This is a genomic window from Fictibacillus nanhaiensis, assembly GCF_042686385.1.
GTDB lineage: Bacteria > Bacillota > Bacilli > Bacillales > Fictibacillaceae > Fictibacillus > Fictibacillus nanhaiensis.
The window spans coordinates 749726-865068 of the sequence record NZ_JBHUPF010000006.1 but is presented as its reverse complement, the minus strand read 5'-3'; the positions used below and the strand labels follow the sequence as shown (position 1 = coordinate 865068).

Annotated in this window: 116 protein-coding genes and 1 other RNA gene (2 of these 117 running past the window's edge); 29 read left to right on the top strand and 88 right to left on the bottom strand. The window is 40.4% G+C overall.

Annotation, left to right across the window (positions count from 1 at the left end; genetic code table 11):
* A protein-coding gene (locus tag ACFS5O_RS07900) for an MTH1187 family thiamine-binding protein (RefSeq protein ID WP_066397496.1) crosses the window boundary here: on the top strand, window positions 1-246 show its 3' portion. Its footprint begins 66 nt before the window's first position; 246 of the gene's 312 nt are visible here — the last part of the coding sequence; its start codon lies beyond the left edge, outside the window; the stop codon is at window positions 244-246.
* A 142-nt stretch (window positions 247-388) separates the two neighbouring features.
* Here ACFS5O_RS07900 and floT read toward each other — a convergent pair whose 3' ends face one another.
* Window positions 389-1954: a flotillin lipid rafts scaffold protein FloT gene (gene floT / locus ACFS5O_RS07895; protein WP_066397498.1), complete on the bottom strand. Its 1566-nt coding sequence runs from the start codon at window positions 1952-1954 to the stop codon at window positions 389-391.
* Between the two features lie 15 nt (window positions 1955-1969).
* Window positions 1970-2503 (bottom strand): NfeD family protein, encoded by a 534-nt coding sequence (locus tag ACFS5O_RS07890; RefSeq protein WP_205725404.1) that lies wholly within the window; start codon window positions 2501-2503, stop codon window positions 1970-1972.
* A 231-nt stretch (window positions 2504-2734) separates the two neighbouring features.
* On the opposite strand from ACFS5O_RS07890, the gene ACFS5O_RS07885 reads away from it, so the two are divergent.
* Window positions 2735-3415 carry a DNA alkylation repair protein gene (locus tag ACFS5O_RS07885; protein WP_205725403.1) on the top strand — a complete coding sequence of 227 codons (681 nt, stop codon included), beginning with the start codon at window positions 2735-2737 and terminating at the stop codon, window positions 3413-3415.
* Window positions 3416-3430: 15 nt separating this feature from the next.
* Here the strand turns inward: ACFS5O_RS07885 and ACFS5O_RS07880 are convergent, their stop codons facing one another.
* Window positions 3431-4186, bottom strand: a complete 756-nt coding sequence (locus ACFS5O_RS07880) for a hypothetical protein (protein WP_205725402.1) — start codon at window positions 4184-4186, stop codon at window positions 3431-3433.
* A 208-nt stretch (window positions 4187-4394) separates the two neighbouring features.
* Here ACFS5O_RS07880 and ACFS5O_RS07875 point away from each other — a divergent pair, with 208 nt between their 5' ends.
* From ACFS5O_RS07875 to thrB, 3 genes are read left to right on the top strand one after another with little or no spacing between them, the layout of a single operon-like run.
* Entirely contained in the window at window positions 4395-5687 is a 1293-nt protein-coding gene (locus ACFS5O_RS07875; protein WP_205725401.1) for a homoserine dehydrogenase, read from the top strand.
* Window position 5688: 1 nt separating this feature from the next.
* Complete coding sequence (gene thrC / locus ACFS5O_RS07870; RefSeq protein ID WP_205725400.1) at window positions 5689-6747, top strand: threonine synthase; 1059 nt, start codon at window positions 5689-5691, stop codon at window positions 6745-6747.
* Window positions 6748-7662 (top strand): homoserine kinase, encoded by a 915-nt coding sequence (gene thrB, locus ACFS5O_RS07865; protein WP_205725399.1) that lies wholly within the window; start codon window positions 6748-6750, stop codon window positions 7660-7662. It abuts the gene before it with no gap.
* Between the two features lie 84 nt (window positions 7663-7746).
* On the opposite strand, the gene ACFS5O_RS07860 is transcribed toward thrB, so the two are convergent.
* From ACFS5O_RS07860 to ACFS5O_RS07850, 3 genes are all read right to left on the bottom strand, one after another.
* The gene (locus ACFS5O_RS07860; RefSeq protein WP_205725398.1) at window positions 7747-8922 is read right to left on the bottom strand and encodes a glycosyl hydrolase family 18 protein; all 1176 of its coding nucleotides are present in this window, start codon (window positions 8920-8922) and stop codon (window positions 7747-7749) included.
* Between the two features lie 364 nt (window positions 8923-9286).
* On the bottom strand, window positions 9287-10522 hold the full coding sequence (locus tag ACFS5O_RS07855; RefSeq protein ID WP_205725397.1) for an aminopeptidase: 1236 nt from the start codon (window positions 10520-10522) through the stop codon (window positions 9287-9289).
* 156 nt (window positions 10523-10678) lie between these two features.
* Window positions 10679-11629, bottom strand: coding sequence for an STAS domain-containing protein (locus ACFS5O_RS07850; protein WP_318300140.1), 951 nt, complete (start codon window positions 11627-11629; stop codon window positions 10679-10681).
* A gap of 368 nt (window positions 11630-11997) precedes the next feature.
* On the opposite strand from ACFS5O_RS07850, the gene ACFS5O_RS07845 reads away from it, so the two are divergent.
* Window positions 11998-14382 (top strand): immune inhibitor A domain-containing protein, encoded by a 2385-nt coding sequence (locus ACFS5O_RS07845; RefSeq protein ID WP_205725396.1) that lies wholly within the window; start codon window positions 11998-12000, stop codon window positions 14380-14382.
* An 81-nt stretch (window positions 14383-14463) separates the two neighbouring features.
* The gene (locus ACFS5O_RS07840) at window positions 14464-14847 is read left to right on the top strand and encodes a hypothetical protein (RefSeq protein WP_205725395.1); all 384 of its coding nucleotides are present in this window, start codon (window positions 14464-14466) and stop codon (window positions 14845-14847) included.
* Between the two features lie 337 nt (window positions 14848-15184).
* On the opposite strand, the gene ACFS5O_RS07835 is transcribed toward ACFS5O_RS07840, so the two are convergent.
* From ACFS5O_RS07835 to ACFS5O_RS07810, 6 genes are all read right to left on the bottom strand, one after another.
* The gene (locus ACFS5O_RS07835) at window positions 15185-18307 is read right to left on the bottom strand and encodes an MMPL family transporter (RefSeq protein WP_205725394.1); all 3123 of its coding nucleotides are present in this window, start codon (window positions 18305-18307) and stop codon (window positions 15185-15187) included.
* Between the two features lie 15 nt (window positions 18308-18322).
* Window positions 18323-18775, bottom strand: a complete 453-nt coding sequence (locus tag ACFS5O_RS07830; RefSeq protein ID WP_205725393.1) for a MarR family winged helix-turn-helix transcriptional regulator — start codon at window positions 18773-18775, stop codon at window positions 18323-18325.
* A gap of 176 nt (window positions 18776-18951) precedes the next feature.
* Window positions 18952-19473, bottom strand: a complete 522-nt coding sequence (locus ACFS5O_RS07825; RefSeq protein WP_205725392.1) for a DinB family protein — start codon at window positions 19471-19473, stop codon at window positions 18952-18954.
* A 371-nt stretch (window positions 19474-19844) separates the two neighbouring features.
* The gene (locus ACFS5O_RS07820; RefSeq protein ID WP_205725391.1) at window positions 19845-20858 is read right to left on the bottom strand and encodes an LLM class flavin-dependent oxidoreductase; all 1014 of its coding nucleotides are present in this window, start codon (window positions 20856-20858) and stop codon (window positions 19845-19847) included.
* A gap of 109 nt (window positions 20859-20967) precedes the next feature.
* Window positions 20968-21966 (bottom strand): LLM class flavin-dependent oxidoreductase, encoded by a 999-nt coding sequence (locus ACFS5O_RS07815; protein ID WP_205725390.1) that lies wholly within the window; start codon window positions 21964-21966, stop codon window positions 20968-20970.
* A gap of 110 nt (window positions 21967-22076) precedes the next feature.
* On the bottom strand, window positions 22077-23300 hold the full coding sequence (locus tag ACFS5O_RS07810) for an EAL and HDOD domain-containing protein (protein WP_205725389.1): 1224 nt from the start codon (window positions 23298-23300) through the stop codon (window positions 22077-22079).
* 218 nt (window positions 23301-23518) lie between these two features.
* On the opposite strand from ACFS5O_RS07810, the gene ACFS5O_RS07805 reads away from it, so the two are divergent.
* Both ACFS5O_RS07805 and ACFS5O_RS07800 read left to right on the top strand, forming a co-directional pair.
* On the top strand, window positions 23519-24049 hold the full coding sequence (locus tag ACFS5O_RS07805; protein ID WP_205725388.1) for a general stress protein: 531 nt from the start codon (window positions 23519-23521) through the stop codon (window positions 24047-24049).
* A gap of 16 nt (window positions 24050-24065) precedes the next feature.
* Entirely contained in the window at window positions 24066-24272 is a 207-nt protein-coding gene (locus ACFS5O_RS07800; protein WP_066397538.1) for a CsbD family protein, read from the top strand.
* A gap of 58 nt (window positions 24273-24330) precedes the next feature.
* On the opposite strand, the gene ACFS5O_RS07795 is transcribed toward ACFS5O_RS07800, so the two are convergent.
* The 13 genes from ACFS5O_RS07795 to ACFS5O_RS07735 all read right to left on the bottom strand — a co-directional run bounded on the left by ACFS5O_RS07795 (window position 24331) and on the right by ACFS5O_RS07735 (window position 36537).
* Window positions 24331-25761: an LVIVD repeat-containing protein gene (locus ACFS5O_RS07795; protein WP_205725387.1), complete on the bottom strand. Its 1431-nt coding sequence runs from the start codon at window positions 25759-25761 to the stop codon at window positions 24331-24333.
* Between the two features lie 221 nt (window positions 25762-25982).
* Window positions 25983-26819, bottom strand: a complete 837-nt coding sequence (locus ACFS5O_RS07790; protein ID WP_144698131.1) for an undecaprenyl-diphosphate phosphatase — start codon at window positions 26817-26819, stop codon at window positions 25983-25985.
* Window positions 26820-26984: 165 nt separating this feature from the next.
* The gene (locus ACFS5O_RS07785) at window positions 26985-28046 is read right to left on the bottom strand and encodes a M42 family metallopeptidase (protein WP_205725386.1); all 1062 of its coding nucleotides are present in this window, start codon (window positions 28044-28046) and stop codon (window positions 26985-26987) included.
* A 76-nt stretch (window positions 28047-28122) separates the two neighbouring features.
* Window positions 28123-29103 carry a nuclease-related domain-containing protein gene (locus ACFS5O_RS07780; RefSeq protein ID WP_205725385.1) on the bottom strand — a complete coding sequence of 327 codons (981 nt, stop codon included), beginning with the start codon at window positions 29101-29103 and terminating at the stop codon, window positions 28123-28125.
* Between the two features lie 546 nt (window positions 29104-29649).
* Window positions 29650-29987, bottom strand: a transfer-messenger RNA (tmRNA) gene (gene ssrA, locus ACFS5O_RS07775).
* A gap of 148 nt (window positions 29988-30135) precedes the next feature.
* Complete coding sequence (smpB, locus tag ACFS5O_RS07770; protein WP_066239234.1) at window positions 30136-30603, bottom strand: SsrA-binding protein SmpB; 468 nt, start codon at window positions 30601-30603, stop codon at window positions 30136-30138.
* Window positions 30604-30707: 104 nt separating this feature from the next.
* Window positions 30708-32999 (bottom strand): ribonuclease R, encoded by a 2292-nt coding sequence (gene rnr, locus ACFS5O_RS07765; RefSeq protein ID WP_205725505.1) that lies wholly within the window; start codon window positions 32997-32999, stop codon window positions 30708-30710.
* Window positions 33000-33057: 58 nt separating this feature from the next.
* Entirely contained in the window at window positions 33058-33804 is a 747-nt protein-coding gene (locus ACFS5O_RS07760) for an alpha/beta hydrolase (protein ID WP_205725384.1), read from the bottom strand.
* Between the two features lie 12 nt (window positions 33805-33816).
* A complete protein-coding gene (locus ACFS5O_RS07755; RefSeq protein ID WP_205725383.1) occupies window positions 33817-34506 on the bottom strand; it encodes an alpha/beta hydrolase in 690 nt (229 codons plus the stop codon).
* A gap of 145 nt (window positions 34507-34651) precedes the next feature.
* A complete protein-coding gene (gene secG, locus ACFS5O_RS07750; RefSeq protein WP_066397553.1) occupies window positions 34652-34891 on the bottom strand; it encodes a preprotein translocase subunit SecG in 240 nt (79 codons plus the stop codon).
* A gap of 89 nt (window positions 34892-34980) precedes the next feature.
* Window positions 34981-35313 (bottom strand): hypothetical protein, encoded by a 333-nt coding sequence (locus tag ACFS5O_RS07745; protein WP_205725382.1) that lies wholly within the window; start codon window positions 35311-35313, stop codon window positions 34981-34983.
* A gap of 51 nt (window positions 35314-35364) precedes the next feature.
* Entirely contained in the window at window positions 35365-35619 is a 255-nt protein-coding gene (locus ACFS5O_RS07740; protein ID WP_205725381.1) for a hypothetical protein, read from the bottom strand.
* 216 nt (window positions 35620-35835) lie between these two features.
* The gene (locus tag ACFS5O_RS07735) at window positions 35836-36537 is read right to left on the bottom strand and encodes an FHA domain-containing protein (protein ID WP_205725380.1); all 702 of its coding nucleotides are present in this window, start codon (window positions 36535-36537) and stop codon (window positions 35836-35838) included.
* 523 nt (window positions 36538-37060) lie between these two features.
* Here ACFS5O_RS07735 and ACFS5O_RS07730 point away from each other — a divergent pair.
* Entirely contained in the window at window positions 37061-37147 is an 87-nt protein-coding gene (locus ACFS5O_RS07730) for a putative holin-like toxin (RefSeq protein WP_225218726.1), read from the top strand.
* Between the two features lie 134 nt (window positions 37148-37281).
* Here the strand turns inward: ACFS5O_RS07730 and eno are convergent, their stop codons facing one another.
* From eno to cspD, 9 genes are all read right to left on the bottom strand, one after another.
* A complete protein-coding gene (gene eno, locus ACFS5O_RS07725) occupies window positions 37282-38574 on the bottom strand; it encodes a phosphopyruvate hydratase (protein ID WP_066245699.1) in 1293 nt (430 codons plus the stop codon).
* 94 nt (window positions 38575-38668) lie between these two features.
* Window positions 38669-40201 carry a 2,3-bisphosphoglycerate-independent phosphoglycerate mutase gene (gene gpmI, locus ACFS5O_RS07720; RefSeq protein WP_205725379.1) on the bottom strand — a complete coding sequence of 511 codons (1533 nt, stop codon included), beginning with the start codon at window positions 40199-40201 and terminating at the stop codon, window positions 38669-38671.
* On the bottom strand, window positions 40198-40956 hold the full coding sequence (gene tpiA / locus ACFS5O_RS07715; protein WP_205725378.1) for a triose-phosphate isomerase: 759 nt from the start codon (window positions 40954-40956) through the stop codon (window positions 40198-40200). The genes gpmI and tpiA overlap by 4 nt, the downstream gene beginning before the upstream one ends.
* A 216-nt stretch (window positions 40957-41172) precedes the next feature.
* A complete protein-coding gene (locus tag ACFS5O_RS07710; protein ID WP_205725377.1) occupies window positions 41173-42357 on the bottom strand; it encodes a phosphoglycerate kinase in 1185 nt (394 codons plus the stop codon).
* A gap of 122 nt (window positions 42358-42479) precedes the next feature.
* The gene (gene gap, locus ACFS5O_RS07705) at window positions 42480-43487 is read right to left on the bottom strand and encodes a type I glyceraldehyde-3-phosphate dehydrogenase (protein ID WP_066397583.1); all 1008 of its coding nucleotides are present in this window, start codon (window positions 43485-43487) and stop codon (window positions 42480-42482) included.
* A 79-nt stretch (window positions 43488-43566) separates the two neighbouring features.
* Window positions 43567-44589 (bottom strand): sugar-binding transcriptional regulator, encoded by a 1023-nt coding sequence (locus tag ACFS5O_RS07700; protein WP_205725376.1) that lies wholly within the window; start codon window positions 44587-44589, stop codon window positions 43567-43569.
* A 283-nt stretch (window positions 44590-44872) separates the two neighbouring features.
* Window positions 44873-45118: a glutaredoxin family protein gene (locus tag ACFS5O_RS07695; protein WP_205725375.1), complete on the bottom strand. Its 246-nt coding sequence runs from the start codon at window positions 45116-45118 to the stop codon at window positions 44873-44875.
* Between the two features lie 338 nt (window positions 45119-45456).
* A complete protein-coding gene (gene rpoN, locus ACFS5O_RS07690; protein ID WP_205725374.1) occupies window positions 45457-46782 on the bottom strand; it encodes an RNA polymerase factor sigma-54 in 1326 nt (441 codons plus the stop codon).
* Between the two features lie 216 nt (window positions 46783-46998).
* Window positions 46999-47199 (bottom strand): cold-shock protein CspD, encoded by a 201-nt coding sequence (gene cspD / locus ACFS5O_RS07685; RefSeq protein WP_066245685.1) that lies wholly within the window; start codon window positions 47197-47199, stop codon window positions 46999-47001.
* Between the two features lie 334 nt (window positions 47200-47533).
* Here cspD and yvfG point away from each other — a divergent pair, with 334 nt between their 5' ends.
* Window positions 47534-47749: a protein YvfG gene (gene yvfG, locus ACFS5O_RS07680; RefSeq protein ID WP_205725373.1), complete on the top strand. Its 216-nt coding sequence runs from the start codon at window positions 47534-47536 to the stop codon at window positions 47747-47749.
* 218 nt (window positions 47750-47967) lie between these two features.
* Entirely contained in the window at window positions 47968-48570 is a 603-nt protein-coding gene (clpP, locus tag ACFS5O_RS07675) for an ATP-dependent Clp endopeptidase proteolytic subunit ClpP (protein ID WP_066397597.1), read from the top strand.
* A 54-nt stretch (window positions 48571-48624) separates the two neighbouring features.
* Here the strand turns inward: clpP and ACFS5O_RS07670 are convergent, their stop codons facing one another.
* The 18 genes from ACFS5O_RS07670 to ACFS5O_RS07585 form a co-directional block, all read right to left on the bottom strand.
* Window positions 48625-49602, bottom strand: a complete 978-nt coding sequence (locus ACFS5O_RS07670; protein ID WP_205725372.1) for a zinc-binding dehydrogenase — start codon at window positions 49600-49602, stop codon at window positions 48625-48627.
* 139 nt (window positions 49603-49741) lie between these two features.
* Window positions 49742-51274 (bottom strand): anthranilate synthase component I, encoded by a 1533-nt coding sequence (gene trpE / locus ACFS5O_RS07665; RefSeq protein WP_318300138.1) that lies wholly within the window; start codon window positions 51272-51274, stop codon window positions 49742-49744.
* 275 nt (window positions 51275-51549) lie between these two features.
* Window positions 51550-51849, bottom strand: coding sequence for a hypothetical protein (locus ACFS5O_RS07660; RefSeq protein WP_205725371.1), 300 nt, complete (start codon window positions 51847-51849; stop codon window positions 51550-51552).
* A gap of 141 nt (window positions 51850-51990) precedes the next feature.
* Window positions 51991-52248, bottom strand: a complete 258-nt coding sequence (locus ACFS5O_RS07655; RefSeq protein WP_205725370.1) for an HPr family phosphocarrier protein — start codon at window positions 52246-52248, stop codon at window positions 51991-51993.
* Between the two features lie 39 nt (window positions 52249-52287).
* Window positions 52288-53229, bottom strand: coding sequence for a DNA-binding protein WhiA (gene whiA, locus ACFS5O_RS07650; RefSeq protein WP_066397610.1), 942 nt, complete (start codon window positions 53227-53229; stop codon window positions 52288-52290).
* Window positions 53230-53269: 40 nt separating this feature from the next.
* Window positions 53270-54220 (bottom strand): gluconeogenesis factor YvcK family protein, encoded by a 951-nt coding sequence (locus ACFS5O_RS07645; RefSeq protein WP_066397612.1) that lies wholly within the window; start codon window positions 54218-54220, stop codon window positions 53270-53272.
* Window positions 54221-55096, bottom strand: coding sequence for an RNase adapter RapZ (gene rapZ / locus ACFS5O_RS07640; protein WP_144698094.1), 876 nt, complete (start codon window positions 55094-55096; stop codon window positions 54221-54223). It lies immediately after the preceding gene.
* A 51-nt stretch (window positions 55097-55147) separates the two neighbouring features.
* Window positions 55148-55606 (bottom strand): NUDIX hydrolase, encoded by a 459-nt coding sequence (locus tag ACFS5O_RS07635; RefSeq protein ID WP_066397616.1) that lies wholly within the window; start codon window positions 55604-55606, stop codon window positions 55148-55150.
* 567 nt (window positions 55607-56173) lie between these two features.
* Window positions 56174-57130, bottom strand: coding sequence for a thioredoxin-disulfide reductase (trxB, locus tag ACFS5O_RS07630; RefSeq protein ID WP_205725369.1), 957 nt, complete (start codon window positions 57128-57130; stop codon window positions 56174-56176).
* Window positions 57131-57214: 84 nt separating this feature from the next.
* Complete coding sequence (locus ACFS5O_RS07625) at window positions 57215-58840, bottom strand: tetratricopeptide repeat protein (RefSeq protein ID WP_205725368.1); 1626 nt, start codon at window positions 58838-58840, stop codon at window positions 57215-57217.
* 416 nt (window positions 58841-59256) lie between these two features.
* Window positions 59257-59901 (bottom strand): bifunctional phosphoribosyl-AMP cyclohydrolase/phosphoribosyl-ATP diphosphatase HisIE, encoded by a 645-nt coding sequence (gene hisIE, locus ACFS5O_RS07620; protein ID WP_205725367.1) that lies wholly within the window; start codon window positions 59899-59901, stop codon window positions 59257-59259.
* A complete protein-coding gene (hisF, locus tag ACFS5O_RS07615) occupies window positions 59898-60656 on the bottom strand; it encodes an imidazole glycerol phosphate synthase subunit HisF (protein WP_205725366.1) in 759 nt (252 codons plus the stop codon). Before hisF ends, hisIE begins: the two co-directional genes overlap by 4 nt.
* Entirely contained in the window at window positions 60656-61387 is a 732-nt protein-coding gene (gene hisA / locus ACFS5O_RS07610; protein ID WP_205725365.1) for a 1-(5-phosphoribosyl)-5-[(5-phosphoribosylamino)methylideneamino]imidazole-4-carboxamide isomerase, read from the bottom strand. Before hisA ends, hisF begins: the two co-directional genes overlap by 1 nt.
* The gene (gene hisH, locus ACFS5O_RS07605; protein WP_205725364.1) at window positions 61384-62025 is read right to left on the bottom strand and encodes an imidazole glycerol phosphate synthase subunit HisH; all 642 of its coding nucleotides are present in this window, start codon (window positions 62023-62025) and stop codon (window positions 61384-61386) included. The genes hisA and hisH overlap by 4 nt, the downstream gene beginning before the upstream one ends.
* A gap of 1 nt (window position 62026) precedes the next feature.
* Window positions 62027-62623 (bottom strand): imidazoleglycerol-phosphate dehydratase HisB, encoded by a 597-nt coding sequence (gene hisB, locus ACFS5O_RS07600; RefSeq protein WP_318300137.1) that lies wholly within the window; start codon window positions 62621-62623, stop codon window positions 62027-62029.
* Window positions 62624-63895, bottom strand: a complete 1272-nt coding sequence (gene hisD, locus ACFS5O_RS07595; protein WP_205725363.1) for a histidinol dehydrogenase — start codon at window positions 63893-63895, stop codon at window positions 62624-62626.
* A complete protein-coding gene (gene hisG, locus ACFS5O_RS07590) occupies window positions 63892-64536 on the bottom strand; it encodes an ATP phosphoribosyltransferase (RefSeq protein ID WP_205725362.1) in 645 nt (214 codons plus the stop codon). The genes hisD and hisG overlap by 4 nt, the downstream gene beginning before the upstream one ends.
* On the bottom strand, window positions 64533-65717 hold the full coding sequence (locus tag ACFS5O_RS07585) for an ATP phosphoribosyltransferase regulatory subunit (RefSeq protein WP_205725361.1): 1185 nt from the start codon (window positions 65715-65717) through the stop codon (window positions 64533-64535). The genes hisG and ACFS5O_RS07585 overlap by 4 nt, the downstream gene beginning before the upstream one ends.
* A gap of 265 nt (window positions 65718-65982) precedes the next feature.
* On the opposite strand from ACFS5O_RS07585, the gene cax reads away from it, so the two are divergent.
* On the top strand, window positions 65983-67038 hold the full coding sequence (gene cax, locus ACFS5O_RS07580) for a calcium/proton exchanger (protein WP_205725360.1): 1056 nt from the start codon (window positions 65983-65985) through the stop codon (window positions 67036-67038).
* A 407-nt stretch (window positions 67039-67445) separates the two neighbouring features.
* Window positions 67446-68471: a redoxin domain-containing protein gene (locus ACFS5O_RS07575; protein ID WP_379838915.1), complete on the top strand. Its 1026-nt coding sequence runs from the start codon at window positions 67446-67448 to the stop codon at window positions 68469-68471.
* Window positions 68472-68676: 205 nt separating this feature from the next.
* On the opposite strand, the gene ACFS5O_RS07570 is transcribed toward ACFS5O_RS07575, so the two are convergent.
* The 18 genes from ACFS5O_RS07570 to ACFS5O_RS07485 all read right to left on the bottom strand — a co-directional run bounded on the left by ACFS5O_RS07570 (window position 68677) and on the right by ACFS5O_RS07485 (window position 83409).
* A complete protein-coding gene (locus ACFS5O_RS07570; protein ID WP_205725358.1) occupies window positions 68677-69219 on the bottom strand; it encodes a histidine phosphatase family protein in 543 nt (180 codons plus the stop codon).
* 16 nt (window positions 69220-69235) lie between these two features.
* Entirely contained in the window at window positions 69236-69703 is a 468-nt protein-coding gene (locus ACFS5O_RS07565; RefSeq protein ID WP_205725357.1) for an SRPBCC family protein, read from the bottom strand.
* Window positions 69704-69779: 76 nt separating this feature from the next.
* Window positions 69780-70088 (bottom strand): hypothetical protein, encoded by a 309-nt coding sequence (locus ACFS5O_RS07560; protein WP_205725356.1) that lies wholly within the window; start codon window positions 70086-70088, stop codon window positions 69780-69782.
* A gap of 70 nt (window positions 70089-70158) precedes the next feature.
* Window positions 70159-70602, bottom strand: coding sequence for a GNAT family N-acetyltransferase (locus ACFS5O_RS07555; protein WP_205725355.1), 444 nt, complete (start codon window positions 70600-70602; stop codon window positions 70159-70161).
* Window positions 70603-70697: 95 nt separating this feature from the next.
* The gene (gene putP, locus ACFS5O_RS07550) at window positions 70698-72167 is read right to left on the bottom strand and encodes a sodium/proline symporter PutP (RefSeq protein WP_205725354.1); all 1470 of its coding nucleotides are present in this window, start codon (window positions 72165-72167) and stop codon (window positions 70698-70700) included.
* A gap of 472 nt (window positions 72168-72639) precedes the next feature.
* Entirely contained in the window at window positions 72640-73230 is a 591-nt protein-coding gene (locus ACFS5O_RS07545) for a hypothetical protein (protein ID WP_066397668.1), read from the bottom strand.
* Window positions 73231-73319: 89 nt separating this feature from the next.
* Complete coding sequence (locus tag ACFS5O_RS07540; protein ID WP_205725353.1) at window positions 73320-73832, bottom strand: acyltransferase; 513 nt, start codon at window positions 73830-73832, stop codon at window positions 73320-73322.
* On the bottom strand, window positions 73833-74474 hold the full coding sequence (gene ppaX, locus ACFS5O_RS07535) for a pyrophosphatase PpaX (protein WP_205725352.1): 642 nt from the start codon (window positions 74472-74474) through the stop codon (window positions 73833-73835).
* Window positions 74449-75417 (bottom strand): nucleoside recognition domain-containing protein, encoded by a 969-nt coding sequence (locus tag ACFS5O_RS07530; protein ID WP_205725351.1) that lies wholly within the window; start codon window positions 75415-75417, stop codon window positions 74449-74451. Before ACFS5O_RS07530 ends, ppaX begins: the two co-directional genes overlap by 26 nt.
* 16 nt (window positions 75418-75433) lie before the next feature.
* Entirely contained in the window at window positions 75434-76249 is an 816-nt protein-coding gene (gene lgt / locus ACFS5O_RS07525; protein WP_205725350.1) for a prolipoprotein diacylglyceryl transferase, read from the bottom strand.
* A 22-nt stretch (window positions 76250-76271) separates the two neighbouring features.
* A complete protein-coding gene (hprK, locus tag ACFS5O_RS07520) occupies window positions 76272-77207 on the bottom strand; it encodes an HPr(Ser) kinase/phosphatase (RefSeq protein WP_137791665.1) in 936 nt (311 codons plus the stop codon).
* Window positions 77208-77282: 75 nt separating this feature from the next.
* Window positions 77283-77789, bottom strand: a complete 507-nt coding sequence (locus ACFS5O_RS07515; protein ID WP_205725349.1) for a GNAT family N-acetyltransferase — start codon at window positions 77787-77789, stop codon at window positions 77283-77285.
* 73 nt (window positions 77790-77862) lie between these two features.
* Window positions 77863-78363, bottom strand: a complete 501-nt coding sequence (locus ACFS5O_RS07510; RefSeq protein ID WP_205725348.1) for a DUF1062 domain-containing protein — start codon at window positions 78361-78363, stop codon at window positions 77863-77865.
* Between the two features lie 360 nt (window positions 78364-78723).
* On the bottom strand, window positions 78724-81123 hold the full coding sequence (locus tag ACFS5O_RS07505) for an immune inhibitor A domain-containing protein (protein WP_205725347.1): 2400 nt from the start codon (window positions 81121-81123) through the stop codon (window positions 78724-78726).
* A gap of 237 nt (window positions 81124-81360) precedes the next feature.
* On the bottom strand, window positions 81361-81732 hold the full coding sequence (locus tag ACFS5O_RS07500) for a phage holin family protein (protein WP_205725346.1): 372 nt from the start codon (window positions 81730-81732) through the stop codon (window positions 81361-81363).
* A gap of 1 nt (window position 81733) precedes the next feature.
* Window positions 81734-81922, bottom strand: coding sequence for a PspC domain-containing protein (locus ACFS5O_RS07495; protein WP_205725345.1), 189 nt, complete (start codon window positions 81920-81922; stop codon window positions 81734-81736).
* A 14-nt stretch (window positions 81923-81936) separates the two neighbouring features.
* Window positions 81937-83016, bottom strand: a complete 1080-nt coding sequence (locus ACFS5O_RS07490) for a DUF4097 family beta strand repeat-containing protein (protein WP_205725344.1) — start codon at window positions 83014-83016, stop codon at window positions 81937-81939.
* Window positions 83017-83106: 90 nt separating this feature from the next.
* Window positions 83107-83409: a magnetosome magnetite crystal formation protein family gene (locus ACFS5O_RS07485; RefSeq protein ID WP_205725343.1), complete on the bottom strand. Its 303-nt coding sequence runs from the start codon at window positions 83407-83409 to the stop codon at window positions 83107-83109.
* Window positions 83410-83582: 173 nt separating this feature from the next.
* Here ACFS5O_RS07485 and ACFS5O_RS07480 point away from each other — a divergent pair, with 173 nt between their 5' ends.
* From ACFS5O_RS07480 to ACFS5O_RS07450, 7 genes are all read left to right on the top strand, one after another.
* Window positions 83583-83783, top strand: coding sequence for a hypothetical protein (locus ACFS5O_RS07480; protein WP_205725342.1), 201 nt, complete (start codon window positions 83583-83585; stop codon window positions 83781-83783).
* Window positions 83784-83887: 104 nt separating this feature from the next.
* Complete coding sequence (locus ACFS5O_RS07475; RefSeq protein WP_205725341.1) at window positions 83888-84091, top strand: hypothetical protein; 204 nt, start codon at window positions 83888-83890, stop codon at window positions 84089-84091.
* Window positions 84092-84320: 229 nt separating this feature from the next.
* A complete protein-coding gene (locus ACFS5O_RS07470) occupies window positions 84321-84836 on the top strand; it encodes a chemotaxis protein CheW (RefSeq protein WP_205725340.1) in 516 nt (171 codons plus the stop codon).
* Window positions 84814-86514, top strand: coding sequence for a methyl-accepting chemotaxis protein (locus tag ACFS5O_RS07465; RefSeq protein WP_205725339.1), 1701 nt, complete (start codon window positions 84814-84816; stop codon window positions 86512-86514). Before ACFS5O_RS07470 ends, ACFS5O_RS07465 begins: the two co-directional genes overlap by 23 nt.
* Window positions 86515-86689: 175 nt before the next feature.
* The gene (locus tag ACFS5O_RS07460) at window positions 86690-87826 is read left to right on the top strand and encodes a GGDEF domain-containing protein (protein WP_205725338.1); all 1137 of its coding nucleotides are present in this window, start codon (window positions 86690-86692) and stop codon (window positions 87824-87826) included.
* A gap of 8 nt (window positions 87827-87834) precedes the next feature.
* Window positions 87835-89259, top strand: coding sequence for a putative bifunctional diguanylate cyclase/phosphodiesterase (locus ACFS5O_RS07455; RefSeq protein WP_205725337.1), 1425 nt, complete (start codon window positions 87835-87837; stop codon window positions 89257-89259).
* Window positions 89260-89348: 89 nt separating this feature from the next.
* Entirely contained in the window at window positions 89349-90026 is a 678-nt protein-coding gene (locus tag ACFS5O_RS07450) for a response regulator transcription factor (RefSeq protein ID WP_205725336.1), read from the top strand.
* Window positions 90027-90066: 40 nt separating this feature from the next.
* On the opposite strand, the gene uvrA is transcribed toward ACFS5O_RS07450, so the two are convergent.
* The gene (gene uvrA, locus ACFS5O_RS07445) at window positions 90067-92937 is read right to left on the bottom strand and encodes an excinuclease ABC subunit UvrA (RefSeq protein ID WP_205725335.1); all 2871 of its coding nucleotides are present in this window, start codon (window positions 92935-92937) and stop codon (window positions 90067-90069) included.
* Between the two features lie 6 nt (window positions 92938-92943).
* Entirely contained in the window at window positions 92944-94935 is a 1992-nt protein-coding gene (gene uvrB / locus ACFS5O_RS07440) for an excinuclease ABC subunit UvrB (RefSeq protein WP_205725334.1), read from the bottom strand.
* Between the two features lie 217 nt (window positions 94936-95152).
* Here uvrB and ACFS5O_RS07435 point away from each other — a divergent pair, with 217 nt between their 5' ends.
* Window positions 95153-96025 (top strand): sulfite exporter TauE/SafE family protein, encoded by an 873-nt coding sequence (locus ACFS5O_RS07435; protein ID WP_205725333.1) that lies wholly within the window; start codon window positions 95153-95155, stop codon window positions 96023-96025.
* Window positions 96026-96040: 15 nt separating this feature from the next.
* On the opposite strand, the gene ACFS5O_RS07430 is transcribed toward ACFS5O_RS07435, so the two are convergent.
* Window positions 96041-96271, bottom strand: a complete 231-nt coding sequence (locus ACFS5O_RS07430; protein WP_205725332.1) for a DUF2198 family protein — start codon at window positions 96269-96271, stop codon at window positions 96041-96043.
* A gap of 242 nt (window positions 96272-96513) precedes the next feature.
* Here ACFS5O_RS07430 and ACFS5O_RS07425 point away from each other — a divergent pair, with 242 nt between their 5' ends.
* Both ACFS5O_RS07425 and ACFS5O_RS07420 read left to right on the top strand, forming a co-directional pair.
* The gene (locus ACFS5O_RS07425; RefSeq protein ID WP_137791648.1) at window positions 96514-96699 is read left to right on the top strand and encodes a hypothetical protein; all 186 of its coding nucleotides are present in this window, start codon (window positions 96514-96516) and stop codon (window positions 96697-96699) included.
* Between the two features lie 22 nt (window positions 96700-96721).
* Window positions 96722-97522: a serine/threonine protein kinase gene (locus tag ACFS5O_RS07420; protein ID WP_205725331.1), complete on the top strand. Its 801-nt coding sequence runs from the start codon at window positions 96722-96724 to the stop codon at window positions 97520-97522.
* A 34-nt stretch (window positions 97523-97556) separates the two neighbouring features.
* On the opposite strand, the gene ACFS5O_RS07415 is transcribed toward ACFS5O_RS07420, so the two are convergent.
* From ACFS5O_RS07415 to moaA, 13 genes are all read right to left on the bottom strand, one after another.
* On the bottom strand, window positions 97557-98933 hold the full coding sequence (locus tag ACFS5O_RS07415) for a DUF2254 domain-containing protein (RefSeq protein ID WP_318300136.1): 1377 nt from the start codon (window positions 98931-98933) through the stop codon (window positions 97557-97559).
* A gap of 151 nt (window positions 98934-99084) precedes the next feature.
* Window positions 99085-99591: a GNAT family N-acetyltransferase gene (locus tag ACFS5O_RS07410; protein ID WP_318300135.1), complete on the bottom strand. Its 507-nt coding sequence runs from the start codon at window positions 99589-99591 to the stop codon at window positions 99085-99087.
* Between the two features lie 23 nt (window positions 99592-99614).
* Window positions 99615-99938 (bottom strand): MGMT family protein, encoded by a 324-nt coding sequence (locus ACFS5O_RS07405; RefSeq protein WP_205725330.1) that lies wholly within the window; start codon window positions 99936-99938, stop codon window positions 99615-99617.
* Between the two features lie 91 nt (window positions 99939-100029).
* Window positions 100030-101649, bottom strand: a complete 1620-nt coding sequence (locus ACFS5O_RS07400; RefSeq protein WP_144698019.1) for an ABC-F family ATP-binding cassette domain-containing protein — start codon at window positions 101647-101649, stop codon at window positions 100030-100032.
* A gap of 212 nt (window positions 101650-101861) precedes the next feature.
* Window positions 101862-103787 carry a TRAP transporter permease gene (locus ACFS5O_RS07395; protein WP_205725500.1) on the bottom strand — a complete coding sequence of 642 codons (1926 nt, stop codon included), beginning with the start codon at window positions 103785-103787 and terminating at the stop codon, window positions 101862-101864.
* A gap of 52 nt (window positions 103788-103839) precedes the next feature.
* Window positions 103840-104298 (bottom strand): DUF1850 domain-containing protein, encoded by a 459-nt coding sequence (locus ACFS5O_RS07390; RefSeq protein ID WP_205725329.1) that lies wholly within the window; start codon window positions 104296-104298, stop codon window positions 103840-103842.
* A gap of 94 nt (window positions 104299-104392) precedes the next feature.
* Entirely contained in the window at window positions 104393-105382 is a 990-nt protein-coding gene (locus ACFS5O_RS07385; RefSeq protein WP_205725328.1) for a TAXI family TRAP transporter solute-binding subunit, read from the bottom strand.
* Window positions 105383-105519: 137 nt separating this feature from the next.
* Complete coding sequence (locus ACFS5O_RS07380; protein ID WP_205725327.1) at window positions 105520-105954, bottom strand: Dps family protein; 435 nt, start codon at window positions 105952-105954, stop codon at window positions 105520-105522.
* Between the two features lie 12 nt (window positions 105955-105966).
* Window positions 105967-106416, bottom strand: a complete 450-nt coding sequence (locus tag ACFS5O_RS07375) for a TlpA family protein disulfide reductase (protein WP_205725326.1) — start codon at window positions 106414-106416, stop codon at window positions 105967-105969.
* Between the two features lie 249 nt (window positions 106417-106665).
* Complete coding sequence (locus tag ACFS5O_RS07370) at window positions 106666-107208, bottom strand: peroxiredoxin (RefSeq protein ID WP_205725325.1); 543 nt, start codon at window positions 107206-107208, stop codon at window positions 106666-106668.
* 210 nt (window positions 107209-107418) lie between these two features.
* Complete coding sequence (locus ACFS5O_RS07365; RefSeq protein ID WP_205725324.1) at window positions 107419-108093, bottom strand: TVP38/TMEM64 family protein; 675 nt, start codon at window positions 108091-108093, stop codon at window positions 107419-107421.
* A 63-nt stretch (window positions 108094-108156) separates the two neighbouring features.
* Window positions 108157-109017, bottom strand: a complete 861-nt coding sequence (locus tag ACFS5O_RS07360) for a VOC family protein (RefSeq protein WP_205725323.1) — start codon at window positions 109015-109017, stop codon at window positions 108157-108159.
* Window positions 109018-109158: 141 nt separating this feature from the next.
* Window positions 109159-110178: a GTP 3',8-cyclase MoaA gene (gene moaA, locus ACFS5O_RS07355; protein WP_205725322.1), complete on the bottom strand. Its 1020-nt coding sequence runs from the start codon at window positions 110176-110178 to the stop codon at window positions 109159-109161.
* A gap of 374 nt (window positions 110179-110552) precedes the next feature.
* Here moaA and ACFS5O_RS07350 point away from each other — a divergent pair, with 374 nt between their 5' ends.
* Both ACFS5O_RS07350 and ACFS5O_RS07345 read left to right on the top strand, forming a co-directional pair.
* The gene (locus ACFS5O_RS07350; protein ID WP_066397748.1) at window positions 110553-110753 is read left to right on the top strand and encodes a cold-shock protein; all 201 of its coding nucleotides are present in this window, start codon (window positions 110553-110555) and stop codon (window positions 110751-110753) included.
* Between the two features lie 171 nt (window positions 110754-110924).
* On the top strand, window positions 110925-111812 hold the full coding sequence (locus tag ACFS5O_RS07345; protein ID WP_205725321.1) for an STAS domain-containing protein: 888 nt from the start codon (window positions 110925-110927) through the stop codon (window positions 111810-111812).
* Window positions 111813-111835: 23 nt separating this feature from the next.
* On the opposite strand, the gene ACFS5O_RS07340 is transcribed toward ACFS5O_RS07345, so the two are convergent.
* Window positions 111836-112462, bottom strand: coding sequence for a methanogen output domain 1-containing protein (locus ACFS5O_RS07340; RefSeq protein WP_205725320.1), 627 nt, complete (start codon window positions 112460-112462; stop codon window positions 111836-111838).
* Between the two features lie 276 nt (window positions 112463-112738).
* On the opposite strand from ACFS5O_RS07340, the gene ACFS5O_RS07335 reads away from it, so the two are divergent.
* Window positions 112739-113638, top strand: a complete 900-nt coding sequence (locus ACFS5O_RS07335; protein WP_205725319.1) for a LysR family transcriptional regulator — start codon at window positions 112739-112741, stop codon at window positions 113636-113638.
* A 10-nt stretch (window positions 113639-113648) separates the two neighbouring features.
* Here the strand turns inward: ACFS5O_RS07335 and ACFS5O_RS07330 are convergent, their stop codons facing one another.
* Entirely contained in the window at window positions 113649-113828 is a 180-nt protein-coding gene (locus tag ACFS5O_RS07330; protein ID WP_205725318.1) for a Spo0E family sporulation regulatory protein-aspartic acid phosphatase, read from the bottom strand.
* 205 nt (window positions 113829-114033) lie between these two features.
* On the opposite strand from ACFS5O_RS07330, the gene ACFS5O_RS07325 reads away from it, so the two are divergent.
* Complete coding sequence (locus ACFS5O_RS07325; RefSeq protein ID WP_205725317.1) at window positions 114034-114690, top strand: hypothetical protein; 657 nt, start codon at window positions 114034-114036, stop codon at window positions 114688-114690.
* Window position 114691: 1 nt separating this feature from the next.
* Window positions 114692-115343: the 5' portion of an alpha/beta fold hydrolase gene (locus ACFS5O_RS07320; protein ID WP_205725316.1), read on the top strand. 74 nt of this gene lie beyond the right edge of the window; only the first 652 of its 726 coding nucleotides appear in the window; the start codon lies at window positions 114692-114694; the stop codon falls past the right edge of the window.

The window sequence follows — 115343 nt, the reverse complement described above, 5'->3', positions numbered from 1 at the left end:
GCAGAAATACAAAAAGTTCTTCAGCAAAACAAAGATAAGGTAAATTACCAGCTTACTCCGATGAGTACATTGATCGAAGGAGAGCTTCCAGATCTCTTTGATGTTATTCAGCAACTTCACGAGGTTCCTTTTTCAAATGGCATTCAGCGCGTAGCCACAAACATTCGCATCGATGACCGCCGTGATAAAAAATCCACGATGACAGGTAAGCTGGAAGCTGTAGAAGCAAGGATGACTAAGGAGTAATTACTTACCTAGTTTTATTTTTCGTATGGCGCTCGTTCAGCATGCATTTCATGCCGATGAACGAGCTTTCAATCAACCACATTTACAAAAAAGCTTACTCTCATAGGGCTATCCGCCCCACTCAGAGTAAGCTTTTCTTTATTTATTCGCCCTTTGAAGTCTTTACTTCTGCTTTTTCCTTTGTTGCTACTGCATTAGGTTCTTTTTTAGCAAATTCGATGCGAAGATCGTCGATGCTGTTGCGAACATTCCCTTTGCCAGAGAAATTTTCTAGCAGTTCTTTAACATCAATGCCTGAAGATGCTTTTAAAGATTCTTGAAGGGATGACATTAAGTTTGTCGCATAACCTGTGATACGGTTTGCTCCACCATTCTCACTGCCGCCTGTATCCACGACTGTAATTTTATCGATGTTAGAAAGTGGTGCTGCCACTTGCTTCGCGTATTCAGGAAGCATCTTAATCATCATATCCATCATCGCAGCCTGACCGTATAACTCAAACGCTTCAGCGATCTTTTGTTTCGCTTCGGCTTCAGCAAGACCTTTCAGACGGATAACATCTGCTTCGGATTCCCCTTTTGCACGTTCCGCTTCTGCTCTTGAAAGTCCGTCTAAGCGCACTTTCTCAGCTTCGGCTTTTGCCATAGCTTCAACACGGTATTTATGAGCATCCGCTTCAGCCACTTGCTTACGCTTATCTGCTTCGGCTGACTGTTCAACCGCATAACGATCTGCGTCAGCTTTTTTCTTAACTTCTGAGTCGTACTGCTTTTCACGACGCAGGATCTCTTTTTCTTCAAGTTCGATCTGCTTTTGACGCTCGATGATTTTAATCTGCATTTGTTGTTCGGTTACTTGCTGTTTTGCGATCGCTTCTTCTAAGTGGTAAGCCTGGTCTGCACGGGCTTTGGCAACATCTTGTTCACGACGGAACTCAGCTACTTTCAACTGATTCATCTTTTCAGCTTCCGCTACTTCTGTCGCGCGGCCTAACTCAGACTGCTTCGCTTCTTTATCTGCTTCAGCACGTTTAATACGCGTTTCTTTTTCAGCTTCTGCCATCGCCATATCAGCATCACGCTTAATCTGTGCGATTCGAGGCTTACCAAGAGAATCAAGGTATCCGTTCTTATCACGTAGATCTTTGATCGTAAACGATACGATGATCAATCCCATTTTAGCTAGATCTTGAGAAGCTACACGTTGCACTTCCTGTGAAAATTTTTCACGATTCTTATAGATCTCTTCTACCGTCATAGATCCTAAAATGGAACGTAAATGTCCTTCAAGAACTTCACGTGCTTCATTCTCACGATCTTCTTTCAACTTACCTAGGAATTGTTCAGCTGCAGTCGCGATCTCACCGATTGAGCTTCCTACTTTGATGATTGCTGTTCCGTCAGCCATAACTGGAACACCTTGCTCTGTATATACCTCTGGTGTTTGCACGTCTAACTTACTCGTTAACAAACTAAGTGGCTTTGCTTGTTGGAAAACAGGAAGTACAAACGTACCGCCTCCACGAACGATCTTGATACGATTTCCCGCTTCATCAATATTTACGTTCTTGCTTCCTAAGAAGCTTCCTGTAACGATTAATGCTTCATCTGGGCTCGCCGTTCTATACTTTGTGATAAAAACACTAATAAGAGCAACGACTAAGAAAACGGCAACCCCTATCACAATAAATAATGGTGAAAAACTCATAATAACCCCTCCAGATTAATGAATATATGTTTGTTCCACTTGCTCATAACGCATGACGGATACGACACCTTTTTGGATATCAATGATCAACACTTTTTCTCCTTGAGAGATTGGTTTGTTATCCATGCTAATCGCTGATTTTGAAATCCTTCCGCTGATTCCTTCAATTAAGATCTCCCCAAACCCATCTGTCGGAACCGAAGTAAGTACGGTGCCCACTCTCCCTTTAAGATCTTCATCTCGATAAGCTAAAGATTCTTCTGAAGACCGGATCGGCATCAAGACGAAAACGTTTAATAGAGTAACGAGCAACAACGAAAGTAAACCACTGAACACCATGATGAACCAACTGTTTATACCCGTCATGATCTCTAATAAATAGCCCGAAGCCGTCCCGATTGTAAAAAAGGATAAGATGAGCGATGGATGCAAAAAGTCTACAGCTGCATCAAGCATGTCACCAAATAAGATGTATACGAAAGTAATGCATCCAAAAACAATAAAACTTCCTAAATAGATCGTAGACAACGGATATCCGAATAGTTCCATAGTCTTCTCTCCTGTCTTCATATACTTTTACTTCAAAATAAGAATTGACCACGTCCTTTTTGTCGAATTTGATATAACCTTAACAAAGTGAAACAAAAAAGATTGTAAAATTTTGTCGACAACGATTAATTTCCAATATTGGTTTTATATAGATATTTACGAGCGTTTCAGAAAAAAGTTTCAGTTAGTTAACAATATTTTGTATAATTTTGTTAAAAGGAGTGAAATCCAATGTATGCAGAAAAATTGTGGCAGTATTTAAACAACAAAGCTAATAAAGAAGATGCAGAGCCAATGAAAAAGTATATGCGTGATCAGTTCGAATTTTTCGGGATTCGTTCTCCCATTTTGAAACAAAGCATGAAGGAATTCTTAAAAGAAAATGGATTGCCTTCAAAAGAAGAATTATCGTCATTTATCAACGAAGCTTGGTCTAGACCGGAACGAGAGATGCAGTATGCGACGTTTACAATAGTGGATAAATTAAAGAAGCAGATGACAAAAGAGGATATTGAATGGATCGAGTATACCATCGTGAATAAAAGCTGGTGGGATACGGTTGATTATATTGCTAAACAAATCGCGGGTTATTATTTGATGAAGTTTCCAGAAGAGATCGAACATGTTACGGAACGTTGGATTCAATCCAAGAATATCTGGCTAATGCGATCGGCAATTCTGTTTCAACTCGGATATAAAGACAAGACCGATAAAGAACTTCTTGCACAGATCATTAAAGATACAAAGTACGATCAAGATTTCTTTATACGAAAAGGAATTGGATGGGCATTAAGAGAGTATGCATACACGGATCCTGATTGGGTGTGGGAGTTCGTTCATTCAGAGGAGTTAAGTCCGCTCTCCTATAAAGAGGCGATTAAAAATATTAAAAAGACAAAGCAGCCGCATTAAATACGGCTGTTTCTTTTATTTCTCTTGTTCTCTGACAACATAACGAATCGCATTTCTAAAAGAGACAAAAGAGAGTTGATTGGTATGCACACCAAGAGCAACCATATCTTTGACCATTTCCTTAGGAAATCCGCAATACAATACATCGGCTCCCATTAATTTTATCGCATCTGTTAGGTTTTGAATCTCGATACCAAGCTCAGAATCTGTAATGGTCGTTACACCTGAAAAGTCTAAGATTACGTAATCGGCTCCATTGTTTAGACATTCTTTCAATAGTTTTGCAGTCAACGTTTCAAGTCTTTCTAGTGTAAGTTCACCAATCAGCGGAACTAAAAGCGTATGTTCTGCAACGGTTTGAAGGATAGGCGTTGCTAGCTCATTCAGAATTTCTTTTGTTCTTTCTCTTTCCTGTTCGCGCTCTGTTATGTCTTTCCACGTTATTAGATAGCCTCTTTTCTGATTTTCAACAAGCAGCTCCGTTACAATTAATCTTGCAACACATCTATCAAAAAGAACAATTTGTCTATCAATAGGAAACTGACCTTCAGTCAACGCCTCTTCTTTGATAATGTTTGTATGAAGACTTTTAATAGGCTGACCGATCATGTCTTCCGGAGAACCAATATTTATAAATTCACTCATCATTTGAAGTAAATTCTTACTGCTATTATTCATCCAACAGATGTGAAATTTTTCATCTATAAAAAAGATATTTTCTTCTAAGCAATTCAGTGTGTCCTTGATCGGACGCTCTAACACATAAGTCATGAGAAGTGCTCCTCTTTGTAAAGTCCTGTTCTCATCATATCGGAATTTTCACTATTACACTATTAAAATGACTAGAGTCCCCCCAGATATGTAAGCGCTATCTAAATCTTTACAAAAAACCCTGTTGTATGATGCTTCAACTCCATGTAAAATGTCCATATCAAACAAACATATGTATTTTCCATATAAACAAAGGGGCGGATATTAAATGGTTACTCACGTTTCAGTAGGACTTTTGGGATTAGGAACGGTCGGCAGTGGTGTTGTTAGAATGATTGAAGGAAATCGAGAAGAATTGCAGCACCGAGTGGGATGCCCTGTTTTTATCGAGAAAATACTCGTACAGAATGTCGAGAAAGAACGTCTTGTCTCCATTAACAATGAATGGTTAACGCAGCATCCCGAAGATGTTATTCAAAATCCAAATATACAGGTTGTTATAGAAGTGATGGGCGGTATTGAATTAGCACGAGAATATATCACACTTGCTCTTCAAAATAAAAAGCATGTGATCACAGCAAACAAAGATCTGATGGCCCTATACGGTGCAGAACTCTTACAAGTGGCACATGAAAATGAATGTGATCTCTTTTATGAAGCAAGTGTTGCAGGAGGCATTCCTATCATTCGATCACTTGTAGATGGGTTAGCTTCAGACAAAATTACGAAGATGATGGGAATCGTAAACGGAACAACAAACTACATTCTTACAAAAATGGATAAACAACAGCGCAACTATGAGGAAGTATTAAAAGAAGCTCAAGATCTTGGATACGCAGAAGCGGACCCCACATCAGATGTAGAGGGAATCGATGCAGCGAGGAAGATGGCCATTCTCTCAACCCTCGGATTTTCCATGCACATCCACTTAGATGACGTAACTGTGTCAGGTATATCCAAGGTTACACAAGAGGATCTTGAATACGCGCGTCAGTTCGGTTATACGCTGAAATTGATCGGAAACGCAAAGAAGGATAACGGAAAAGTAGAGATTAGTGTTGAGCCTACTCTCCTCCCAGACTCACATCCATTAGCAAGTGTTCACAATGAATACAATGCAGTCTATGTATACGGTGAGTCTGTGGGAGAAACGATGTTCTTTGGACCAGGAGCAGGACAGTTACCGACTGCTACGTCCGTTGTTTCAGATTTAGTTGCTGTTGTTAAAAACATGCGACTTGGAGTGAACGGGAAAAGCGTAGTTGCTCCCCAGTTTGATAAACAATTAAAACAACCGAACGAGATCGACGGAAAATTCTTTTACCGGTTGTACGTGAAAGATGAGGCAGGTGCTTTCTCTTCAATCACTTCTCTGTTTGCATTGCATGACATCTCACTTGAAAAATTAATTCAAAGCCCTGTAGATCATAAAGGAGTTGCAGAAATTGTAATCGTAACCCACGGAACGAACAAACAGCAAGACAATCACGTCTACAACCTGCTTCGGGACTCTGAAGTCGTACAAGAAATCAAAAGTCACTATCGTGTGGAGGGAGCTTAATATGCTTTGGAAAGGACTTTTACAACAATATAAAGAATATCTGCCTGTCACTGAGTCTACTCCCCTTCTTTCCTTGAACGAAGGGCATACTCCACTTATTCCACTTACACATCTTTCAAAGGAATGGGGCATCAACCTCTATGCAAAGTACGAAGGAGCGAATCCTACAGGCTCTTTTAAAGACAGAGGGATGGTCATGGCTGTGGCTAAAGCAAAAGAAGAAGGCAGTAGAGCCATCATCTGTGCTTCTACTGGAAATACCTCTGCCGCAGCTGCCGCGTACGGCGCAAGAGCTTGCCTTCGATGTATCGTTGTTATTCCTGATGGTAAGATCGCTCAAGGAAAACTGGCTCAAGCAAAAATGTATGGAGCAGAGATCTTTGCCATAGAAGGAAATTTTGATGAAGCACTTCAGATGGTACAGAAAATGAGTGAAGAAGAAGACTTCACTCTCGTTAACTCTGTAAATCCATATCGTCTGGAAGGACAGAAAACAGCGGCTTTCGAATTAGTTGATGCGCTTGAAGGAGCACCTGACATTTTAGCTATACCAGTCGGAAATGCCGGTAACATCAGTGCTTATTGGAAAGGGTTCAAAGAGTATGATGCCGTTAAATCCTCCGGTCTCCCTCGCATTCATGGATTTCAAGCTGCAGGTGCAGCTCCAATCGTAAATGGATCTGTTGTGAAGAATCCTGAAACGATTGCAACGGCCATTCGAATCGGGAATCCTGCCAGCTGGAAGTTAGCTTCATCTGCATTAGAAGAATCAGGTGGAGTCATTGATTCTGTCACAGATGAAGAAATCTTAGAAGCGTATCAGATGCTCGCTTCCAAAGAAGGTGTTTTTGCTGAACCTGCTTCATGCAGTACAATTGCTGGATTGTATAAACAACATAAACAAGGAGTACTTCCAAACGGCGCTTCCGTTGTGGCCATCCTAACAGGTAATGGTCTTAAAGATCCTGATATCGCACTAAAAACAGTGAAACAAGAACCAATCGTGATTCCGAATGATTTTGATCTATTACGTCAACAGCTAAAAGGATGTGTTGTTTAAATGAAAGCAGAACCTTTTTCCATCCATGTTCCAGCAAGTACAGCCAATCTTGGCCCAGGCTTTGATTCTGTCGGCCTTGCTCTAAATAGATACTTAACCGTTCACGTTCAGCCGTTCGCTCCACGAAAAACAACATTTCACGGAGAAGAGCTTCAGGCATTCAATAAAGATGAAAACAACTTAATCATGCAGGCTGCACATTTCACGGCAGATTCATTTCAAAAAAAACTGCCTCCGTGTCAGTTAGATGTGGTTAGTACCTTTCCAACATCAAAAGGAATGGGAAGTTCTGCATCAGCAATCGTTGCAGGCATTGAACTGGCAAACATCCTTTTAGACCTTGAACTTTCTAGAGAATCCAAATCACTTCTTGCAAGTTCACTAGAAGAACATCCTGATAATGTGATTCCTGCCATCTTTGGAGGACTCACAATCAGTTTTTACAATGGACAAGTGGTCGAAACGGTCCATGTTCCTGATGTGGCAGTTGAGATGATCGTCGCCATTCCAGATGGAGTTCTTCATACAAAACAATCAAGAGGTTCCCTGCCAAATCTTCTTCCGTTCAACAAAGCGGTTGAAGGCAGTGCGATTAGCAATGTTCTTGTAGCCGCTTTAATGAAGAATGATTGGAAGAAAGCAGCGGATATGATGAATCGCGATCTTTTTCACGAGCCGTTTCGTTCAAAATGGGTACCTCTATATACTGAACTCAAAGAAAAAGCGATCGAGCTCGGTGCTTATGGTGCTGCTATAAGCGGTTCTGGACCGTCCATCGTCTGCTTCACTCCTCACCAAAAAGCTGCTGGTATCACAGAACAACTTTCTACGTTGTTTCCTCAGTACCACTTTGAGACGGTCTTTCCTGATCGTAGAGGAGTAGTTGTTGAAAAATGTTTGTCTGCCGCTTTATGATCCTTGATTCTATAGACTTGAAAAAGAAAAGAATGGTAAACGTAAAAAAGGATTAAGCACCGAAAATGCTCAATCCTTTTTTTCTTATTTATGCACAATCTTAAATTGGTCTCTAAGTAACGTCCAGTTTTCAGGGAACGGTTCTCCAAGTACCCAATAAGCAAGACCTCTTAATTTATACTTTTTCACGAGTTGGTTTTTCGCTTCTGCACTTTGTTCGTTCTCAAACCAGACAACATGCTCTTTGCCGTTATCATCTTTGTAATTAAAAAACGGTGCTTGGGACTCGTTATCGTATTTTACAGTTGCATCTTCTTTTAATGCCAAGTCATGGGCTTCTGCTGGAGCCACGCGTTTGGCGAATTTATTACCTTTTTTATAAGGAAGTGTCCAATCATATCCGTATAACGGTGCACCCATCACAATTTTTTCTGGCGGAATAACAGATGTTGCATACTTAACCACTTTTTCTACTTGAGGAACTGGAGCAACAGCCATTGGAGGTCCACCAGACCATCCCCACTCATAAGTCATGAGTACAACAAAGTCTGCTAGTTCTCCATGTCGTTTATAGTCATGCGCTCCATGCCATGGTCCTTTTTGTTCATCACTTGTTTTTGGTGCTAATGCTGTTGAAACTTTAAATCCTTCTTTTTGAACTTGTGGGATGATCGTTTCTAAAAAGCCGTTATACAGCTCTCGATCTTTCTCTCTGATATGTTCGAAATCGATATTAAGGGCTTTATATCCTTTTTGCTTCATCGTACTAATAACACTTCCGATCAGTGTTTTTGAAGCTGTTTTATCTGTGAAGATGTTATGAGCGATCTCTGGTGAAAAGTTTCCATCGATAAAGTTTGTTAAAACCATCATCGGCATGGCTTTAGATTTCTTCACTTCTTGAAGCGCTGCATAATCTTTGATCGGCTTCAGGGATCCGTCTTTATTGACTTGATAACTAAAAAACGCTACGTATGTTAAATCGTTTACTGATTCTTGAACATCTCTTATGGACTGTTTCGCCTCGATCGGCTCTAAAAACCCTAGCGTTTCAATCTTGGTTTTGCCATGATTCGTTTCAGCTTTAGAGATGTCCACCTGTTTTTTCTGTGGTGAGTTAATCTGTTCTAACCTTGGGCTATTTCGCGTTTCGTTACTCATGTTCTTTGGCGCAGCTTCGCTTTCTTTCATGTTGTTAGAGTTGCCGCATCCGCTAAGTACAATCGTAAACGCCGCTAAAAAAGCGACTATCTTTTTCATAAACAAACCTCCTTCATTTTCGTTATTTTTCCATGAAGAGGTTTGTCCTATTCTCTTTTTTAGAAATAGATAGCTCGTACATTCATTATTATTAGTTTTGTAAGTTTCAAAATAGGTATGAGGAGATCTTATTTTGACCTGTCATTAAAGTGGCATCATTGACAAGTAGATTGTAGTGTAAGGTGTGAGACTCCTGGGGGATCAGTGTGACAGGTGAGACACCTAAGGGTGCAAAGCGCCGAGGTGGCTCACCGCACGCCCCCCGGAAAGCGAAACACCTGAAACGGAGATCGACTACTTACATTAGCAACTATGAACTAACAGCTCAAAAAAAAGACTCCATCAGTGTGGAGTCTTTATACCTTTATATCGCCCAGTTTCCTTTAACAAATAACGGAATACGTTTGCCATCTTCATATTCAGCTTCAATTTCAAGATCTGCAGACCCGATCATAAAATCCGTATGACCGCGGCTAAAGTTGATCTCTTTCTCTTCCATCTGTTCGGGTGAAAGATTTCCTGCATCCTTTACTGACATCGTAATCGATGTTCCGATCGCTAGATGGCACGAAGCATTTTCATCATACAACGTGTTATTAAAAGTGATGCCTGAGTTTGAGATCGGCGAATCGTGAGGAACTAATGCAACTTCACCTAAATATCCCATTCCATCATCGATGCTTAGTAGTTGTTTCAACGTATCGTACCCTTCCTCGGCTGTGAAATCAACCACTTTTCCATCTTTGAACGTTAAACTAAAGTTATCAATGATGTTACCCATCGCTGAAAGTGGCTTTGAACTTGAAACTTTACCGTTCACACCATATTTTCTTGGTGTTGTGAATACTTCTTCTGTTGGCAAGTTCGGGATATAATACGTTCCGAACGTAGAATGATGACCTCCACCAATCCACGTGTGATCCGGATGAAGGTCTATGCTTAGATCAGTACCCTCAGATTTATAATGAAGCGTTTTGAACTTCTGTTCGTTTAAGTAGTTCACTTTCTCTGTCAAAGTCTTTACATGTTCGTCCCATGCTGCTACAGGGTCGTTCTGATCAACGCGAACGGTTTTGAAGATCGCTTCCCATAATGCTTCTACCGCTTCTTCATCATTTTTGTCTGGGAATACGCTCTTAGCCCAGCCAACCGTTGGTGCACCTGCGATCGCCCAGTGCATATCTCCTCTTAATTGACCTGCTGAGAAGGCTTGTAGTTTCTCACCCCTGTTTTTTTGAACGAACATCATCCTTTCAGAAGGAACCCCTTTATAAGCGTTTGGATCATTGCCTGTAATCATTAAGAAACAATCATGATTTTCCACAAGGCTATTGTATTTATCAATCTCCCAAGACGGCAGATCATTTTGAAGAACCTCTTCTGCTGCAAGCGTTAGGTGAATACGGCTAGTTTGGGTATCGCTCCAATCCACCATCACTCGTTTACAACCGTTCTCATAGGCATGCTTCGTTACCTTCCGAGTAAATTCTGCTGTTTCTATCGGCGAACTGATAAGCAACCTTTGTCCTTCTTTTAAACTTAATCCAACCTTTATCACTAATTCAGCGTATTGATCCAACTTCTCTTCAAACGACTTCATACTTTCCCCTCCGATTGGTAAATACATAAAAACGACTGATAAGTTTATATTATTTACAATTATATAAAAAAACGAATATTATGACTACTGTTTTCTTTCGAGCTCTTATTTGATCACCATATTGAAATGTAATTAAAAAATCATAAAAAGAAAAGATCACATTACGTTCTGTGATCTTGAATGACTATTTTCATTTTTATTGAGACTAAATCCGATTTGAGTAAGTGCGCTCTCTACATTATTTGTGATCAAGATACCTTTAAAGTCAACGTCGACATGAAGAGTTGTTAATGCAAGATCTGGTCTGAATCCAGTAAGAATGGGAGTGACTCCTATTAACCTTAGCAACTTCACGATGTTTAACAAATATTCGCTAACAGAGTTATTGATTCTGCTCACTCCAGAAAGATCGATTATCATGTGTTCCAGTTCTAAATACATGCTGCTCTCCAGTGTGCTTTGAATGATGAGCTCTGCTCGATATTCATTAATATGGCCAATAATTGGGAGAATCGCAACGCCTTTTGTTAAAGGAACGATTGGTACTGAAATTTCTTTGATCTCTTTATTCGCCTTATCAAGCTCTAATACGTAAGTCAACAACGAAGACATCGTCTGAAAAAGCTCGACATGCTGATCTGTAAATTCGAACCGATCTGTATCCAGCCCACAGATAGTTCCGTAATTTTCACCATCTTCATAATAGATCGGGATCGCAATAAAGCTACCCCCACCAAGATTTGCAGTTACATTTAGATCTTTCGTCCGTTCATTTTGCGTAATATCTTCTATAAGAAGAATGTCATTTCCCTTTTCTACACTCACTTTACAGAACGTTTCTTGAAAAGGCATTGTTGTACCTTCTTGAATCAATACCGTATTTTTATTGACTGCTTTTTTGATTTCATTTACTTGTTTGTCATTCTTGGCGATAAACAACGTATTAATGTTGATAAGTTTGCTCATAAAATGAAGAATGTTTGCCGTGGCTTCTTCAAAGTTTTTAACTGATTTATTTTTAAGTGCTGAATTTAGATGAATAGACAAAGTAAATGACCAACCTTTCATTTCTAAAAATCTTTCTGCCACAATTCTTTGATGGTCCACCCCTTTAATTACCCTAAGAAAGAGGAAATAAACATTTAAAGTAAAACATTTATTAACGTTGATTAAAAGAAAGCTTTGAACTCGGGATAAAAAGATCAAAAACAGCTCTTCTATGAGGGCTGTTTTTTTCCATGTCTAAAGAACTATATAAAAACAATTGACCTATACCATTTTTCTCTATTATTTTTACATGAAAAGTGTTTGAAAATAGTTCTTTAAATAGTAAATACTCCCTATTCTAAATCTGAAACACGGGAGTTATATCCTATTCTAGTGGTTGAAGTATCGTGGTAACATTTTGAATACGCGGAATTATCCGACAATATATGTCGGTTTTCGGAAACTACTATGATTTAGGGGGAATCTTGGTGAAAAAAGGGAAATGGGTATCTGCTGCACTCGCTACGATGTTAAGTTGTTCTGCTTTTTCAAGTGTTAGCGCGGCACCTGCAAACGTATCATCTGATGTAGCAACACAACAACAAGACGATCATAAAGGTCATAAACATGGTGGCGGTCCTTTTGATTTAGGAATCGCTAATGATGAGAAGTTGATCGAAATGTTGAAGAAAAAGGGCGAAATCAGTAAAAACGCATCTGAAGCAGATGCACAGAAAAAATTACAGCAATACTTGCACAAAAAACAAGAGAACGCTTCAAAATTCTCTGAAGGTGCATTAGAAGACGAACATAGTGAAAAGCGTAAAGAAATTAGAAGTAAGCACAAAAAAGAAGGACTTAAAAAAGACGGTAGAAAAGAAGATAAGATTAAGAACGTGAAAGAAGAAAAGTGGAAAGGACAAAAGCGCGTGGATAACGTTCTTGTTCTTTTAGTAGAGTTTCCAGACTACCCTGCTTCGAACATAACAAAAGAAGAAACAGACATGTTCTATGATGAATATACAAAGAAACACTATGAGGACTTAGTATTTGGAAACAAAGGATATGAAGGGCCGAATGGAGAAAAATTGATCTCCATGAAGCAATATTATGAACAGCAATCTGGTGGAAGTTATTCTGTAACAGGTAGTGTTGGAGGATGGTATAAAGCGAAACATCCAGCTGCTTATTATGGAGGTAACGTCCCTACTCCAGACGGTAATGACAAAGACGCTCGTTCTCTCGTAAAAGAAGCACTAGAAGCGGCGGCAAAAGATCCTAACATTAATCTAGGAGACTATGACCAAGAAGATCGCTACGATCTAGATGAAGATGGCAATACACGTGAAGCAGATGGTTTAGTAGACCACCTTATGATCGTTCACTCAAGCGTTGGTGAGGAAGCTGGCGGAGGTGCACTTGCTGGTGACGCGATCTGGAGCCACCGTTGGAACCTTGGCTCACCTTTCCCAATCGCAGGCTCAGAGTCTGAAGTTGATTATTGGAACGGCATGATGGGAGCTTACGATTATACGGTCCAACCTGCTGATGGAGCAGCTGGCGTATTCGCACATGAATATGGCCATGATCTTGAACTTCCAGATGAGTACGATACACAATATTCTGGTGAAGGTGAGCCTGTTGCATACTGGTCGATCATGTCTAGCGGAAGCTGGGCTGGTAAAGTTCCTGGTACAGAGCCAACTGGATTCAGTGCTTGGTCTAAAGAGTTCTTACAATCGTATATCGGTGGTAACTGGTTAAGTGGAGAAACGTTCGTTTACGAAGAAATCGATCGTAAAGGAATCGACGTTCTTCTCGATCAGGCTAACACGAAAGGCACGAACAACGATGCCGTTCGCGTTGATCTTCCACAAAAAGAAACAGTCGTTAACAAGCCGTATAGCGGTGAATATCAATATTTCAGTGGTAGTGGAGATGACTTAGATAACTCATTGGTTACATCTCTTGATCTCTCAAAAGCTTCAACCGCTACACTAAACTTCAAAACGTGGTATGACATTGAAACAGATTGGGATTATGCTTCTATTAAAGTGAAAGAAGAAGGAGCAGCGGATTGGGTTACTGTTAAAGGAAACCTGACTACGGACGCGAATCCAAACGGGCAAAACCCTGGCCATGGGATTACAGGAAGCACGAATGGTGAATGGGTGAACGGAGCATTTAATCTATCTGCTTATGCTGGTAAAAAGATCGACCTAAAATTCAACTATTGGACGGATGTCGCTGCAACAATGCCTGGATTCTTTGTAGATGACATTTCTGTAAACGTTGATGGAACTGAAGTATTGTTTGATGATGCTGAAGGAACATCTACATTTAAGCAAGAAGGCTTCACAAAGAACCAAGGTAAATTCTATTCTGATCACTACTACTTATTAGAATGGAGAAATCACCAAGGTGTTGATAAAGGTCTTGCTCACATCGCACGTGGTAAAAGCTTAATGTCTTATGATGGCGGACTTCTTGTATGGTACGTGGATAACAGCTATTCAGAAAACTGGACAGGCATCCACCCTGGAGATGGATTCTTAGGCGTAGTCGATGCAAACCAAGAAACGCTGAAATGGAGTGATGGAAAAGTGGCTTCAACTCGCTACTTGATCCATGATGCTGCGTTTAACACAGATAAAGGGAAGCCAATGTTCCTAGATTACAAAGAAATCAATGGAACATCGCTTACGGATAACGCGATCCATCCGAACTCCGTATTCAACGATAAAGAGGACTTCTCAAATCCTGGTCTTCTAGACGCTGGACGCAACGTTCCACAATACGGTCTAAAGTTCTCTGTTGAAGGCAAGAGTAAAGATAATTCTGTAGCGAAGATCAAGATCTCTCGCAAGAAATAAACATTTGTTATAAAACCCAACTGTATACTTGCAGTTGGGTTTTATTTTCCTAGGGTAAACTGTTAATAAGGAGGGTATGAGATGCCAAAGTTTGTACGCGTATTTTTAACGGTTTTTACATTGATGTTCCTTGTGAGCTGCAGCACTCAAGAACACGATAATCATTCTGGGAAAAAGGGAGAATCCGAAGAAAAGGCAGAATCCGACACAAAAGATACCTCTAACTTGAATACTGCAAAGGAGAACGAGGTGACAACCATGATTGCGAATGATGAAAAAATTATACAGATGCTTAAAGAGAAAGGCGAAATACCTGAGGATGCCACAACAGAAGAAATTAACAAGGCCCTACAAAAATATTTACAACAAAAGAACCCTAGCAATCTAGGGGATGAAAAAGCAAAAAAGAAATACATCGAGGAATTGAAGCAAAAGATTCAAAAAGAAAGTAAGGCTTCTGAATGATTGTAGTCATCCAAAGCAAATAAGAGATTGTTTACTTATTAATTTACTCGTTTAAATCTTTTAATTGGATGTTCTCTAAAAGATTATTGCTATTAAGTCTTTTTATTTCCTTCTTTGACTTTTGATTGTAGTGTAAGGTGCGAGACTCCTGCGGGACAAGTGGGCAGGTGAGACACTTATACGTGGAACGTACGAATGTGGCTCACCGCCTGCCCCGCGGAAAGCGAGCATCTGTAACGGAAATCAAATACTTTCAAAGTACCCACATTCTATAGAAAAAAAAGATGGTTTAAAGTGTCTATACTTACAGCACTTTAAAACCATCTTTTTTTATTGCTTAGCTTCGTTTATACGGCCACCAGTTTGCTTCTCCAAAGTTTTTAACAAGAACCGGGATGAGTAATGGTAATACGACAAATGCGTATAGAAGCAACCCTACTAAGATGATGGACGCGATCTGCAATAGGGAAAGCATTCCCGAAGGCATCATCGCAGCAAACGTTCCACCTAATATGATAACGGCCGAAATGATAACCGTCCCCATTTTTTTCATAGCAAGAAGCATCGCATCTGCAACTGTAAGATCTTTGTACTCATTAAATCGGTCCATTAAGAAGATGCTGTAATCAACGCCTAACGCGACGAGGATTACGAATCCAAAAAACGGAACAGCCCAGCTGATTCCTGTGTAGCCTAATAGATTTACATAGATGAATTCATTGATCCCCATTGACGTGTAGTACGTTAAAATGAGTGAACCGATTAAGTAAACTGGCATGATCAGAGAACGGAACAAAAATACAAGAATAATTGAGATTCCTACTAACATGAGTAGAACAGTTCTTGAAAAATCATTACTAGAAACCGTCTGCAAGTCAGCATTTGAACTCGTGATTCCCCCAACGGCCACTTTCGCGTTCTCTAACTCCGTTCCTTTCGTTACTCGATTGATCGCATCTTTTATCTCGTCTACTTCATCAATAGACTCGTTTGAATAAGGATTGATCCCAAACACAACATCCATCGTCATCGTTTTACGATCTTTTGATAGATACGCATCCAGTGCCTGTTCAAAATCCTTACTTTGAAGGACTTCTTCCGGCATATAAAAAGCACTTTTATCCTTTGTTTCGGCTAGGTTGTTCAAATAATTTTGAGCAGAACCGAGACCATCAGACACTTGATTCAAACCATCAGCACTCTGATCCAGACCAGACGTTAACTGACTGAACTGACCACCAAGATCTTCAAATCCTTTTAACAGTTCCTGTTGGCCATTATTGATACCGTTTAAGCCGTTTGTTAGCTTAGGTACATTATCAACGATCTGACCTTGGCCGTCAGCAAGTTGACCTAGACCTGACTGAAGTTGATCTGTTCCATCGATCACTTGCTGAAGCCCGCCGATTATACCTTGTTGGTAGCCGTTTATCTCTTTGAATTTACCATTGGCTTGTTGAACACCTGATGAAACTTGATTCAATCCACCGTTTAATTGGTCTAGTTGACCTTTGATAACAGGCAGTTGGTTTTGAGTAGCTTTCACTGTGTTCTTGATCTTCTGATACTCAGCATCGTCATCTGCAATCTCATAACGATTTTCCAACGCTTGAAAGTCTTGATCTGTAATTGATGCTAAAGCGGTATTTAAGCTTCCTAATCCTTGCCCTAGTTTTACGTAGTTTGATTGGATCGTTGATAGATTAAATCCCGCTTGTTCATAACCCTGCTGAATCTTTTGATAACCAGAAAGCAGCTCTTGTTGTTTAGCTTTTATCTGTTGCAATCCCTTTTGTGCATCAGCTGCTCCCATCGTTCCTTTTCGAATTCCATCTTCTATTTTCACCAAATTCTTTTGAATCTCGGTCAAACCAGATTGAGTAGCACTCGTACCGTCGATAAGCTGCTGAATACCATCAGTCGCACTAGTCAGCTGAGGCTCAGATTTTGATAACTCTCCACTCGCTTCCATTAACCCACTGCTGATTTTATTGATCCCTTCTTTTCCATCGCCAAGGCCATCGCCTAAGTTTTCTGCCTGCTTATAGACAAAGAAATCTTCAACCGGTTCCCCTGTAGGTCTGGAAACAGATCTTACTGCATCAACATGGTTAACTTTTTCAAGTTCTTGGCTAATCTTTTCAGCAAGCTCCATATATGAAGTCGAGTCCATCTGTTCATCATTTTTTATAACGATGTTTGTTGGCATCGACTCTCCCGCTCCAAAGCTTTTTTCAATCACATTAAACGCTTGGATCGAAGAAACATCTCCCGAGATTTCTTCTAATGAGTTGAATGATAGTTTGCCATCATACGTTACAAGAAACGGTACGCAAATGATCGCAACGAGTATGAGTGACAACAACGGACGCTTTAATGAAAAGTTTCCTGCAATTGCCCACAGCTTGCTTTCGCCATGCTCCGCCTTTTTCTTAGATGGCCAAAAGATTTTCTGACCTAAGACCATCATGAAGAAAGGAACGATCGTGAACAGAGCAACTAAAAGAATACCTACCCCAACCGCAACAGCCGCTGCTGATTGATAAAGAATAAACTGAGAAAACCCGATTGCAGCGAATCCGATCATGACCGCCAAACCGCTAAAGAAAACGGTACGCCCCGCCTGACGATATGTCGCGATGATCGCTTCTATTTTACTTTCTGTGAGCGTCAATTCTTCTTTATATCGACTTAATAAAAGAATACAATAATCGGTTCCAATTCCGAACAATACAGCGACTAGAAAGATCTGCGTGTAATTGGAGATCGGAAAGTCGAACGAATCGACTAACATCGCCACGATGGATTGTGAAGCAAGGTACGTCACACCAACGGTTAGCAATGGAATGAGTGGCGCAACAACAGATCTGAATACTAAAAGCAAGACACCTAGAATGAAAACAACCGTAATGCCTTCTGTTTTCTTAAGACCCTCTTCAGAACTCTTTACAAGATCTTCGTTGATCATCCAATTGCTTGTATAATAGTGATCAACTTTGTTGTCTTCGATCGTTTTATATAGAGCTTCATTCACTTCACTTGGCTCTCGATCATTCCAAGCTACTTTTATAGACGTTAAGATAGAGTTCCCATCTTCAGAGACTAACTGCTTCTCAAGACTTTTTTCATTAAAGTGAGTCAGAATCTCCGTGATTCCTAGCTCTTCTTTATTCTTTTCAAGTTGACGGATCGCACGCTCAACTTCTTTTTTATCTGCAGCACTTAGTCCTTTTTCATCTGTAAAGACCAGTGCTACCGAAGACTCATCTCCACCGCCTTCTTGTTCCTGAACATCGCTCATAATATCTGAAGCTAATGACGATGAATAGCCATCTGGCACATCGACTTGTCCTTTTTCTCGTACGAGCTCTGCCATATTAGGTGCCGAGAACATAAGAACGGCAACTATAGCAATCCATGCAATAAGCACCAGCCATTTTTGTTTTAAAATAAACCGCACGATTTCTCCCCCCGCTTATTGTTTTTCTTGAAGTGCTGTTAAGATGTTGTTGACCTTTTCGTACGTGTCAATAAACTGTTTGATCTCCTGCTCTTCAAACTGAGTAATGATGGACTCTACTAAGTTATAGATTCTCTCTTCGGTTTTTTTATATAATTCAAGTCCCGTTTCCGTTAATGTAAGGTAAACGACGCGGCGATCGTTTTGATCTCTCGTTCTCTCGATCAAGTCTTGATCCCACAATTTTGTGATCACAGCTGTAATGGCACTTTTCTTCACATCAAATACTTTCGCTAGTTCGGTTGATGTGCAGTTCTCTGTCTTGTAGATGTACTTCAATGTATAAAATTGATCATTTGAGAGCTCACTCTGTAGCTGTTCTTTTACAAGGGATTCCCCTTTTTTATGAACAGCAAATGTGAGATCGATATAACGATCAACGAGTTCTTTAATGGATAGTTGTGGCATACTAACCTCCTATTGGTTCATTTTTTTAACTGTTCAATCATTGAACTATCTATTTCCAGATTTAGATTACATGGTGGACAAGTAGCTTGTCAATTACTCTTCTATAACTTTTACAGAGATCTGTTTAAACGTAACAAAAAAGACATATCTCTTTAGATATGCCTTCATCATCATTCTTATGAGGTTTGCTTTTTTTCTTGTAGTGAATAAAGATAAAAAATATAATCGATCGATGCACCTTTATAGCCCAGCTGATTGACGATCGCCGATAGATGACCTCGGTGATACGTGCCATGATTCACGATGTGCTGAACGAGATCTGCATATGTTGAATGTAGTGTTCCGAAATGTGGATGATGAACAGTGATATCAGCGGATAAATCTTCTTTTCCTTTGATGAAATTCTCGTAGTCATTAGACATAGCTTCGAACTTCTTCTGCATATTTTGTAGATCTGCAGCATTCAATTCTTCGTGTAGCTGTTTAACGGAGTTAAAAATAGCTTCAAATGTTTCCCCTTTTAGTACCTTTAGCCATACATAATCGACTTGATACATGTGAACCAGAACATTAGCGATCGTAGGAAAAACACTTTCTACCTCTTTCCTATACATTTCGGTTGGAAGTTCTTTTAGTTTCTCAAATACCCTTTCATTAGCCCACGTGTTGAATTGGTGAAGCTGTAGCGATTTTTCCATCCTTCATACCTCCAGTTTGTTTTTTAAGGTACTAATTTCGTTAACGGAGTGCATAAACCCTTCAAAAAATACAAACAAATGTTCTTTTTATTAGAAAGTGAGCAATGAGGCTGAGCCACATTCCTACGCAATAGCTTTTGCAACGAGCAAAGTATACTTAAAGAGGTATTTGAAGGACTCAATCCAAAATTTTTTATAATTTTATCCACAAGATTTGCCCTAGAATCCAAAAATTTTGCGGTTTTATCCACGAGTTTTGCATCTCAATCCAAAAGTTATCTGCGAGTCTACAAACTTCGACAAGCTCGGTAGCTCAAATACCCCAACAAAAAAGCGCACTCCCCTCAGGAGTACGCTAACCGTCATTCATTCTATTTTACGATTTCAGATAACAATTCAAATGAACGTAATCTTGCAGCATGATCGTAGATCTGGCCATTCACGATGATCTCATCTGCCTGTGTTTCGTCCAAGAACGCTTGAAGCTTTGCTTTGACCGTTTCTGGACTGCCGATAAAGGATGTACGTAACTGCTGATCGAGTGCCGCTTTTTCATACGGACTCCAGATGCCGTCCATGCTCGCAACCGGTGGCTTCAACTTCGTTGGGTTTCCACGCACTAAGTTAACGAACTGCTGCTGAAGAGAAGTAGCGATTTGTGCTGCTTCCTCATCTGTATCTGCTACAACCACGTTTGCTCCCACCATCGCATATGGTTGCTCAAGTACTTCTGATGGGGTGAACGTATTACGGTATAACTCTAGAGCAGGAATCGTGTTGTCTGGCGAAAAATGACTCGCGAATGCAAACGGAAGTCCTTCTCTACCTGCCAATCGTGCACTAAAGCCGCTTGAACCTAAAAGCCAGATTGGAATATCTTGACCTTCTCCAGGAACCGCTCTTACTTTCATAGGCGATTCTGCTCGTTCTGGATCAAGATACGTTCGCAGCTCATCTAGCTGATACGGAAAATCATCACCCATGTTGCCGAGATCACGGCGAAGTGCTTGTGCTGTTACCTGGTCCGTTCCTGGTGCTCGGCCGAGTCCGAGGTCAATTCTTCCTGGATACAGGGCATCAAGCGTACCAAATTGTTCAGCAATCACGAGAGGTGCGTGATTCGGAAGCATGATCCCACCAGAGCCAACCCGAATTTTAGACGTACCACCCGCCACATGTCCGATCACGACCGAAGTGGCAGAGCTCGCGATTCCAGGCATGTTATGATGCTCAGCCAGCCAATAACGGTTGTATCCCCATTTTTCAGCATGCTGAGCAAGATCTAACGTGTTCTGAAATGATTCAGTTACCGTTCCGCCCTCAACGACAGGTGCAAGGTCAAGGACTGACCATTTTATATCACTTAGACTTTTTTTATTGGACATCGTAACGTCCTCCTTATTTAAAGCAACAAAAAATTAGCTACTATATTTTAATAATTCGTTACTAGTATAACAAGTTTGCTTTCTTTAATAAAAAAAACTGCTTACTTCCTTATGTTGAGAATACCTGATTGGCTACTAACTCATATGACTTCAATCGGGCTTCATAAGAGTGAGTGATCGTCACAATCATTATTTCATCAGCTTTATACGTTTCTTGAAGTCTATATAGTTCTTTCATTACCTCTTGTGGGTTGCCAATAATCATTTTTCTTTTAGCTTCCGTTAAGAGTTGTTCTCTCTCTTCTATTGAAAAACACTGGTGAGCTTCTTCTATGGACGGAACACCATTTCCTTCACCAGAAGCATTCTGTTTTCTCCAAAGAATGCCTGATAATGCGAGCTCCTCTGCGCGTTCTGTTGTCTCTGCACAGATCACAGACACAGCAACAATCGTTTTCGCTGTTTGTAATGAGGGATTCGATTGAAACGTTTTTTGATAAGAAGCTACAATCTCAGGTCCTAATTTTTCACTCATAAAATGACCGAATGCATAGGCTGTTCCATATTTTGAAGCTAAATCAGCACTTTTTTGGCTGGTTCCAAGAATCCATGGAACGGGCGAGATTTCAGGAACTGGAGCAGCCTGAATCTTAGAAAACATATCGTCAGTAGGAAAGTCGTTACGCAGAAAATGAAGCAGTTGTTGTATTGACTCTGGAACTTTTCGAACATTCTCCAGATAATTGTCCGAAAGAGCGATCGACACTTCTGCAGATCCTCCAGGAGCACGACCGATACCAAGATCAATTCTATCTGGAAAAAGTGTAGCAAGCATGTTATAGGTTTCCGCAACTCTGTAAGGTTTATAATGCGGTAAAAGCACAGCACCTGCGCCGAGTCGAATCTTTTTTGTGTTTGCCCCAATATAGCTCAGCATCACTTCTGGTGCTGAACAAGATAAGCCGCTGAAGTTATGATGTTCTGCGATCCAATAACGGGTATATCCGAGCTTTTCTCCCTCTCTTGCCAGTTGCATAGAAGCTTGAAGAGCATCCTGCGCACTGTTACCGGATGAGATTGGGGATTGATCAAGTATGCTTAATTTCATCGCCTACCTCCTTCTTTACATGTTTGTATTTTACGCTAAAGTCTCATTCTTTACTTTGTTGAGGATTATCAAAAAAAGAACCCCACATGAGGTTCTTGTCATCTATAAAGCTAGACTTTGATTTCTGCATCTGTTTTTACAAACTGATCAGCAGATAATGTACTTGCTCGGTAATGCGTATAGAGTTCAGCTTCCGTCAGCTGAATCGGACCACATATCGACTGAATTTCCAGCCATGAGCCTCTCTCTAAGCCTTGTACAATTTTTAATGCGAGATTATAGGGTTCCTTGTTGCCTAGAAGAGCCTCAGCTAGTTCATTCGTTATCGGAAGATCAGCGATTACATCTTTCATATCTTTACTCAGCAACGTGTCGATCAGAGAAAACATCCCAAACATGTAAAGATGGTTTTTGGATACACCAACGAATTTTGCGATGCGTTCAAAAAAGAAGGCGCGAGTAAGACTCATCTTGACAATCTCTAACTGATGATCATCTCTATTCAAGCTAGACATCATCAGAATCATGACGAGCTTCTTTATCTCGTATAGTCCGACTAAGACGACAGCTTGTTTGATCGTTGTAATCTTACTTTTAAAAAAGTAAGTACCAGAGTTCATCACTTTCAAGAGTTTATACGAAAGTGAAAGATCTCGTTGAATCAAATTGCTGATCTCTTGAATGTCTGGATCTGAATCATTCAATTTTTCTAGAAGCAGAAGGTAGTTCGTCGGAAGAGGAGCGATGTCTTTTCCTTGCAATATAACAGGTCTGCTGAAGAAATATCCTTGAAAATACTCAAATCCAAGCTCCTTGGCTTCTTCAAACTGCTCCCGCGTTTCTATCTTTTCTGCTAAAAATGTAATCTGTTCGCGGTAGGTGTCAATCATGACCTTCATCTCTTTTACGTCCATTAATAAATAATCTACTTTAATGATATCGATGTAAGGCAGTACTCTTTCTAAGTTCCGGTTTACGGAAACATCATCCAGAGCGATGATATAACCTTTATTCTTCAATTCTTTACAAACCTCAAGCACTTCGTCCGTTAAACGAACATCCTCTAAGATCTCAACAACAATATATTGAGGAGATATATATGTAGGAATTCTATCTAACAGCAGATTCTCCGTAAAGTTTATAAAACATTTCTTTCGTTCCCCGACTTCTTTAATTCCGATTCCAGCAAAACTGTTCACCATCACATCGATCGTGGCACTATCATGATCCAAACCATCATACCTATTATTCTCACTGTTTCTATATAAAAGTTCATAAGCAACAACGTTCTCTTCTTTATCTAAGATCGGTTGTCTGCCAATAAAAATATCCATTTCAATCCCCATTTACATTGAGTAATCATTTTTCCTTTATATAGACATCAAACCATAAATTGTAAACAAGTACAATACGTGTTTTCATGTTAATTACTTCCAAATACACGTTGTCTTTTTCGTGTATACTTTTGTCGAACCTGCAAGTTCATGTTTTATCTCCCTAGCCAGTGGGAACACAAACTACGTACTAATCTTCTACAAAAAGGAGGAAATCGATGGATACTCATGGTAAAGTGGTTGGCGTTTTCCGTTCAGAAGATGATGCGATCGATGCAATAAAAGAACTGAGAAACCAAGGTTATAGTGACGACGAAATCTCAGTGATCGCAAAAGACAAAAAAGAAGTAAAACACATTCAGGAAGAAACCGGTTCAAAAGCTCCTGAAGGGGCTGCTACGGGAATGGCTACAGGTGGCATTCTTGGTGGACTCGGTGGATTATTACTAGGTGCAGGTGCACTCGCTATTCCAGGAATCGGACCCATTGTAGCCGCAGGACCGATTGCTGCAGCACTCGGTGGAGCCGCGGTAGGAGCTGGCGCCGGCGGAATTGTTGGTGCTCTTGTAGGATTAGGAATACCTGAAAATGAAGCGAAAGAATACGAACAATCTGTTGAAGCTGGGGACATTCTCGTTCTCGTTGATGCGAATGAAATAAGCCGACATAGACAAGCTAATGATACATTCCGTACGTACCGTTCCACAAACGCACATCGTTATGAAGATTCATATTCCAACAAATATTAAAGGAGGATGATTCAATATGAAAAACGATACAATGGAAGGCAAATGGAAGCAGCTTAAGGGTGAAGCGAAGAAACAATGGGGCAACCTGACAGATGATGATTACGATCAAGCACAAGGTGACCGTGAAAAGATGATAGGAAAGATTCAAGAAAGACATGGCAGGAAACGTGAAGAAGCTGAGCGTGAATACGACGATTGGTATAGCAGAATGGAGCAATATTAAAAAATAGTACAACCCCCACTAAATCAGTATTTAGTGGGGGTTGTTTTGTGGTCTTATCTTATCTAATTAGAAAAGATTGTAAGTTCATCTTATTTAAATTCGAATCCGCTTTCTTCTGCAAAACTTTTAATCCTTGTCCCATATCGGATGCTAAAATATAGTTTCGATCTACGAAAACACCCCATACGTTAGCCTTATCTGACACGTATGAACCTACTTCAACTGGATTTGCTGGATCCGTAAGGTCGACCATACGGATACCATCAGAATAATGAGAAAGATAGAGTGTATTTCCTCTTACTTTTGGATCATGAACCGTATATGTTCCAGGTTTGCGCTCTCCTGCTTTAATCTGCACCATAGAGTTTAACGTTCTAAACGTACTTAATAGAACAGGATTGCTCTTATCCTTTATATCGTATACACGAACATATCCCCAGCCTCTTTCAAATCCTGGGTCATGAGGATCCGGATTAAAAACTTCTCTCGTTTCAATCAAGATATTTCCGCCATGAGCTAGTGCAGCTGAATGTGCAGCTCCTTGAACATCACGTTCAAATTTTGTTCTCCCTACAAATTTAGGATTTGCAGGATCTTCAATATTTAAGATAATCGTACCAAGATCCCAATAAGAGAGATATGCATATTTACCTGTCTCATCCGTGATGACACTATGTAAAAATGCCGTACGCTGAGCACCTGTCTCATCTTCAAATTGATAGTCACCATTAAAACTACCGCCTACTTCAGTTGGATCCCAGTTTGAAAGTTCTTTCGGTTTACTTGGGTTAGTCACATCAACGATTGAAAAGTCATGAACGTCAACCCCTTTGTCTTTATAGCGATGAGCTTGATAATTAGTAGCTAAAAGTAAGACTTTGTTGTTCTGTTCTGTCAACCAATGTTCATGCGTCCCGGTAGGAAGATTAGAAGGCGTTTTCCAAAATCCTAGCTTTTTTGGCTCTTTCGGATTTGTGACATCGTAAAGCACAACTCCACCATTTTCAGAGGTTTCCCCCTCGTAACCATACCGCTCTTTATCTACGCGCTGAACGCTTACAGCAGCTAAATCACCTTTAAATGAAGGAGTACTTACAGATTGAACGATTACTTTTTCCTGCCATGTGCCAGGAATATCATTCGCAAGAACGGCAACTTCTTTAGGATTTGCAGGATCCTTCATATCAAAAATCCTTACTCCCTCATTTGTCATCTGACCACGGTGTGTACCAAGATATGCATATCCTTTGTACGCATATACATCTGCAGTTGTAGCAGGTTTTCCTTTTAAATCTTTTAGTGGAACAGCTGCCACCTCTTTAAGGTGCTCAAAATTCTTTGATCCTTCTACTTTTGGAATTCCACCAAACGTAGATTCACCAGCTTCAATGTAGCTTTTTTGCCCATTCTCACAAGCTAAAGCAATTCCTCCACCTGCTATGGAAAGCGCAAGTGTACTCAATAAAATTTTTGATGCAAATTTGTTCATATCCCTATAGCCACCTCCATCTTAATAGTTCCTACATTAAAGGAGTCAAGCTTAAGAAGGAAGTGGTAAATAGACTAAATATTCCAAATTTAAAATGTGAAAAATTGCGTACTTTTTTCATTTAACAACGGGACTATCATCCTGCTAAATGCTATAAGCATAAAGAAAACCCTGAACTCATTGGCATTTAATTCTGCCGAACGTTCAGGGTTAAATTTACTTTACATGATCACAAAAAAGATAACAGCTACTAGCACTAAGCGATAGATCGCAAATGGCGTTAGCTTAACTTTTTCGATAATGTTTAAGAAGAAGCGGATCGATAACATAGCGAATACAAACGCACTGATAAATCCAACAATAAAGAACGGCATAGCATCCATACTAAAATACTCTAAGTTCTTTAATAGGGAGATACCACTCGCACCTGCCATGATCGGAACAGCCATAATGAATGTAAAATCAGCTGCAGCACGGTGACTAAGCCCTAGAAGGACACCACCTGAAATCGTAGCACCAGAACGTGAAAATCCTGGCCACAGGGATAAACACTGAATCAATCCGATAGAGAAAGCTTGCTTGTACGTAATCTTATCTACTGTATCAATAACAGGATTTTGATTTTTAGCAGCAAATCGATCGGCAAAAATCATAAGGAACGCACCAATCGCCAGTCCAATAAGAACCGTGTTCGTCGTGAAAAGGTACTCATCAATATAATCTTCGAACAACAAGCCAAGAACACCTGCCGGTAAAAGACCTACGATGACTTGAGTTAATTTTAAACGGCTCCCCGTAATTTCATTTGTTGCTTTGTTTCGGCTAAGTCCCAGCATATCGATGAATCGTTGTCTGAAAACAACAACTACCGCTAAGATCGAACCAAGCTGGATCACAACTTTAAAAGTATTCGCTGGATATTTCCCTAAAAAGTCTTGTGATTTTAACCACATGTCATCAACAAGAATCATATGTCCCGTAGATGAAACAGGAGCAAACTCCGTCAAACCTTCTACTAACCCTAGAATAAGGGCTTTTAACAACAATAGGATGTCCATAAAAATAACTGATCTCCTTTAACAACTTATACTCTCATCTCTATATAATAGACGTTTTTCGATGATTAGCAAAGAATGATGTAAAACTTTTTATAACACTGTAACATATTGCGAAAAAGTGAGAAACCCCGTTGGAATGAAATCCAACGAGGTTTTAAGTAGTGTTTAGTAATCCAGGAGCGAATGAAGTTTTTCTTTATCCAAAACTTTCACCAATTCTATAAGAAGCTTTGTGCTATTTTCTAAGTCGCTTTTACTGATCATGGATGTATGACTGTGGATGTACCGGGCCGCAACTCCAACAACAAGGCTTGGAATTCCTTTTTTGAAAAGGTGGAACTTACCTGCATCTGTTCCTCCGCCAAGCATCACGTCTACTTGATACGGTATGTTATGTTTCTCTGCAACCTCGATGATTAAGTCGCGAAAACCGGTATGCGGGATCATGGACGAGTCAAGGAATGTAATCAGCGGCCCTTTTCCGAGCTTCGCTTTGTTCGCATTCCCACCAGGACCATCTTCTGCAACGCCTACATCGAGTGCGATTGCCACATCTGGCTCCATGATCGCAGGTGCCGTAATCGCTCCCCTGAGTCCTACTTCTTCTTGAACAGTCGCGCCACAATAGACGGTGTTTGGATGATTGATGTTTTGTAACTGCTCTAGAACCTGAAGTGCCGTATAACAGCCAGCACGATTATCGAGTGCCTTGGCAAGAATCGTATCACCGTCAGGCATCAGTTCAAATGGGCATATTGGAAGGATCGGATCTCCTACTCTGATCCCCCATTCCTTCACTTGGTCTTTATCTTTTGCACCAATATCTATAAACATCTCTTTCATCGGATAAACACGGTTTCGTTCATCTGGCGTTAAGATATGAGGTGCCTTAGAGCCCACGACACCGGTGAACGTTTTACTTTTCGTCTGTACATGTACGCGTTGTGCGAGGAGAACTTGTGACCACCAGCCTCCTAATGGAACGAAGCGCAAATAACCTTGTTCTGTAATCTCACTGACCATAAATCCGACTTCGTCCATGTGACCTGCAAGAAGTATTTTAGGACCGTCATTCGTAGATCCATGTTTTTCACCGAATACACTACCAATATGGTCGTTCATTAATGCGGCACCTGTTTTGCTGATCTCGCGTTTCATAATCTCTCGAATCGCTTTTTCAAAACCAGGAGCACCATTTGTTTCTGTTAACTCTTTTAATAAGTCCATATTTCTCACCTTCCTATTTTATAGGATGGGGAAAATATACGGTTTGAATACGTTCTTTTTTAGAAGGAAAATAAAATTATTCAAAAGCGAAGGATAGGACATATTTTCTGCCTTTATTAGTTCCAATTGTTATAGAACATAATGAATTTAAAAGGTGTTTCGTTATATGAGGTGAACAGATTTGGAGGAAATCATTCATTTGCCGATTATTTATAGTGGTTCCTATTAACAAGTAATAGTCACGTAAGGCTTGCATATGAGCCTTCTTGGAAGTCGTCATACATCTATCACAAGCCCATGTTCCAAACGTTCTGTGCATGCTATAAAATTTACAGTTCGTACACTGTATACCTTTTATCAAATCACTTTCTGAGATTTGAAAATGCTGAAGAATATTGAACTTTAGTGGATGATGTTGTATTTGGAGTTGTTTAGAAAGAGTATGTTGAGATTCCTTTGTAAGGAGATAAGTTGTGTGCCTGACCTCAAGTTCTTTTATTTTATCAGGCAAAACATAGTAGGGTAATACGAATTGGGAGAGGGTTTGTGATTTACCTTTTTCAGTGGACTTAATTACGGATTTATCATTTCCTATGATTACAAGCGGCTCTATAGGCATCGCGGGGAACTTTTGAAGCTTAAGCCACTTTTGAAGTTGCTCTACATGTCTATTTACTTGAATGATTGGACTGCTGAACGCTCGTTCATCCTTATTATCATTGATCCTGATCAACTGGTTAAATGTTGAGTCAAAAATAAGTGTTCCAGTTATGTTCTTCACTTCGATGATAATTATGAGATTTGAGGATAACAGAAGGCAATCAATCTGGAAGTAATGTGAACCATCATAAAGACGAAGGTCATGGAGTACATGGTACTTCTGTTCGGGTAAAAAACTTAGCGGAAAATCTAATGAACGCTCACCACGATATCCAGCCAAACTTTTTGCATATGTTTCAGAAGCAATTTGTCTTTTGGGATGATCAAGATCAAGTCGTCTAAATAGTGCCTCAAACTTAAATAACTTCAACGGCTTTATTCGTTTTTTAACGATCAAAATTGTACTCCTTTCGTATTTATATTATTAATAGTTCTTTAGTTCTTTTGTCTGGTAGCAAAATCCTTTAAAGAAATTAGATATCGACAACTTTTTTAATATATCGGCAAGAATAAGTATTTTATCGGCAACTTTTGCATTATATCGGCAAGAATTCAAATATATCGGCGAAAATCAAATTATATCGACATTTGCCCAAATTTAGCATACAAAAAAGGACTCACCCTGATGGTGAGTCCTGTTATCCACCTATGTATGGTGGAGACGGTGGGACATGTTATTCCATGCTTTCGTCATGGCACTGACTATATCTTGAACCTGAAGAATCAGGTCCTTCGGCGTATTATACGAAATATAAATTTACTTGAGTCCAAGCAGAATTTCGTATCCTAGTACTACCAAGAATGGCAGCCTATAAGTCGATACACGGCTGTTGGATTGCTCCACATACCGCTCGGCATTGCCTTGCAACGATAAACGTTGGTTAGGTTTCACCGATAAAGCCGAATTATCACTTATGTGTTACCACATAAGGCGACTAATTATTAATCGAACCCACGTCCAAAGATATTGGCACTTAAGCTTCTACGAGTGTAGTCGGTTTATTCGCGTTTCGCGGATCCGTCTGCCAGCCGACAGGCGCCTGGACCGCTAGCCTGATTATTCTCTTCCTTCGTCCTCAGGCGGAGGACAACCAGCGTAGCCCACTAAGAGTGAGTCCCTTACCCTACCACATGGGCGATGGAGGGAGGAACAGCTAAAGTGCTATTACGCAGCTAAAGCTAAGTTGTTGTTTTGTTTGCCAGTTATTGGCTGTGGCGTTTTAACGAGGCCGACCCCCTCGACTCGCAACTTAAGCTCAAACTACCCCTGTCGAATCCGTAACGTCCCCATTATAAAATGGTAAGCAGAAAATTAATTCCGCCGAACCTCGGAAAGAGATAAAAGCTCAATCGCTTCTATTCACTTGTGTACTCAGTATAACATTTTTGCTTCATCGTCTCAATTGTAACATCCTGTAAAAGGAACCAATTAAGCTTTTTGGCGATCTCGGAATGCACGTTCGATCTCTCGCTTTGCATCCTTTTTCTTCAGATCGTCACGCTTGTCGTAATGCTTTTTACCTTTTGCCAGTCCGATCAAAAGCTTCGCAAAACCATTCTTCAAATACATTTTCAAAGGAACGATGGAATATCCTTGTTCTTTTGTTGCACCTAATAGCTTGTTGATCTCTTTGCGGTGTAAAAGCAGCTTGCGCGTACGAAGTGGATCATGGTTGTACCGGTTTCCTTGCTCGTATGTGCTGATGTGCATGTTGTGTAGAAACAACTCGCCATTTTGCACACGTGCGAAAGAATCCTTTAAATTTGCCCTGCCTGCGCGAATGGATTTGATCTCCGTGCCCTGAAGGACAATTCCTGCTTCAAATGTTTCTTCGACGTGGTAATCGTGCCGCGCTTTCTTATTCTGTGCGACGACTTTCCCTTCTCCTTTTGGCATGTAAAACTCAATCCTCCCCACAGCAAGTGAAGTTTAATTATAGCAATATGGTCAAATAACGTCAAGGTTCACCACCGAAGGTGAACCTTGACTGAACATGCTCCTTATTTCTTCTTTTTCTTGCCTTTTTTCTTAGCTACTGGTTTGTAGAAAGGTTTCTTCTTCCCTTTCTTTGAATCCTGAGGGCCGCTTGAACGCTCTGATTCACTCGTGCGGTTCTTGCTTCTTCTTCCTCGTCCGCGTTTTGGTGTATCTCCAATATCGATGACTTTTTGACGATCTTTGAAACGTTTACGAGGTGTTCCTTTCATTCCGACGATTTCAAAATCGATCGCGCGCTCATCTACATTCACGTTCGCAACACGAATGGAAATCTCATCACCGATTCGGAACACGTTGCCTGTTCGCTCTCCGATCATCGCCATAAATTTCTCATCAAATCGGTAGTAGTCGTCTGTTAGGTAGCTAACATGTACGAGACCTTCAATCGTATTTGGAAGTTCAACGAACAATCCAAAGTTTGTAACAGAGCTTATCACGCCATCAAACTCTTCCCCGATCTTATCGAGCATGAACTGTGATTTTTTCAGTTCATCCGTCTCACGTTCTGCATCAACAGCACGGCGTTCCATCGCTGATGAATGCTTAGCAATTCCAGGAAGTTCTGCTTTCCAATGACTGACAGTTTTTGGTCCTGTGTCTTTTTTAAACAGATACGTACGGATGAGGCGATGCACGATTAAGTCTGGGTAACGACGGATCGGTGACGTGAAATGCGTATAGAATTCTGTCGCTAATCCGTAGTGACCAAGTGACATATGATCGTACTTCGCTTGCTTCATGGACCGAAGCATGATTTTGCTAATCACCATTTCCTCTGGCTCGCCTTTTACCGTCTCCAAAAGCTGTTGAAGGCTGCGGGGGTGAATGTCGCTCGCGGTTCCTTTTAACGCATATCCAAACATACCGATAAACTCTAAGAAACGCTCTAATTTGCCTTCATCCGGATCTTCATGGATTCGGTACATGAACGGAAGCTCGAGCTCATGAAAATGTTGAGCAACAGTTTCGTTGGCACATAGCATAAATTCTTCGATCAATTTTTCAGCAACAGAACGTTCACGTAGAACAACATCTTGTGGATCGCTGTTCTCGTCAACAAGTACTTTTGCTTCTGAGAAATCAAAATCAATCGCACCACGTGCAAAGCGTTTTTTGCGTAGAATTTCCGCAAGCTCTCCCATTAATTGAAAGAAAGGGATGAGTGACTCGTATTTCTTGTTAACCGCTTCGTCTTCATCCTGCAAAATTTTACGAACATCTGTATACGTCATTCGTTCTGTTGTTTTGATTACACTTGGGAAGATTTCGTGTTTGATGACTTCACCATCATGGTTGATCTCCATCTCACAAGAGATCGTCAAGCGGTCTACTTTCGGGTTCAAGGAACAGATCCCGTTTGATAGACGATGTGGAATCATCGGGATGACACGATCGACTAAGTACACACTCGTACCACGCTCTTGCGCTTCTTTATCAATGGGAGAATCTTCGGTTACATAGTGTGTCACATCTGCGATATGTACGCCAAGCTTATAATGGCCATTCGGAAGCTTGATCACATGAACCGCATCATCCAAGTCTTTCGCGTCCGCTCCATCAATCGTTACGATGGTTTCGTTACGAAGATCGCGACGTCCTTCAATATCTTTTGGATCGATCTCATCTGGCGTATTATGAGCTTGCTCAAGTGCCTCAACCGGAAACTCTCTTGGCAGTCCATGTTTAAAGATAACAGAGATGATATCTACACCTGGATCATTCTTGTGTCCGATGATGTGAATGATCTCTCCTTCGGCACTGTTTCTGCCCTCAGGGTATTTTGTGATTTTCACTAGAACCTTATGTCCTTCTACAGCGCCGTTAACGCCGTCTGCAGGAATAAAGATGTCATTCGGGATCCGTTTATCATCAGCAACAACAAAACCGAATTTACGGCTTTCTTGGAACGTTCCAACGACCTCTGTTACGCCTCGTTCTAAAATACGAATGATCGTACCCTCTGGGCGTGATCCTGAAGAGGTTTGATTTAAGCGTACGAGGACCGTGTCGCCACTCATCGCACCATTCATATCAGATTGTGAGATATACACATCTTTTTGTTCAGAGTCTTCCGGGATAAGGAACGCAAAGCCTTTTGCATGCCCTTGAACGCGGCCTTTAATTAGGCTCATCTTTTCAGGCAATCCATAACGGTTCGTACGTGTTCGGACGACAGATCCTTCATCTTCTAATTCGTTAAGTGTTAAAACCAGTTTCTTGAAAGCTTCAGCGTCAGGAAGTTGAAGAGCTTCTTCAATCTCTGTGACTGTCATCGGTTTTTCCGATTCTTTCATGAGCTGGAGTATTTGCAGTTTATCCAAAAACTGACCTCCTTTTTAAGGAAAAAAGGTTCTATTCTGACCAATCTAGGTCTTCTAAGAAAGCATATACATCTTCATGCAGCTTTTCTTTTTCCTTGTCTAATGTAATTACATGTGATGAGTTTTCATACCACTTTAAATCTTTCGTTTCACTTTCTACTTCATTATAAATAATATTTGCAGAATCCGTGTTAATCATTTCATCATTTCTAGCCTGCACAACAAACGTAGGTGCGTATACGAGATCTACTGATTTTCTTACACTTTGAATAAGATCTTGAAGAGCTTTTAACGTATTCATCGGTGTTTTTTTGAATTCTTCCATCTCTTGCTCTATCTGTTCTGGTGTTTTCTGTTCACGCTTTTTATATTCTTCAGCGTACGCACAAACCCCTTTATACATCACTTCTTCACTCTTGATGGACATGGGTGCGCACATTGGAATTACAGCTTTTACAGGATGTTCTGTGGCCAGTTTTAATGAGAACACTCCACCTAACGAAAGACCACACACGGCAATCTCGTCGTAGCCTTTTTCTTTTAGATGATTGTAGCCGCCAATCACATCTTCCCACCAGTCTTTGGGTCCTGTGTGTACTAATTCTTCAGGAGGAACGGCATGTCCTTTATACTGAGGAGCGTGACATGTATAGCCTTTCTTTTGCAGAAATCTCCCCATCATTCGTACATCGGCTGAACTGCCCGTGAACCCGTGTAGCATTAAGACTGCCCGCTTTCCTCCTTCAAAGAAAAACGGTTTTGGTGCTGCGATTTTCATGTTGTCTCTCTCCTATTCATTCGTTAAAAATTGATAAACTTCTTGAATTAGTTCTTCTTTCTCTACATCATGACAGATCATGTGCTTTGATTCTTTAAAATAACAAAGACGTTTGTTAGATGCTGCTATTGCTTTGTACAAATATTCTGCACTTCTTCTCGGAACAAGTCCGTCACATTCCCCTTGAACGATCAAAGTTGGCGCTGAGACTTGTGAAAATTCAGGTTTGATCAACCTTACAAGCTTCTGAAATTCTCTCGTCGCACTGAAAGGTGTATCAAGGAACTTTTTTCGATACCTTTTATATAATTCATGATCTCTTAGTTGACCGTTAAGCCCAGAGACCATCATATTGGCAACATCTTTAATCATCTGTGCGGGGTTAAGATAGTAGGCGCTTGCGTTCAACAGAATCAATTTGTCGCACCCATATTTGGAAGCAAGATAACCCGCGATCATGCCGCCCATTGAGAAGCCGACAATATAGATCTGTTCAACTTTTTCACGTAGCTCCAAATAGGCACTTTCAGCTTCTTGAAGCCATTCTGTATGTGTTCTACCTCTTAATGAGAGCTCAGTTCCGTGACCAGGATATGTGGGCACAGATAACAACCAATCTGTATGTTGCTCAAGATATTCTGTAATTGGCTCGATCTCATAAGGTCCTCCTGTGAACCCATGCAAACAAAGACAACCGATCATGCTACCACCTTTTTTGTCTATAGGTTACCCTTTTATCCTCGTAACAAATCATATCACATTCCACTCTCATAAAGGTTATGCGGCGTTTCTATAGACTAAAAAAAACAACAAGCGGCATTCACCACTTGTTGTTTTTGACGGTTCTTTAGTTCATCGGAATAAAGTATGCTACTGATATCGTTAGAATGAAGAACAACACTGCAAGAATGATCGTTAACTTACTTAGCAATGCGTCGATTCCACGTGCTTTTTGTTTTCCAAAAAGCTGTTCAGCTCCACCTGTAATCGCACCTGATAATCCTGCCGAACGACCTGATTGAAGAACAACGACAACGATTAATGCGACTGATACTAAAATAAGAAGGATTTTTGCTGCTGTTAGCATGTATGTTACACCTCCACCGTTCCACGTTACATTACCCTAAATGTACCATAACTTGAAGGGACGAGGCAAAGCTTTTTTCAGAACCTTCATTAATTTGTTCCTGAATAGTTGATATCAAATTCTTTATGAAAAATATAGAGGCGAACCGCTCTAATGACATTCAGTCTTTTGTTCAACATCCCTACTACTTGCACGGTAGCTCCTGGCTGCACGGCTTCGTCTGGTGCGATGTCTAGCGTCTTATCACCATCGAGCAGCTCTGTTTGAGCGTCCAGTTTTACTTTCATCAATGTTTTTTTATGAGAGATGGTAAATACTTGGCCATTGGTTTCTTTCACTTTTCCAATAAAGCTGATCGGATTCAATTTTTCCAGTTTGTTTTCTGCACCATCCGAAGATTCTTGTTTAAGTGGTTGCATCATAAACATCCCCTCTTCGTAATAATGGGGACATCCCCCATTTTCATTTTACTGTTACTTGTTATGTTTTATGTCTGTTTCTAGTGGTGTGTCTTTTTTTGACGAGTAGTAGTTATCATTGAAAATGGATTTTTTGATCACAACATCTTCATAAGTCTCAGATTTCAAACGAGCTTTTTCACCATTTGTAATCTGTAGGTCATAGGTTCGAATATATAGAATCGTAAATAATAGAATGATAAATGCTCGGATTAATCGAAACCGAAATGATCTTCCTCTTCGATCCCGTCTAGTTTCCTCTACCCTCATTACTTCTTCACCACACCTATTTGAAAGAAACAACTAAGTTAAAAAGGAGTTTTTTCCTTTTGTTTAATTTACTCTCTTTTTGTCTAGTCTAAAATGGATTTATCATGACTCTTTCCTCATACGAAAATGATAAGTTTCAGATAATTAGATTGTGTTTTTTATAATAAAAAAAGCTGTTAGAACGATTGTGTTCTAACAGGCTCTTGGAATTCTTATTTAGTTAATCTGCAGCATGTATCCATAACGAGGAACGGTAACGATCGAATCTCCGTATGGACCAAGCTTCTTTCTGAGACGGTAGACAAGTGCATTGATCTCATCGTTTCCAACGTCAGGGATGTCGTTCGAACCAGCGACCATTCTCTCTGGCCATATTTGAATCTTTATTTCGTCACTGCTGACAGCCTGATTCTTTTTACGATACAAAAAGACAAGTAGGTCTGTATGTTTTCCTGACAGAAATAATGGCTCGCCATCAATCGAGATCTGGCGTCGTTCAGGAATGATGTGCAACCCACTCGTGATCTGTGTTTCTGCAGGTTGTATGGGTGAAGTGAATTCCATCGTAAGGTCCGATTGATCTTCTTGAGTGTTCAGGTAGGTTAAAAGGATAACTCCCTTCGCCAAGCTGATCACATCTCCAGATTGCAGCTGTTTTGGCATATGTGGCTCGAGCAACTGATTATTGAGCGCCGTTCCGTGCTTTGAGTCTAGATCTCGAATAAAAGTTTGCCCGTCTTGCATGTAAATCTCTGCATGCTTTCTAGATACATAAGGGCTAATAAATGACACATCTGTTTCGTTCGTTTGAGAAGAGCGTCCGAAGACGAGTGCTTCTCCTTCAGGTTTCAATGGCATAAGGCTCCCTGTGTCATAAGGATCCCCAGCTTCAATGCGTATGTATAAACTATCATTCATCAAAAATTCCCCCGTACATCAAGCAAGTACTTGTTATATGCATTTTAAATGATTTTCATTAAAAATAGAAGGATTATGAGGTTTTGTGAGAAATTCGTAAGAGCTGGGGTAGATATTTAGTGAGTTAAAAACTTGGAACGCTCTTGAGATTGCAGTGACATTGAGATTCTGAGAAGGTCGTGAAGTTCTCGAATCACTCATAGTCTTGGAATCGCTCATAATACTTTCGAATCGCTCACAAAATTCTAGAATAGCTCTTAGAACTCTCGAATCGCTCATAAAACTCTCGAATCGCTCACAAAATCCTAGAATCGCTCATAAAACTTTTGAATCGCTCACAAAATCCTGGAATCGATCATAAAACTTTTTAATCGCTCACAACCCCATGAAAACATTATATGTAATTAATCCTGATAACTTTTAAGCAAAAAAGACAAGCCTTATTACCTATCTTTCTCTTTTTAGGTATAGGACAACCCTGCTTTTACGAATCTTAAAGGTAACAAGATTGGAGGGATCAAAGATGACTGTTTTTGAAACGATGTCGCTCATGATCAGTTTCTCAATGCTCATTGTTACTATCCTTCATTCTAACAATCGCTCTCGATAAGCAGCAGAGTTAGCTTAACCCGATTAAAATGAAGACAGCCCCCGGATCAGCGCTTTTAGGCGCATGATCCGGGGGCTTGTCTTTTTCACAAAGACAAAATGGCGAATTTGTCTTTGTGTGGGGTCAGACCCCAATTATTTTTTAAGGTTGTAGAATGCGTTCATTCCTGGGTATACAGCAAGGTTGCCTAGCTCGTCTTCGATGCGAAGAAGTTGGTTGTACTTCGCAACACGGTCCGTACGAGAAGGAGCACCTGTTTTGATTTGTCCAGCGTTCGTCGCTACAGCGATGTCAGCGATTGTGCTGTCTTCTGATTCACCTGAACGGTGAGAGATTACTGCAGTGTAACCTGCACGTTTAGCCATTTCGATCGCGTCGAATGTTTCAGTCAACGTACCGATTTGGTTAACTTTGATAAGGATGGAGTTACCGATTCCTTTTTCGATACCTTCAGAAAGCTTAGTCGTGTTTGTTACGAACAAGTCGTCACCAACAAGCTGTACGCGGTCACCGATACGCTCTGTTAATAGCTTGAAGCCATCCCAGTCGTTCTCGTCAAGACCGTCTTCGATTGAAACGATCGGATATTTGCTAGCAAGATCTTCGTAGAAAGCAACCATCTCTTCAGAAGTCTTAACAACACCTTCACCAGAAAGGTGGTATTTTCCGTCTTCTTTGTTGAACAATTCAGAAGCAGCAACGTCCATTGCAAGGCGAACTTCTTCACCTGGCTTGTAACCAGCTTTTTCGATCGCTTCCATGATTGTTTGAAGAGCTTCTTCGTTTGAACCAAGGTTTGGAGCGAATCCACCTTCGTCACCTACAGCAGTGTTCAATCCTTTTTCTTTAAGAACTGCTTTTAAGCTGTGGAAGATTTCAGTACCCATGCGAAGTGCTTCAGGGAAGCTCTCAGCACCCACAGGCATAACCATGAATTCTTGAATGTCAACGTTGTTATCCGCATGCTCTCCACCGTTTAAGATGTTCATCATTGGAACTGGAAGAGTTTTAGAGTTGAATCCTCCAAGGTACATGTAAAGAGGTACGTTTAGGAAATCAGCAGCAGCGTGTGCAACAGCCATAGAAACACCAAGGATAGCGTTAGCGCCTAGTTTGCCTTTGTTTTCAGTACCATCAAGCTCAATCAACGTTTGGTCGATTCCAACTTGGTCAAGAACGTCGAAACCGATAAGTTCTGGAGCGATGTTTTCGTTTACGTTGTTTACAGCGTTCATAACACCTTTTCCAAGGTAACGCTCTTTGTCACCATCACGAAGCTCAACTGCTTCGTATTCACCAGTAGATGCACCAGATGGAACGATCGCGCGTCCGAATGCACCTGATTCCGTGTAAACTTCTACTTCAACTGTTGGGTTACCGCGAGAGTCTAGAACTTCGCGCGCATAAATTTCAATAATAGCTGACATAATTGTCTCTCCTTTTAAAAGAAAATGTAATTTGAGAATAAGTCATTTTCGGCATGATGTACAAGAGTCTCTGTACATATTCCGTAAAACAAACTTATTTAATTAACGATTTACCTGTCATTTCTTTTGGTTGTTCTCCACCTAAAAGTGTTAGAACCGTTGGTGCAAGATCGGCCAAGATTCCGTCTTGACGCAGTTCTAATCCTTCTTGTGTAACAATTACAGGAACAGGATTTGTTGTATGAGCCGTCATCGGATTGCCTTCCATCGTAATCACTTCATCAGCATTACCATGGTCAGCTGTAATGATCGCCGCTCCACCTTTTGCAAGAATCGCATCGACCACTTTTCCTAAACACTCATCCACTGTTTCAACCGCTTTGATCGTAGGCTCAAGCATGCCTGAGTGACCTACCATGTCAGGGTTGGCAAAGTTTAAGATGATCGCATCGTGCTTATCTGCTTCAATCTCACCAACAAGCGCCTCCGTAACTTCATAAGCACTCATCTCAGGCTTTAAGTCATATGTTGCAACTTTAGGCGAGTCGATTAAGATACGCGTTTCACCAGGAAACTCTGCTTCACGTCCTCCACTGAAGAAGAACGTTACGTGTGGATACTTTTCAGTTTCAGCAATACGAAGCTGTTTAAAGTTTTGTTGTGATAAAACTTCACCCAATGTGTTGTCTAGGTTTGTAGGTTTGAACGCTACATCCCCATCAACCGTTTCACTAAAGTGTGTTAAGCATACGAAGTGAAGATTTTTCGGGAAAGCTTCTCCGCGGTCGAACCCACGGAAATCTTCGTTCGTAAACACTTGTGAAATTTGGATCGCACGGTCAGGACGGAAGTTACAGAAGATGACTGCATCTCCATCTTGAATCGTCGCAACAGGTTCTCCGTTTTCTTTTTTCAAAACAGACGGAAGAACGAATTCATCATGAACGCCGTTGCTGTAAGAATCTTCTACCACTTCAAACGGATCTTTGTAATCTGGTCCCTCACCATAAACCATAGCGCGGTATGATTTTTCAACTCGGTCCCAACGCTTGTCACGGTCCATGGAATAGTAGCGGCCAGATAGAGTTGCAATCTCACCAACACCGAGTTCATTGATCTTATCGACTGTTCTTTGAATATAGCCCTTTGCAGATTGTGGTGGTACATCTCGCCCGTCCAAGAATCCGTGCAGATATACCTTTTCCACGTTCTGCTTTTTAGCTAGTTCTAATAGTGAAAGAATGTGTTCGATGTGGCTGTGAATTCCTCCATCAGAAAGCAATCCAAAGATATGAAGTGCTTTACCGGTCTTTTTCACATGGTCCATCGCATCAATAAACGTTTGATTTTCGTAAAAATCTCCTTCTTTGATCGATAGATTCACGCGAGTCAAACTTTGGTAGACAATACGTCCTGCACCAATGTTTAAGTGACCCACTTCTGAATTACCCATCTGACCTTCAGGGAGTCCAACGGCTTCCCCACTAGCTGTTAGTTGAGCGTGCGGATACGTTTCCCAGTAGCGGTCAAAGTTGGGCTTTTTCGCTTGTGCAACAGCATTACCTTTGTCTTCATTACGGCAAGCAAAGCCGTCTAAGATGATTAAAGCTACTGGTTTTTTACTCATCGGCTAACGCCCTCCAGAAGCTGAAGGTAAGATTTTGGCTCAAGGCTAGCTCCGCCAACCAAAGCGCCATCAATGTCAGACATGCCCATTAATTCTTTAATGTTGTCAGGCTTAACACTGCCGCCGTATTGAATACGAACAGCATCTGCAACATCTTGAGAGAATTGATCTGCTACAACACTGCGGATGTAAGCACATACTTCGTTCGCATCTTCAGAAGAAGCTGTTTTGCCTGTTCCAATCGCCCAAACTGGCTCGTATGCGATAACCGTTTGTTTCATCTGCTCATCTGTTAAACCAGATAAACCTTTTTCAGTCTGTTCTTTTACAACGTCCTTCGTTTTATCTGCTTCACGCTGTTCAAGCGTTTCACCCACACAAACGATCGGAGTCAGACCATGTTTGAATGCAGCATGTGTCTTTTGGTTAACAAGCTCATCTGTCTCACCAAAAAGTTCACGACGCTCAGAATGTCCAAGAATAACATATTGAACGTTTAGATCTTTTAGCATAACAGGGCTGATTTCACCTGTGAACGCACCACTCTCTTCAAAGTGCATGTTTTGTGCACCAATCGCAAGCGGTGTACCTTCTGACTCGTCTGCTAAGCTGTCAAGGAACAGAGCAGGAGCACAGATTACAGAGTCAACAGTTTCAGCTGAAGGTACAAGACCTTTCACTTCTTCTACAAAACTGCGTGCTTCTGACAATGTTTTATTCATTTTCCAGTTACCTGCAATAATAGGTTTACGCATTCTTTTCACCTCTTAAAGAGTAAAATTCTTTTTCATGAAGCATTTGCAAGCTGTTGATTTCCGTTCCAGGTACTTCGCTTTCCGCGGGGCAGGCGGTGAGCCACTTGCCACTTTGCGCCACTAAGTGTCTCACCTGCCCACCTGTCCCGCAGGAGTCTCGCACCTTCCACTCCAATCAACTAGTCAAAGAGGTAACACATTACCTCTTCTCGCTTTTTAACGATCGTTTAGTGCTATAACTCCAGGAAGTTCTTTACCTTCCATGAACTCAAGGGAAGCACCGCCGCCTGTTGAGATGTGGCTCATTTTATCAGCAAGACCAAACTTCTCAACCGCTGCAGCAGAATCTCCACCACCGATAACGCTATACGTGTCAGTTGCTTCTGCAAGTGCATTTGCTACTGAACGAGTACCGTTTGCGAATGCATCGATCTCAAATACACCCATCGGTCCGTTCCATATTACAAGCTTCGATTCTTTAATAACCTTTACGTACTTTTCGATCGTTTTTGTTCCAATATCAAGACCTTCCCAGTCAGATGGGATGGAATCAATCGCTACTACTTTCGTGTTAGCGTCGTTCGAGAAGTCGTCGGCTACTAAAACATCCTCAGCAATCAGGAAGTTCACGCCTTTTTCTTTTGCTTTTTCCATGAAACCACGAGCTGTTTCAATCTTATCTTCTTCTAATAGAGATTTCCCTACATCATGGCCAAGTGCCTTAATAAACGTATAACCAAGGCCTCCACCAATAATCAGGTTATCCACCTTGTCTAAAAGATTGTCGATAACGTCAATCTTATCTTTAACTTTTGCACCACCGATGATAGCAGTGAATGGACGATCTGGATTCGAAAGAGCTTTTCCTAGTACTTCAAGTTCTTTTTCCATCAACAAACCGGATACAGCAGGAAGATGCTTTGCGATTCCTTCAGTTGAAGCATGCGCTCTGTGAGCTGCTCCGAAAGCATCGTTTACGTACACATCTGCGAGTGCAGCAAACTTTTGCGCTAATTCAGGATCGTTTTTCTCTTCACCTGGGTAAAAACGAACGTTCTCAAGTAAGATTACGCCGCCTTCTTCTAGGTTAGCGACTGCTTTTTCAACTTCTTCTCCGTAAGCTTCATCCGTTTTTACAACTTCTTTCCCAAGAAGCTCGCTTAAACGTTCTGCTACTGGAGTTAGACGAAGTTCTTCAACAACTTGTCCTTTTGGACGTCCTAAGTGACTTGCTAAAAGAACTTTAGCGCCTTGCTCTGTTAAGTATTTGATGGTAGGAAGAGCAGCGTTGATACGCGTTTCATCCGTAATGTTTCCATCTTTCATAGGTACGTTAAAATCAACACGGCAAAATACCACTTTGCCTTTTAAATCGATGTCACGAACACTTTTTTTGTTCATAAGTACATGCAGCCTCCTGACTAGTAAAAAGATTAAAAGAATCCCCAGGTTTTACATGGGAAAGAGGAGTAGAAGCCTGTTTGAAACGACTTCTCCCCCTCCTTATTGTTCTTCTCTATCTATTAAAGTCCTTTTTTAGCGATATAGTCAATTAAATCTACAACGCGGCTAGAGTATCCAGTTTCGTTATCGTACCAAGATACAACTTTAACCATGTTTCCTTCCATAACCATCGTAGAAAGAGCATCGATTGTAGAAGAGTGAGTGTCGCCATTGTAGTCAGTAGATACAAGCGGCTCTTCAGAGTAGCCAAGGATTCCTTTAAGGTTACCTTCAGCTTCAGCTTTAAGTGCTGCGTTTACTTCGTCAACAGTAACTTCTTTGTCAAGTTCAACAACTAAGTCAACTAGAGATACGTTTGGAGTTGGAACACGCATTGCCATACCGTTAAGCTTACCTTTAAGTTCAGGAAGCACTAGAGAAACTGCTTTAGCAGCACCCGTTGATGTTGGAATGATGTTCTCAGCTGCCGCACGAGCACGACGAAGATCTTTATGTGGAAGATCAAGAATTTGTTGATCGTTTGTGTATGAGTGAACAGTTGTCATCATACCGCGCTTCACGCCGAATTTTTCGTGAAGAACTTTTGCGAAAGGTGCAAGACAGTTAGTCGTACAAGATGCGTTAGAGATTACATCGTGGCTAGCTGCATCGTACTTGTCTTCGTTAACACCAAGAACAACAGTGATATCCTCATCAGAAGCAGGAGCAGAAATGATTACTTTTTTAGCGCCAGCTTCTAAGTGTTTAGCAGCGTCTGCACGCTTTGTGAAACGTCCAGTTGATTCAACAACTACTTCTACACCAAGATCTCCCCAGCCAAGTTGTGCTGGATCGCGCTCAGCTAAAACTTTGATTTCTTTGCCATCTACAATAAGTGCATTTTCCTTAACTTCAACAGAACCAGCGAACTTGCCGTGTACTGTGTCATGCTTTAATAGGAAAGCAAGAGTGTCAGCATCTGTTAAGTCGTTTACAGCTACAACTTCTACCTCAGGGTTGTTGAATGCTGCGCGGAATACATTACGGCCAATACGACCGAAACCATTAATACCAATTTTTGTTGCCATGTAAAATGACCTCCTTGATTTAAGAGAGAATTTATTTTTTATATAAAGGGAAATCCCCTTAATAACGAATGGAATGAACTTACGAGCGTCCTAACAACTGTCGGGCTGCTCCTTCGTCCGTGATTAAAACCTTTTTCGGACCGTGTTTCATGAATGCTGCGATCGCATCGGATTTAGAAGACCCGCCTGCTACCGCCATGATGAAATCACTATTCTGCAGCTCATCTAACTGCAAGCCAATCGTGCGTACGCGATGAACCACTTCACCCTGCTGATCAAAGTAATAGCCGAATGCTTCAGCCACCGCTTTTTCTTCCTCCAGCTTTTGTAGAACGGATGGGTTAGAGTTTCGACGTACTGCCATTGTTTTAGCATCGCCAATCCCGTGAAGCACTATACCAGCGGAGTGTATGAGCTCCATGACTTCTTTAACACCAGGCTCAGCCATCAAAGAAAGATACGTTTCTTTACTCAACTGATCTGGCAGATGAAGCAACCTGTATTCCCCGTTCGCTTTTTGAGCCATCGTGGAACAAATGGTATTCGCTTGGTTCTCAACTTTTTCACCAAGTCCGCCTCGGGCAGGAACGAACAATAACTGTTGTCCCTTTTGTATAGGTGTCATCATCTCTGCTACTGAAGCGAGTGTTGTTCCACCCGTTACAGCAATGATGTTTTTTGCTGACAGCTGACGCTTCAATCGGTCTGCTGCTGCTTTACCCATATCATTTTTTACCCAAACATCTTGATCACTGTCACCCGGTACTACGATGACTTCAGACAGATTTAACATATCCTTAAGTTTCGATTCTAAAACATGCAAACCAGACAATTCTTTCATCATCTCAGATAGCTCTACTAAAATATCATGCCCCTCTGTTGTTAGTGACATGCCAGCAGTCTGGATGTTTAGAAGTCCTTGATCTTTTAAAAACGAAACTTCTGAGCGCAATACGCGTTCTGTCAGGTTCAAGGTTGATGCTAAACTTCTTCTTCCAATAGGTTCATGGATTCTCACAACATTTAATACGTTGTATCGCTTTCGCATCGTTTCTAGAAGATCTGGCAGCAACTTCTTCTGTATCTCTATAAGTTTTTTCATTGCACATTCTCCTGATTCGATGAGATGAACGATTAAGCATTTGAGTGTGTTTAATGATAAACCGGTTGGACTTATTATGTCCCGGTTAGTCATTTTTTGTCCCATTAGCTTAAGAAAATAACTTGGTTTAACCCAAGTCCCAATATTACCTATTGTAGATTACCCTGAAAGTGATCTTTTAAAACATGCCAGCCTTTCACTTTTTGTCATAAAAGTGTCGAATTTCTCTCTGGCAAGCTTATATTATCAAATAGTCTCCCTACATTTCAACAACTTTTACTTATTAAAAATTAGTAAGCGCTTTCTTCACTACACTTTCGGATAAAATTCCATAGTCGACTTCTTTTCCGTCAACTTCGACCACCGGAATCATCAAACCGTATTTTTCAAGAAGGAGGTCATCTTGATAGATGTCGATCGACTCTATGGCAAACAAAATCTCCTGTTGCAGCTTCTGTAATAGTTTATGCGCCTCATTACAAAGTGGACAATGCGTTTTCGTATATAGAATGACTTTTTTTTCACCCATTTTTAGTGCTCCTTCGCTTTTTATTAGGGGGTTTTCGTATTTTCGAATTGTATTTGCAAGCTGTTAATTTCCGCTCCAGGTTGCTCGCTTTCCACGGGGCGAACGGTGAGCCTCCTGCCGCTTTGCGCCATTAGGAGTCTCCACCTGACCGCTCGTCCCGTAGGAGTCGGCAACCTTCCACTCTAATCAACAGTCAACGAAGAATAAAAGAAGTTTATCAACAAGTTATTAGAAAATGCTTTCTATTATCAATTACGATGTATCTCGTTGTAGCAGAATCAGTCGTAAAAAGCATAGCATCTAACAAAAAGGACTTCTCCGTGAGGAAAAGGCCTTTTTTAAGAGGAATATCGTTTCCGTTTTGAAGATGATGGGATGTTTAATTCCTCTCGATATTTGGCAACCGTCCTTCTGGAAATCGTAAGACCGCTGTTTTTTTCTAAAAGAGAGGCGAGAATCTGGTCGGATAAAGGTTTAGATTTATCTTCGTTCTCCACAAGTTTTTTGATCTCCGATTTAGCGGAAGTTGCAGAAACGCTTCCTCCATCTTGTGTAAAGATCTTAGCGGTAAAAAAGGATTTAAGTTCAACCGCGCCTTTTGATGTTTGAAGCACTTTGTTTTTTACAGCTCGACTGACTGTTGATTCGTGTACACCTATTTCATCTGCCACTTCTTTTAAGGTGAGTGGTATCAAATCCGATCGATTGAAAGTTACAAAATATTTCTCTTGTACTCTCACGATCTCTTTCGTTATGTTAAGCAACGTTTCTTTTCTTTGTTCTAGCGCCTTTTTTAACCAATTAAACTTTTGGAACGAATCATCTAAAAACTTTGATGTTGCGTTTCTTCCGTTTAAAAGTGTTCCATAGCTTTCGTTCAGCTTTAATATGGGTGAATACTGCTCATTAACCGCGATGTGAAATTCTCCGTTCTCTTCGGTTACAGAAACATCTGGATATAAATACGCCTGATCGCTAGCCGGAGCATACGCTGCCCCAGGTCGAGGATCAAGGGTTTGAAGTAAATCAGCTGCCTCTTCTACTTCTTGAGGAGTTACATTGAGTTGAGTGGCAAGCCATTTCATCTTACGCTCTGCAAGCTGGTCGAGATACTGATCTACGATTATGTAGCTTAAAGTGTGGTCAAGATGCTGGTCCTGAAGCTGAAGCAACAGACATTCCCTCAGATCTCGCGCTCCAATTCCCACAGGTTCTAACGTTTGAAGAAGCGCGATCAGTTCCTCACATTTTTCAACTGTTGTGTGAAACCTTTTTGCTGTTTCCTCAGCAGAGACGGTAAGATACCCGCTCTCGTCTACACTTAACAACAAGTATTGAAAAAGTTTTTGATCCTGTTCTTGAATCGGCAGAAGGATCGATTGTTTATAAAGATAATCAAAAAGAGTTTCTTTTTCTATGATTAGATGCTCGAGCGGCTGTTGATTCAATGATCTGCCGTTGACCCCATTTTTCCGTACGTTTTTCTTTAATGTTGTGAACATGCCCTTAGGTTCAGCAATTTCAATGAGTGGGTTTTCTAACGCTTGCTCTTGAAGATATGACGTCAGTTCATAACTGGGAACTTGTAAAATGGCGATGGCCTGACGCAATTCAGTTGTCATGACAAGGCTCATGCTCTGTTGTTGAAACAAACCCATTTCCATTCTAATCCCCCCTATTCCTTCATCATACTACAGATGTAAGCGCTGTACATCCTACAAAATTTGGGGTCTGACCCCATACAAATACAAATCCCTCGAATTTGTATTTGTGAGGAAGACAGGGAGCTCCTCTACTTCATCATGGATTTCGTTTCTTTTAAAGCATACAAAAAAATGCCAGCACCGCCCGAAGGCAGTCTGGCATTTTAAACTTTACTATTAAAGTTTTGTTACGTTAGCAGCTTGTGGTCCACGCTCGCCATCAACGATTTCAAAAGATACTTCTTGTCCTTCTTCAAGAGACTTGAAGCCTTCTGATTGAATCGCAGAAAAGTGAACGAATACGTCGTTTCCGCCTTCAACTTCGATGAAGCCGAAACCTTTCTCAGCGTTGAACCATTTTACTTTACCATTTTGCATGGGTGTTTCCTCCTTACAAACGCTATGTAAGCGTTTTAACTCTTTTAACCGACTTACTATGTAAATAAAAAGGCATAAAAAAATGCGCACTCATTTGAATAATTCAAAAGTGGATTTTACGTGTTCCACTTCTTATTCAAAAAGTACGACCGCTTTAAATCCAAAAGATATTCACAACGTAAATGGTTGAATTAACTATAACATGCTAAAATCCAATTGTCAAAACAAGGGATAGAAATTTTATAATACTTTTGTATAGACATTTGATAGGCTATGATAGATAAAGAACATGAACCTTTCATGAATGGTTTTACGAATGAAGGAGGAACAACAAGTGAGTGAAGCATTTTCAGTACCATATTTTAAAGAGAACTTTCAGCAATACATAGAACGCAACAAAGATGTTTTTACGAAAACACATGCGATGAATGCCTACTACCGTTCGATCGTCGGTACATTGATCAACGATAACCTTAACAAAAACAGTGAGATCGTCCGTCGCATACGCAACCTAGAAACTGCTTATATTGAAATTAAAAACGATAAATAGTGCTTATTTTTATGTATTAAGGGTAATGTTTTCTAATGGAGAGGTTTAAAATCCTGCTTCTAGCGGGCATTATGATGATAGCCCATACATAAGGTGTAAGAAGGATATTGAGCATTGCTGGCGAAATGAATTACATACAGCATATTGTTTGACCTTGTTTGACCTTTTTTGTATGATGACAGTACAGTTTAACTTGAAAAAGGAGAAGGAGGATTTCCATGAACTTAATTCCAACAGTAATTGAACAAACGAACCGTGGGGAGCGCGCTTACGATATCTACTCCCGTCTATTAAAGGACCGTATTATCATGCTTGGTAGTGCGATCGACGATAATGTTTCAAACTCAATCGTAGCACAACTTCTATTCTTAGCTGCTGAAGATCCTGATAAAGACATCTCGTTATACATAAACAGCCCAGGTGGTTCCATCACAGCTGGTATGGCGATCTATGACACGATGAACTTCATCAAGCCACACGTTTCCACAATCTGTATCGGTATGGCAGCATCTATGGGTGCTTTCTTGCTAGCTGCAGGGGAAAAAGGAAAGCGTTATGTGCTTCCTAACTCAGAAGTTATGATTCACCAACCTCTTGGCGGAACACGTGGTCAAGCGAGTGACATCGAAATTCACGCTCGTCGTATCATCCAGATGCGTGAACAACTGAACAAGATCCTTTCTGAAAAAACAGGTCAACCGCTTGAAGTCATCGAGCGCGATACAGACCGTGATAACTTCTTACTTGCAGAAGATGCGGTTAAATACGGATTGGTTGATAAACTAATCACATCTGTAGATAGTACAGATCTTAAAAAATAAGAATGTAATTAAAAAAATGGACTGCGGCATAAGCAGTCCATTTTTTTTTTGCGTCTATATGACAGCAACAATTTTCCCTTTTACATGTCGTTCTGAAAGTTTCTCAAGTCCGGCTGGTATTTCTTCTAGAGAGATCTTCTCAGAAATCATAGCCGAAATCTTTCCGTCAACCACCAGCTTTGCTAATTCCTCATTCATCGTTGCTAAATCTTTTAGAGCTTTTATTGAATTTGAAAAATGAGCAGCACCTAACGCGATCTCATGAAAAGAGAGAGCCTGACTGAAAGGTTTTACAGCGGAATAATCTGGGTTTCCTGCGATAAAAGCAATACGTCCGTTAAATGCGATACTTTTTAAAGACTCCGTAGCATTCACGCGGCTAACCGTGTCAAGCACAGCATCGACTCCAACTTCGTCAGTAAGTTCCATAATACGAGCATGAACGTCTTCTGTTTTATAAAAAATCACGTGGTCGGCTCCAAGACTTTTTACATATTCCTCATTCTCAAGCGAACACGTTGTAATGATGGTAGCTCCGACTTGTTTCGCTAACTGGATAGCAAATCCGCCAACACCACCAGCTCCACCATGAATCAAAATCGTTTCACCTTTTTGAAGATTCATCTTTCGGAACAGTGCTTGGTATGCTGTCATTCCTGCACAAGGAAGAGCCGCAGCTTCTTCAAACGAAAGCTCATCAGGAATTCGAGCTAATGAATGAGCCGTAGTCACAGCATACTCAGCAAATCCACCATTTTTCATGAAATTCCCATGAAAGAAAACACGATCTCCCTGCTGGAACTCAGCAGCTCCTTCACCTGTTGCTTCAACAATCCCCGCTGCATCAACACCAAGGATGTGAGGATAATTCCAGGCTGGGTTTCCATTTGTAGCAGTCTTGTAGTCTACAGGATTTAGACCAGCAGCCTTGATACGAATCAATACTTCTCCTGGTCCAGGAGTTGGTTTATCTGTTTCCTGAACCTTCATCTCACGCCACATGTTTTTATCTTCAAGCATCAAAGCTTTCATCTATACTCGCCCCTTTAAGTTGGTCATTTAAAAGAATATAAAGGACAGTATATCCATTTTCAGCTTTTGATAATAGCAATCTGCTCAGAGGATGTCAGCTTTCTGGGCCCTGGGTCGCTCATGTGAGTTGTATGTGTCTTCACCGAATAGACAAAACCGGGGTTTGTATTTGTCTGGGGTCTGTCCCCCCCTCGATTGCTTTTAGCATCGCTTTTGCTTTGTTTACCGTTTCTTCGTATTCTCGCTCAGGAACAGAATCCGCAACGACCCCTGCACCTGCTTGTACAAAGGCTTTTCCATCCTGAAACACAATCGTTCGGATTGCGATGCAGGAATCCATCTGTCCGTTAAATCCTAAGTACCCGATCGCACCTCCGTATACGCCTCTTGATTGTTGTTCGAGTTCAGAAATAATCTGCATGGCTCTGACCTTTGGTGCACCTGAAACGGTTCCCGCTGGCATGCAAGACCTGAGCGCATCGAAGAAGTCTTTATCTTTTTGAAGTTTGCCTTTTACGTGTGAAACCATATGCATAACATGTGAATATCGCTCGATCTCCATATATGAATCTAGTTCTACAGATCCATATTCACTGACTCTTCCTACATCATTTCTCCCGAGATCCACCAGCATGACGTGCTCCGCTCGTTCTTTTTCATCAGCAAGTAAGTCCTGTTCAAAAGCCAAATCCTCTTGAAGCGTCTTTCCTCTTGGACGGGTTCCCGCGATCGGTCTGTTCTCCACACATCCATCATCCACTTTAACAAGAAGCTCTGGAGATGCTCCAACGATATAGGCATCCTTCGATTTGTAATAATACATATACGGCGAAGGGTTCATCGACCGTAAAAGTCGATACACATCGAAGGGATCCGCTTCGGTTTCTTGTTCGAATCGTTGGGATAATACGACCTGAAAAACATCGCCCGTTTTGATATATTCCTTCGCCTTCTTCACCATTGAACAAAACTCTTCTTTCGTATGTGAAGAACGGACTTCATTTTTTCTTATATCGTTTAGTGGAAAATCTGTAGAAACAGCTTTCGTTCTTACTGGCTGTTGAAGCTCTTCATAGGTTCTACGAATTCTATCGCACACCTGTTCATATTTTTCCTGTAAGGTTTTTTTACTGTCATCAGAAGAAACGTGTAGGTTACACACAATCGTTGTTTTTTGTTTGAGATGATCGAATACGATGATCTCGTCTGTGAACAAAAATTCCATTTCGTTTTCTTGTTCAGATGGAGTTTTGGGTCTTGGCACATTTTCGAACGTATGAATCAGGTCATAACCGAAAAAGCCAACAGCTCCTCCAGTGAACGGAGGAAGTGAAGAGTGTTTAGGAGATTTATATCGTGATACATAGTCTTTCACCATATCTAAGGGAGAACCTTGCTTTTGTATACTTTTCATATTATTCATAAACGTGATATCTACTGTCTTTCCTGATGATGACACCACCAAGAATGGCCGTCTGCCAATATACGAATACCTCGCCCAACGCTCTCCACCTTCAACACTTTCAAGCAGAAAAGCATGTTCTTCATGACGAACTCTCTCAAACTGAGAGATGCACGTTTCATGGTCAGATAGGTAGGTAAACCCAATTGGAATCACATTGAAATTTTCTTTTGATAGAGAAATGACTTCCTCTACATTTGGCATAAACATATTCATTCACCTCTTTCAAAAAATAAAAAACCTCTCGCTTTTTACAGCGGAGGCTGATGTTTGCATCATAAATAAACTAAGAAAGAGGTTTAATCGGAGGATTAAAATACTCTCAACTCAGCTCAAACTATGCTCTCTTTTCTCCACTCATCTCAACTCTAACTATTCTCCTGATTAGTGATTAATATATAGGGTTCCCCCTATGTTGTCAACTCTCAATTGCGGAGAGATCTCTGTTTAAAATGAGCGATTTGATGTAGTTTTTATAGCGATATTTAACGATAGAAAGAATGTCGAATCACCCACACCCAGCAAACGCTAAAAAATAAGATAAGGCTGTATATGATCGTAATCATAAAAGCGAGGCCAAGAAACAATCCAGAACTAGTTGGACCTAGCAGCGAAAATCCTGCCAATGCCAAAGGATATAGAAAAATAAAAATTAACATGAGAACCCAAAAGATCAAACGCGCTGTGCTTCTTCGAGGTTTAATCAAGTAGAGTGTCAAAAGGATATTTACAATTGTTAATCCTGCGGCAAACGACCAGTCATGCATGAAACTTGTGTGATGCAAAAGAATCGCCTCCCTTTTTCCTCTAATACAGTATATAGAGAGATCGATGGTGGCCAACCCTGGTAAATTGAAAAAACCGCTATTTTGTCCTTTCCATAAGGACAAAATAGCGGTTTGTAATTGTCTGGGGTCAGACCCCTACTATTCTGCTTTGGAAACAAAAGCTGCTAGGGCTTCGACAGCTTCATTCTCATCAGGGCCATCAACAGCGAGTACAAGCTCACTGCCAGATCCTACAGCTAAGCTCATGATTCCCATGATGCTCTTCGCGTTCACTTTCTTGCCTTCCTTCTCGACAAATACATTAGATGTGTAACGGTTTGCTTCTTGGACGAACAATGCTGCTGGGCGTGCTTGCAGTCCGCTCTTCAACTGCACGGTTACTTTCTTTTCAACCATTCTACCTTACCTCCTCTAACCTTATCTCTCTATGAAACATCAATGGATGGGTTGACCGTTTCTAATTTTCGTTGCGATCTCGTCAATCTTGCGTAATCGGTGGTTAACACCTGATTTACTTACAGGGCCGGAAGATACCATCTCACCTAGCTCTTTCAAAGTAATTTCTTGATGGGTGACTCTTAGTTGCGCGATCTCACGCAGCTTATCTGGGAGTGTTTCAAGTCCTACCTGTTCGTCGATAAATTTGATGTTCTCGACTTGTCTCATGGCAGCACCTACGGTTTTGTTCAGGTTCGCTGTCTCACAGTTCACCAGTCGGTTTACTGAGTTACGCATATCTTTTAAGATCCTGATGTCCTCAAAGAACAATACAGCATGATGAGCACCGATTAGAGTAAGAAACTCTGAAATCTTTTCGCCATCTTTTAAATAGATAATATAACCTTTTTTTCGTTCTAGAACTTTTGCTTTAAGTTCAAACGTATTCATCAGTTCAGCTAATGCAACCGTATGCTCTTCATACATCGAGAAAATTTCTAGATGATAGCTTGTCTCTGGGTGGTTTACTGAACCCCCTGCTAAGAAAGCCCCTCTCATGTATGCACGGCGGCAGCAGCTTTTCTTATTAAATTCCTCTGCAATGTTGCGGGTAAACGTAAAAGCTCCGTCAATAATCTTCAAATCTTCCAACAATGCTCTTGATTCTTCTGAAACACGTACAATGTAGACATTATTCTTTTTCAAGCGCATCTTTTTTCGTACTAATAGCTCTACGTGATAAGGATATACACGTTTGATCAACGTATAGATTCTTCTTGCAATAGCAGCATTTTCAGTTGGGATATCGAGAATCAATTTTCTGTTGCTGAAAGAGATGGAACCATTCATTCGAATCAAGGCAGCTAACTCTGCTTTTTTACAGCAATCTTTCAGTTCGAGCTGCGTTAATTCTTTTTTTGTATCTGCAGCAAAAGACACCTGCATCACCACCTCTCTTCCATCCATTTCAATCTCTATTCTATTTTTCTATAAGTCCTAACAATAAATCAGAAACACGCTGTGCATCATGTCTGACAAGCGTTCCGTATTGAATAATGTTGTCGCACAACAAACCGATGCCGAACGACTTTAACCGTTCCTCATCATACTGAACTTGTGATGCGCCTTCTTCCAAGTATAGATCCAAATATTCTGGTGGAATCTTTTCGTTGTTCGCAATCACAACATCAATAAAATTGTGCCCCACATGATCGATCAATGCCTGAATATGATCACCAGCCGTGTAGCCTGTAGTCTCACCTGGCTGCGTCATCACATTACATACATAAACTCTAGGAGCCGTTGCCTCGCGGATGCTATTAGAGATTCCGTTCACTAGAAGATTCGGCAGGATACTCGTATATAAACTGCCTGGTCCGATCACGATCAGATCTGCTTCTTGAATCGCTTTCACGCTTTCACGAAGTGGCTCGATCTTTTCATCAGATAAAAAGACGCGTTTGATTTTCTTATTCGACAGCGGGATCTTAGATTCCCCCTGAACAATCGTACCATCTTCTAATTCGGCACATAAAATTATACTGTTTTTCGCTGCAGGCAGTACCTGTCCTCTTACGTTTAAAACGCGGCTAAGTTCCCGAATACCTGTTAAAAAATCTCCGGTAATATCATGCATGGCCGCAAGAAGCAGGTTTCCAAGCGAATGACCCGTAATTCCGTCGCCCACTTTAAACCTATGTTGAAACATTTTTTCCACAAGCGGTTCCACTTCAGAAAGCGCGGCGATCACGTTTCGCACATCACCAGGAGGAGGCATATCATAATCCCTCCTCAACCTTCCAGAGCTGCCGCCGTCATCTGCAACCGTAACGATAGCAGTGATATCAACTGGATAGCGCTTCAAACCGCGAAGAAGAACAGAGAGTCCTGTTCCTCCGCCAAGCACTACCACTTTCGGCTGCTTATTCATTTAAACTTTATCCTTTCCCATATCTCTGTGAGAGCTGAATGTCACATATTCTTTGGAAAGTGCATTTCCGATGTATTCAGCTAGAGCTACAGAACGATGTTTTCCGCCTGTACATCCAATCCCGATGATCAGCTGACTCTTGCCTTCTCTTTTATATTGAGGAATCATGAACTGAAGCAGATCGAGCAGCTTTTCTAAAAACATGTTCGTTTCTGGCCATTTTAATACATACTCAGAAATATCTGCCTCAAGCCCTGTTCGCGGTCTCATATGTTCGATGTAATGCGGATTCGGCAGGAAGCGAACGTCGAACACTAAGTCAGCGTCGATCGGCATTCCATACTTAAATCCAAACGACATCACGTTGATCGTGAACGGATGAGCGGCATTTGCGGAAAAGCGCTGAATGATACGTTCACGTAACTGAAGAGGCTTTAAGTCAGATGTATCTAATACTTGCTGCGCTCTACCTTTTAATTCTTCGAGCATCTCCCGCTCTTGTGTGATGCCTTGAAGGGGATTCCCGCTCTTCGCTAAAGGATGAGAACGTCGCGTTTCTTTGTATCTGCGTACAAGAGTTGCATCTTTACAATCTAAATATAAAATCTGCGGCTGAACGTCGGATGAGATGGCAAGTTGATCTAGCGTTGAGAACAACTGATCGAAAAACTCTCTCCCACGAAGGTCCATCACAAGTGCCACCTTGTTGAGTTTGCCGGCAGATTCTTGCATTAATTCTACAAATTTAGGGAGTAGTGCAGGTGGTAGATTATCAACACAGAAAAAGCCTAGATCTTCAAAGCTCTGCATGGCTACCGTCTTCCCGGCCCCTGACATTCCTGTAATAATCACCATTTGTACATCATGTCTTTCCATGCCATTTCCCCCCAGTTAGCTATGTTCCATTTTTATGCGACCCGTCTAAACTTATGCAGGGTCTAAACGGTATGAAAGCAGTTCGAAATCAGGTGTATATGTGAATGTGCCAAAAATCATGTTGCTGCCACTTGTCATATAGTCAAGAATGTGGTGATCTCCTGGCGCCATCGGAAGCTCACGTACTTCTTCAACCGGCTTCCATGACAGAATCCCTTCTTCACATTCATCTAGTGCAACACCTTCAGAGTCTGTTGCAAAAAAGGTAAACATCATCCACTCAGAAACGATTTTGTCGCCTTCTTTGATGATAAAATTAAACACACCTTTAAGCTGCGGATTCTTCAGATAGATTCCCGTTTCTTCACGGTACTCTCGAATAACAGAATCACGGATAGACTCGGTAGACTCCATCTTTCCGCCCGGTGCTACCCACCAGCCCCGTCTAGGCTTTTGAAGTAAAAGCACTTGATTATCTCTTATTAACACACAGTTTGTTACTCTTTGCACTTGTTTTCACCTCAGGGCTATGTCCTACTTGTTAGTATACTAAATTATGTAACCCCTCACAATACAGATGCCTCAAGGGTTTGACGTATTTTAGCATTCTAATTTATGGTATTTTGCTTTTCTTATTATGTGAAAAAAGAATCTATTAAATTAAAGCAATTATTTCATTACGGGCTAAGACCTTTGCGACATTTAACTGAGGAGCTTCTGAGCAAAGTACTCCGTTCACTTTGATCGCTTGTTTAAATCGAAATCCTTAAACTAAAAGCTAGCTTTCAGGCATTTCTTCTTCTTTGGCAAAGTTGATTGGAGCGCAAGGTGTGAGACTCCTGCGGGACAGGCGGGCAGGTGAGACACTTAAGAGTGAAACGAACAAATGTGGCTCACCGCCTGCCCCGCGGACAGCGTAACACCTGGAGCGGAAATCAACCACTTCTTCGCATAAATTAACCCATAAAAAAAGGACACGAAGCATAGCTCCGTGTCAAAGTCTTGCCTTTATAAAAAGGGGGTCAATTTCTTATTTTTAATATACCCCACAATTATTTCATCACTGTTACAATCACATTAATTGGAAGTTACGTTTTTTAACTTCTCCGTTAAAGTTTCCACGTAGTGTTGAGCCGCTTGTGCAGCGATACTTCCATCACCTGTAGCTGTAACGATTTGACGAAGTGTTTTTTCACGAATATCTCCTGCTGCAAAGATACCAGGAATTCTAGTTTCCATCTGTTCGTTCGTTTCTACATACCCGTTTTCATTCGTGATGCCAAGATTTTTAAACGCAGCGTTAAGTGGCAGCATTCCGATATAGATGAACACACCATCTGCTGAGAAATCTTGTTCTTCACCTGTTTCAGAATGAACTAACGTCACTTTGTTCACTTTGTTGTTTTCACCGTGAATCTCTTTAACTGAATGATTCCAGATAAAATCGATCTTATCGTTATCAAACGCACGTTGTTGAAGGATCTTTTGTGCACGAAGTTTGTCACGTCTATGAACGATCGTTACTTTAGAAGCGAAACGAGTCAGGTAAACACCCTCTTCAACAGCAGAGTCACCGCCGCCGACAACGACTAATTCGCGGTTCTTAAAGAATGCACCATCACATACCGCACAATAAGAAACGCCGCGTCCAGAGAATTCTTTTTCACCTGGAATGCCTAGTTTCTTATATTCAGCACCTGTTGAGATGATGATTGAACGCGCTTTGTACGTTTTGCTTCCTGCATGAATCGTCTTGTACTCTTCGCCATCGACGATTTCTTTTACATCTCCATAAGCATATTCAGCACCGAATTTTTTTGCGTGCTCAAACATTTTGTTAGAAAGTTCTGGTCCAAGAATGTGATCAAAACCAGGATAGTTTTCTACATCTTCCGTATTAGCCATCTGTCCGCCCGGGATACCTCTTTCGATCATGATCGTATCCAAGTTCGCGCGTGATGTATAAACCGCTGCAGTCATACCAGCTGGTCCTGCACCAAGAATAGCTACATCATAAATTCTTTCTTCAGTCATTCATGCCCACTCCTTATATAAGGAAATTCTTATTTACTATATCTCTATCCTATTCGCACATAGGAGTAAAGTCCATCATTCTGCTCAAACGTTGCGGTTCACCCAACTAATTAGTTTTTTTATGCGCAAAGACAATACAGAAACGGTGATCTCGTATTGCTCAGCAACTCCTTTTTGAGTAGAACGCCCTTTTTGCTTACGAGCTAAGTGATCGATTGCCGCAGCAATGGCTTTTTGGTTATCAAAGATTCGCTCGCCAGTCGTTTCTGCAAACTTAATAGCTTCTGCCCAGTAAAATAAAACATGTTCATCAAGCGTAGAACCCATCTCTTTTACAGAAAGAAGAACATCCATTGCCATACTGATAATCTCAGATGCTGTAGTCACTTCTACAGAAGTATCATCATGAACAAGTTTCACAGCTCGTTCTGGCTGATGTTCGAGCATGATCGTTGCCGCGATCTCTTTTACAAGTAACGACTCTTCTTTTCTAAGACAAAAATCACGAAGCGTCTCATAAGCCTCTTCATTTTTATTCCCTCTAAGAAGAAATAAATGCGTAATTTTGTTTTTTTCCAGTCCTTTACGAACTTGCTGAATATGTTCCATCGCCTTCACTTGGCGATCTTTTTTCGGTTTGTTCTGATTGTTAGTCGGAATGCGGTATTGATAGTCCCCGCCTGTTATTGTCAGTTCATCATTCTGCGCCTTTTCCATATAAAAAGGAGCAACATGACCTTCAGGATCAAGATCGATTACCTTTTTCCAAGTTTTAAGAGAAAGGTCCTTTTGTCCGAGTGCATAGTACGACACCGCTAACATATGTGTGGTCACAGGATCGTATACAAATGACGATTTTCGAAGAGACTGTAGCCATTTATTCGCATACAAATGCTCTTCTAATAAACCAAACGTATTTCCTAGTTTATAACGATGTTCAGGATGCATTGGATGCACCGTTTTTAAGCGTTCCAAAAGCTTACCACCAGGTTCATCCATCCCTAAATGGAACAGAAAAATAGCAAGGTTGCAAAGTGCGTTTAAATTACCTGGATTCTTATCTAGCACATCTTGAAGAACATCCATCGCTTCATCAAACTCGCTCTTATAAAAATGAGTGAGTGCTAAGTTATTATACGCCGCCCAAAACTTAGGATGATTCGAAATGATCTCTCTTAACTGTTGTTGCGCAAGTGGTAGATCTCCTCGTTCGATCGACTGCCTCGCTTCATCATGAAGCTTAATCAGCTCTTCTTCGGTTGAAAGGGGCAAGCTAGAAGTCTTGCTTCCTGTTTCGAGTGAGATAAGATCTAACAGTTCTTGTGTATCTTCCACAAATTCACCGTTAGGATCAATCGCCATATATAAACGAGCATGTTCTTCGGCATCACCATACATGCCTAAGTGCGCAAAATTATTCGCAAGAAAGAAATGACATTCTGAAAGATCAGAGCCAGACTGTTCTAAAGCGTTCAGCAAGTACTTATTAGATTCTTCATATTCCCCGATCTCAGCGAGCGTAGAAGCAAGCTGACATAAAAAAGAGGGCTCTTCCGGCTGGAAAGTAACGGCCCGTTCAAACATTTTTTTTGCTGTATATAGATCACGCCTGTTATAGGCTTTTATTCCTTTTTCAAAAAAGTAATCCCCATCCTGGATAAAGGGAAGAACACGGCCGCTAGCTGCACTGGCCCGTTTTTGTTTATGCATATTTGGTTCCTCCATCTACTTATGTAAACTTATATACTTCTATATCGTTCCGTTTACAAAGTTTTCAACCAAAAAATTATAACACAGGCAATAGTGACTAACACCCCTTAGACTGTAAATAATGTGCAGGAAACTTTCGACAAAAAATGAATTTTAGGCATGGATGCAGTAGGTATGCGGAAAGTGAGTGGGTTCTCTATGGGAAGTGAATTTAGCAATCGATTAGAAATTTCAAGAATCGATTCTGAAAGTCTGAAACCAATCATAAATCTCTGCTATCGATCATAAAAGTCTGGAATCGCTCATAAATCTCTGGAATCGATCATAAATCTCTGGAATCGATCATAAATCTCTGGAATCGATCATAAATCCCTTTAACGAAAGAAAAACACACAAAGACAACCGAGATATTCACCTCAGTTGTCCTTTTTCGTATGTCTTTCCTTTAATGTGGCCAAAATTTCGTCTAAAGGCACCTTCTGCTCCTGTAACAGAACCAAAACATGATAAAAAAGATCAGAAACTTCCCATTTCAGTTCTTCCGCATCACGATTTTTTGCAGCGATGATCACTTCTCCTGCTTCTTCTCCAACTTTCTTCAGAATCTTATCGACTCCATGTTCAAAAAGATAGGTTGTGTAAGCACCTTCTGGCATCTCATGCTCTCGTTTTGCGATAATCTCTTGAAGTTCTGTTAAAATTCTATATCGATCAGGGTTTGGCGCATCCACTCGTACATCCTTCTCATATAGCGTTTCTGAAAAACAACTATATGCGCCTGTGTGACAAGCTGGACCTTGGGGCTCCACAAGCACGACCAAAGCGTCTTGATCACAATCATAGCGAATGCTTCTAACTTTTTGTGTATTTCCGGAAGTTTCACCTTTGTGCCATAAAGCTTGTCGTGATCTTGAAAAGAATACCGTTTCGCCAATTTCGATCGTTTTTTCAATTGATTCTCGATTCATATATGCGACCGTTAATACTTCTTTTGATTGAACATCCTGGACTACGGCAGGAATCAGTCCTTTTTCATCAAATTTCAGTTTTTCTAAATTCATCGAACAGACACCCCTAACTTTCGCAATTCTGCTTTTACCTCTGCAATCGATGTTTCTTTATAATGAAAGATACTTGCAGCTAGTGCAGCATCTGCTTTACCAATTGTAAACGCATCGTTAAAATGCTCGGAAGACCCAGCTCCGCCTGACGCGATAACTGGAACGGTTACTGCCTCACTCACTGCTTTCGTTAATTCTAAATTGAATCCAGACTTTTCTCCATCTTTATCCATGCTGGTCAACAGAATTTCTCCAGCACCACGATTTACTGCCTCTCGCGCCCACTCCGTGACTTCCCATTGAGTGGGTTTGCGACCTCCATGCGTATATACGCGCCATGATTCTAACTCTTCGTCATACTTAGCATCGATCGCGACAACGATGCATTGGGCACCAAAATAATCTGATCCTTCTGTGATAAGTTCTGGTCTCAATACCGCAGCTGTATTCACTGAAACTTTGTCAGCCCCTGCCCGTAACACACGTTTCATATCTTGAAGTTTATTGATACCACCACCGACAGTGAATGGAATCGCAAGTTCTGCTGCAACTCGTTCAACGACTTCGACCATCGTATCCCGTCCTTCATGACTAGCTGATATATCAAGAAAAACGAGCTCATCTGCTCCTTCTTCATCATAAAATCTCGCTAGTTCAACAGGGTCACCAGCATCGACTAAGTTAAGAAACTGAATGCCTTTGACTACTCTGCCTTCCTTAACGTCTAAACAAGGAATGATTCTTTTCGTAAGCATTATTTCACACTTCCTAACGCTTCAGGCAACGTGAATTGATTCGTATATAGAGCTTTTCCTATAATTGCACCTGCGATTTTCCGTTCATCAGCTTTCAAACGAACAAGATCATCAAGTGAACTCACACCACCTGATGCGATCACTTCTTTTCCAGTGATGCTCGCTAATTCTCCGATCGCTTCAACGTTAGGTCCCTGCAGCATACCGTCTTTTGAGATGTCAGTGAAAATAAACGTTTCAGCACCTTCCTCTACTAATCTTTTCGCTAGATCAACTGCTTTGATGTGAGACGTTTCTAACCATCCTTCAGTTGCTACAAATCCATCACGTGCATCTAAACCGATCGCTATCCTCGATCCACCGTATTCCCGCAACGCTTCTCTAACAAATTCAGGATTTGAAACCGCCGCACTACCTAAAATCACTCGATCAACTCCAGCGTCTAAGTAATACGAAACGTCTTCCATCGAACGAATACCTCCACCGATTTGGACCTTTGCAGGGAGTTCTTTTGCAACACGCAATACGTGCTCGTGATTAATCTTCTTTCCGTCTTTCGCGCCATCAAGATCTACCATGTGAATCCATTCTGCACCTTGATCTGCAAACTGTTTTGCCATATCAAAAGGAGAATCTCCATAGATTGTTTCTTGTTCATAATCACCTTGCATCAACCTAACGCATTTACCATTGCGCATGTCAATCGCTGGGTATAATACAAATTCATTCATCTCTGTTTTCCCTCCTCAACAAAACGGCAAAAGTTTTGCAGCATGCTCATGCCCGTCTCTGAACTTTTTTCAGGGTGAAACTGCGTCCCCATGATTCTGCCGCTTCCAACTACAGCTGGAACTTCAACGTCCTCATAATGAGCGACCGCGGCCAGTACCTCTCGATTTTCAGTTTGTACAACAAAGGAATGGACGAAATAAACATACCCTTCGTCTATATCTTTTAATAACGGCTGATCGCTCTGCAAAAAGTTTAAATGGTTCCACCCCATATGTGGCACTTTATAGGAACGGCCGTCACTCGTTTTGCCTGTAAAACGCTCTACTCTCCCTGGGAGTAAACCAAGCCCTTTTGTTAAGCCGTTCTCACTGCTTCCTTCGAAGAGCAGTTGCATGCCTAAACAGATTCCCATCAAAGGCTTTCCACTCTTAGCTTCTTTTTTTATAAAATCCGCAAGACCCGTCTTCTCAAGCTCCGTCATCGCATCTTTAAAAGAACCGACTCCCGGTAACAAAAGCCCATCCGTTTTCCGAAGTTCTTCTACATTTCCTGAAAGAATGTAAGGCTGATTGATTCTTTTTAGTGCAGAACAGACAGAGTGCAGATTGCCCATTCCGTAGTCAATGATTCCGATCATTTTATAACATTCCTTTCGTAGAAGGCACTCCTTTTACACGAGGGTCGATCTGTGTGGCTTCGTCTAACGCTTTTGTAAAAGCTTTAAATATGGCTTCGATGATGTGATGTGTGTTCGAGCCATAGTGAACGATCACATGAAGGTTCATTCTAGCCTCCAACGCGAGCTTCCAGAAGAATTCATGGACGAGTTCTGTATCAAACGTTCCTACTTTTTGACTTGGAAATTCTGCACGAAATTCAAGGTGAGGACGATTCGACAGATCGATCACAACTTGAGCGAGCGTTTCATCCATTGGTACAAACGCATTGCCGTATCTCTTAATTCCTCGCTTGTCACCAAGAGCTCCCTGAATGGCTTGACCAAGGCAGATGCCAACGTCTTCTGTTGTATGATGGTCATCAATCTCCACATCTCCAGCAGCGTTTACAGTAAGATCAAAATGTCCGTGACGTGCGATCGCGTCTAGCATGTGGTTTAGAAATGGGACAGGCGTTTGAATATCAGCTTGTCCTTCTCCATCAATATTAAGAGCTAAGCTGATCTGAGTCTCTTTCGTATTTCTTTCGATCGTATGTTGTCGCACTTGATTATCCATCTACTTGTCCTCCAGTCGAACATCAATCGCTCTCGCATGTGCTTCAAGTCCTTCTAGGCGAGCAAAAGCTGATATCTTCTGTCCGTTTTCTTTTAGTGCTTGTTCACTATATCGAATCACACTTGATTTTTTTGTAAAATCATCTACGTTAAGCGGACTTGAAAAGCGCGCTGTTCCACTTGTCGGAAGAACATGATTGCTTCCTGCAAAATAATCTCCTACAGGTTCTGAGCTATATTCACCTAAAAATATAGCACCCGCGTGTTTTATTTTACCGAGAAGACTCATCGGATCTTTCGTCATGATCTCAAGGTGCTCGGGTGCGATCTGGTTGATCACTTCTGCACCCTCTTCAAGTGAATTCACGATATAGATGACTCCATAATCTCTGATTGCTTCCATCGCGATCTCTTTCCTTGGGAGTTCAGCTAATTGTGACTCTACTTCCACAGAAACTTCCTTAGCTAACACGTTTGAAGTCGTAACCAATACTGCTGCCGATCGGGGATCGTGTTCTGCTTGTGATAAAAGGTCTGCCGCAATGTAACGAGCGTTTGCGGTTTCATCGGCAAGAACTGCAATTTCGCTCGGCCCTGCGATCATATCAATATCACATACCCCAAAAACTTCCCGTTTTGCTAGTGCAACATAAATGTTACCCGGCCCAACGATCTTATCCGTTTTCGGAACCGATTTTGTTCCATATGCTAGAGCTCCGATCGCTTGTGCGCCACCGATTTTAAACATCCGTTTAACTCCGGCAATGGAAGCTGCAGCCAACACAGCAGATGGGAGTTTTCCGTCTTTTCCCGGTGGTGACACGAGTATGATTTCCTCTACTCCAGCAACAACAGCTGGAATAACGCCCATCAACACAGAAGATGGATAGGCGGCTGTTCCACCGGGTACATAAACACCTACAGAATCAAGCGGTGTTACTTTTTGACCTAAAAGTGTTCCATCTTCACGTGTGAAGAACCATGACTGCCGGCGTTGCTTTTCGTGATATTCACGAATGTTTTCTGCTGCTTCTAAAATGATTTCTACCATCTTAGAATCAAGAGATGAGATTGCTTCATCTATTTCATTCTTTGTTACTTCAAGAGAAGAGAGAGAAACACCATCAAAAGTTTCAGTATATTGAAAAAGGGCTTCGTCACCCTTTGTTTTTACATTTTGTAAGATATCGAGAACCGCTTTTCTTTGTTTTTCTGTGTTTTGTTCAACGCTTCTCTCTAAGTTTTCAAGTTCAGAGACGGGTACTATTTTCATTGAACTTCCTCCTTGCTTTCAACCAGTGTTCGAAGTCGCTCAACAAGATCATTAATGCGTACAGCATGCAATCTATAGCTAGCCGGATTTACGATCAACCTCGACGTTATATCAGCTATCTTCTCAAGTTCAACAAGACCGTTTTCTTTCAACGTCCGACCTGTTGAAACGATATCTACAATGCGATCTGCTAAACCGATGAGTGGAGCAAGTTCGATCGATCCGTTTAATTTGATTACTTCTACTTGCTGACCCTGTTCTCTAAAATAATGAGAAGCCACATTCGGATACTTTGAAGCGATCTTCGGTGCAACTCTTTGATCATGTCCGTTCGGAAGTCCTGCAACTGCGAGATAACATTCTGAGATCTTTAGGTCGAGCACTTCATAAACATCACGCTCTTCCTCAAGCATCACATCTTTCCCAGCGATTCCGATATCAGCTACACCATGCTCTACATAAGTAGGAACATCCATCGGCTTTGCTAAAATGAACCGAAGGCCTGCTTCTGGTGCATCAATGATTAATTTTCTCGATTCATCGAATTCGGGGGGAAGCGGATATCCAGCTTGTCTCAGAAGATCGACTGCTTCTTCAAATATTCTCCCTTTAGGCATCGCCATCGTTAACACCGTACTCATGAAAAGTCCTCTCCTTGCTGTGTTCCGATTAAATAATGCACATCATCAAATCGTTTGCTAAATTCATCTACATTTTTAACTCCTGATAGATTCTGCATCACAACACGCTTGCCTTCACTGCGCTTATCTCTCGCCAGCTTTAGCGCCTCTTTTCTTCGTTCATCTGTGTATAGAATGCATTGTCTCCTCGTATCATCACTTTTCTTTCCTAGCGCTTCTACAAAATAGTCCATCCGAATCGCAAAACCAATAGCTGGAGCTTTCCGATCAAAACGACTGAGCAGATCATCATAGCGTCCTCCGCTTGCGATTGGTGCCCCGATTCCTGCTCCGTAACCCTCAAACACGATGCCGGTGTAATAACTCATGTGACTGAACAGCGTAAAATCAAAGACAATATTTTGTGCTGCATCATAATCTTCTAAGAGGTGGTACAGATCTTCTAATTCTTGTAAAGTCTGCTGGCCTCTTCTGTTCGGGTTTAATGAAGAAGCTTCATCAAGTACTTCGATCCCACCTCTTAAGTCCAACAGTTTTAATAACCGTTTTGTATCAATAGAAGAAAGAGGTAGCTTTTTCACATGTGATGTGTAACCCACATAATTTTTCTCGTTTAAATAACGCAACAGTTCTCCTGCTCGATCATCATTTCCTAAAATGTCAGAAAGAAGTTCTTGCACAAATCCAATATGTCCAACCGCCACGGTAAATCCAGCAATTTCGTTCTTTTTGAATACTTCAGACATGAGTGCAAGTGCTTCAGCTTCAGCACTTGCCGTTCCTTCACCGATCAATTCGATACCGACTTGTTCAAATTCTGCTGGTCTTCCCCCTTCTCGCTGTTGCGCTCTGAAAACGGGAGAACTGTATGCGAGGCGAAGCGGATAAGCTACATGCTTCATGCTTGATGACACGACCCTTGCAATCGGGGCTGTCATATCCGGTCGGAGCACCAATGTTTTTCCTTCCATATCAAGCAGTTTGAACAATTGTTGATCTAAAATTGCGGAGGCTTCCCCTACCGTATCGTGATATTCCAAAGTAGGAGTCTGAATGAATTGATAACCCCAAGACTCCATCTCTTGTTTGATTTTATTTTTGATGTCTTCATTTTTTTGATAAAAGGCAGGAAGTGTATCCCGCATACCTGCTGGTTTTTCAAACACAAACGGTTTTGACATGATCCTTCATCCTTTATTTGTGAAATGAATAGATTAAGTATTGTTTTTATGAAATAAGTGCTTAGTGCAGAAACAAACCATTCCACCCGAACACTTTAGTTCGCTAATATACTACCATGATAAAGATTTAGTTGTAAGTCTACACGTCCTTGTCGAAACTGTCAACCAATTCACACAAAAACCATGTTTCCTTTTAGGAGTTAAGAAAACAGATTTCAGGGAATAGTATGTAGAAATAAATACATAGGAAAGGATGGAATGCGTCTTGTTTAATCGCATATTTTTTATTGCTATCATCATTGGTGTACCACTATCTGTTATCGGCAGCCTCATGCATTGGCCAGCTGTCTTACTTTTTGTAATCTATTGTGCAACGATTATCGCACTAGCCGGTTACATGGGACGCGCCACGGAAAGCTTAGCGATCATTGCTGGTCCAAGAATCGGCGGCTTACTTAACGCTACTTTCGGTAATGCGGTCGAGCTCATCATTTCAATCTTTGCATTAAAAGCAGGTTTGATAAGTGTAGTATTAGCGTCTTTGACTGGTTCTGTACTCGGTAATCTTTTACTAGTCGGAGGCTTATCGTTTTTTATCGGCGGTTTAAAGTATAAACAGCAAAAATTCAACATATATGATGCACGCCATAACGCGGGGCTACTCATTTTTGCTGTTGTAGTCGCTTTTGTTTTCCCTGAGGTGTTTTCTTATAAACTGAACGACGCCGATTCACTCACCTTAAGTGTATGGGTTTCAGTAATCATGATTATTCTTTATGTAGCAGCACTTTTGTTCAAGCTCGTTACTCACCGCGGTGTCTATCAATCAGAACATGATGTGGCTCATGGGGATGAAACAGCAGAATGGAGTAAGTGGAAAGCTCTAATCGTCCTTGCTCTTGCTACTCTTGCCGTTGCTTATGTTTCTGAAAAGCTCGTTCATACGTTTGAAGAAGTAGGAAGAACGCTCGGCTGGAGTGAAGTGTTCATCGGAATCATCATCGTTGCAATCGTCGGGAACGCAGCTGAACATGCTTCAGCGATCATCATGGCATATAAGAACAAAATGAATGTTGCTGTAGAGATTGCCATCGGCTCAACACTTCAGATCGCAATGTTTGTCGCTCCACTACTCGTGTTGGTTTCGTTATTCTTTGAAAAATCGATGGCACTTGTCTTTACGCTTCCTGAGCTTGTAGCGATGGTCCTCGCTGTATTCTTAACGATTTCGTTAACAAGTGATGGCGATACGAACTGGTTTGAAGGGCTCACTCTCCTTGCCGCTTACTTGATCATGGGAGTCGGGTTTTATCTTTTATAAAGGCTGTTTCGTATTCATTGTTGCTTTTGAAAGCAGTTGATTTCCATTCCAGGTTGCTCGCTTTCCGCGGGGCAGGCGGTGAGCCACATTAACTTCTTGGACTGCTCGACACTAGAGGATCCTTGCTCCTGCGTCTAAAAGTTAAGGCTACCGGAGTAAGCTTCCTCGTCGCATGCCTTACGAGATGTATTTCAAGTGGTAGGCACGCACCTTTCATTACAATCACCAGTCAAAGAAGTAAAAAAATTCAAAAGCCAAAGAAGAAGTATGTAAAAAAGAAATGTAGTATAGGACCAGTGCAGGGAGTAATCCTTCACTGGTTTTTTATATGAAACAAGTAAATTTGGAATAAAAAAGACTAAACTCTGATAAAGTTTAGAATAGAGGACAAGTTTAAGGTGGGGGTTATGATGACGGATTATTTAACGATCGGATCTTTTCCTGTAAAGATGGTTTGGCTAGCCATTTTGGGATCAGCATTGATTGCGTATGGCATATTGTTTGTGAAAATAAGAAAAGAACCTGACAAAAAGCAACTGTTAGACGTATTGAGTAATGCTGTGGGAATTTTTCTATTGGTTTGGAAGTTCAGTTATGCTGTTTTGCATCCCCTGCTGATCATCAAGCACCCCACAAGTATCTTGTATTTTAATGGAGGAGAAACAGGAATTGTTCTAGGAATCATCGGCTCCATTCTCTACATTCTTGGGGCTGCGAGTAAACGTGAGCTTGATAAAAGCAGGTTATTTTATATTGGTATATTAGGGTTAACGTTATACTTCGCTGCTTATTATGGTGCTCATTTTGCGTCAACTACACTTTTAGCTGACGGGTTGACCTCCTTGTTCTTTTTGATTCTCTCCATTTACTTATATACGAAGGGTTCGTTTGAGATCAGAAAAACCGTTCTGTCTATGTTAGTCACTGCACTCTTCTTTTCCGTGCTAACAAATTCCCCGCTCGGTGGGCAAAAAACGAATAAAGAAGCCGTAGAGGCAGCATCCTACGGAATCAAAAAAGGTGACCGTGCACCGAACTTTGAATTAAAAACGATTGAAGGCGAAACCGTAAAGCTATCAGATCTCAAAGGAAAGGTCGTTTTCGTTAACCTTTGGGCTACATGGTGTCCACCTTGTCGTGCAGAAATGCCTGAAATGGTTCGTTTCTATAGAGACCACTCTTCTAAGAAAGTAGAAATCTTCGCTGTGAACTTAACAGACAGCGACTCTGAAAAAGAAGTAAAAAAGTTTGCGCAATCATACAAGTTGAACTTTCCGGTCTTATTAGATCCAGACGGTAAAGTCGGAAATACGTACAAAACGGTCACGATTCCGACTACTTTTATTATTAATAAAAAAGGAATCATTGAACAAAAACATATCGGTCCGATGAGCTACGATATGATGGAAGAATTTTATAAGAATGCTCAATAAATGAAGGTATTACGAAAGAAAACTGGCTACATTCCCTTTTCGTGTGGGGTATCAGCCAGTTTTCTTTCGATACATAGATGTAAAAGTGCACAATTTCATGGTAATCTCTTTTTTATTCACGGTAATGACCATTATATTCACGGATAGCATCCATAATTTCACGGATAAAATAATTTATCCGATTTTCGACACTCCTCGACAGCCATTACCTCTTCTCAAACAAATAAAGCTTTGCGTTTTCGGGTCGCCCTAACCTTGGTCCTTTGAAACCTCTTTTAATCAGTTCTTTTCGCATAAACATCATGAGTCCACCATGACTTACGACTAGTGCATTTTCTTTATTTTCTTCAAGTATGCGGTCAACGATCTTCGAAACACGCATCTCAACATCAGTCCTACGCTCTAGCTGAGACTTGTGGTTAAAGAACCATGCTGTTCGGATGCAAAGAGGATATAAAATCATGGGGATCTTAATGTCTCTTTTAAAAAACGGATAAACAGGAATCTCACGAAGATCATCCGTTCTGATCAAATCCCCTCTATAAATCTTCCCTGCTGTATATTCTGCACGACGAACGGTGCTCGAATAGCAGGTGTTCCAATTGATTCCACCTAGGTCAACGTCTGTTTCTTCTACATCAGAAGCTTCGTATTCTTTCAGCCACTGATCAAATTCAGAAGGCGTGATCCATTTTTCAGTCGGATAGCCTCGTTTGACTTTGAAATGACGTACCATTCCTATCTTCATCACTGATCACCGCTTTCTATCTTAATGTGTGGTGTCTATTTTCTGCGATCTCTTTTAGCGCTCTCGCCCGTCCTACTAAAAAATTCGTCATGTACTTTTCTAGGAACAACCAATCTGCTAACCTTCCAATCACGCCAAACGGAGATTTATAATGAAAATGATCCACCATAATGGTACCGTTCTTCTTCGGTTCGAAAGTATGGGTATGTACGAATGAATGGAAAGCACCTTTCACCATCACATCTACAAACATATGCGGCCTCTCCATCTCAATAATCTTTGCAGTCAGCCTTTGTTTTACGCCAAGATGAATGGCCTCCCACGTTACATGATCGCCTTTTTCCATATAACCTGACGTTACTCCACCTACCGCTCTTTCTCTTGTATGAGAGGTCGTTTCAGTATGTATATCTACGTTTCGCGAAAGATCAAAGCAGACTTCTGCAGAAGCATGTACAAATTCTCGATGTATAATTGTAGGCATATAATGATGACTCACTTTCTAAAGAGGTAATAAAACAACACCTCAAGTATTGAGGTGTTCAACAGAATATGATTCTTTAATTATTCTCTGTATAGAATAATATTCCTTCCTTAACATGCTCACTGTAGAACGAGATCAACTCAAGTATTGAGTAATAGTTTCTATAGTCTTCCGTGATTCCGAACACATCTTTTATATACAGTGTTCCGAGCTGTTCTTCTTTATCAAATAGAATCAATCCGTAAACATCTCTTAACGTAAAGATTACCGGGCATCCATTATTTAGTTCACGAACAAACTGCTCTGTGCTATCAATCGGTTGTAATGAATTTTTCGGATAAAGCGATCCTAAGAACCAAAGTTTCACTCTATCTTTTATCCTCATATCCGTCACCCCGCTTAGACCATCATATGCAGGCGCAGCTATTAAGAGTGAATTCTTTTTAAACAATTGTTTAATCACATAACTTTTTTTCGAGTACAATTTTATGCAACCCATTTTTATTCATATACGTTTCCTTCACATCAAACCCATTTTTAATATTTAACAGCAACATGTGGCGCCACTTATTCATCGTTTTGGTTCGAACAACAGAATACCCTTTCATTTTCAGATACTCATGCTGTTGTTTCATTAACTTCGAAGCTACTCCTTGCCCCCTATAAACGGGGTCGACTCCGCCTAGCCAACTATAATAAGTGTTATGATCGATTTCATAGCCTATTTTATAACCAACTACCTTTGAATGATGAATAGCTGTAACGATCGTTAGTTTATTCTTCAATTTCATATTAAAAAGGAGATCGTCATTTGATGCACCAAAGATTATTTCATGTAGCTGAAGGATACGCTTCAATAGATCCTCCTCTGGCATTCCTTCAAGAATCATGAATTCCATACTACAGTCCTCCCCTATCAGTAACTTTATTCTAAGAAAAAACTGACCAAATCAGCAATTAAATCCGCTATTTGGTCAGGTCCATATCCACACTATTAACTTACTAATCTTTTCGTTTCTTCAAATTCTTCTTGGATACTTGCACTTGGTTCTTTTGTCATCAAGCTAACGACTACGATCGTTAGTGTACATGCGATGAATCCAGGAATGATCTCATACACATCAGCCATGGCTGGAATGAGTTCCCAAACGATAACCGTAACAGCCCCGACTACGATACCTGCAAAAGCTGACCATTTCGTCATTCGCTTCCAATATAGACTCAACAAGACAACTGGACCGAAAGCTGCACCAAATCCAGCCCATGCATAACCTACAAGATTTAGGATCGTTTCACTTGGATTAAGAGCCATCACAAATGCAATAACGGCTACAGCTAAAACTGCCAAACGCCCTACTAACACCAGCTCTTTATCGGAAGCTGATCGTTTTACGAATGCTTTGTAAAAATCTTCTGTCAAAGCACTAGATGTTACCAGCAACTGAGATGAGATTGTACTCATAACTGCCGCTAAGATCGCAGCAAGCAAGAAGCCCGTAATAATTGGATGGAACAATACTTCAGATAATAAGATAAATACCGTTTCAGCTTTTGATTCCCCTAGCGGAGCACCTGCTTGGTTGAAGTAAGCAATCCCAACAAGACCTGTGAACATTGCTCCAACGATCGAGAAAACCATCCATCCCATTCCGATTCGTCTTGCGCTCTTCATTTCTTTTACAGATGAGATCGCCATAAAACGAACGATAATATGCGGCTGGCCGAAGTATCCTAATCCCCATGCTAATAAGGAGATGATACCGATCAAGCTTGTCCCCGTAAAGGCATCAAGCAAAGTCGGACTGATGCTTTCGATTTCGTTAAACGAAGCATCCCATCCACCAACTTTTAGAATCGCAACGAATGGTACAAGAATTAAAGCAACAAACATAATCGCACCTTGTACGAAATCTGTATAGCTTACCGCTAAAAAACCGCCGAATAATGTATAAATAATAACTACTCCAGCTGTAAGCAAGATTCCCCACATATAATTCAGACCAAAGGCTGTCTCGAACAATTGTCCGCCCGCAACCATACCGGATGATGAGTAGAACGTAAAGAAAATCACGATAACTAACGCAGACGTTATACGAAGTATGCGAGAGGTATCTTTGAATCGGTTCTCAAAATAATCTGGAATCGTAATGGAGTTGTTCGCTACTTCCGTATACGTTCGTAGTCGTGGTGCTACAAATAGCCAGTTTAGATACGCTCCTGCACACAGTCCAATCACAATCCATCCAGCACTTAAACCAGATACGTACATTGCACCCGGAAGTCCCATCAACAGCCATCCGCTCATATCTGATGCACCCGCACTTAGTGCAGTAACCGCTGGTCCAAGATTTCTTCCGCCAAGCATGTAATCGGTAAGGTTATCGGTCTTTCGGTACGCATAAAGCCCGATCAGCACCATTCCGATCATGTACACACTAATTGAAAAAATAACTCCATATTCCATATTCAGTTTTCCTCCTGCCTTTTCTTGTTGTAAAAACGCTTTCAATATTTTCAAAATTTAAAAAAGGAACATTTTTATTATAAAGACATTTTTCGACAAAAGGAATAGATTTTTTTTGGAAAGACTTCTAGTATTGGAGTTTATTAGCTACCAAAACAAAGTGGCATGGCTCATAAGGGCTTATCAATCCAGAAATTTTGGTGCTGAATCCAGAAGTTTCTGCATTCAATCCAGAAATTTTGGTGCTGAATCCAGAAGTTTCTGCATTCAATCCAGAAGTTTTGGTGCTCAATCCAGAAGTTTTGGTGCTCAATCCACGAGTTTTAGCTGTTTATCCACGAGTCTGCAATCCTCGACAAATTTCGCTATGTTTCATTAGCTGCTAGCCTTCATTCACGCTATCTCCCACTCCCTACACAACAAAAAAACTGGTACCCATTCTTAAGACGATTGGGCGCCAGTTTTAACTACTTTATAATTTTTTTCGTCTTAAACGTTTGACCTTTACAAATTGATTCGTAAATAGATCCAGCTCTTCGTCTCGGTAGATATAGAAGAAACGATGGTGATGACCATCTTTCATTTCGGCCAGATCACACTTCATATAGTCATCGAGTTCCTGTCTTGTTAATTCAACGGTATACATCTTGCCATGACTCGGGATATCCAATTGGATCTCTTCTAAAAAATGGAGTTCTTTAAATAAATAAATAGAAGTATCAAGGAGAAATTCACAGATTAAATCTTCTGTTCCAAAGTAGTGTTGAAAATGTTCGCGTGTAAACGCAATATGAGGTACGTTACGTTTGTAGGTAGAATAGTCGCCATAGAAAACCAGCTTTGCACGTTTGCTTTGAAGTTCATAATGCTTTACAAGACCATGACCTTTCATTTTTGACACAGCAGTCCGGAAACGGTAGGTATCGCGGGCAGCCAACTGTTCGGCCTTATTTTGAGGATGAGATGCTTTCGGTGCATGCTGAGACTGACAGTTGTCTTCAACGAGGTGTCCAATTTTAAACGTGTTTTTCATAAATACGATCGAGAATGATTTCCTTCTCATAGTATGCGCCTCCAGCTTTCGCTTTTTTGCCTGTTTTAAGTATACGACGAAAAACAAGAAAACCCAAGAGGGGAACTTACGACAAATTTCTAGCTTTCCATTTCCCTCTTAGAGCGTTCTTCTTTCGTGTAGATGACCTGCATCGGATTCCCACCGACGAAAGATCCTTCGGGGACATTTTTATGGACGAGTGTTCCAGCTGATACGATCGCACCGTCACCGATCGTAACGCCTGGGAGGATCGTAGAGTTCGCACCGATCATCACTTCGTCGCCCACGATCACGTCACCCAAACGGTATTCTTTTATTAAATATTCATGAGCTAATATCGTTGTATTATAGCCGATCACACAGTTCTTCCCTACTGAAATTCGTTCAGGATACATGATGTCCGGCATGACCATCAACGCGAATGCCGTTCCTTCTCCGACCTTCATCTTTAGAAAAGTACGGTATAGCCAATTTTTCATTGGTAGAAACGGCGTGTACCTACCCACTTGTATCGCTATGAAATTTTTAACCACTTTCCAGAACGGAACAGTGTCATACACTTGGTACAACGAGTTTCTTCCTTTAACCGGATAACGCTCAGTATTTCGCAATTATCTCTCTCCTAAAACATCCAGCAAATCCGTCATTTCATTTAACATGAAGTCTGGATTAAACTGTTGCAAATAATCGTTTCCTCGGATGGTCCATGCTACACCAGCTGTTTGTGTGCCAGCGTTCTGTCCAGCAAGAATATCGTACTTGCTGTCGCCTACCATGATCGCTTCTTCTGGTGTTGAACCTAGTAAGTCGAGTGCTTTTTGAACAGGCTCTGGATCTGGCTTCGCGTTTTTCACATCATCCAGCGTAACAACGGTTTGAAAAAATTGATCAAGACCTACAAGACGTAAGCCCATCTCGACTGTATTTCTCATTTTTGTAGTTACGATGCCCAGTTTGTAGCCCTTTTTATACAATTCTTCTACCGTTTCAAAAACTCCTTCAAACTCTGTCACCAATTCATCATGATGTGAAATGTTATGTTCACGGTAGGTTTGAACCAATTCTGATACTTTTTCTTTATCGAACTGCTCCATCGTCTCAACGAGCGGCATCCCCATAAACGGTAAGACACTCTCACGATTGTATTGTTCTGGAAAGTGCTTATCCAATGTGTAAAGAAAAGAAGCGATGATCAGTTCGTTCGTATTGATTAAAGTTCCGTCAAGATCAAATAGTATGGTGTTGCGTTTCATGTTGTCGTTCCTTTCTTGTTAAACGATTTTTCCGTTCCATCTTGTTCCATACGTAAGCTACTAATACGGTAAGAACAATCGCCGTCACAACTCGAATGATCAACAGCGGCAGAACCGGAATGCCTAATGGTACAAAAACAAGCGTATCCTCAACAACAGCATGGCAGCTTACGAGAAAGATAAAAGCAAGGTACAAATCTTTCTTTGATACGCCATCCTCTTTCGCCGCCTGCATCATCACACCTGCTCCATATGCGAGACCGATCGTAAGTCCTGCGGCCATCGTCATGGACGTGTTCTCTTTCATCCCAAGAAGTTTCATAGCTGGTGCCATCCAACTCGAAAACTTGTTCAGCCAGCCTTTATCCTTCATAAATTGCATGATGATCATGAGTGGTATCACGATAAATGCGAGTTGCAGAATACCGAGTGAAGCTTTTTCAAGAGCGGTGAGAATGATCTCTCCCCAACCGTTTGGAGCAGCTTCAGGCTTTGAGATAAAACCGTATTGCGCTTTTTCTGTACCACCATCCCATAAAAGGTTGATTATAAAAGCAGAGAATAGCGCCAAGCCGATTCGCACGAGTAGAATTACCCACAATTTGATACCTACACTCGCTGCAACACCAGACTCAATAAATAGGTTGTGAGAAAACGAAAGCATAACAGCGAGAATGAATACGTCTTGTAAGGTTAAGGAATCGAGGGTCAGAATACCCCCGATTCCGGCATATAGATTTAGAAAATTACCGAGAACGAGCGGAATGGCCGCTTCACCCGGGAGTCCAATCCATTTCATCGCTGGTGCTACAACAGAGATCAACCAATCTAACACCGGTGTGTGACTCAACAGTGTGATGAGTAAAGTGACAGGAAAAATAATCTTCCCGAGCGTCCAAGTGGTTTTCAAGCCTGCAAGCGTGCCTTTTTTTAACGTTTCCACTCTTCATTCGCCTCCCTTAGTTTTCTAGATACCGTTGTTTCGCCAATCCTGCTTTTCTTCTATAGATCCAGATGATTACAGCTGCTGCGATCCAGACCAAGCTCACCACTTGTGCAATTCGGAGTGAGGTTCCCCAAACGATCAAGCTATCTGTACGAAGTCCTTCTATAAAGAAACGTCCGATCGAATACCAGATGATATAGGTTAGGAACATTTCACCTCTGTGAAGGTTAACACGTCGTAGATAAAGCAAGACGATAACACCAATGAAACTCCATAGTGATTCATAGAGAAAGGTTGGATGATAATAAGTGCCATCGATATACATCTGATTAATGATAAAGTCTGGAAGCATGAGTGATTCTAAAAAGTTTCGCGTTACTTCCCCACCATGAGCTTCCTGGTTCATGAAGTTTCCCCAGCGTCCGATCGCCTGACCGAGCAATATGCTAGGAGCTGCGATATCAACCAATTTCCAGAATGAGATCTTCTTTACTCTTGAAAAAACGAGTGCCGTTAAGAACGAACCGATCAGTGCACCATGAATCGCGATTCCGCCTTCCCATACAGCAAGAATCTTTCCTGGATGGTCTTTATAAAAATCCCATTCAAACGCTACATAATAAAGCCTTGCACATAAAATAGCCACAGGCACTGCAATCATGACTACATCAACGAACGTGTCCTTAGCAAGCCCACGTCTGTCTGATTCTCTTACAGCGAGCCAAAGACCAAGCATCGCACCAAACCCGATAATAAGTCCGTACCAATAGATCGTGAGCGGCCCTAATTCGAGTGCTACACGATTTAGAGGTTGAATCGTTTCTTCCACAGTCTACACTTCCTTCACATTCTTATAGGTCTTCTTCATCTCCAGCTTCAATTACATCAGTCAAACGGTCTGAGAATTGTTGTGCGGCATTCATGCCCATTCTCTTCAAACGGAAGTTCATCGCTGCCACTTCAATAATGACCGCTAAGTTTCGTCCAGGACGAACAGGAATCGTTAAGATCGGTATCTCCGTATCAATGATTTTTGTTGTCTCTTCTTCCAATCCTAATCGGTCATATACTTTTTTAGAATCCCAAGCTTCCAGATTCATAACGATCGAGATTTTTTTATAGTTGCGAATCGCGCCAGCGCCGAACAACGTCATCACGTTAATGATACCAAGACCACGAATCTCAAGCAGATGCTGTATGAGTTCTGGTGCACTGCCGATGAGCGTATCTTCGTCTTCCTGCCTGATCTCAACCGAATCGTCAGCTACTAACCGATGCCCTCGTTTTACGAGTTCGAGAGCCGTTTCACTTTTTCCAACACCTGAGTTACCCGTGATCAGAACACCGATTCCATATATATCTACTAAAACACCATGTTTAGCAGTCGTTGGCGCCAATCGGCTCTCTAAATAATTGGTGATACGACTTGATAGACGTGTTGTCGTAACCGGTGAACGCATGATCGGTACTCCACTTTTATGAGAAGCTTTAAGAAGCTCTTTAGGAACTTCAATGTCTCTAGAAACGATGATTCCCGGTGTCTCATCCGTACAAAGCGCGGTTAAACGCTCCATGCGAGTTTCCGGATCGAGCTCTGAAATAAACGAAAGCTCTGTTTTTCCAAGAAGCTGTAGTCGCTCACCTGGATAAAAGGTAAAATAACCAGCCATCTCTAGACCTGGCCGGGAGATGTCGCTCGTTCGAATCGTGCGGTGAATCCCTTCTTCACCACTAACAAGCTCTAGATGAAATTTTTTTATGAGTTCATGAATATGTACCTTAGCCATTGGGTCCTCCTCGACATTTTTCAATGATTCTATTGTATCACTTCAACCACGGATTAACCAAAGAGTACTATAGGCTTATTTCTGCATTTTCTCCCAACTGTAAACGTTTACTGGTATCGTATTAAACGTTCCTTCTTTTTGGAGGGTCATACCCATTCTGGATGCCACAGAGACAGACTTTTTATTATTTCGCTGAATCAGACAGATCAGGCGCGTGATTCCAAGTTCCTGAACAGCGTAATTTTTGAAGTGAATCGCTGCCTCTGTTGCGTAGCCGTTACCCCAATATTCCTTCGCTAGCCAATACCCGATCTCAAACTCTTTTTTTCCATCGATTGTTTGCTGCACGATACCAGCGTGACCGACCGGAAGCATACTTTCCCTATGCTCGATAAGAAACAATCCTCTGCCCTCACGATATCCTGGGAGAAGCCAATCATCAAAGCTTTTTCGAGCTTCTTCTTCTGAACGCGTTACCCCTTTCCCGATGAATTGAACGACATCAGGATCTGCCCATAGTGAGGCAAAAAATGAAAAATCCTCATTTGTATACGGTCTGAATTTCAGTCTATCCGATTGCAAAATCTTCAGCTCCTTTTAATGAAAAATGCCGTTTGATCGAATTCGAAGCAAACGGCTGAACTGTTTATTGTTCTTATTTTACATCTATAAAAATTTTATCATGAACGGAGAGCTTTTGACTTGGTTTTGTTAAACAATCGTTTAACAGAATCTTGCCAGTTTTTATGTTTTGAGCGATTTCTGATCTACTCCACCCTTCAAGGTGATCGGCAAGTGTGCGATCAATCCGAAAACTTCCGTTGACCGATGTTATCTTAATTTCGCATGAAGAATCCCCTCTCTTCAAGGAAGTAATCTTCTTACCGGGCTCTATCTCTATAAAGGATGTAGGAACGATCGATAGGGGATCGACATGCTCTGTGAACGATTTATAGATGTTGAGCTTTTTGTTCCATGAATGGTTTTTCGGACATTTATAGATCGCAAACTGATAGATGTTCTTTCCGTTTGCGTTGTGTCTCTGAATGGTCGTATCTGTAAATGTCGTAACTTTCCCACACATTTTGCACCGTTTTTTTACCGTGTCTGCACTCATTTGTTGATTGAGTGCTAAAGCATATTGTTGAATCTGCATTTTTCTTCACCTCTAAAATAAATAGTGAAGAAATACAACTTCTATTTGATTTTTTGCAGAACGTAAAAAAAGCTCCCCTCATACAAGGAGAGCTTTGAACGCAATGTTACCCGAAATAACGGACTGCAGTTCGCTGTATTTCCTCTGTAATGGGTTGTAGACAGACTTCTCCCGTGGTCAGAAACATGCTGTTTCTTAACGGTTGAGAAGCGATCTAAATTGTTTTCCATTACAGGTTAAATGTTGGCATACAGGTCACTTGATGTCCTTTCTTTCAAACAGATTATCTTTATTTTAACATTTTATTTAAAATATGGATACAATAAAACACCTCCCGCTTTAGGCAGGAGGTATTGAATATTATTTGTAGATTACTACAGCTCCAACGGATTTATCTTTTGCTTGTCCGTTTACACGTATTTTAAGACCGTAGTTTCCTAATTTACGTCCAGCATCAGGCATTAATAGATTCTCGAAAGACTTGCTATCGTCAAATAAAGATACTCCTGGTTGACTTGGTAAAGTCAAAGTTTGTACGCCTGGATAGTCAATATTTAAACCAGATGTTTTATCTAATCCAAATGCTGCATCCGCAACATGGAAACGAGTACTTGCTTGTACGCCAGTGCTCCATGTTAAATTCGTATCCACGTGTGCATCTACTACACCTACAAAACCTTCACCTGGGTGAACACCAGTCCAGTTGTCTGTGTAAGATGGATCAACATACCAAACAACTAAGCCGCCGTCGTAGCTCATGAGCGAACTGCCGCGTTTGATATTTTTAAGACCCATATCTACACCTTTATGGTTTCTCCACTCTAATAGATAGTAATGGTCACTATATTTGTTACCATCTGATTTAGTAAATCCTTTTAAATCAAACTTACTTGCTGATTCTGCACCATCTTCAAGAATAGTTGTTCCATCTGCAACAACTTTGATGTTATCAGCGTAGAATCCTGCTTGGCTAGTTCCCCAGTCAGTAGCAGAACGTAATTTTAACTTAATCTTTTGTCCTTTATATGGAGAAAGATCAAATGATTGTGACTCCCATCCATTTGAGTTCCCTGTGAATCCTGGCATTGAGTTAAGAATGGTTGGATACCCCTCCGGCACTACATCTGAACGAGTATTGTCGTTACCGATTGACTTCCATGTCGCACCATTATCCGTTGAAACTTGTACAAAAGCAAAATCCCATTGCTCTTCAATATCGTACCATGCATCAAATGTTAGTGTAGCAGAGTTCTTCCCTGTTAAATCCACATCAGCTACCATATTTGTATCCAATTCGTCTGCTTGTCCACCCCAATATTCATAAGATCCTGAAGCAGGAGCGTTTACAGGTGATTTCTTTTGTGGAAGATTTACTTTAATCGCTTGTTCATTCTTTCCATTTGGTGAGTTTGCCTGATCAAGTAAAAATTGTGTTCCTTTTGAAGAAACATCTTCCCAGTTAACAGCTGTTGGGGTTGTCCAATTCCCCCCTAATGTTGACTGTAAGAAAGACTTAGCAAGTGGAGAGAATCCAGTCGGTTCTGTACCTGGAATTTTCCCTGCCCAAGAACCACTCGCCATGATAGACCAATAAGCAACCGCTTCACCAGTTCCCGAGTAAACCGTGTCATACTCATCTGGATAACCAAGGTCATGGCCATATTCGTGAGCGAAAACCCCTGTAGCTCCATCTTCTGGCATCATCGTGTAGTCATAGAAACCAGGAAGGCCTTTACCTCGACCATCTGGGTCAACAAAATTTGCTGAACGATGAGACCAGATCGCATTGTCTCCAAGTGAACCCCCACCAGCTTCTTGCCCCATACCAGCATGAATGATCATCAAGTGATCAACTAAGCCATCCGGTTCACGTACATTACCATCCCCATCTAAATCATGCGGATCTTCTAAATCATAATCTTGAAGCGGTACTCCTGCCGCTTTAGCTGCTGCATAAGTATCTGCTACTAGTTTTTTAGACCCTCCAGGTGTTACGTTATCATGACCGCCTGATGCACGATCAGCACCATAAAACGCTGCTGTACCAGGTACTTTTAGCCATCCATAAGCTTGTCCTTGAACAGAATATGTGCCGCCTGATTGCTGTTCATAGAATTGCTTCATAGAAACAAGCTTTTCTCCGTTCGGTCCTTTAACCCCATTGTCACCAAAAATCATATCTTCATAGTGTGATAGAGGATAATCAGGATAATAGTTATCGGATTCCCCAGGCTTAATATTGTTGTGCGCAAAGTCAGAATACTCTACTGCAAGTACGAGTACCTTGTCTTTTCTAACATCACCATTGTATGCTGTTTCATCTACAGGTGCGGGATTCCCTTTAAGGTGCCCGTATTTATTTCCTTTGCCTTTTAATAGACCGCTGTTAAACTCTTTAAATTTCTGCTCTTTTTCGGCTGCAGAAGCTTTTGCCTTAGCAGCCAGCGGATCATTCCCTTTTGCTTCTTCATTCTTACCTTTTACTTCTAAATAATTGTGAAGTGCTGCTTCCTTCTGTTTTGCAGAAGCATCCTTCGAAATCACCCCACGTTTAATAAGTGATTCTAGTAATTTATCTTCATTCACAATCGCTAGATCTAAACTAGAATGAGAATGACTGTGTTTCCCCTTCAAAACCTCATCTAAAGCAGTTTGTGCCTTTGCATCTACTGAACCTGCAAATAAAGAAGATGATGCTAGTCCAATTGATAAACTTGTTGCTAGTAGCGTTTTACCCCAAACTTTTTTCCCTTTCCCCATTACGTCCCCTCCTGATTAACTAATATGAATATTCAGATATTTAACGCTACTAAAATGTACCATATCGCCTAATATTTGAAATTGGACCAATTTACTACACAACCTGACATTATGATAGGTATTTGTTCTTATTTTTAAATTAAAAGCAATGCTTTCTACTCCAAACGTTTGTTCAGATTATCTTTTGTTACGTACAAAACAAAAAAACACCTCTAATTTTTTAGAGATGTTCGAAAGCTATTTTCTTTTCCGCCTTTTCTTTATAGGTTCCAAAACAAAGTTTGTCAGGAACATATTCAAAAGGGAAATAATAACTGCAGCAAGTAGAGCCATACCGAATCCATCAATATTAAAGGAGTTGCCCATCAATTCCGCTGTTAAAGATAATAGTGCGGCATTAATGACGATAAGAAATAGGCCTAATGAAAAAATAGTTACGGGCAGAGTCAGTAAGATTAGAATCGGCTTAAGAAAAACATTAAACAGTGATAACAAAACGCTGGCTAATAGAGCAGCACTGATGTTTTCAATATGAAACCCATCAAAATAGCCGGCTACTACCATTAGCGCAATGGTGTTAATCAATAAAGAGGCTAACCAACTCATCATTTTATACGCCATCCTCTGGCATGACAGCTAGTGCGATAATGTAAGCTAAACCAACTGGAAAAACCGCTGTAAATAGAGCAAGCGCTACGGTTCCTAGTCTTACAACTGTTGGATCCACATTTATATACTCAGCAATTCCACCGCAAACGCCGGAAATTTTCGCATCGTTCGATCTCTTAAGTTTTTTCATGATGTAAGTCACCTCTATTTCGCTTTTAACACTACAACAGAGCCTGTTTTCGCTTCCGCCTCCAATTTAAAAGACGGCCAGCTCTTACCTCCATTCGCAATAAAAGAAAGAAACTTCCGAGTCACTTCTTTCTTTTCCTCTCGCACATCGACAGACTCAAAGTCACAAACGAATCCACCGACGATCGTTTTAAGAACGGCATCAAGCTCTAGTGTTTCTGGGAATTCTGTTTCTATTTTTCCCGTCACCGTCTTAAAAGATGCATACCCTTCTACAGCTGATGCAAAACGGCAATAGATTGAACCGTTTATCGTTTCTGAACGGACTTGTGAAGCATCTACAGAAAGACGTACAGGTCCGTTCATCGTTTCTGCTTCCACATCTTTAAACTGACAATCGTTTAGGGTTAATGAACCGTTAGCAGCGGAAGCTTTTACGTATTCGCCTGTACAGTGGTTCATCGCAATCGCTCCGACAGTTGTTTTTACTGTCAGTGTTTTTGCATGGGAATCGCTTATTTTAACAGGACCATTAAACGTTGTGATCTTGATCTCATCATACGCTTCTCTTGGAATGGAAATCACGGCGTTCACTTTTTGATGCTTGTTTCTAGAATAGAAGCGCATCTTAGTTGCGTCACAATCATAAAACGTTTCATTTCTAAATTTAGTTTTTGCCGAAGATCCTTCTGGTACTTTATAAACATGTGCATCGCACTCGACTTGCACATCTTTTCGATCCCACGGAATGACCGTTACGGATCCGTTGTATACTTCAACGTCCATCGCTTGAAACATCACATGGCTATCTTGAAAGACATAGTGAACAGGTTCAGAAGGTCCAAAGTTTAAGTCAAAATCGACCGTTTTGATGCGTTTCACTACTCGGTCAAAAAACTTCGCTACTTTATAACCGGATGTCGGCAATTTGACAGCTGTCGCGCCGTTGACTGCCTTCTTTTTGAGATTGAGAGAACCAATCGGGCTTAGCTGTAACTTTTTCTTGTCGTTCAGGGCATACAAAAGTTTCTCCGCTTCCTCAACAGAGATCTTACCTTCGTTCAACATGTTTAAAATCATTTTGCGTTCTTCCATACATTGACGCCTCCTTTTTGGGGTTCCGTCACCGGCGTCGGCTGATTCTAAGATGTCTGAGACTTTCCGGTATTACTTGTACAAAAAAGATTATGAGACAATTACCTTTATCCCTTTAACAATATTCCAGATCATCACAATTAATGCCAGTGTTCCAAAAATGAGTGCACTGATAATAATAGCGACTAAATTATATTGCGTTTCAAAAATGATAATAATCCCTAATGGAACAGCGATAATAGGCAATAGATGGGATAAGAACGATCTTTTTGCGTGCTCCATCACTTCAGGCTCATCTGCGATAAGATACACAGCGATCGGAAATAAAAACGGTGCAAAAAATAGACTAAAATAACATAGTGCAGAAATAGTTTTTTTCGAGCCTTCCTTCATCAAACAAGACCTCCTGCTTTAATAAAACCAATAACGAAAAGGGACAAGCAAAAGGCACGTGCCTTTTTTACTTCGACCCCTTTGAACAAACTTCCTTTTTCTCTATAGCGATTCGACATAACTTCTAAAATTCCGTATCATAATGACAATAACACCCAAGGGAGCAACCACCATTGAAACAGATTCAAACGTTAAAAATTCTTTTTATAGTATTAGCTATACTGATGATCACTAGCATTATATTCGGCGTTATGACTGAAGATGCTATAGAACTAACTGTAAGTGACCGAATTCTTGCTGGCCTATTCGGCTCATTCATCGTTATGGTGATCAACTATGTACTCTATAAAATTCTTTCTAAGATATGGAAATAAAAACACCTATCTATTTTATACGAAAAATGTCGTTTTGAGGAGAATTAGTTTAATAAACACGTAAAAAAGGAATGGATACATAACTAAGACAGGAGTGATTTATTATGGCTGAAGAGAAAGAGAAGCAACAAAGCAAAATGGACAATCCTGAACAATACAAGACCGATCAACAAAGTCTGCTTGATAAATTTGAAAGCGAACAAAATGTAGATTCTATTCCGATGGAAGATCTTAAACAAGAAAAGCGTGAAGAAAAGGATAAGAAAGCCACAAAAAATTCTTCTTCTTCAGAGGAAAAATATAAATAAAACGAGTAATTCGGATGCACTTTTTCTTAAAATGAGAAGGTGTATTTTTTTTTGCTTTCTTCCTTTACCTTAATATAGTATAAAAGCCCTATTTCAGTTAGTTAAATCCTACCTTTCCTATATATTTAATTCATAAATGTTTTAATTAGACGATATTTAATTTGTAGTATAAAAGTCTGATGGGAAATCTTTGACTTTCTACTGCAAATTTAAGAAAAGGGTGATGGATTTGAAAGATGCTTTCGATGAGTTTAAAGCTGTTGCGTTTAAGATCGGCAGTGAGGAATTCGCATTTTATGTAAAACAAGTATTATCGATTGAGAAAACACAGCGAGTTACCGTCGTTCCAGCTATGCCAAAGCACGTTTTAGGTGTTATTAACCTACGTGGCACAATCACTCCGGTTATTAATCTAAGCACCCTCTTATTTTCAGAAGCAGAATCAAATCCTCATGAATATTCATCGCAAAGGTACATTGTAGTCAAATACGAAGATAAGCCATTTGCATTAGTAGTCGATGAAGCAACTGACGTACTCGATATTCCCCACGATTCTATTCAAACAAACACCGTCACTGATCAAAATATCCCTTCCTACCTTACAGGCATATCCAAACTTGAAAACAGATTACTTACATTACTCGATGTAGATCAGCTGTTGATTTCAGAAGCTTCTGCTTTAAAACCTGAAACAATAAATCATTCATTAGGGAGTGAAGAACATGAAATTCAACATTCGCGCTAAACTGATCAGCAGCTTTTTAATTATTCTGAGTCTCTTGGTAGCAATCAGTGTTGTAGCATTCATTAAAATGGATGGAATGGGAAAAAAGGCAGAAGAAATAAACAATGTTTGGACACCGAGTCTTGTATACCTTGGAGGAATGAATGGAAATATTTCAGATATTCAACGGATACTTCTTAAACTTATCCTCACTGATGAAAAATCTGAAATTGAACGTCTAACAGGTAGAATAGATGAAACTGTCCTTGAAATGAACGAAAGAAGCGGAAAGTATGCACCCCTTATAGATAGCAACAAAGAGCAGAAGGTTTATGACGCCTTTGTAGCAGACATAGACGCTTACATAGAAGGTATTCCAGCAGTATTAAAAGCCAAAGGTGAAAATAACATCGAACTCGCGAACAAACTTCAGTTAGAAATGCATACAGGATGGACTTCAGCTGATGACCATCTTAGATCATTGATTGAAATCAACGAAAAAGGTGCGACATTAGCCGCTGATACTTCTGTTGATCTGTTTAAAGACGGTGCTAGGTTTGTTACTTTGTTTTCTGTCATTGCGGTACTTCTTGGTTTTATAGTGGCGCTCTTTATATCTCATTTAATTTCAAAACCACTTCTCCTACTTTCCCAACAAGCAGGATTGATTTCAAACGGAGATTTAACGGGTAAAAATCTTTCCATTAAAAATAGAGATGAGATTGGTGAGCTAGCTCGTTCATTCGAGCATATGAAGAATAATTTAGTTCTTCTCATCTCCCAGATCAAAGGCAGTTCTCAGACGGTCGCAGCAAGTTCAGAACAACTGTTAGCAAGTGCTGAACAGAATAGTGAAGCCACACAACAAATTGCTGGAAGCATTCAAGAGATGGCTAGTGGATCTGATAACCAAGTTAAGAATGTGGGAGAAAGCTCACTCGTCATCAGTGAGATGAGTGCTGGCATTCAACAAATCGCTGCTAGTGCAACGAACGTATCGACCACTTCACAAGACTCGCTTCAATTGGCTTACGAAGGCAATCAATCGATGGATAACATGGTAAAACAAATGGAAACCATCGATCAATCCCTTCAACAAACCGGAAAGGCCATCCAGAGTTTAGGAGTAAGATCTTTAGAAATTGATCAGATCGTGGATGTGATAACAAACATTTCGTCTCAAACAAACCTTCTTGCCTTAAACGCTGCAATTGAAGCGGCAAGAGCCGGAGAACATGGCAGAGGATTTGCAGTAGTTGCCGATGAGGTTAGAAAATTAGCAGAGCAATCTGCAGCTTCTGCTAATCAAATCAGCCAGTTGATCCACTCCATTCAAGCGGATACAAAGGAAGCTGTGAAATCGATGGAACTTGGAAACAAAGAGCTGGTACTTGGAATCTCACTTGCTCAGTCTTCAGGAGAATCCTTCAGAAGAATCTTATCTTCCATTGAAGAGGTCTCGCAACAAGTAAATGAGATCTCAGCTGCATCCGAACAAGTGGCCGTTGGTACAGAGCAAGTTGTGAAATCAATCGATTTTGTTTCTCAGCTTGCTGTATCATCTGCATCTGGCGCTCAAAATGTTTCCGCTGCAACAGAGGAACAACTCGCATCCATGGAAGAAATCGCTTCATCTGCCAACTCTTTATCAACAATGGCGGAAGAACTACAAGAAGCTACTAGCCAGTTTAAGGTATAGCCTCTTTTCTCAGGTTGTTGGATTAGGTGGGAAATCTACTATTTGGTCTTCAAGAGCAGCTAGTTTGTACCGCTCAAACTAAAGAACATGGTGTGGATTTTCTGGCTAAACCTTACTGTATCTGTTTAAAAAACATTTATATGTATTGATCATTTTCACTAAAAGGAAGTTTAAGATGCTAACCAACTACTTAATTACAACTTATATCCATAATTTAACCCTAATTATTACCTTCCTTTTTGTTATTACAAAACTTGGAGAATTTATTAATCATGATTTAAGACACAAAAAGAACTTCTATTTTTCTATTCTTTATAGCATGATGGCGATTATTATCATGACCGAATCTTACCAGTTGGATGGAGTTCTCATTGATCTCCGTGCTGCTCCTTTACTTATTTTTGCCTATATAAGTGGCTGGTATGGCGCTTTGTTCTCTAGTCTAATCGTTTCTATAGCAAGATATTTCATGGGTGAACCAAATGTTTGGCTTGGAATTGGCTCTATTCTTTATGTGAGTTTCATCGGCGCTCTATTTCATTATCTACATGGAATTACCCCTTATGATTCACGATTATCTTTCAAAAGAGTTTCTTTAGTCTTTCTATTTTTTCAGCTGACTGGAGAAATCATTATGTATGTTGCATCACCGTTTACACCTAAAACTTTATCATTAGTGAATTTCTATCAGACTCTCTTTTGTTATTTTGCCATCTTAGCCATGGTATACATCATAAATAATGCACACTTTACATTGAACTTTAGAAAAACTCTGGAATACCAGTCAACTCATGATTTCTTAACAGGCTTACCAAACATTTCTTACTTCCGGAAGCATGTAAACTCTTATTTTCAAGATAAGATACCTGTATGTATTGTGATGATGGACATCGATCACTTTAAGACTTATAACGATACGAACGGGCATCTGATGGGTGATCGAACGTTAAGAGAAATATCTACGCTGTTTCTAGAACATAAAAGAAGATCTGATTTTATTGCCAGGTATGGTGGAGAAGAATTTATTATCTGCATCCCTAATCCTGATCCTGATGAAGTAATTTCTCATCTCTCGGCCTTAATTAACAAAGTGGAAGATTTTATCTTTTTAGGTGAAGAAAGCCAACCACAAGGGAAACTTACGATTTCCGTTGGTGCAAGTCTAGCATCCATCCAAGACGAAAAATCGCTTGAACAGCTTATCTTTGAAGCCGATCACGCACTTTATACTTCAAAAAAAGAAGGAAGAAACAGGCTCACGATATTTCAAGCATTGAATTTGGAAAACGCTCTTGAAAAAACAGTGAATTGAGGTGCTATATGAAGAGCAAGAAAAACACTGTTCAACTTGCTGAACCAAAACCCGTTATAGAATCAACGATCCATACTCAAATGCAAGAACTGTATCTTCAAATAAAAAAGTTAGAAACAAAACTGAATAAGATGACTTTTTATGATGAATTAACTCTATTACCAAATCTTAAATCATTCAAAAAGGAGCTTACCTTCGCCTTAATAAATGCCGAAAGAAGTCGTAAGAAATTGGCTGTTGTTAAGATAGGACTAGATCGTTTTAAAATAGTCAACGATACGCTAGGCATTTTAAATGGAGATGCTCTGTTAAAAGAGGTAGCTGTTAGACTACAGTCGTTAGGAAGTAACTCCAAAGCTTTATCAAGAATGAACGGTGATGAATTCTTGATCTTTATAGAAGATGCTCGAAATGAACAAGACATAACAATCTTTTGCAAAGAGATAATGGGGCTTTTTAAGCTTCCCTTTTACATCGATAACAACGAACTCTTTGTCAGTGTAAGTATAGGCGTGAGTGTGTACCCTTTCGCTGGTCATAATGTACTCGGACTAATAAAGACTGCAGATATTGCAATGTGCCGAGTAAAAGAAGAAGGGAAAAACAATTATAAAATCTACAATGGCATGTTGAACAAGTTTACGGGGCATCAGCTCACTTTTGAAAATGAATTAAGGCATGCCTTAAAACGTAAAGAGTTTTCATTAGTGTATCAACCTCAGTGGTCTATAAAGACAAAACAGCTAATTGGAATAGAAGCTTTAATACGATGGAACCATCCGCACTTAGGGCTTATTTCACCTTCCGACTTTATTCCATTAGCTGAAAAATTAGGAATTATCTTTTCAGTTGGAGAATGGGTGCTCGAGGAAGCTTGCAAACAAAATAAACGTTGGCAAGATGCTGATTTCCCCCCTCTTCGATGCTCGGTAAATATTTCAATTGCTCAACTACTTCATAGTGACTTTCCGAAGATAGTGAGTAACATCTTAAACAGAACCCAGCTTGATCCTCAATTCTTAGAACTGGAAATTACAGAGAGCATTGCCATTGTGAAAGAAGGTTATATCCTTAAAGTTTTAAATCGATTTAAAGAAATGGGTATAAGCATTGCTTTAGACGATTTTGGAACAGGATATTCTTCTCTGAAGTACTTGAGTCAATTTCCCATTAAGCGTTTGAAGATTGATCAAACCTTTTTACACGAGAAATCGATTATTAATGAATCTATTATCCGAGCGATAATTACCATGGGACATAGCATGAATCTTTCTGTTTTAGCAGAGGGAGTCGAAAACAAAGAACAACTCGGTTTTTTAGAATCTGAAGGCTGTGATGAAATTCAAGGCTATTATTTTAGCAAACCTCTTCCCCCTAAAGAAGTAGAAACACTCATTCAATATTACTCACCTTTAGCAAAAGAAGTTGAATAAGGTAGTGAACAAGATTTGCCGAGCCCATCAAAGTATCTATAATCAATCTACTTTTTATTTCGCAATATATATACTTAGTGAGGTGCTACATGATTCACATTTTATTAATTGATGATGATATTATTTTTAAAGATTCTTTGCAACATATGCTTTTAAACGAATTGGATGAAATCTTCATCACGTCTATAGAAAGTCATAAGTATAATCCACTCTATAAATTGGCTAAAAACATTGATATTGTCTTTGTCGATTTGGGGATAAAGCATTTCAATGTAGTTGAGATTATTCAGCATTTTATTAAACAAGATGTTAGAGTGGTTCTTTTTGTTCCAAGCATCGATCAACAAGCTCCTTTGCTTCTTGAGTGCTTAACATTCAACATTCACGGTGTTCTTCTAAAAAACATGGACCCAAGTCTCATGATGCATGCGATTACTCTAATATTTTGTGGCCAAAAATATATGCCACAAGCGATCTCATTCTTGATATGGGAAGAATATATACTTCTTAAGAGACCACTCTCTTTTTCAAGACCGAATGATCTTCTTACCGAACGTGAATGGGAGGTTCTTGAATTGCTTTCCATTGGAATGAGTAACAGGGAAATTTCTCAGTCCATTTTTCTAAGTGAGAATACGATTAAGAATCATGTCGCTTCTCTCTTAAGGAAATTAGATGTAAAAGATCGCACGACAGCTGTAATCAGAGCCTACCAACATGGCTGGATAAAAGGAATGAACACCTTACTCTCTAAGCAAGATCAATAAAAAAAGGACGGTAGTTCACCGTCCTTTTTTTATCACCTTTTTATTTAACAGTTTCTTTTTCCTTGATCTTCCCTGTCATACGTTTCTTATCTCGCTTTAAGATCGGAGCAAGATAACGTCCAGTGTGAGATGCTTCAATTTCAGCCAGTTCTTCTGGCGTACCCGCACCAACGATCATACCGCCCTTGTCCCCACCTTCAGGTCCAAGGTCGACTAGATGATCACATTGTTTAATTACGTCAAGATTATGCTCAATGACTAGCACAGAGTCTCCATTATCTACAAGTCTTTGGAGAACAACTAGCAATCGAGATATATCATCTACGTGAAGACCTGTTGTTGGCTCATCTAAAATATAGATGGTTTTCCCTGTAGAACGCTTATGAAGCTGAGACGCAAGCTTCACACGCTGTGCTTCTCCTCCAGAAAGAGTTGTAGCCGATTGCCCTAGCTTAATATATCCAAGGCCTACATCCAGAATAGTCTGCAGCTTACGGTTGATCTTAGGGATATTCGCAAAGAACTCAACAGAATCTTCAACCGTCATGTCTAAGATGTCTGCGATGTTTTTCCCTTTATACTTCACTTCTAGCGTTTCTCTGTTATAGCGTTTACCATGACAAACTTCACATGGTACATATACATCTGGCAAGAAATGCATTTCAATTTTAATGATGCCATCCCCGCGACATGCTTCACAACGTCCACCTTTTACGTTGAAAGAGAAACGTCCTTTTTTATATCCACGTACTTTCGCTTCATTCGTTGATGCAAACACATCACGAATATCATCAAATACTCCCGTATATGTTGCAGGATTTGATCGAGGTGTTCGACCGATTGGAGATTGGTCGATATCAATGACTTTATCAATATGTTCTAGACCCTTAATTGATTTATGCGCACCAGGCTTGTCCTTTGCACGGTGCAGCTTTTGTGCAAGTGCCTTGTGCAGAATCTCATTGACAAGGGTACTCTTACCTGAACCAGACACACCTGTCACTCCAGTAAACAACCCTAACGGAATTTTAGCAGAAACATTCTTTAAGTTGTTTTCTGTTGCACCTTTCACTTCAATATATCTTCCATCCGGCTTACGTCTTTCTTTCGGAAGAGGAATAAACTTTTTACCAGACAGATACTGTCCAGTCAATGATGCTGGGTCTTCCATGATCTCTTGTGGTGTACCTTGTGATGTGATCACACCTCCGTGAGCACCTGCACCAGGACCGATATCGATAACATAGTCTGCTGCTAGCATCGTATCTTCGTCATGCTCAACGACGATCAACGTATTCCCGAGGGAACGCATTTCTTCGAGTGTTCGAATCAGTCGGTCATTGTCTCTCTGATGAAGACCGATAGATGGCTCATCAAGAATATAAAGTACACCCATCAAACGTGACCCTACTTGGGTCGCTAGGCGGATACGCTGTGCTTCACCACCGGATAGCGTACCAGCAGCTCGGCTTAGCGTTAGATAGTCTAGCCCAACATTGATCAAGAAGCCTGAACGATCCACGATCTCGCGAAGAATGAGCTTCGCGATCGCACGCTCTTTATTGGTTAAATCTAGGTTATCAAAAAATTCCTTTGCTTCTGTAATAGAAAGAGAAGTCGTTTCACCAATATGCTTTCCGTTGATTAAAACAGAAAGAGCTTCTTTTTTGAGACGATGTCCTTTACAGGTCGGACATGGCTTTTGCGCCATATATCCTTCCATCTGCTCTCGAATATAATCTGAACTCGTCTCACGGTATCGGCGTTGAATGTTACCTAAAACACCTTCAAACTGAATCTCGTTCTTACGTACCTGACCGAAATCATTTTTGTACGTGAAAGTAAGGTACTCCTTACTTCCATTTAAAATTTTATCCATTTGGTCTTTTGGAAGAGATTCAACCGGTACATCCATATCGATACCAAAGTGGTTACAGATGCTTTCTAAAAGCTGTGGATAATATTGAGAACTGATCGGTTCCCAAGGTGCGATAGCGTTGTCTCGTAAAGTACGACTCCAGTCTGGAATAACAAGCTCTGGATCCACTTCAAGTTTTACTCCTAAACCATCACAAGAAGAGCATGCCCCAAATGGACTGTTAAATGAAAACAAACGTGGCTCTAGTTCACCAATTGAAAATCCACAATGCGGGCAGGCATGGTTTTGTGAGAATAAAAGTTCTTCTTCTTCCATCACATCGACAACAACACTTCCTCCACCGAGGTTGAGAGCTGCTTCAAGAGAGTCAGCTAGACGAGTAGCGATTCCTTCTTTTACGACGATACGGTCGATCACGATTTCAATGGTATGTTTCTTATTTTTCTCAAGCTTAATTTCCTCAGAGATCTCACGCATCTCTCCGTCAATACGAACACGAACATACCCTTGCTTTTTAATATCTTCAAGTGCTTTAACATGTTCCCCTTTTCGACCGGAAACAACTGGTGCTAAAATTTGAAGTTTTGTACGCTCCGGATATTCTAAAATTCGGTCGACCATTTGTTCAATCGTTTGGGAAGTGATCTCCACGTTATGAACAGGACATACCGGTCGACCGATACGTGCGAATAGAAGACGTAGGTAGTCATAGATTTCCGTAACCGTACCTACTGTTGAACGAGGGTTACGGCTTGTTGTTTTTTGATCGATTGAAATAGCAGGTGACAGACCCTCGATCGAATCCACATCCGGCTTATCCATCTGTCCGAGAAACTGACGGGCATAAGCAGAAAGAGATTCAACGTACCGGCGCTGACCTTCTGCATAGATCGTATCAAATGCAAGTGAAGATTTACCCGAACCAGATAAGCCGGTTAAAACAACCAGCTTATCACGCGGGATCGTAATATCTATATTCTTTAAATTATGGGCTCTAGCACCCTTTACAATTATGTTTTGGTTGGTAGCCAACTGCAATCATCCTTCCGCTTTTAACTCAAGTATGAGGTCACGAAGCTCTGCTGCACGCTCGAACTGAAGGTTCTTTGCTGCATCCTTCATCTCTTTTTCCATACGTTCGATAAACGCTTCGCGATCTTTCTTGCTCATCTTTTGCTTAGGAGCTTTTGAACTCGTATACGTTTCTGTATCTTCAGCAGCTTGTGTTGCACGAATCACATCACGCACTTCTTTTTTAATCGTAGTAGGCGTGATTCCATGCTTTTCATTGTGCTCTATCTGTTTCTGACGTCTGCGCTGCGTCTCATCAATCGCAATCTGCATGGATTTCGTAATCTTATCTCCATACATAATAACGTGTCCGTTTGAGTTACGAGCAGCACGACCAATCGTTTGGATCAACGAGCGCTCTGAACGTAAGAAGCCTTCTTTATCTGCGTCTAAGATAGCTACGAGAGAGACTTCAGGAATGTCTAACCCTTCTCGCAGCAAGTTAATGCCGACAAGTACATCAAACACACCAAGGCGTAGATCACGTATGATCTGAATCCGTTCTAACGTCTTAATTTCTGAATGCAGATAACGAACTTTTATGCCGAGCTCTACAAAATAATCGGTTAGGTCCTCAGACATCTTTTTTGTTAACGTTGTAACAAGAACTCGTTCGTTTTTCTCGATTCTTTCGTTAATCTCACCTAATAAGTCATCAATCTGACCTTTGATCGGACGGACTTCTAGTGTAGGATCAAGAAGACCGGTTGGACGAATAATCTGCTCAACTGGATCAGGTGCGTGCTCGAGCTCATACGGACCTGGTGTTGCGGATACGTAGATATGCTGAAACTTTGTGTACCGCTCAAATTCCTCAAACGTTAACGGACGGTTGTCTTTTGCGGAAGGTAATCGGAATCCGTGATCGACAAGGACGCCTTTTCTCGCTTGGTCTCCATTAAACATTCCACGAATCTGCGGCAGAGTAACATGGGACTCATCAATGACAATTAAAGAATCATCCGGAAAATAGTCTAAAAGTGTGTAAGGCGTCGATCCCAATGGTCTTAGAGTCAAGTGAACAGAATAGTTCTCAATCCCTGAACAGAACCCCATTTCAGCCATCATCTCTAAGTCATATCTTGTTCTCTGTTCAAGACGCTGTGCTTCTAATAGTTTTCCAGCTTCATTCAATTCTTTTAGGCGATCTTCCAGTTCGGCTTCAATGCGCTTGATCGCTACTTTCATCTTTTCTTCACGTGTTACGAAGTGGGAAGCAGGGAAAATAGCAACATGTTTACGTTCCCCAAGAATTTCACCTGTGAGTGCGTCCACTTCAGTAATGCGGTCGATCTCATCACCAAAAAACTCCACACGAAGACAATGTTCGTCTCGTGAGGCTGGGAAGATTTCCACAACATCTCCTCTAACTCGGAACGTACCACGAGTAAAGTTAATATCATTTCGGTTGTATTGAACATCTACAAGATCACGTAAAAGCTGGTCACGGTCTTTCTCCATTCCTTCTCTTAAGGAGATCACCATGTCTTTATATTCCTCAGGTGAACCTAGACCATAGATACACGAAACACTGGCTACGATAATAACGTCTTTTCGTTCAAAAAGTGATGATGTAGCAGAGTGACGAAGTTTATCGATCTCATCATTAATGCTTGCATCTTTTTCGATGTACGTATCAGAATGTGCGATGTATGCTTCTGGTTGATAATAATCGTAATACGAAACAAAATATTCAACTGCGTTGTTCGGGAAAAATTCCTTTAACTCACTGTAAAGCTGTCCGGCTAATGTTTTGTTATGAGCAATAACAAGCGTCGGTTTGTTTACTTCCTGAATAACGTTGGATACCGTAAACGTCTTCCCTGTTCCGGTCGCACCAAGCAGGGTCATACTCTTTTTTCCTGCGTTTATATTGTTCACAAGATGTTGGATCGCTGCGGGCTGATCCCCTTGTGGCTGATAGTTTGATTTGATTTCGAACAATTGATCTTGACTCACAAAACCGAACCTCCGTTCCTAAATTCTGGTTACTCAAATTATAGCACAGGCCCTATCCAAAAACCTAATAATTACGAACAAATATTCGCAGAAGTTTCTGGAAAGAAAGTAAAGTGGTATACTCATAAGTAGGCGCAAGTTGGGAAATAAATTGTATGGGGTCTGACCCCATTTCCCGCTAGCATTAGAAGTTGTGTCCCATTAAAGGAGTTTTAATATGGAGTTTTTTTATATACTGCTAGGTTTATGCATCGGTATCTTTTCCGGCATTTTTGGAATTGGTGGTGGCTTTATCCTGACACCCGTTCTTATTCTTTTCGGCATTCCGCCTCTTTCAGCGATCGGAACAAGTCTCATGTATTCAATCGGGACAAGTGTTTCAGGAGTTGCTGCACATCTGAGATTTAAGAACATTCTATGGAAACCCGCTGCTGTTCTAGGAATTGTCGGAATTGGAGCAACACAGGTTGCTCACCCACTAGTCGTTTGGTCAGAAAAAATGGGTTACGACGATACGATTATTCCTATATTTTATATTGTTCTTCTTGCCTACTTTGCTCTTTCCCTGCTTTATAAGCAATCAAAACGCAAGAAAACAGCGCAAAGCACGACTGAGATTCAATTTTCTTGGCCGAAAGCCGTCTTTATTGGATTCACAGGAGGATTCATTTCTACGACATTAGGAGTTGGCGGGGGATTCGTGATGGTTCCAATGCTCATTTCATTAATGAAGTTTCCTTCTAGAAAAGCGGTTGGAACGAGCTTGGTCAGTGTGTTCTTCATTGTAAGTGCTGGATTTCTAACATACGCATCCAGTGTTCAGATCGATTATAAACTTGGCCTTCTTCTTATATTAGGCGCACTTGTAGGCACTCAACTAGGAGCCAAACTTACAACGATCTATTCCAGTGAACAGATTCAAAAATATTTAGGTGCCCTATACATCACAATTTTAAGCTCAGTCATTCTTAAGCTTGTTCACTTTGATAAAGCAGGTCTAGGAATTATTACACTATATGTGTTAACCATGCTTGTGCTTTTCTTAAAAGAAACGATCACGCATACAAAAAGAAAGACGTCTACCTCGTAAAGGTGACGTCTTTTTTCATCTTACTTTTCGTTTTTGTTTGTTATAAATTTTAAGTCCCAATAAAAAACCAACAATCGTAGATATTACGGCCACGATTTGGAGAGGCAATGGTTGATTCAAACCATCAAAAGCAAAAATCATAATAACAATCGTAATCCCTAAAGGTAAGTATTTAGTAAACAATACTCTATTAAAAAGCAGCTGCAAACACAAAGGCAATAAAGCTGCGACACTATACTCCAACATGAAACGAAGAACCCCTCTCCTTGAACACCTCAAAAAACCATCATTTTTGTAAACGTTCTAATATACCTCTCTAAATTTAACAAAACTCCCTAGACAAAAACAAGGAAATTGTTGAGGGAAATAAATTGTTTGGGGTCAGACCCCTTCTCTTTGAAACTTTCTGTTTAAAAGTACGTACAGTAGGATGTTGCTTGATGGGGACGAATATGATTTACAAGTATCTTCAAAGGAGATGATTTTTCATGTTAAAGAAATTATTAAAATCACTATTAGGACACAGCAGCCATAAAAGGTACAGCAGCTCTGGTTACAAATATAAGAAAAGCTATAAGAAATACAGCAGCAGTGATTTTGGCAAAAAGCATTATGGTGGATATGGGCACAAGCATTATAAGAAGAAAAAGAGAAGCAGCTTCTTTAGCTCCTAATCTACGTTAAGATTCAAATAACATGATAACTGAACTTTGGAAAGGTCTGCAAAGAGCGATATGGGACAGACCTTTTAAAGCTGGCCACCACATTCATGAGCGATATCAAATTCAAGAAGTTCTTGGAATGGGTAGTTACGGCATTACGTACTTAGCACTCGATCGACAAACAGATGAGATCATCGTACTAAAACAGCTTCGGAACACGAAATCAAAGACCACATCAGGTCTTCTTTCTTTCCAAAGAGAATCTCGGATTTTAGGAGCACTCCAACAACATCCTGTTCCGAAGCTATTGAATACCTTTCAAAACGAACAAGGTCATTTTATCGCGATGGAGTGGATTAAGGGAGACACGTTTGAAGATCTCATTTTTCGCGACAATCAAAAGTATAACGAAAAAGAAACCATCGCGATCTTGCTGGATCTGTTAAAAATTACGGAATGCTTTCATGAGAAAGGGATCATACATCGAGATCTTCGCATTCCAAATATCATTCAACGTGATAAAGAACTAATCGTGATTGATTTTGGACTTGCTTGTTATTTATCAGACAAAACCAAAGAGATTGAAGATCCCCATGATCATCCTGAGAAAATTCGGATGCGTGCTGTTCAAGTAGAAAGCGATCTGTTTGCTCTTGGCCATTTTGCACTCTTTCTACTCTACTCTTCTTACGTGCCTCAATCAAAAAAAGAGTTAAGCTGGGAAGAGGAATTAGACATCTCACGTTCCTTCAAATACGTTCTTCGGAAAATGCTCCAACTTGACGAGCCCTTTCATTCCACTACGGACGTTCAAAAAGTATTGCGCTCTATATAAAAAAGCTCGGTAATTATACCGGGCTTTTCATCGTTTAAGGGTGTTTACTTTTCAGCAAGAACTCTTCATATTCTTCTTCATGTTTGGTTGTCACAGAAAGATTTTGCAACGCACGGTGAAACTGTTGATAGTCTAGAGCGAATAAGAAATGATTCTCCAACCCACTTGCGGTTAGTACCCCAAACTCCCAGACGGCATTATAATCACGCTTATTCAAAGATTTTGCCATCAAATCTAAAACTTTCAAAATTTCTGTACAAACCAATACATTGTCTTTCGCATAGTGTCGGATGTACCCAAATGCATTATATAAGTAATGACTGAAATCTCTTTCTTGTAAAACAACCCGCAGATTGTTTTCATTGTCTACTAAATACTTTGAAAATACGGAGCACCTTGAAATAGATGTTAGAACCTCTCCGAGTTGATAGATTGAGTTCGTTGCCGTTTTTGGATCGTTATTTCCAAGGGAACGGATTGCAACTTCTACTAGTTTATTGATACTAAATTCGATATCTTGTACTTCTGTTTGCCTTCTCCCAATCTTGATGAGTGACAGATATTTTTGTTCATCTATTTGATTGTCCCCTTTTTTCCAATAAGATAGGAATGGTGTTGTGGCGTAAACATAACTACCGATGGTGTACTCGCATCGTATGACAATATCATCACGCTCGGCTTCTTTCATGATCGAGATGAAATCGACGAGTTGAATAAACCCAGACTTTTTAGCCGCGATCGTATAACCGCTCTCATCACAGATATCACTGTTCACCGTCGTTAAATCGTTCACCTTATAAGGATCTACTTCATCCTCAAGCGTGTTCTTCACGATCGATAACGCCTCATTTTTCATATCATACGTCATCTGGTTCACTTGAAGCCAAGCGACAGCATGATTAATAAAAAAGATAAACGTTCCCATCGCAAACGCTGCAATGATCGCTGCCACAAAAGGAACAGCGAAATAGTATTCAGCCATTCTTTTATTCAAAAATAAAAAACTCAACAACATATAGATGAAACTTGATGTAAATATCCCTAGAACACGCTGAGTTGATTTACTAGCTATAAAGTTCTTCAGCATACGAGGAGAAAACTGTCCAGAAAAGGTTGTAAACACAACAAGAATCAAGTTAAAGGTAAAGGTGGTAAGAGTGAGCGTGGCAGCGGTAAGAGTTCCTACTAAATTTCGTGTAAGTTCATAATCAACCGCAAAAAAAAGACGCATTTGATTTCCTAAATCATATTTTAAGTCAGTTGTTAAAGTAGCAACTACTAATAGTATAGAAAAAATGACGTAAAGCACAGGAGTAAACCACATATTCGATTGCACCGTATGTGATAGTTCTCTCTCGGACATTTTTGTATATTTTTTTAAATAATTATCTAACAGGTTCAATCTAAACATGTGTACATCCCCTCAGAAGTAAAAAAACAGTTATTTGAAACTACTTAAGATGTTAGTAGTTCCTATCCTATTTTGCCCTATTAAAAAAAAGTCAAACTTTCTATCGTTTTAACGCAATAAAAAAAGCGATTCCTTATGATAGAATCGCACGTCATTTCTTTATTATTTTATTGCAGAACGATTGGATGACTCGTCCCTCTTCGTTCCGCTCTTTGTACTGCTCCCCACTGTATTCACCTATCACTTTTCTCCAAAACACTTGAGCAGGTTTGTTCGGTTTTATTTGAGATACTTGCCAATTCCCTTTATGTTTTTCAAATATTTGATGAGCAGCAAGTTTCCCTAAACCTCCAAGCCTGAACTTTTTCATGATAAAAAATTCAGAGATCGACCAATATTGATCGTTTTCCTCCTGTATTTCACTTACTAATACAAACCCTGCTAGTTTGCCTTCTTTTTCGATCAGATAAGGAAAACGCCGACTTTCTTGCCAATAGTTATCTAGATAAGCATACGGACCAAAAACTCCATTATCGCTCACTTGAAGGTCAATAAACTCTGAGAAATCATAAAAATAAAACTGCATAAGATTCTGGATGGTTTCTTTATGCCTTAACTCGGCTTTCTTTATCACGGGAATCTGTTTCATTAACATCATGCATTTCTCCCTGTACATGGTAATTAGATAATATCCTCGCATTCTGGCGAATATCTGTAAGCTTCGATGTCCACTCTATTTTTCCCTTTAAATTGGACACCTTCATTTTCTAATCGCGACTTTTGTGTATGAAATAATTCCTCATCTTGAATGCCAATCTCTCCTTTTGCATTGATTACACGATGCCAAGGTAGATCATGTTTCTTACTCATAGAGTGAAGGATACGAACGACTTGACGAGCACTTCTTGGATTTCCTGCTATCCTAGCAATCTGTCCGTAAGACATGACGTAGCCGCTCGGTATATTTTTAATGATTGTGATTACATTCTCAGTAAAGAGTTCCATCTCTTCGCCTCACTTTAAAAGATTGAAAAAGCTTCCTACAAAAAAAAGAGTGCTAAATCTACAATCAGACTTAACACTCCTTTATTGTTATTTATTGATACATCAATTGACGTTGCTTCTTCAACTCGTCATTTGCCAAGTACTCATCATAAGACATTTGCTTATCAAGAATTCCTTTAGGCGTGATCTCGATGATACGGTTCGCGATCGTTTCAACGAACTGATGGTCATGTGATGTGAACATCAATGAACCTTTGTAGCTGATTAATCCGTTGTTCAACGCTGTGATCGACTCTAGATCCAAGTGGTTCGTAGGGTCATCCATAATCAATACGTTTGATCCGCTGAGCATCATCTTAGAAAGCATACAACGAACTTTCTCTCCCCCAGATAATACAGAAGGTTTCTTCATTACTTCTTCACCTGAGAATAGCATACGACCTAAGAATCCACGAAGGAAGCTCTCTGTTTGATCTTCAGGAGAATATTGACGAAGCCAATCCACAAGAGTCTGCTCGCTGCCATCAAAGTACTTCGAGTTATCGCGTGGGAAGTAAGCTTGAGATGTTGTTACACCCCATTTGTACGTTCCGCTGTCCGCTTCCATCTCACCCATTAAAATTTTAAATAGAGTAGTGATAGCGATCTCTTCTTTACCTACAAAAGCAATCTTGTCGTCTTTGTTCATGATAAAGCTCACGTTATCAAGTACTTTTACGCCGTCGATCGTTTTCGTTAGGCCGTCAACACGAAGAAGGTCATTTCCGATCTCACGGTTGATGCCAAAGTTCACATACGGATATTTACGAGAAGAAGGTCGGATATCATCTAGAGAGATTTTATCTAATAACTTCTTACGTGAAGTAGCTTGTTTTGATTTAGATGCGTTCGCACTAAATCGAGCAACGAAAGCTTGAAGTTCTTTAATCTTTTCTTCTTTTTTCTTATTTTGATCTTGTGCCATACGAAGCGCTAATTGAGAAGACTCATACCAGAAATCATAGTTACCCACATAGATCTGGATCTTTCCAAAATCAAGGTCAGCCATGTGCGTACATACTTTGTTTAAGAAGTGACGGTCATGGGATACAACGATAACGGTGTTTTCAAAATTGATCAAGAAATCTTCTAGCCATTGAATTGCTTGAAGGTCTAAGTTGTTCGTCGGCTCATCCAGAAGTAGAACATCTGGCTTACCGAAAAGAGCTTGAGCAAGCAAAACTTTTACTTTTTCAGAACCAGTTAGTTCAGCTAGTTTCTTCGTGTGAAGATCTTCTTTAATGCCAAGACCTTTAAGAAGGATCGCTGCCTCAGATTCTGCTTCCCAACCGTTTAGTTCAGCAAACTCACCTTCAAGTTCAGCTGCACGAATTCCGTCTTCGTCTGAGAAGTCAGCTTTCATATAGATCGCGTCTTTCTCTTGCATTACTTCATAAAGACGTGCGTGACCCATGATAACCGTTTGCATAACCTCTTGATCTTCATACTCAAAGTGGTTCTGCTTCAATACAGCTAGACGTTCGCCTGGCGTCATGTGAACGTCACCTGTTTGTGCTTCGATCTCACCAGAAAGAATTTTTAAGAATGTAGATTTACCCGCACCGTTCGCACCGATCAAACCATAGCAGTTTCCTGGTGTAAACTTTATATTAACGTCTTCAAACAGCTTGCGGTCGCCGTAGCGAAGACCAACGTTAGTTACCGTAATCATTTGGATATCTCTCCTTTTTATATATAACTGACCAACCTATCTCTATCAGCTTACATACATATATTCAAATCCGTATTCTACAAAAATGCATACTTACTGATTGTATCATAAATAGTAGATGTATAACCTTACAATCTTTTACCCACATTGAAAATTTTAAACTTTGCCCACATAAAAAAGCTCAAAGACAGATACCTTTGAGCTTTCCCCTTTTAAACCGCTGGTGATGATGGAGCTTGTGTATTGTCTTTTTTCATAAGCCAATACTGACTTCCAAGCATAAGAGCGAACGCTGCAAGACCGATCGCACTGAACATGCCTTCTGGATAGATCAGCAAGAATCCGATCGCAACGGCTGCGATTCTTTCTAACCAAGAAAGAGGTCGCATCCAATAGCCGATCATCCCTGCACCGATCGCGATCATTCCGACAAATGCCGTAGAGATTACCCAAATGGCTTCTACCCAAGTGGTATCAATCAACATGAGCTGTGGTGATATGACGAAAATGTACGGAATAATGAATGCCGCAATGGCCAGTTTTGATGATAGTATCCCGGTTCGTATCGGTTCACCGCCTGAAACCCCAGCAGCGGCAAACGCTGCAAGCGCTACAGGAGGTGTAATATCCGCGATGATTCCAAAATAAAAGACAAACATGTGAGCGGAAAGATCAGGAACACCAAACAATAAAATAGCTGGTGCAGCGATCGTTGATGTGATCACATAGTTCGCAGTGGTCGGCGACCCCATTCCAAGTACAAGGGATGCAATCATCGTTAAGAATAAGGTCGGAATGAGATATCCACCTGATAACTCTAGCAAACCATTCGCCATCTTAAGACCTACACCTGTTACCGTTACAACTCCGACGATCATACCTGCTGCTGCTGTAGCTGCTGCAACACCGAGTGCTGTTCTTGCCCCATCGGCTAATGCTTCAAAAAAGAGCTTCGGCCCCATACGCGTATTCTTATTGAACATGCCTACCGCAATCGCACTCACTATGGACCATAATGCTGATTTTGTAACACTAACGCCATTCATTAAAAGAACAATAACCACAACGATCGGAATCAACAAATACACTTGCTTGATAACTCTTTTCGTTTCAGGCATCTCTTCACGCGATAACCCTCTAAGACCGATGCGCTTTGCTTCAAAATGCGTCATGATCCAGATTCCTGCAAAATAAAGAATGGCAGGAATGGCAGCAGCTTTAGCAATATCCCAATAGGTAATACCACCGCCGATAAATTCAACCATTAAAAACGCTGCAGCACCCATTACAGGAGGCATGATCTGACCACCAGTTGAAGAAGCTGCCTCTACGGCTCCTGCAAAGTTTTTATCATAACCCAATCGTTTCATCATCGGAATCGTAAAAGCCCCAGAAGTCACAACGTTAGCCACCGAACTTCCACTGATCGTTCCTTGAAGAGCACTCGAGAAAATGGCTACCTTAGCAGGTCCGCCTACTCGTCTTCCTGCGATGACGATGGATAGATCATTAAAATATTCGCCCACTCCCGTTTTAACGAGAAAGGCTCCAAATAAAAGAAACAAAAAGATATATGTGGATGAAACCGCAAGCGGTGTTCCTAAAATACCTTCTGTTGTAAAGAACATCGTCCTTACGATCCGTTCGATCGTCAACCCTTTGTGCTCTAAGAAGCCCGGCATATAAGGTCCCATATATGCGTAAAGCAAGAATAGACCTGCAATAATCGTGATGGGCAGCCCAACCACCCTTCTTGTTGCTTCTAAAACGAGTAGGATCGCGAGCACGCCTATTAAGAAATCTTGAGTCGTTAACCTTCCTACCCTCATAACAAGGTCATCCATGAATAGATACCAATAAGATCCAACGGCTATCGATAGAACAGCCAAAACCATGTCATACCAAGCGACTTGAAAAAGTGGTTTACCTTCTTTTTTCTTTTTAGAAGCCGGGAAGAGCAAAAAGATTAACGTTAGCGCAAAACCTAGATGAATCGTTCTTTGCAACTGTGCTGGCAATACGCCAAAAATAGCTGTATAGAGCTGAAATAACGAAAACGAGATCAAACCGATGAGTGTGATCCAATAAAGAGCACCTTTTAATTTTCGAAAGCCTGCTTCTGGATCGTACTTTTCCATCAGTTCCTGTACAGCTTGATCTGATATATGTTCACGCTCGTTATGCTTGTTCTTATCCAAGTTTTTTCCCTCCTATCAACCTTTGCCATACGTTCAGTTTTTCTACTTTTATTGAAACCCAGGACCCTTTTTCACTGAATGCTGAGAAGGGATATTTATTCCCATTCAGAAGAAGTGTATGATTGGCTATAATTTGTCCGATTCGAATATCTAATGAAGGAAACGTTCTTTTCATGTTGGATAAAATATAGTTCTCACCTTTTTGCGCAAACACTTCACCCTCAGCTGCACCAGATGGCATGCCTACTCCAAATTCCTGAAACCTCATCTCAGTCTGAAGGATTTCCTCATGATGAACGTGATAGATTTCACGAACCGGTGTTTTATGGATCGAGTGTATGTATTCGATACTGAATTCACTATCTTCTTTTGCATCAAAAAAAGCTAACGGTTTCCCTGTCTTTCCGTCTTCAATCACTACGGATGTGAAGAATGGCACCATTGAAAACATGATTAAGATCACTAAACCCAAGAAGCTTACAAAAATTTTCTTCATAAGAATACATGGACTAAAGAATAATCTTTTAGTCCATGCTCGACACCTCTTATTTTAAGATTCCTTTTTCTTCAAAATACTTTTTAGCACCAGGGTGGAAATCAATTCCCATTCCTTCTACTGCATTCTCTGCTGAGATTAACTCTCCTTTTGCATGACTAATCTTATCCGTGTTTTCAAAGATTGCTTTTGTGATTGCGTACACTGCATCGTCTTCCATATCTTTACGAACAGTTAGCATCGAAAGAACGGCTACCGTTTTCACGTCTGCTTCAATCTTGTAAGTCCCACTCTTAACGGTATCTTCAATGTAATACGGATGAGCTTCGATCAGCTCTTTAATCTTGTCATCTGCAATCGGTACGATCGTTACCGGATTCGTAGCTGATAGTGCATCAACAGCACCCGTAGGCGTTCCTGCTGTGATAAATGCTGCTTGGATATTCTTATCTTGAATACCTTCCGTAGACTCATCGAACGATAGATGTTGGGCATCAATGTCATCCATTGTCATGCCATGAATCTTTAAAATTTGTTCAGCATTGGCGAACGTTCCACTACCCGGCGCTCCAACTGAAACTTTTTTACCTTTCAGATCTTCAACACTCTTAATTCCGCTTTCTTTTAGAGTTACGATTTGAATCGTTTCAGGATATAATGTACCGATCCCCGTTACTTGATCAACTTTTTCTTTGAACATTTCTTTTCCTTCAACTGCGTAGCTAGCGATATCTGTTTGTGTAAACGCTACATCAGCATCACCATCTTGAAGCAGCTGCATGTTCTCTACTGAAGCACCTGAAGCCTGAGAGTTTGCTTCAACATCTAACTCGTCTTTGACAATCTTCGCCATCTCTCCACCTAGTGGATAATATGTACCGCCTGTCCCACCTGTTACAATACTGATTTGATCAAGATTTAAAGAAGCACTCTTGTCACCTGTTTCTTTCTTTTCTGACGGAGTATCAATCTTCTGACCACATGCTGCTAGTGAAAAGGCAAGAATCAGTACGAAAAATAACGCAATCCCCTTTTTCATGTTCGTCCTCCTTTTGGAATAATTTAGTGCATTCTTAAATTTTAGCATAAGCTACCTTAAAATTGCAGAATAATTATAATTTTTAGATATATTATTTAGGCATAAAAAAAGAGCGACTGAAGTCACTCTTTCTAGCATTAGCTCACGAACGCACGTAGCATCCAATTATGTTTAGCAAGGCTTTCACGAACGGACAACAACATATCGTGCGTTACCTCATCACCTTCACGCTCAGTTACTTCCATTCCCTCTTTTATTTCATCAATCAGAAGTTCAAAATCGTTTATGACGTTTTGAACCATAACTTCGGCTGATTCATTACTCTTTGCCTCTTCAACTGTAGCCAACTCTAAATATTCTTTCATCGTTGCAACCGGTGTTCCTTTTAGAACGAGCAGTCGCTCAGCCAATTCATCAATGTTCGTCGCGGCTTCGTTGTATAGCTCTTCAAACTTCTCATGTAGGGTGAAAAAGTGAGGTCCTTTTACATACCAGTGATAGTTATGAAGTTTTACAAACAATACATTCCAGTTCGCTACTTGGCGGTTTAATACTTCTTGAATGGTATTCATTCTATCATCTCCTTATTTTGTTTCTTCGTTCAATACACGGTGCAAGCGCTTGCGAAGCATGTCCATTCCGCTTCCTCCAGCTTGGAAGTGACGAAGCTTTCCTTCTTTATCAAACACATAATACGCAGGTACATATTTATTTTCAAAAGCATCCGTTAATTTATGCTCGCTGTCTACATAAATCGGCTGTGTAATATCATGCCCAATCGCCATCTGTTCGATAACACTCATGTCTAGATCATTTTCTGAGCGAGGCATATGAACAGCCACTACGTTTAGATCATCTTCATATTCATCACGAAGCTCGTTCACATCCGGCATCGCTTCCTTACACAATCCGCAGCTTACGGACCAGAAGTGAATCAAGGTTGCTTTTTCCCCAACCAATTCTTCTTTTGTTACTTCTTCATTCAACCAAGTTGTAGCACCATCAAGTTCAGGCATTTGTTCACGTAATTTCATCTATTATTCCCTCCAGAATTTAAAAGATTTTTGATTTCACAATAGTAGTTTTGAAAGTGGTTGATTTCCGTTACTGGAGCTCGCTTTCCGGGGGGCGTGCGGTGAGCCTCTTAGCGCTCTGCGCTGTTAAGAGTCTCTCCTTTCCCGCTGATCCCCCAGGAGTCTCGCTCCTTACACTCCAATCAACTATTCAATGAGGTAATTTCTTTTAAGATCTTCCAAGCAACTCGTCTTAGAGAATCCTCTTAATTAAAGTGTCTTTTGTCCTGGCTTCCAATTTGCTGGGCAAAGTCCACCTGTTTGTAGAGCTTGGAGCACACGCAGTGTTTCGTCAGCATCACGGCCGATATTGTTATGGAAGACAACTTGGTACATCATCTCACCTTCCGGATTGATGATGAACATGCCACGAAGTGCAACGCCTTCTTCTTCGATCAGTACTCCATAATCACGTGATACACGGTGATTCGTGTCAGCCGCTAGAGGATAGTTTAATTCACCAAGTCCGTTATCTTCACGACTCGTATTGATCCATGCCAAGTGCGTATGAACGGTGTCCGTTGACACCCCAATAACTTCCGCATCTAAATCTTCAAATTCACTATATCGATCTGATAACGCAGTAATTTCAGTCGGACATACGAAAGTAAAATCCATGGGATAGAAGAAAAGAACGGTCCATTTTCCATCTTCAATGTTCTTTTCTAAACTTATTTTTTTCGTCTCTTTATTAGGCATGATCGCTTCCATCTCAAAGCGAGGTGCTTGTTTGCCTACCATACGTTCTGCCATTTCAAAATCCACTCCTTTTATTTAAATGATAATGAAAATCATTATCATGCTTTGTTCATAATCTTATTATACTTACTTCTATTTTGAAGTCAATACTAATTTATAATAATTATTAATAAGGAACAAGTATTGTGCTCATATATTAAGAAAACATGACTGTTATTACAAAAGCTCCAAACAAAAAAAGCCCACTCCCATTTAGGAGTAAGGCTATGCATTATCTTCTTTATGCTGGTGAATCTGACTGGTAATCATCTGTTTGTTTTTCATTAAAATCGGTATACATGCTGCAAATAAGGCTAAGCCGATCGCAACGGCGATGATTGTTCCATTTCCTTTAATAAAGCTATCACCTAACAAGTTGTATGCGAGCGTTCCTGGTAAGACCCCAAGCATTGTAGCTAAAATGTATGACCGAAGTTTCAGCTTAGAAATCCCAGCTACATAACTTACAACATCAAAATTCAATACTGGAATGATTCTCAATAAAAAAATATAAACGAATCCTTTTTCCTTCAGCTGGTTTTGCCATTTCTCAATTCTAGAGGGTGAATCTGTTTTTTGTTTGATCCATCTCGTACCAAGGTGTTTGGCGATGTAGAAGGATAAAATGGCACCAATCGTCGCTGAAAATACGGTATATACCGTACCCCATACTACGCCGAATGCCAACCCGCCTGCTAATGAAAGAACAGAGATTGGAAATAATGTAAAGGGACGAATTACATTTACGATGATATAGATAATGGGAGCGACCATTCCAAAGGATAATACCCAATCACGCAAAGAAATGGGGGTAATTTTAAAGATAAAATGGTTCAGAGCAAATATAAACATGACAATTGACAAAATTACTGTGATCTTCACCAATGTTCTTCTACTCATATAACCCCCCTCTTTGCCCTTTTTCTTACCTCTAATATTCCTGAATTTGAGAGTTTGTAAACGTTAGACTGTTCGGGCTTTAATCAAGACTCCGTTACCTGCAGGGTCTTTTAACCGTATATTTTCAGATTCTATATGATATGGAACTTGCTCATGTTCTAGAGCACTTAAAACTTTTTTGACCTCCAACTTCGATGGAACGATGATCTCATAATGAAGAAGTCCTGTAACATCGCCTCGATTTAATTCAGCATCAGGTCCGTTCCAAATATTAACGGCGATATGATGATGATATCCTCCAGCAGAGATGAATAAGGCGTGATTCCCCATCCTTGTTTGTTCTTCAAAGCCTAATACGTTCATATAGAAATGTTCAGCTTTATCTATATTTAATACATTCAGATGCACATGGCCCATGATAGTGTTTTCTGGCAGGTGACTCCAAGTCTTATGATCTCTTTCTGCTAGAAGACTTTCTACATCTAATGGTTCGCTGACAGCTGGTAATTTTCCTCTTTCATCTCGTACCCAATCTTGGCGGTCAACATCTCTGTAGATTTCAATTCCATTGTTCTCAGGATCTTGTAGATAGATCGCTTCACTAAACTTATGATTGGATGCTCCTAATAGTTGCGTTTTTGTTTCAATAAAGTGATAGAGGACATTTGCAAGGTCTTTTCTAGTTGGCACAAGTAATGCCAAGTGATAAAGACCTGCGCTTTTCATTGGTCTCTGATGAAGCTCCTGATTACCTTCTAATACGATGAGAGGTGTTTTTCCGTCTGCTGTTAACTCCACTCTAGTTCCTTGCTTTGATAAAATTTGCAGACCAATCGTTTCGGTATAAAAGGAAACAAGGTTCTCCAAATTCCTAACTTTTAAAGTTACGCTTCCGATATGAGTTTCTTTATGAATAGGCTTCATCTTTCTTCCTTCTTTCCTATTTAATAATGAATATGATCAACGTTACAGATTATTTAATTACTTTATGTAAGTAATTATAGATTAGTTATTAACAAACTTCAACTAACTAAAAAGAACAAAAGAAAAAAGAGGCTGATTGTCTCAGCCTCCGATATAGGACATTTCTATTTTTTTTCTTTCACTTGTTCCTTGTTCTTTTCTTTCGTCTGAATACCGATCCGATCGGTTTCGCCATATTTGAACAATACGATTAAAAACGTCCTCGTCAGAAGCACCAGATCGTACAAATTCTTTTAGATCAGTACCTCGCCCCGTAAAAAGGCACGTATATACTTTTCCATCGGCGGACAATCTCGCTCTTGTACAACTTGAACAAAATGTATCAGTAATAGAAGAAATAATTCCGATTTCCCCTTGACCATCTGCATATTGATACCGTTTTGCCACTTCACCATAATATTTTCGATCAATCGGTTTTAACGGGATCTCTGCATCAATCATCTTTACTATCTCATTCTTTGAAACCACTTCATCCCAGTTCCAACCGTTTGAGGTTCCGACATCCATATATTCAATGAAACGCAAAACATATGGCGTATTCTTAAAATAACGCGCCATCGGAAGGATCTCTTTGTCATTGATCCCCTTTTTAACCATCATATTTATTTTGACAGAAAGACCCGCTTCATATGCAGCTTCTATTCCTCTTAAAACAGGTGATACTCCCACACCTCGTCCGTTAATGTAGCCGAATAAATCGTTATCAAGTGTATCTAAACTCACGGTTACTCTGTCCATTCCTGCTTGCTTTAGAGAAACAGCCATCTTTGGAAGAAGCACGCCGTTTGTCGTTAGTGCAATATCTTTGATTCCTTCTATCGCTCGAAGGCGCTTCAACAAATCAGGAAGATTCTTTCTAAGTAAAGGTTCACCACCTGTAATTCGAATTTTTTCTACACCGGCTTTTGCAAACTGTGAGGCAATACGTACAATCTCATCGAACGATAATAGCTCGGTTGGTGTTAAGAATGGGTAATCTGGTCCGAAAATTTCTTTTGGCATACAATACGTACACCTAAAATTACATTGATCGGTTACCGAAATCCGCAAGTCTTGCAGCGGACGATGCAAGCGATCAGTGATTCCATTACTTTCATTCATATCATCACATCATTTGTTTAGTATTTTTATCAATGTACCACGAATAAAAGGAAGTTTAAACCAGAACCACTTACTAAATGGTACTTCTTTAAAAAGAAAGAGATTAGTTCCTAATCACTACTTGAACGTTTAAATAGACCATTATTACCAAATTTATTTCACTGTAATGTTTCAATCCCTGTTCTCACGGCGTTTTATGATGATACCGAATATTTAATCAATTCCTTTTTCTTGTTGCACTTGTTTATTGGTTAGTAAAATGTTACGATAAATAAGAATTATTTTTGTTCGATTGTACAGGTAACCTATTATCTTGATATTTTTGAGCAGAGATAGTATTATTGTGCGGATTGGCACGACAGGAGGCAACAAAAATGGAACAAGGTAAGGTTAAATGGTTTAACGCAGAAAAAGGTTTCGGATTCATCGAGCGCGAAGGTGGAGACGATGTATTCGTACACTTCTCAGCTATCCAAGCTGACGGTTTCAAATCTTTAGACGAAGGTCAAGACGTAACGTTCGAAGTTGAACAAGGACAACGCGGACCTCAAGCTACTAACGTACGTAAAGCATAATAACCCAATAGATAAACAGGACTCTTTTATAGGAGGCCTGTTTTTTTTATAACCTCGATTTTTACTTCACCATAATATTTCTTAGTTTAAAAAAATTTTCAGTAAATTCAAACATGTGTTAATTATTTTTGTTAAAATACATTTAACGTCTTAAATAATTAGGAGTTCAAAATGGATCTTCACTTGAAGCAGAAACAAGATCAGATTGAAATCGGTACACGAATTGCTGAAAACGCACCTCAAATTGCAGAGAAGATCATAACTAACATACAAAATAGCAACGTTTATGTTTCACTTCAACAAAACGCTCCAATGAATGAGTACGAGGAACTTCAACAATCCATTTCGTTCATTCGTTTAATCGGTGATGCTGTATCTGGTAAGGTTTTAGATTCAAAGAAAACGATTTTTGAATGGGGAGAACATATTGGCATGCTCGCAGTTCATTCTGGCCAGCCGCTAGATACAACACTTGAGAGTACATCTTTCTATCGAGAAGTGATATGGGATTTTATAAAAGAAGAAGGCTCACTGCAATCCATGTCTTTGGATTCCGTATTGCATATTTCCGCAACGATCAATCCAATGATCGATTATGCGGTTCAAGCGTTCAGTAAGTCTTATGTGAAAAGTTACCGCGAGATGAGTGAACAGTTCCATCTCTCTCTTCAAGAACTATCTGTTCCTGTTGTGCCTCTCTTTCCTGGAGTCGCCGTTCTGCCCGTCGTCGGTGATATTGATACGAACCGTGCAAAACTCCTACTCGAAGCTACCCTGCAGCAGTGCTTAGATCATGAAATTACTTCCTTAGTTATCGATCTATCCGGTGTGAGTTATATAGATACGATGGTAGCTCACCGTCTTTTCCAACTGGTCTCAACTCTGAAGCTATTAGGGGTTAGAACAACACTAACAGGCTTAAGTCCTGAGATCGCACAAACTTCAGTGAGCTTGAATTTAAATTTTGATGAAATTACGTTAAAAGGCAATCTGCTTCAAGCATTAGCTGACTTCGGATATGGCAAATTGGAAAAAACCAACAAAAAGAACAGACTCTGATCCAGGGTCTGTTTTAATCGTTTTTAGGAGTTTCCACGTTTTAGTTCTTCTAATTCTCGTAGAAGTGACTCTACCATGTCATCACATTTTTGTAACTCATTATTAAGCATACTGATTGTCTCTTCTTCCCAAGAAAAAGGGTCGCCGTTTTCAGGTGTAACTGGAATATCTTGATAAATATCACCTTGTTCTCGCTCATCAGGCTGAAAGTATACGGCTACTTCACAGGTTGGGCTTCCTAGAGCAATTCTTTGACGCAGCGAAACTTTTCCATAACCAAATTTTCGTGCTGCTATTCCTCCAAATACACTGGATGTCATTTTGCATAAGTGCGGTGCATCCTTAACAAATTCTCCGAAAGGACACTCTTTTGCACGAACTATTACATGGTCAGGGTATACACTGACAATCTCAAAATGCCCGCCGATGGAATTTTTTAAATCCACGATTAAATGAACATATTGATCAATCGTCCAGTCCAATGAATCATCCTCATAGAATCTCTCTATCCATTCGCCTGTACGTAGACCGAGCTGTTCGATATACCGCTCAGCAGCGGGACCAATTGATTTTTTATGGATGTGGGCATATTGAGTAATAAGTTTTGCTAAAAAAGTGTGTCCATTCAATTCACCTTTTGAAAGGTTCATACTGCATCTACCCTTTCTATTGAATTACATGCTGTTTCACTGATTTTGGCAAGATATGGACAACACTCTTTGGATACCCGAATGAGATAGTTTAAAACATTATTTTACTTATCAAAGTAAATAATTTAATTCTCAAGTTATTTAGAACTCCTTTTATTTAAAAACTTATGCTGAGAGAAATTGTTCCTTTCAGACACTATTTTAATCAAGCCAACTTTAAGTTAAAATTAAATTAAATTAAATTAGTTAAATACAGCTTAAATAAAGGAGATCGAGATGAACTTAGAACAAATGAAATATATTGTAGAAGTGGCCAAAGAAAGCTCGATCACGAAGGCGGCAGACAAACTTCACCTATCTCCTTCAGCGATATCACAATCTATTACACAACTGGAAAAAGAGTTTGGCGTTACTATTTTTACTAGGTCTAGACAAGGTACAATTCCCACTACTGATGGAAAATTCATTGTATCAAAAGCCTACGAGATTCTTAAAAAGATGCAGGAGCTTCATGAAGAGTTAGCTGATAAACAGCATGCAAAAAAACACGTTTTAAAGGTGGGGTGTGCACCAGCACTAATGTATATCGTGTACGATGCCTTCTTGTTATTTCATGAGCAATTTCCTGAAACGAACGTAATGATTCGGGAGATCGATCAAGATCATATATTAGAGGAAATGAAGAACGGACATATCGATATTGGTTTAAGTCCTTTTACAGATTATGAAGTATCCAACCTTCAACATGAAAAAGGTATGGACTATGAACGATTGTATACAGGACATGTATGCATTTGTGCAGGCAAGAAATCCTCGCTGTATTACAAAGACTTTATTACGCCAGATGAGTTAAGCGATGAAAAACTGGTGATTTACAATTCTAAAGGCGGTATAACCTTCAATGATAAATACGTAAAGAACGAACAGATCTTATTCTCATCCAATAATATTGAAGTCATGCGTTCTGCAATCTTGGATGGACATGCCTTTTCTTTTGTATTCAATTTCACCTTCAAAAACAATGCAGATGTTAAAAACGGTAATCTAGCCATTATCCCTTTCAAGCAGCCTGATTTGATCTATCAAGACTTCTGGACATTGTATCCTTTAACAAAAGGCTTATCTGCAGAAGCAAAAGAATTCAAAGAAAAAGTAAAGTTTCTATTAGATCAATAATTGTAATCCCTTATTTAATAGAAGGATCCTCCATTATTCTTTTTTGATAAAGATAGATTAGTTTGTCCAGCTTCTGACTCTGTTTGAGGAGATCAGCGTCTGAAAAATCATTTGAGCGTGGTTTAAGATCGTACATTTCTTGACGACAGACTTTTATTTCTTGCAATAATATACTCAGATCAACTTCCATGAATGATTTTCCTTTCTATCTACAAACTACTTCCAAATAATTGGATATGCATTTATGATAGTTGTTCTTTGTTTTTCTGTAAATTTAGAAATAGTTAAAGACTGCTAACCTGTTCTTAATGCGTTTTGATGTATTGCCATATCATAAATATTAACAATTGATAAGGAAATGGTTAGAGTAGACTCTAATAAGGAGGAAATACTATTTGGATACAATACTTTATTTTGTTTATACAGCAGCCTATCTCGTACTCCTTATCCTATGTATAAACTTCGGTAACAGATGCGATGTTTCTTCCCTACTCTATCTTGTCTTGTTCGGACTTGTTTATGATAACGGATTGATCGCCATAGGAAAATTCATAGGAGAAGGACCACTCTTAGAGAACTTGAGCCATTTGCGATTTTGGTTCCATGCGTTCTTCACACCCACGCTCGTTCTATTTTCATGGAATGTTTTAAAAAGAGCTGGATTTGCGTTCGCAAAGTGGAAAGTTGTATACATAGGAGCTCTTCTCTATACGATTGCCCTTGTCATTATGGAAATCATAACGGAGACATATGGCATGAAAATAGTGCCAGAAAGAGAGCATGGATTGCTTCGATATGTTTCTGCAGACACTTCAACAGGTCCTCCTCTAATGGTCCTGTTCGTATCCATTGCTTTAATTACAGCAGGAGCCGTTCTGTGGAAAAGAACAGGATGGAAATGGATGCTGATAGGAACGGTTGTAATGACAGTCGGAAGTGCGGTGCCAATTCCAGTGGAAAGTGCGGCAATTACGAATGGGTTTGAATTATTTTTGATGTGCACACTTGTTGCAACAAAGATCCATCAAGACCGCCAATTGAAAGGTGTTTAATATGAAACGGTTAATTAAGAGAGTTCTACTGAGTATTTCCATCTTATTAATTTGTGGCTTCATTGGATTTTTTGTTTGGACACAACAGACTTACGAACCGACAAAAGAACTGTTGAAAAGTGTTGGGAAAGTAAATCAAGACGGAGACTGGTTGACGTTTAAGCCAAGTGGAATCGATAAAGAAGTAGGCATTGTCTTGTATCCAGGTGCAAAAGTAGAGCCAACAGCTTACAGTTATCTCGGGAAACGTTTATCAGAAGCCGGCTACACCGTCGGAATTCCAAAGTTCAATCTAAACCTCGCCATGCTTGAAACGAATAAAGCTGAAGAATGGATCAAACAAAATGCATCCATTAAAAAATGGTTTATTGGCGGACACTCTTTAGGAGGAGTAAGTGCTGCTACATTCGCACATGAAAATCCCGATCTGATTAAAGGTGTTATCCTGCTCGCCTCTTATCCTGCAAATGGAGATGACTTTTCAAATAAAGACACATCCATTCTATCTATTTATGCAGAAAAAGATGGGCTAACGACTAAAGATAAGATTGATGAAACGAAAAGCTTGTTGTCACGTAAGACTGTTCTATTCGAGATCAAAGGTGGAAACCATGCTCAATTTGGCATGTATGGAGAGCAAAAAGGTGATAATC

Excerpts from the sequence above, each read along its gene's own strand:
- floT (WP_066397498.1), bottom strand. The coding sequence starts at position 1,954 with ATGAGTTTTTCACCATTATTTATTGTGATAGGGGTTGCCGTTTTCTTA.
- ACFS5O_RS07890 (WP_205725404.1), bottom strand. The coding sequence starts at position 2,503 with ATGGAACTATTCGGATATCCGTTGTCTACGATCTATTTAGGAAGTTTT.
- ACFS5O_RS07885 (WP_205725403.1), top strand. The coding sequence starts at position 2,735 with ATGTATGCAGAAAAATTGTGGCAGTATTTAAACAACAAAGCTAATAAA.
- ACFS5O_RS07880 (WP_205725402.1), bottom strand. The coding sequence starts at position 4,186 with ATGACTTATGTGTTAGAGCGTCCGATCAAGGACACACTGAATTGCTTA.
- ACFS5O_RS07875 (WP_205725401.1), top strand. The coding sequence starts at position 4,395 with ATGGTTACTCACGTTTCAGTAGGACTTTTGGGATTAGGAACGGTCGGC.
- thrC (WP_205725400.1), top strand. The coding sequence starts at position 5,689 with ATGCTTTGGAAAGGACTTTTACAACAATATAAAGAATATCTGCCTGTC.
- thrB (WP_205725399.1), top strand. The coding sequence starts at position 6,748 with ATGAAAGCAGAACCTTTTTCCATCCATGTTCCAGCAAGTACAGCCAAT.
- ACFS5O_RS07860 (WP_205725398.1), bottom strand. The coding sequence starts at position 8,922 with ATGAAAAAGATAGTCGCTTTTTTAGCGGCGTTTACGATTGTACTTAGC.
- ACFS5O_RS07855 (WP_205725397.1), bottom strand. The coding sequence starts at position 10,522 with ATGAAGTCGTTTGAAGAGAAGTTGGATCAATACGCTGAATTAGTGATA.
- ACFS5O_RS07840 (WP_205725395.1), top strand. The coding sequence starts at position 14,464 with ATGCCAAAGTTTGTACGCGTATTTTTAACGGTTTTTACATTGATGTTC.
- ACFS5O_RS07830 (WP_205725393.1), bottom strand. The coding sequence starts at position 18,775 with ATGCCACAACTATCCATTAAAGAACTCGTTGATCGTTATATCGATCTC.
- ACFS5O_RS07825 (WP_205725392.1), bottom strand. The coding sequence starts at position 19,473 with ATGGAAAAATCGCTACAGCTTCACCAATTCAACACGTGGGCTAATGAA.
- ACFS5O_RS07820 (WP_205725391.1), bottom strand. The coding sequence starts at position 20,858 with ATGTCCAATAAAAAAAGTCTAAGTGATATAAAATGGTCAGTCCTTGAC.
- ACFS5O_RS07815 (WP_205725390.1), bottom strand. The coding sequence starts at position 21,966 with ATGAAATTAAGCATACTTGATCAATCCCCAATCTCATCCGGTAACAGT.
- ACFS5O_RS07810 (WP_205725389.1), bottom strand. The coding sequence starts at position 23,300 with ATGGATATTTTTATTGGCAGACAACCGATCTTAGATAAAGAAGAGAAC.
- ACFS5O_RS07805 (WP_205725388.1), top strand. The coding sequence starts at position 23,519 with ATGGATACTCATGGTAAAGTGGTTGGCGTTTTCCGTTCAGAAGATGAT.
- ACFS5O_RS07800 (WP_066397538.1), top strand. The coding sequence starts at position 24,066 with ATGAAAAACGATACAATGGAAGGCAAATGGAAGCAGCTTAAGGGTGAA.
- ACFS5O_RS07795 (WP_205725387.1), bottom strand. The coding sequence starts at position 25,761 with ATGAACAAATTTGCATCAAAAATTTTATTGAGTACACTTGCGCTTTCC.
- ACFS5O_RS07790 (WP_144698131.1), bottom strand. The coding sequence starts at position 26,819 with ATGGACATCCTATTGTTGTTAAAAGCCCTTATTCTAGGGTTAGTAGAA.
- ACFS5O_RS07785 (WP_205725386.1), bottom strand. The coding sequence starts at position 28,046 with ATGGACTTATTAAAAGAGTTAACAGAAACAAATGGTGCTCCTGGTTTT.
- smpB (WP_066239234.1), bottom strand. The coding sequence starts at position 30,603 with ATGCCAAAAGGAGAAGGGAAAGTCGTCGCACAGAATAAGAAAGCGCGG.
- rnr (WP_205725505.1), bottom strand. The coding sequence starts at position 32,999 with ATGAAAGAATCGGAAAAACCGATGACAGTCACAGAGATTGAAGAAGCT.
- ACFS5O_RS07760 (WP_205725384.1), bottom strand. The coding sequence starts at position 33,804 with ATGAAAATCGCAGCACCAAAACCGTTTTTCTTTGAAGGAGGAAAGCGG.
- ACFS5O_RS07755 (WP_205725383.1), bottom strand. The coding sequence starts at position 34,506 with ATGATCGGTTGTCTTTGTTTGCATGGGTTCACAGGAGGACCTTATGAG.
- secG (WP_066397553.1), bottom strand. The coding sequence starts at position 34,891 with ATGCTAACAGCAGCAAAAATCCTTCTTATTTTAGTATCAGTCGCATTA.
- ACFS5O_RS07745 (WP_205725382.1), bottom strand. The coding sequence starts at position 35,313 with ATGATGCAACCACTTAAACAAGAATCTTCGGATGGTGCAGAAAACAAA.
- ACFS5O_RS07740 (WP_205725381.1), bottom strand. The coding sequence starts at position 35,619 with ATGAGGGTAGAGGAAACTAGACGGGATCGAAGAGGAAGATCATTTCGG.
- ACFS5O_RS07735 (WP_205725380.1), bottom strand. The coding sequence starts at position 36,537 with ATGAATGATAGTTTATACATACGCATTGAAGCTGGGGATCCTTATGAC.
- ACFS5O_RS07730 (WP_225218726.1), top strand. The coding sequence starts at position 37,061 with ATGACTGTTTTTGAAACGATGTCGCTCATGATCAGTTTCTCAATGCTC.
- eno (WP_066245699.1), bottom strand. The coding sequence starts at position 38,574 with ATGTCAGCTATTATTGAAATTTATGCGCGCGAAGTTCTAGACTCTCGC.
- gpmI (WP_205725379.1), bottom strand. The coding sequence starts at position 40,201 with ATGAGTAAAAAACCAGTAGCTTTAATCATCTTAGACGGCTTTGCTTGC.
- tpiA (WP_205725378.1), bottom strand. The coding sequence starts at position 40,956 with ATGCGTAAACCTATTATTGCAGGTAACTGGAAAATGAATAAAACATTG.
- ACFS5O_RS07710 (WP_205725377.1), bottom strand. The coding sequence starts at position 42,357 with ATGAACAAAAAAAGTGTTCGTGACATCGATTTAAAAGGCAAAGTGGTA.
- gap (WP_066397583.1), bottom strand. The coding sequence starts at position 43,487 with ATGGCAACAAAAATTGGTATTAATGGTTTCGGTCGTATTGGCCGTAAT.
- ACFS5O_RS07700 (WP_205725376.1), bottom strand. The coding sequence starts at position 44,589 with ATGAAAAAACTTATAGAGATACAGAAGAAGTTGCTGCCAGATCTTCTA.
- ACFS5O_RS07695 (WP_205725375.1), bottom strand. The coding sequence starts at position 45,118 with ATGGGTGAAAAAAAAGTCATTCTATATACGAAAACGCATTGTCCACTT.
- rpoN (WP_205725374.1), bottom strand. The coding sequence starts at position 46,782 with ATGGAAATGGGTTTGTTTCAACAACAGAGCATGAGCCTTGTCATGACA.
- cspD (WP_066245685.1), bottom strand. The coding sequence starts at position 47,199 with ATGCAAAATGGTAAAGTAAAATGGTTCAACGCTGAGAAAGGTTTCGGC.
- clpP (WP_066397597.1), top strand. The coding sequence starts at position 47,968 with ATGAACTTAATTCCAACAGTAATTGAACAAACGAACCGTGGGGAGCGC.
- ACFS5O_RS07670 (WP_205725372.1), bottom strand. The coding sequence starts at position 49,602 with ATGAAAGCTTTGATGCTTGAAGATAAAAACATGTGGCGTGAGATGAAG.
- trpE (WP_318300138.1), bottom strand. The coding sequence starts at position 51,274 with ATGTTTATGCCAAATGTAGAGGAAGTCATTTCTCTATCAAAAGAAAAT.
- ACFS5O_RS07655 (WP_205725370.1), bottom strand. The coding sequence starts at position 52,248 with ATGGTTGAAAAGAAAGTAACCGTGCAGTTGAAGAGCGGACTGCAAGCA.
- ACFS5O_RS07645 (WP_066397612.1), bottom strand. The coding sequence starts at position 54,220 with ATGAATAAGCAGCCGAAAGTGGTAGTGCTTGGCGGAGGAACAGGACTC.
- rapZ (WP_144698094.1), bottom strand. The coding sequence starts at position 55,096 with ATGGAAAGACATGATGTACAAATGGTGATTATTACAGGAATGTCAGGG.
- trxB (WP_205725369.1), bottom strand. The coding sequence starts at position 57,130 with ATGACTGAAGAAAGAATTTATGATGTAGCTATTCTTGGTGCAGGACCA.
- ACFS5O_RS07625 (WP_205725368.1), bottom strand. The coding sequence starts at position 58,840 with ATGCATAAACAAAAACGGGCCAGTGCAGCTAGCGGCCGTGTTCTTCCC.
- hisIE (WP_205725367.1), bottom strand. The coding sequence starts at position 59,901 with ATGAATTTAGAAAAACTGAAATTTGATGAAAAAGGACTGATTCCTGCC.
- hisF (WP_205725366.1), bottom strand. The coding sequence starts at position 60,656 with ATGCTTACGAAAAGAATCATTCCTTGTTTAGACGTTAAGGAAGGCAGA.
- hisA (WP_205725365.1), bottom strand. The coding sequence starts at position 61,387 with ATGAATGAATTTGTATTATACCCAGCGATTGACATGCGCAATGGTAAA.
- hisH (WP_205725364.1), bottom strand. The coding sequence starts at position 62,025 with ATGATCGGAATCATTGACTACGGAATGGGCAATCTGCACTCTGTCTGT.
- hisB (WP_318300137.1), bottom strand. The coding sequence starts at position 62,623 with ATGGATAATCAAGTGCGACAACATACGATCGAAAGAAATACGAAAGAG.
- hisD (WP_205725363.1), bottom strand. The coding sequence starts at position 63,895 with ATGAAAATAGTACCCGTCTCTGAACTTGAAAACTTAGAGAGAAGCGTT.
- hisG (WP_205725362.1), bottom strand. The coding sequence starts at position 64,536 with ATGAGTACGGTGTTAACGATGGCGATGCCTAAAGGGAGAATATTTGAA.
- ACFS5O_RS07585 (WP_205725361.1), bottom strand. The coding sequence starts at position 65,717 with ATGTCAAAACCGTTTGTGTTTGAAAAACCAGCAGGTATGCGGGATACA.
- ACFS5O_RS07575 (WP_379838915.1), top strand. The coding sequence starts at position 67,446 with ATGATGACGGATTATTTAACGATCGGATCTTTTCCTGTAAAGATGGTT.
- ACFS5O_RS07570 (WP_205725358.1), bottom strand. The coding sequence starts at position 69,219 with ATGAAGATAGGAATGGTACGTCATTTCAAAGTCAAACGAGGCTATCCG.
- ACFS5O_RS07565 (WP_205725357.1), bottom strand. The coding sequence starts at position 69,703 with ATGCCTACAATTATACATCGAGAATTTGTACATGCTTCTGCAGAAGTC.
- ACFS5O_RS07560 (WP_205725356.1), bottom strand. The coding sequence starts at position 70,088 with ATGAGGATAAAAGATAGAGTGAAACTTTGGTTCTTAGGATCGCTTTAT.
- ACFS5O_RS07555 (WP_205725355.1), bottom strand. The coding sequence starts at position 70,602 with ATGGAATTCATGATTCTTGAAGGAATGCCAGAGGAGGATCTATTGAAG.
- putP (WP_205725354.1), bottom strand. The coding sequence starts at position 72,167 with ATGGAATATGGAGTTATTTTTTCAATTAGTGTGTACATGATCGGAATG.
- ACFS5O_RS07545 (WP_066397668.1), bottom strand. The coding sequence starts at position 73,230 with ATGAGAAGGAAATCATTCTCGATCGTATTTATGAAAAACACGTTTAAA.
- ppaX (WP_205725352.1), bottom strand. The coding sequence starts at position 74,474 with ATGAAACGCAACACCATACTATTTGATCTTGACGGAACTTTAATCAAT.
- hprK (WP_137791665.1), bottom strand. The coding sequence starts at position 77,207 with ATGGCTAAGGTACATATTCATGAACTCATAAAAAAATTTCATCTAGAG.
- ACFS5O_RS07510 (WP_205725348.1), bottom strand. The coding sequence starts at position 78,363 with ATGCAGATTCAACAATATGCTTTAGCACTCAATCAACAAATGAGTGCA.
- ACFS5O_RS07505 (WP_205725347.1), bottom strand. The coding sequence starts at position 81,123 with ATGGGGAAAGGGAAAAAAGTTTGGGGTAAAACGCTACTAGCAACAAGT.
- ACFS5O_RS07500 (WP_205725346.1), bottom strand. The coding sequence starts at position 81,732 with ATGATGAGTTGGTTAGCCTCTTTATTGATTAACACCATTGCGCTAATG.
- ACFS5O_RS07495 (WP_205725345.1), bottom strand. The coding sequence starts at position 81,922 with ATGAAAAAACTTAAGAGATCGAACGATGCGAAAATTTCCGGCGTTTGC.
- ACFS5O_RS07490 (WP_205725344.1), bottom strand. The coding sequence starts at position 83,016 with ATGGAAGAACGCAAAATGATTTTAAACATGTTGAACGAAGGTAAGATC.
- ACFS5O_RS07485 (WP_205725343.1), bottom strand. The coding sequence starts at position 83,409 with ATGAAGGAAGGCTCGAAAAAAACTATTTCTGCACTATGTTATTTTAGT.
- ACFS5O_RS07475 (WP_205725341.1), top strand. The coding sequence starts at position 83,888 with ATGGCTGAAGAGAAAGAGAAGCAACAAAGCAAAATGGACAATCCTGAA.
- ACFS5O_RS07465 (WP_205725339.1), top strand. The coding sequence starts at position 84,814 with ATGAAATTCAACATTCGCGCTAAACTGATCAGCAGCTTTTTAATTATT.
- ACFS5O_RS07460 (WP_205725338.1), top strand. The coding sequence starts at position 86,690 with ATGCTAACCAACTACTTAATTACAACTTATATCCATAATTTAACCCTA.
- ACFS5O_RS07455 (WP_205725337.1), top strand. The coding sequence starts at position 87,835 with ATGAAGAGCAAGAAAAACACTGTTCAACTTGCTGAACCAAAACCCGTT.
- ACFS5O_RS07450 (WP_205725336.1), top strand. The coding sequence starts at position 89,349 with ATGATTCACATTTTATTAATTGATGATGATATTATTTTTAAAGATTCT.
- ACFS5O_RS07435 (WP_205725333.1), top strand. The coding sequence starts at position 95,153 with ATGGAGTTTTTTTATATACTGCTAGGTTTATGCATCGGTATCTTTTCC.
- ACFS5O_RS07430 (WP_205725332.1), bottom strand. The coding sequence starts at position 96,271 with ATGTTGGAGTATAGTGTCGCAGCTTTATTGCCTTTGTGTTTGCAGCTG.
- ACFS5O_RS07425 (WP_137791648.1), top strand. The coding sequence starts at position 96,514 with ATGTTAAAGAAATTATTAAAATCACTATTAGGACACAGCAGCCATAAA.
- ACFS5O_RS07420 (WP_205725331.1), top strand. The coding sequence starts at position 96,722 with ATGATAACTGAACTTTGGAAAGGTCTGCAAAGAGCGATATGGGACAGA.
- ACFS5O_RS07415 (WP_318300136.1), bottom strand. The coding sequence starts at position 98,933 with ATGTTTAGATTGAACCTGTTAGATAATTATTTAAAAAAATATACAAAA.
- ACFS5O_RS07410 (WP_318300135.1), bottom strand. The coding sequence starts at position 99,591 with ATGATGTTAATGAAACAGATTCCCGTGATAAAGAAAGCCGAGTTAAGG.
- ACFS5O_RS07405 (WP_205725330.1), bottom strand. The coding sequence starts at position 99,938 with ATGGAACTCTTTACTGAGAATGTAATCACAATCATTAAAAATATACCG.
- ACFS5O_RS07400 (WP_144698019.1), bottom strand. The coding sequence starts at position 101,649 with ATGATTACGGTAACTAACGTTGGTCTTCGCTACGGCGACCGCAAGCTG.
- ACFS5O_RS07395 (WP_205725500.1), bottom strand. The coding sequence starts at position 103,787 with ATGGAAAAGTACGATCCAGAAGCAGGCTTTCGAAAATTAAAAGGTGCT.
- ACFS5O_RS07390 (WP_205725329.1), bottom strand. The coding sequence starts at position 104,298 with ATGTTTTCAATGGTGCCATTCTTCACATCCGTAGTGATTGAAGACGGA.
- ACFS5O_RS07385 (WP_205725328.1), bottom strand. The coding sequence starts at position 105,382 with ATGAAAAAGGGGATTGCGTTATTTTTCGTACTGATTCTTGCCTTTTCA.
- ACFS5O_RS07380 (WP_205725327.1), bottom strand. The coding sequence starts at position 105,954 with ATGAATACCATTCAAGAAGTATTAAACCGCCAAGTAGCGAACTGGAAT.
- ACFS5O_RS07375 (WP_205725326.1), bottom strand. The coding sequence starts at position 106,416 with ATGAAATTACGTGAACAAATGCCTGAACTTGATGGTGCTACAACTTGG.
- ACFS5O_RS07370 (WP_205725325.1), bottom strand. The coding sequence starts at position 107,208 with ATGGCAGAACGTATGGTAGGCAAACAAGCACCTCGCTTTGAGATGGAA.
- ACFS5O_RS07365 (WP_205725324.1), bottom strand. The coding sequence starts at position 108,093 with ATGAGTAGAAGAACATTGGTGAAGATCACAGTAATTTTGTCAATTGTC.
- ACFS5O_RS07360 (WP_205725323.1), bottom strand. The coding sequence starts at position 109,017 with ATGAAGCCTATTCATAAAGAAACTCATATCGGAAGCGTAACTTTAAAA.
- moaA (WP_205725322.1), bottom strand. The coding sequence starts at position 110,178 with ATGAATGAAAGTAATGGAATCACTGATCGCTTGCATCGTCCGCTGCAA.
- ACFS5O_RS07350 (WP_066397748.1), top strand. The coding sequence starts at position 110,553 with ATGGAACAAGGTAAGGTTAAATGGTTTAACGCAGAAAAAGGTTTCGGA.
- ACFS5O_RS07345 (WP_205725321.1), top strand. The coding sequence starts at position 110,925 with ATGGATCTTCACTTGAAGCAGAAACAAGATCAGATTGAAATCGGTACA.
- ACFS5O_RS07340 (WP_205725320.1), bottom strand. The coding sequence starts at position 112,462 with ATGAACCTTTCAAAAGGTGAATTGAATGGACACACTTTTTTAGCAAAA.
- ACFS5O_RS07335 (WP_205725319.1), top strand. The coding sequence starts at position 112,739 with ATGAACTTAGAACAAATGAAATATATTGTAGAAGTGGCCAAAGAAAGC.
- ACFS5O_RS07330 (WP_205725318.1), bottom strand. The coding sequence starts at position 113,828 with ATGGAAGTTGATCTGAGTATATTATTGCAAGAAATAAAAGTCTGTCGT.